The sequence below is a fragment of the Streptococcus suis genome (genome assembly GCF_019794555.1).
GTDB classification, from domain to species: domain Bacteria; phylum Bacillota; class Bacilli; order Lactobacillales; family Streptococcaceae; genus Streptococcus; species Streptococcus suis_AB.
Window position 1 is genome coordinate 1 of record NZ_JAIMEP010000006.1, and the last position, 109,657, is coordinate 109,657.

A 109,657-nucleotide genomic window follows, 5' to 3' on the forward strand; every position below is an offset into this window, starting at 1 on the left:
CCTCTCCCCGCTACCTCACGATAGTCAGGCTTGGGAGTCGCTTTGGGGTTCACCGGTAGCGGGTGTCCACAGAGGACTTTCACCTCAGATGTACGACATGCCCGTCGTACATATAAAAACCTTGTCTGTTGGCAAGGTTTTTTTTATTTTCGCCACAAACTATGGTATAATAATTCTATTACTGTGTATTGGAGAAAAAAGATGGAAATTATTCGCGAAAAAGAATTTGTTAATCAATATCATTTTGATGCTCGTAATCACGAATGGGAAAAAGAAAATGGAGTCCCAGTGACAAAATTGAACGTTGATTTTCAATTGCTCAAGCATAGTCGTGAGGAAAATAAAACATCTATGATTACAATTCTCCGATTTATGATTGTATTGAATCAACATGTTATTTCTGGAGCGATGAGCCAAGCTGTTCACTTGCAAAACCGTTTCGTTGAAGAACCAACTGAATTTACAAACGAAGATAAGCGTGTCTTGGTTGAACCACTTTTGGATATCTTAAAGAGAATGACATATGATGTAACCGAAATTGCATTTGATGCACCCGGTGTGAATTTGGAGATTTAAATGAAAATAGCAGTTATTACTGACAGCTCGGCTGTTTTAAGCGAAACGATTATTTCTGATGAGCGTGTCTTTGTTCTACCCATTCCTGTTACGATTGATGGGGAGTCTTATATAGAAGGACAGAATTTAACAGCATCAGAATTCTATCAAAAAATGGCTGCTTCAGCAGAATTACCAAAAACGAGTCAGCCAAGTTTGATGAAATTGGAAGAAATCCTGTCTCAAGTATCGGAACAAGGATTTACTCATGTAATTGGTCTGTTTTTATCGTCAGGAATTTCAGGTTTTTATCAAAATATTCAGTATTTGGTTGATGAATTTGAAAATCTAACCATTGCATTCCCAGATTCAAAAATTACTTCTGCACCGCTTGGCATGATGGTAGAGAATGTTCTCAGATGGGCTGACGCTGGTCAGGATTTTGAAACGATTTGTGAAAAACTTAACTGTCAAATCGAACAAACATCAGCTTTTATTATGGTAGATGATTTAGATCATTTGGTAAAAGGGGGACGCTTGTCGAATGCTGCTGCGATTCTGGGAAACCTTTTGAGTATCAAACCAATTCTTTATTTTACTTCCGAAGGGAAGATTGAAGTATACGAAAAAGTTCGTACAGAGAAAAAGGCTGTGAAACGACTTCTTGAAATTTTACAGGAAAAAACTGCGGATGGACACTATCAACTAGCTATTATTCATGCGAATGCTCCTGAAAAAGCAGATAATTTCAAGGATTTGTTGGAAGAAGCTGGGGTTACTAGCGAGTTACCAATCGTCACATTTGGTTCTGTAATTGGTACTCATTTAGGCGAAGGTGCCATAGCTTTTGGTATTTCACCCATTATTGAATAGGAGTTCTTATGACAATTAATGTGATTATTGCTGGTTTTAAAGGGAAAATGGGATCAACAGCCGTAGAAATGGTCAATGGTGATGCAGACCTCTCGTTGGCTGCCTTAGTGGATCCATTTGCAACCGAGACCGAAGTTGGTGGTGTTCCTGTTTTCAAAACCAAGGAAGAAGTCGCGGACGTGGAAGCGGATGTTTGGGTTGACTTTACAACACCAAAATTTGCTTACGAAAATACCCGTTTTGCTTTAGAAAATGGGTTTGCACCTGTCGTTGGGACGACTGGATTTACTTCGGAAGAAATTGAAGAATTGACAACTTTGTCTGCTGAAAAAGGTTTAGGTGGATTGATTGCACCAAACTTTGCAATCGGAGCGATCTTGTTAATGCAATTTGCCGCTCAAGCAGCTAAGTATTTCCCTAATCTTGAAATTATTGAACTTCACCATGATAAGAAGAAAGATGCACCAAGTGGTACAGCTGTAAAAACAGCCGAGCTGATTTCTCAAGTACGGCCAACCCTACTTCAGGGTGCAGCAGATGAAGAAGAATTAATTGCTGGATCTCGTGGCGCAGCATTCGATGGGTTCCGCATTCATTCCGTTCGCTTACCAGGCTTGGTCGCTCACCAAGAGGTCATCTTTGGTGCACAAGGTGAGGGTCTGACAATTCGACATGATTCATATGATCGTATTTCTTTTATGAGTGGTGTTAACCTTGGCATTAAAGAGGTTGTTCATCGCTCACAACTCGTTTATGGTTTGGAACACTTATTATGAAATTAACCAATCTGCCTTCTGAGTTTCAGGAGGCTTTGCCGATTTTAGAGAAAATTAAATTAGCTGGATATGAGGCCTATTTTGTAGGGGGGTCTGTTCGTGACGCAATTCTAGGAAGGCCAATTCATGATGTTGATATTGCTACATCCAGTTATCCGCAAGAAACCAAGCAAATTTTTCCACGCACATTTGACGTTGGCATTGAACATGGAACAGTCTTGGTTTTGGAAGGACAAAAAGAGTATGAAATTACCACCTTTCGGACGGAAGAGGACTATGTTGACTTTCGGCGACCGAGTCAGGTTTCCTTTGTGCGCTCCCTGGAAGATGATTTGAAACGTCGTGATTTCACAGTGAATGCGTTCGCTCTTGATGAGGAGTCAACAATCATTGACCTATTTCAAGGGCTTTCTGACCTAGAAAATCATACACTTCGGGCTGTTGGTATTCCGTCCGAACGTTTTAATGAGGATGCCTTACGAATCATGCGGGGCTTTCGTTTTGCAGCAACACTGAACTTTAAAATCGAGGAAATGACTTTTAAAGCAATGGTAGATACTGCACCACTCTTGGAAAAAATATCTGTAGAACGGAGTTTTATCGAATTTGATAAGCTCCTGGTCGCTGATTATTGGCGAAATGGCTTGCGTGCGATGATAGATTCTAAGGCTTATCAGTTCTTGCCTGATTTGGCAGGAAAAGGTGAACAGTTAGAGACCATGTTGACTCGTTTAGATGAGGCTTTCCGATTTTCAACTTCTGAACAAGCTTGGGCCATGCTTTTTGTTTGCTTGGAAATTGAAAATATCAAATCTTTCCTGAAAAAATGGAAGACCAGTAATGATTTTCAACGGACGGTTATTCAATTAGTAGAAATATACCACATGCGGCATGCAGGAACTGTCACAAAACAAATTTGTTTCAAATATGGCAAAGAATTGCTCTATTTGGTTGAGGAATTGCGTCAAGCTCAAGGTTTCTCTACAGATTTCAAAGCAATAGAAAGAGTTGACCAATCTTTAACAATACATGATAGACACGAAATTGTTGTTAATGGTGGTCATCTCATGCAAGCATTTGGTCTTAAACCAGGGCCAGTTCTAGGTGAGTTATTAAAAGAAATTGAATTCCAAATCGTTGAGGGGAACTTAGCTAATTCATCTGCAGAAATTATGACATTTGTGAAAGGAATCTTAGATAATGAGTGATTTTATCGTTGAACATCTTACCAAGTCAGTAGGAGATAAGACGGTCTTTTCTGACCTTTCTTTCATTATTCACCAAGGAGATCGCATTGGGATAATCGGGGTCAATGGAACTGGAAAAACAACTCTCTTGGATGTCTTATCAGGTCGAATTGGATTTGATGGGGATGTATCTCCATTTCGTACAAAAAATACATATAAAATTTCATATTTGACTCAGGAGCCTGTTTTTGATGAGAGTAAAACAGTTTTAGATACGGTTTTATCTTCGGATTTACGCGAAATGCAGTTGATTCGTGAGTACGAGATGCTCATGTCGAATTATGATGAAGCAAGTCAATCAAAGTTAGAAATTGTAATGACTGAAATGGATGCATTAAATGCTTGGGAAATCGAAAGTCAGGTCAAAACGGTTCTTTCAAAGTTAGGCCTTACTGAGTTAAATAAGACTGTTTCTGAACTCTCAGGTGGTTTGCGTAGACGTGTTCAATTGGCCCAAGTCCTTCTTGGTCATGCAGACCTTTTATTACTCGATGAACCTACCAACCACTTAGATATTGATACGATTGAGTGGTTGACAACGTTTTTAAAAAATACCAAAAAGTCTGTCCTCTTTATTACCCATGATCGCTATTTCTTGGACAATGTTGCAACACGGATTTTTGAGCTAGACCGTGCAAATTTAACTGAATATCAGGGAAATTACCAAGATTATGTGCGCTTAAAAGCTGAACAGGATGAGCGTGACGCAGCTCTTCGCCATAAGAAAGAGCAATTGTACAAGCAAGAACTGGCATGGATGCGAAGACAGCCACAAGCGCGTGCCACAAAGCAACAAGCTCGTATCAATCGTTTTCATGACCTAAAGGGTGATTTAGCTCAGTCAATAGATGACAGTGAGTTGGAATTAAATTTTGAAACCTCACGTATTGGTAAAAAAGTCATCAACTTTGAACATGTCAGCTTTTCGTATCCAGATAAGCCCATTTTATCAGACTTTAATTTACTCATTCAAAATAAGGATCGCATTGGGATTGTCGGAGACAATGGTAAAGGAAAATCCACCCTTTTGAATCTGATTGCTGGTGAGTTACAAGCAGATAGCGGAAAAGTGGACATTGGGGAAACCATCCGAATCGGCTATTTCTCGCAAACTATCAAAGGATTAGATGAAAGCAAGCGTGTTATCAATTTCTTGCAAGAAGTGGCTGAAGAAGCTAAGACAAGTTCTGGCATGGTCTCAATTGCGGAGCTCCTAGAACAATTTCTCTTTCCGCGGAATATGCATGGCACTCTGATCGAAAAGTTGTCAGGCGGGGAGAAGAAGCGGCTTTATTTACTCAAAATTCTTTTGCAACGACCAAATGTACTTCTCTTAGATGAACCAACAAATGATTTGGATATTGCAACCTTGACAGTACTCGAACATTTCTTACAAGGTTTTTCTGGTCCAGTGATTACCGTTAGCCATGATCGGTATTTCCTAGATAAGGTAGCCAATAAAATTTTAGCATTCGAAGATAGCGGTATCGAAACCTTCTTTGGCAACTACACAGACTATCTGGATGAGAAGGCCTTTCTGGCTTCCAGCTCTGCTATTTCGCTTGAAATGCCAAAGGAAAAAACAGAAAAGGTCAAGGCAAGCAAGAAGCGGATGTCCTATTTTGAAAAGCAGGAATGGGCAAGTATTGAAGATGAAATCACTAGTTTAGAAGATCGAATCCAGGTGATTGAATCGGAAATGCTCACTTGCGGAAGTGATTTTACAAAATTGTCCGACTTACAAAAGGAGTTGGATGAGAAAAATGATTCTCTATTGGAAAAATATGAGCGTTATGAATACTTAAGTGAATTGGAGGGCTAGATGAAAATTCTTGTCATTTCCTATATGGTCATTTATCTGCTAGTTACCTTGGTTGCAGCCTTATTTAGTTATTTTAAAACAAGAAAGATGAATGGGCTCAGACTTGTTTTGACAGTCTTGTCTATGCTATTACTAGCCATAACCCTTTATTTTTATGCTCAATCTTATCATGATTTGCAAATGCTCGGATTTGCATTAGGATTTACCTTTATCTCGACCTTATTTTTGTATAATGGTACCAAAGAAGGCAGTCAATTTGCGACTGTGATGCTATTTTCCGTGGGTCGATTTATTTTGCATATTCAATTCATTATCTTGCTCTATCTTTTTCGATAGAGCTTCTTATTTTTAGAATATTTTAAACACAGTTCTTTGGAATAAAAGCTATTGAATAGGAATGATAATCTTGAACAAAGGATTATTTTATCCATGAAAAGGCTTTACGCAAAGGTTTGCATTGTGGTATAATTGTAAAAAACAGATTTTAGGAGTATCTTATGTCTAAAAAAATCATCGGAATTGACCTTGGGGGAACTTCTGTTAAATTGGCGATTTTGACTACCGAAGGTGAAATTCAAGAAAAATGGTCTATCAAAACAAATATTTTAGATGAGGGAAGCCACATTGTTCCTGATATCATTGACAGCATCAAACATCGTTTTGAAACACATGGTTTGACGAAAGAAGATTTTCTTGGTGTTGGTATGGGGTCTCCAGGTGTCGTTGATAGCGAAGCTGGTACTGTTATCGGTGCCTACAACCTCAATTGGAAAACCTTGCAATTGGTTAAAGATCAGTTTGAATCTGCCCTCGGCTTACCTTTTTACATTGACAATGATGCCAATGTAGCGGCTCTTGGTGAACAATGGGTTGGTGCAGGAAATAACAATCCGAATGTTGTCTTCATGACTCTTGGTACAGGTGTCGGTGGCGGTGTCATTGCTGCTGGAAACTTGATTCGTGGAGTCAAAGGTGCTGGTGGTGAATTGGGCCATATCACAGTTGACTTTGATGCACCATTTGCATGTACTTGTGGTAAAAAAGGTTGTTTGGAAACTGTTGCTTCAGCAACAGGTATTGTGAATTTGACACGCCGTTATGCTGAAGAATACGCAGGTGATGCCAAACTGAAACAATTGATTGACGACGGAGAAGAAGTTACTGCAAAAGATGTGTTTGACTTAGCTAAAGAAGGTGACGATTTGGCTTTGATTGTCTACCGTCACTTCTCAGAATACCTAGGTGTTGCTTGTGCAAATATTGCAGCTGTTTTAAATCCAGCCTACATTGTTCTTGGTGGTGGTGTTTCAGCTGCAGGTGAATTCCTATTAGATGGTGTACGTAATGTATTTGCAGAAAATAGCTTCCCACAAATTAAGGAAAGTACACAAATCGTATTGGCAACACGAGGCAATGATGCAGGTGTATTAGGCGCAGCATCACTTGTATTAAAATAATTGTTAGAAGCAGGGGAAACTCTGCTTTTTTTAATCCGCTGTTACAATTTTCTTATATACATATATTGAAAAATGTAGTGTTTAAGCGTACAATGAAAGTGTAAAAAGAAAGGAGTGGCACCTTATGAAACAGGTAAACATGTCTAAAATAATCAACTATCTGACCATTCTTGGTTTATTGATTTTGTTATCTGCCTTTTTCCTTGATAACTGGATTCGAGACTGGTTTTTCCCGTCTAGCTGGGGAAACGTAGCAACCATGTTGATTCTCCCTCTGCTGGGTACTCTAATTCTTATACTATCTATCTACTATAAAAAATTGTGGACAGGTTTAATTAGTATCTTTTTAATTATCTCGTTTCCTTTGATATTCGGTATTGGCTACTTTATATTTGGCCCCTAGAAGGAGTTTCTTATGAGTGTGACACAATTAAAATGTTTAAATTTAGTTTTCTACAGCCTTGCAACATTTCTCATTGTCATGCTATTTTTACCAATAGGTCAATGGTTTGATATTGTAAATGTGAATTTCAAACTAACATTTTTCATCATTCCCTTTTTCGGTCTAGCCAGTTTACCAACGGCTATTTACACTAAAAATAATCGCCAGATATTATTGAGTACCGTCTTGGTTGTTTTGTATTTTATATTGCTCAGCTTAGTAACTTCCCTTTCTGGTCTATTTCAGCTCAATTTCTACCCCTTCCTCTATAAATGAGGACTCCAGTTCAAAACTGGAGTTTTTTGCTAGATTTTGCTATACTAAAACTATGACAAAAGCAGATAGTATTTTTAAAGAAAACATTCGTAAGATTATGGAAGAGGGCGTTTTTTCAGAAAATGCTCGCCCCCGTTACAAGGATGGAAATGTGGCCAATTCCAAGTACATTACAGGTGCCTTTGCGGAGTATGATTTAGCAAAGGGCGAGTTCCCTATCACGACCTTACGGCCAATCCCTATTAAATCGGCCATAAAGGAAATTCTCTGGATTTACCAAGACCAGACTAATGACTTGTCTGTTTTACAAGAAAAGTACGGTGTCCAGTATTGGAATGACTGGGAAGTGGAAGGAACCGGCACGATTGGCGAACGCTATGGTGCTATTGTTAAGAAGCATGACATCATTTCCAAGATTCTCAAACAATTGGAAGAAAATCCTTGGAATCGCCGCAATGTCATTTCGTTATGGGACTATGAGGCTTTTGACCAATCTGCAGGTCTCTTGCCATGTGCCTTTCAGACCATGTTTGACGTTCGACGAGTGGATGGGGACATTTATCTGGACGCAACTCTTACTCAACGCTCAAATGATATGTTGGTTGCCCATCATATCAATGCGATGCAGTATGTAGCCCTTCAGATGATGATTGCTAAACATTTTGGCTGGAAGGTTGGGAAGTTTTTCTATTTCATCAACAACCTTCATATCTATGACAATCAGTTTGAACAAGCTGAAGAATTGTTACGTAGGACTCCTTCAGAAGTTGAGCCTCGTTTAGTGCTCAACGTCCCTGACGGAACAAACTTTTTTGATATTAAAGCAGAAGATTTTGAGTTGGTGGACTATGAACCGGTTAAACCTCAATTGAAGTTTGATCTTGCTATTTAAGTTGTAGGCTGTTTTCCAACAGCCTATATCTCCAACCTCCACCTCGCTTCTTTAATTTTAAGCTCGGGCTGAAACAGTCTATACTCAGACTGTTTCACTCTTCCAGTTTTCTTTGGGTACTGCTACATTTTTAGAGCTATAAAAATTTGCACTAGACCTACTTGGTAAGTGCATTTTTTGTGAATTTTTGATAGAATGATAGGACGGAAAGTGAGAGAAAATGACAAAAAAGATTGTTGCTATTTGGGCTCAAGATGAAAATGGATTGATTGGAAAAGGCGATAAACTACCTTGGTACTTGCCCGCTGACTTCGCTCATTTTAAAGAAACGACAACTGGTCACACGATGGTGATGGGACGTATAACTTTTGATGGTATGGGCAAGCGTGCACTTCCAAATCGTCACACTATCGTTTTGACAAAGGATCAATCATATGTAGCGGAAAATGATCGGGTTACAGTTGTTCATAGTGTGGAGGAAGTGTTGGATTGGTATGCACATCAAGAGCAGACTTTATTTGTACTTGGTGGGAGTCAGATTTTTATGGCATTTGCGGCATATATCGACCAATTGATTGTGACAGATATTCATGGTCAATTTGATGGAGATACCTTCTTTCCGAAAGATTTTCCGATGGAACAATTTTGCCTGCAGAAGAAAACACTCCGATTAAAAGATGAGGAAAATCCATTTGATTTTACTATAAAAACCTACGAAAGAAGAGAAAGTTAGGCATGGAGAGAAGTTTATTCGGTTTATTTACAGCGTTTCTCTGCGGTATATGCGTTCTTTGTGCTGTTCAAGCCTTTAGAAAGAAACGTTTTGGTCTGGCTATTTTATTTTTACTGAATGCTTTTACCAATTTGGTTAATAGTATTCATGCAATTTATGGCTTTTTATTCAGATAAGATATATGAAAGAGGAAACACATGGCTGTCAAGCATACACAAGAGCTTATCTATTGCTCATTTTGTGGTAAAAACCAAGAAGAAGTTAAAAAAATTATTGCAGGAAATAATGTTTTCATTTGTAATGAGTGTGTTGAGTTAGCTCAAGAAATCATTCGTGAAGAATTGGCTGAAGAAGTACTGACAGATTTGGCAGACACACCAAAGCCACAAGAATTACTCAATATTTTAAACAATTATGTCATTGGACAAGATCGTGCTAAACGTGCATTGGCAGTGGCTGTTTATAATCACTACAAACGTATTAATTTCCAAGATAGTCGCGATGAAAACGATGTTGATTTGCAAAAATCTAATATCTTGATGATTGGTCCGACTGGTTCAGGAAAAACCTTCCTAGCTCAGACCTTGGCTAAAAGTTTGAATGTACCTTTCGCGATTGCTGATGCAACTGCGCTGACTGAGGCTGGTTATGTTGGTGAAGATGTTGAAAATATTTTACTTAAATTATTGCAGGCTGCAGATTTTAACATTGACCGTGCTGAAAGAGGTATCATCTATGTGGATGAAATTGATAAAATTGCCAAAAAAGGTGAAAATGTGTCCATTACCCGTGACGTCTCGGGTGAAGGTGTCCAACAAGCTCTCTTAAAAATTATTGAAGGAACCGTTGCTAGTGTACCTCCACAAGGTGGACGAAAACACCCTAATCAAGAAATGATTCACGTCGATACGAAAAACATTCTTTTCATCGTTGGCGGTGCGTTTGATGGTATCGAGGAAATTGTTAAGCAACGATTAGGAGAGAAAATCATTGGTTTTGGTCAAAACAATCGTGCTATTGATGAAAAAGAATCCTACATGCAACATATCATTGCTGATGATATTCAAAAATTTGGTATTATTCCTGAGTTGATTGGACGATTACCTGTTTTTGCAGCCTTAGATCAATTAACGACAGAGGATCTGATTCGTATTTTGACTGAGCCGAAGAATGCTTTGGTAAAACAGTACCAAACTCTTTTATCCTACGATAATGTGGAGTTAGAATTTGACCAGGATGCCTTGGAGGAAATTGCCAAAAAGGCTATTGAACGGAAAACAGGTGCACGGGGACTTCGTTCGATTATTGAAGAAACCATGATGGATGTGATGTTTGAAGTTCCTAGTCAAGAGAATGTAAAACGTGTTCGTGTTACAAAAGATGCAGTAGATGGTAAGGAAAAACCTTTGCTAGAAACTGCTTAAATAAGTACAATAAGGGGTGATTGGTTTTGACTTTCTCCCCTTATTTATGAAAGGTACAAAATGGAAATCAATACACATAATGCTGAGATTCTGCTTAGTGCGGTTTCGAAAGCCCAATATCCAGAAGACGATCTTCCGGAAATCGCCCTTGCTGGACGATCAAACGTTGGGAAGTCTTCCTTTATTAATACCCTCTTAGGTAGAAAAAATCTTGCTCGTACATCAGGAAAGCCTGGAAAAACTCAACAACTTAATTTTTATAACATAGATGATAAAATTCGTTTTGTGGATGTTCCAGGTTATGGTTATGCAAAAGTTTCAAAAACAGAGCGTGCCAAGTGGGGCAAAATGATTGAAGAATATTTGACAACAAGAGAGAATCTCCGCGTTGTTGTTAGCTTAGTGGATATGCGCCATGAGCCTTCAGCTGATGACGTTCAGATGTATGATTTCTTGAAATATTATGACATTCCTGTTATTATTGTGGCAACGAAGGCTGATAAAATACCGCGTGGCAAGTGGAACAAACACGAATCAATAATCAAGAAAAAGTTGGACTTTGATAAGAAGGATCAATTTGTCGTGTTTTCTTCTGAAACTCGTCATGGCTATGATCAGGCTTGGGATGCAATCTTGAAAAATATCTAATTTATAGACAGGAGAAAAGCCATGGAACGTACATTCTTCATTATCAAACCGGATGCGCTTGAGCGAGGATTGGCAGGACAAATTCTTACACGTATTGAACGTAGAGGATTCAAGATTCGTGATTTGAAGATGCTGACTGCAACAGAGGCATTAATTGCGCAACATTATGATCATTTGACTGACAAACCTTTCTTTCCGCAATTGGTTCAATATATGACTAGTGGTCCTGTCATTGCTGGAATTTTGGAAGGTCCAGAAGTTATCAAATCATGGAGAGATATGATGGGTGCAACTAATCCGGTCAATGCACTTCCAGGAACTATTCGTGGGGATTTTGCAACGGCACCGGTTGGTGGAATGGTAGAGAATGTCGTACATGGATCAGATTGCTCAGAAGCTGCTGATCGTGAAATTTTTTTATGGTTAGGACAATAGCAGAGTAGGCACCTATATTTCTAGGTGTTTTTCTTATGGAAAGTTCTAGCCAAATCTGATATAATGAAGAGTATTATACCCTTGTAAAGGATGAAACATGAATTTAGAAGAATTAAAAAAACGACAGGAGAAAATCCGTAATTTCTCCATTATTGCTCACATTGACCATGGGAAATCAACCTTGGCTGACCGCATACTCGAAAAGACAGAAACAGTTTCTAGTCGTGAAATGCAGGCTCAATTGTTAGATAGCATGGATTTGGAGCGTGAACGCGGCATAACCATTAAGCTAAATGCTATCGAGCTTAACTATACCGCCAAAGATGGAGAAACCTATATCTTCCATTTGATAGACACTCCAGGACACGTTGACTTTACCTATGAAGTTTCTCGTTCACTTGCTGCCTGTGAAGGAGCAATTCTGGTAGTTGATGCAGCCCAAGGTATTGAAGCACAGACCTTGGCTAATGTTTATCTAGCCTTGGACAATGATCTTGAAATCTTGCCAGTCATTAATAAGATTGATCTACCAGCTGCAGATCCTGAGCGTGTTCGTCAAGAAATTGAAGATGTCATTGGTTTGGACGCTTCGGAAGCGGTTCCCGCTTCAGCTAAATCAGGAATTGGTATTGAAGAGATTCTTGAACAAATCGTTGAGAAAGTTCCCGCTCCAACAGGTGATGTTGAAGCTCCATTACAGGCTTTAATTTTTGACTCTGTCTATGATCCCTATCGTGGGGTCATCCTCCAAGTCCGTATTGTCAATGGGGTTGTGAAGCCTGGTGATACCATCCAGATGATGAGCAATGGCAAGACCTTCGATGTTACGGAAGTCGGAATTTTTACACCAAAAGCTATTGGCCGTGATTTTCTAGCAGTTGGAGATGTTGGTTATATCGCAGCTTCTATCAAGACCGTGGCAGATACCCGTGTCGGTGATACGGTGACCTTAGCGGAAAATCCTGCTAGCGAACCACTAGCAGGCTACAAGCAGATGAATCCAATGGTATTCGCTGGGATCTATCCAATTGACTCCAACAAGTACAATGACCTCCGTGAAGCCTTGGAAAAGCTCCAGCTCAACGATGCCAGCTTGCAGTTCGAACCTGAAACATCGCAGGCCCTCGGCTTTGGTTTCCGTTGTGGCTTCTTAGGTCTCTTGCACATGGATGTTATTCAAGAACGGATAGAGCGTGAATTTAACATTGACCTCATCATGACTGCACCTTCGGTAGTTTACCACGTCAATATGACAGATGGTGAAATGATTGATGTAGCCAACCCGTCAGAATTCCCAGATCCTACAAAAATTGCAAGTATTGAGGAGCCTTATGTTAAGGCACAAATCATGGTGCCACAGGAATACGTCGGTGCGGTGATGGAATTGGCCCAACGCAAACGTGGTGACTTTGTGACCATGGATTATATCGATGATAATCGTGTCAATGTTATCTACCAAATTCCACTTGCGGAGATTGTCTTTGATTTCTTTGATAAACTCAAGTCATCTACTCGTGGATATGCTAGCTTTGACTATGAAATTTCTGAGTATCGTTCATCTAAGTTAGTGAAAATGGATATTCTCTTGAACGGCGACAAGGTAGATGCCCTCAGCTTTATTGTACACAAGGAATTTGCTTACGAACGTGGGAAAATCATCGTGGACAAACTCAAGAAAATCATCCCTCGTCAACAGTTTGAAGTGCCAATCCAAGCTGCTATCGGTCAAAAAATCGTTGCCCGTAGCGACATCAAGGCTCTTCGGAAGAACGTTTTGGCCAAGTGTTATGGTGGTGACGTTTCCCGTAAACGCAAACTCCTAGAAAAACAAAAAGCTGGTAAAAAACGGATGAAGGCCATCGGATCTGTCGAAGTTCCACAAGAAGCCTTCCTCAGCGTTCTCAGCATGGATGAAGACGATAAGAAATAATCTTGATATAAAGAAACACTCCTGCATTTTGTTGCAAGAGTGTTTTCTCTTATTTTCGTTTCATTTCACCTTGTGGGTAGTAAGTCCCTTCAGGCATATCATTGATGAAAACATGAATGGCTTCTTTTGGTGCGTTGGTATTACGAGATACAACCTCAGTTACTTCACGTGCAAGAGCAATCTTTTGTTCTTCTGTGCGTCCTTCAAACAAATCAATACGTACAAATGGCATAAAACATCTCCTTTTCTTTTTTCCTAGTATACCATATCTAGCCTAAGATTTTCTGACATTTTTTCAAAATGCTCCAGATAATGGGCTTTTAACGATTGTTCCCCTAGTAGTTCAAATACAAGAATGGCCTCCTCCATGCTAGCACGCCCTTTTTCAGAGCCTTGTTTGTATGCAAAATACCCTTGTGCATAGAGAAAAACAGTCTGTTCATAGAAGTTTAATTCATTTTCTAAGAGCTTGGTAATATCATCAATCAAAAACTGGCAATTTTCTGGCTTTCCCTCGTCAATACTTTGTATCAAACAATTGAGAGCCAGTTGCGTGACCAATCGCTTATTGGTTTTGTTTGTCGATACATAGACGTAGTTACCAATCATTTCCTTGGTCAAGAGAAAGAAGGTTTGGTATTTTATCGTCCTAACACAATTCGCTAGTAGGATAATTTCGTAATGCCCCCAAATTTCCACACCAAACAAGTAATCGGTCAGTTCAGCCAATTCGTCCTCCGTCGGTTGGACAGTCGTATCCATTGTAGCAATGATGGACTTGATCATAGTGGTTTCAAATGTTCCAATCTGGAAATCAGAAGGAGTAGTCAGAAGATTTTTCAGCGAGGAAACCTGTTGCGCGACATATTCTTCGCGAATATAGTGCATCAAATGAAAGAAGGATTGTTCTTGCCTATACTCGCTGTCATGCAGGGTCATAAATTCTTCCAGAGAAAGGTGCAATTTATCCAAAATATTGATTAGTCGCGCGCAAGAAATTTCCGACTCGCCTCGTTCAAATCGGGAAATTTGCGACTTGGACAGGTGTTGGTCAGCGACAGCATCAAGGCTAAATTGTTTTCCCTTGCGAATTTTCCGTAGTGTTTTTCCTAAATTTGATTTCATAATTTCCCACTTTCCCAACAAAATTTCACATACGTTTTATTTATTGTACAATAAATTATCCCAAAACGGTTGGAAAAAAAGGAGGAAAGATGAAAAAAACGGAAATCAACAACACAATCTGGTTCATTGGAAGTAAGAGTATTTCCAAAATCGGGGATATTATGTTTGACTTTGCCAATAATACATTCTTGGCTGGTATCAGTCCCCATTCCCTGTCACTGGTCGGTATTTATCAGTCGATGGAAAGTATCATCGGTATCTTGTTCAATCTATTCGGTGGCGTTATAGCGGATCGTTTTAAGCGGAAAAAAATTATTATTCTAACCAATTTTCTCAGTGGTCTGGCCTGTATTGCCTTGTCTTTTATTAGTCAAGAAAAATGGCTGATTTACGCCATCGTTCTGACCAATATGATTTTGGCCTTTTTGGGTTCATTTGCGTCGCCGACCTACAAAGCCTTTACCAAAGAAATTGTCAAGAAAGACTCAATTGCCAAGCTCAATTCATTTTTGGAAACCAGTAGTACCATTACCAAAGTGCTTGTTCCTCTGATAGCAATCTTCTTGTATCAACAACTTGGTGTGCGAGGAGTGCTCATCTTAGACGGTGTTTCCTTCTGGCTAGCAGCTCTTTTCATTTTTTATATTAAACCAGTCAATGAAGAAATTATTGCCAAAGATAGAGTGACGGTGTCGATTATTCTGAACGATTTGGTCATGGGATTTAAGTATATTCTGAGCCATCAAAAGATATTTTTGTTTATTGTCCTGTCTGCCTTGGTAAATTTTTTCCTTTCGGCCTATAATCTCTTGTTGCCCTACAGCAATCAGATGTTTCCCAACTTGCCCGATGATGGTCTCTACGGAACTTTCCTAACGGCAGAAGCAATCGGTGGCTTTCTCGGAGCGATTTTGAGCGGCATTCTCAATAAAGAATTGTCGAATATGAAATTGATGGTTTTCATTGGTTTGTCAGGACTTTGCCTCACAACGGCACCATTTTTATATTTCCTCTTCCACCATCCCATAGCCCTTACCTTGTCACCAGCCCTTTTTAGTCTCTTTCTGGCTATTTTCAATATCCAATTTTTCTCCATCGTCCAACGTGACGTGGACAATGATTTTCTCGGACGCGTGTTTGGGATTATCTTTACGGTGGCTATCTTATTTATGCCAATCGGAACAGGAGTATTTTCACTCCTTTTAAGCCCAACATTTACTTACAACCTTTTCTTTGTTGGACTGATAGTTGTCATTCTTGCGCTCGTATTCGCTAGGGTACTCAAAGATTAGCTGACCTACAAATTTACACACTCCAAACAAGCTCGTACGGGCTTGTTTTTCTCATTCCCATAATCAGTGTTTTATGGTAAAATGGAAAGAGCGAAATTTAGATCCTATAGTCCAAATTCAGGATGAATGCAGGTTCTTAGATTGGAAGTTGAAAAGTGGCTCAATTATACTATAAATATGGTACCATGAACTCTGGGAAAACAATTGAGATATTGAAAGTAGCCCACAATTATGAGGAGCAGGGCAAGCCTGTCGTCATCATGACTTCAGCACTTGATACCCGTGATGCTTTTGGTGTCGTGTCAAGTCGTATTGGCATGCGTCGTGATGCAGTCGCAATTGAAGATGACATGGACGTATTTCATTTTATTGAGAAAATGGAGCCACGCCCATACTGTGTTCTCATTGACGAGGCCCAATTTCTTCGCCGTCACCATGTTTATGAGTTGGCGAAAGTGGTTGATGAACTGAATGTTCCCGTAATGGCTTTTGGTTTGAAAAATGATTTCCAAAACCATTTGTTCGAAGGCTCACGTGAATTGTTGCTACTGGCAGACAAGATTGAAGAAATCAAAACCATCTGCCAATATTGCTCCAAAAAAGCGACAATGGTTTTGAGAACGCAGGATGGAAAACCTACTTATGAAGGAGAACAAATCCAAATTGGTGGCAATGAAACCTACATTCCTGTCTGTCGCAAACATTATTTTTCACCAGAAATAAAAGAATTACCCTAATTTTTGAAAATAAAATGAGAAGCGACTGTAAACTGAGCAACTATATAGAACTGAATTTGCCTATGACTCTGTACCAATTTTCATAACTTACATACTACGGCAAAGGAACTGAATTCGGGCTACGAACTGTGCCTGTTTTATGACCTACATATTACAGAAAGGAAATGAACACGCCCTACAAGCTGTGTCAAAAAGATAATTTCTCCAAGTGTTTGTAACACTTGGTCGAAATTCCTATTTTGACTGTGCTTGCTTAACGGGCTTTGTATCTTAATCTTATGAACATCTACGATCAATTACAGGCGGTGGAGGACCGCTATGAGGAACTTGGTGAACTGTTGTCTGACCCTGACGTAGTCAGCGATACCAAGCGATTTATGGAGTTATCTAAGGAAGAAGCTGCAACTCGTGATACGGTTACAGCCTACCGCGAATATAAGACTGTACTTCAAAATATTATCGATGCAGAAGAGATGATCAAGGAATCTTCTGGTGATGCTGACCTGGAGGAAATGGCTAAGGAAGAACTCAAACAAGCTAAGGCTGATAAAGAGGCTTACGAAGAAAAGCTCAAAATCCTTCTTTTACCAAAAGACCCTAACGATGACAAAAATATCATCTTGGAAATCCGTGGTGCCGCAGGTGGTGATGAAGCTGCCCTCTTTGCTGGTGACCTTTTGACCATGTATCAAAAATATGCAGAAGGTCAAGGCTGGCGTTTTGAAGTCATGGAGGCTTCTTATAATGGTGTCGGCGGTATCAAGGAAGTGGTTGCCATGGTCTCTGGTCAATCCGTTTATTCAAAACTCAAGTATGAATCAGGAGCTCACCGTGTCCAACGTGTCCCTGTGACAGAAAGCCAAGGTCGTGTCCACACCTCAACAGCAACCGTTCTCATCATGCCAGAAGTTGAAGAAGTGGAATATGACATTGATCCAAAAGATCTTCGTGTCGATATTTACCACGCATCTGGTGCTGGTGGACAGAACGTCAACAAGGTTGCAACTGCCGTGCGTATCGTTCACTTGCCAACCAACATCAAGGTAGAAATGCAGGAAGAACGGACCCAGCAGAAAAACCGTGATAAGGCCATGAAGATTATCCGTGCCCGTGTTGCGGATCACTTTGCACAGATTGCCCAAGATGAGCAGGATGCTGAGCGTAAATCAACTATCGGTACAGGTGACCGTTCAGAGCGTATCCGTACATACAACTTCCCACAAAACCGTGTGACAGACCACCGTATCGGCTTAACCTTGCAAAAGCTAGATACTATCTTGTCAGGTAAGATGGACGAAGTCGTAGATGCCCTTGTTCTCTACGATCAAACGCAAAAACTAGAAGAGCTTAACAAATAATGAATTACGCTCAATTATTTGCAGCATACGAAGAACAATTAGTCGCAATTGGTGAAGAGGCAGAATCCCTGTCCTTCACCTTTCGTGGCTTAAAGGGACTGAACTTTACGGAATTTCTCCTCCTGCTCCGTCAGGAAGTTACACCGACTGACAAAGAAGAGATTGATGCGATTTTTCAGCAACTTTCCCAGCACCGACCTGCCCAGTACATTATCGGCAAGGCTGATTTTCATGGCATGGAGTTTGCGGTTGATGAGCGAGTCTTGATTCCAAGACCTGAAACGGAAGAATTAGTTGATTTGATTTTGCAGGAAAATAGCAGAGCAGGTTTGCGTATCTTAGACATCGGTACAGGAAGCGGTGCCATAGCTATTTCCCTTGCAAAAGCTAGACCTGATTGGGAAGTGGTTGCGGTTGATATTTCAAAGGATGCCCTAGAAGTGGCTCAGGAAAATGCAAGAACCAACCAAGTCTCTGTTCACTTTCTAGAATCGGATGTCTTGCAAGCTGTGACAGGTCAATTTGACATCATTGTTTCCAATCCGCCTTACATCTCACCAGTTGACACAAATGAAGTTGGACTCAATGTATTGACTTCTGAGCCACATCTGGCCTTATTTGCGGAAGAAGATGGCATGGCTATTTATAGACAAATTGCGGAGCAAGCAGGTGCATTTTTGAATAAAAATGGAAAACTCTACTTTGAAATTGGATATAAACAAGGGCAAGACCTAACCGACTTACTTGCTCTGCATTTTCCAAAAAAGCGAATTCGAGTCCTCAAAGACCAATTTGGACAGGATAGAAAGGTCGTAGCGGATGACAATAGATAAACTCCGAAAAATTCTAACTAGTGGAGGGGCTGTAGTTCTTCCCACTGAGACAGTCTACGGACTGTTTGCCCAAGCCTTGAATGAAGAGGCGGTCAATCGTGTCTATCAGTTGAAACAGCGCCCTAGGGACAAGGCAATGAACTTAAATGTCTCAAATCTGAACGATATATATTTTTTCAGTCAAAATACTCCCTTTTTTCTGGAAAAACTGTATAATAGGTTTATGCCAGGACCACTAACGATTATCCTAAAAGCGAATGACAATGTTCCTTTTTGGGTTAATTCTGGACTGGATACTGTTGGATTTCGTGTACCTAATCACGTAAAAACCTTACAATTGATTTCTGAGACTGGTCCACTTATTGGACCGTCCGCCAATATTTCAGGAAATGAAAGTGGCAAGAAGTTTTCGGACATCCAGGCACAATTTTCAGTTGATTTGCCTGGCATTGAGGACGACCAAGCCTTGACAGGCATTGATTCAACGATTTTGGACCTTTCTGGACAGAAAGCGCGGATTTTGCGTCAAGGTGCAATAAGTCGTGAGCTCATTCAAAAAGAAATACCTGAAATTGAATTCGAGGATTGAAGAATGATTTGAGTAGATGAATGGGTCCATTCACATATTTAAACCATCATTTATATCTAAGAAATTCAATTATAAGTTTTTTGCTAACAATAGGGATACCAATCTGACAAGTCGCATAACCATTACATCAAGCACTAATAAAGGGTACCGCACATGATTTTTGACAAAGTTAACTACAAAGAATTTGATAAAGAAGTTTGGGAAGCTATCCAAGCTGAAGAAAAACGCCAACAAAATAATATCGAATTGATTGCGTCTGAAAACGTTGTATCTAAGGCTGTTATGGCTGCTCAAGGTTCTATTTTGACCAATAAGTATGCTGAAGGCTATCCAGGTCGTCGTTACTATGGCGGTACGGAATGCGTTGACGTAGTTGAAAGTTTAGCTATTGAACGTGCTAAAGAAATATTCGGTGCAAAATTTGCTAACGTTCAGCCACACTCAGGAAGCCAGGCCAATTGTGCTGCCTACATGGCTTTGATTGAGCCAGGAGACACTGTTATGGGAATGGACTTAGCTGCAGGTGGTCATTTGACTCACGGTGCATCCGTTAGCTTCTCAGGACAAACTTACAATTTCGTTGCTTATAACGTAGACGAAGAGACAGGTTTGCTGGATTACGATGCAATTTTAGAGCAAGCAAAAGAAGTACAACCAAAATTGATTGTAGCAGGTGCTTCAGCCTATGCCCGTATAATTGACTTTGCTAAATTCCGTGAGATTGCTGATGCAGTTGGTGCAAAATTGATGGTGGATATGGCACATATTGCAGGACTAGTAGCTGCTGGCCTCCATCCAAACCCGGTTCCGCATGCTCATATCACTACTACAACAACACATAAAACGCTTCGTGGGCCACGTGGTGGTTTGATTTTGACCAATGATGAAGAGCTCATTAAGAAAATCAACTCAGCCATCTTCCCAGGCATCCAAGGTGGTCCATTAGAACATGTCATCGCTGCCAAAGCTGTGTCTTTCAAAGAAGTTTTGGACCCAGCTTTCAAAGACTATGCTCAGAAAGTGATTGAGAACAGCAAGGCCATGGCCGAAGTCTTCCTTGCAAACCCTAACTTTAAAGTCATCACAGGAGGAACAGACAACCATCTCTTCCTTGTTGACGTGACCAAAGTCGTTGAAAACGGTAAGGTTGCTCAGCATCTCCTGGATGAAGTAAATATTACTCTCAATAAAAACTCAATTCCTTACGAAAAACTCTCACCATTCAAAACAAGCGGTATCCGTATTGGCTCTGCGGCCATTACTGCTCGCGGTTTTGGAGTAGAGGAAGCTCGTAAGGTTGCTCAATTAACAATTAAAGCACTTGAAAATGCTGAGAATGATGCAGTTCTTGAAGAAGTTCGTCAAGAAGTGCGTGCTTTGACAGATCAATTCCCACTTTACGAAGGTTTATAATGGATATATTTGTAAAAAAAGCCATCATACATCAATTTAGTCCTGATGATACAGAGCTGGTCCTTGCCGACCAGCTTTTGACTGTTAGCCCAAAAATAGAAGAATATTTGCGTAAAAAGATTGAACGTGTCTTTTCTGATGAAGCAAAAACAGGACAATTTAACCCCGACAATCCTTTTCTTGACTATTTAGATGGTGACCTACTGACCAACTCTGTCAAGATTGCTAATCTCTGGAAAGAAGAATTTTCCATTTCTGAGAATTTAAAAACCAATGATCTCATTTTCATCGAGTTTGAGCGAAATGGTGTTGAACATTTTGCTTTTTTGAGAATCTCATTGCGTGAAAATCTCGCCCACGTTGGTTTGGAAAGCGGAAGTCCTTTAAAAATTACTCAAAACAATTTGCCAGGGGCAGGCTCTGCACCTGATGAAGCCTTGATTGTCAATCTTCAATCTAACAAGTACCACTTGATTGAAAAGCGAATCAAGCATAATGGAGCCTTCCTCAATTATTTCTCAGATAATCTTCTGCAAGTTACACCAGCTATTTCTGCAAAGAAATCAATCAAAGCAGTAGAGCAAACTGCACAGAAGATTGCTGACAATTTCCATCAAGGCGATTTTCAATTTCAATCGAAAGTCAAGTCAGCTATTTTTAACAATTTGGAAGAAGATAATGAGCTTTCACCTGAAAAATTGGCTGATCAGTTATTCGATACCAACCTGACCGCACGTTTAAATTTCGTTGATCAACTGAAAGAGGTCATACCGGATAAGATTTCATTTGATGAGATTGATAGTAGTCGTCAACTCAAGAAATTTGAAAACCAAAAGCTTTCTTTATCAAATGGCATTGAATTGATTGTACCTAACGCAATCTATGAGGATGCTGAATCTGTTGAATTTATTCAAAATGATAACGGAACCTATTCGATTCTCATCAAAAATATTGAAGATATAAAGAGTAAGTAAATGAAAAAACTGAGACGCATTCTAGTGATTCTTTTATTGATTTTTCTTGGCTATAAAGGTTTCCAAACCTATCACGCTGTCAAGCAAGTAATGGCCTATCAATCAATGGTACAAGAAGTACTAGCTGAAAATGATACACCTGCCAATGAAGAATTGGTTTTAGCTATGATTTATACAGAGACAAAAGGATTAGAAGCTGATGTCATGCAATCTAGTGAGTCCGCAACAGGTTATACGAATACGATCACAGATAGTAAAGAAAGCATTCGTCAAGGTGTAATCTATCTCACTGAAAATTTGCGACTGGCAGAAGAAAAAGGGGTAGAAGTTTGGGCCGCTGTTCAAGCCTATAATTTTGGGCCAGCCTATATTGACTATATCGCAGAACATGGTGGAGAACATACGCTAGCCTTGGCAAAAGAATATTCGAAGACTGTTGTTGCTCCTAGTTTGGGTAATACAACAGGAGATACTTATACCTATTATCATCCTTTGGCATTACTTAGTGGTGGAAAATTATATGTAAATGGCGGCAATATTTATTATGCAAGACAGGTTCAGTTCAATATGCGACTCATGCAATTTTTTAATTTTTTCTGATGACATACAAAAACTCGTTGACGTTCAATGAGTTTTTTGTTTGTCCAAAAATAGTTATCGGTAACAAAATTTTTCATAAAGTAGCATAAATTGCCAGTAAAACCGTATACAGAGCGGTTTTTCATGATTTTTTAGCTGTTTGAAATTAACCTACAAATATGATACTATCATTTTGCAACCGTTTGCATTTGGCAAAATGAATTAATTTTGAAAGAAAGGAGAGTATTCATTCCTCTACAGTTGATTGCTAGGTTAGAGGTCATCAACTGTAGATATATATTTTCAAGAAAATGCAAACGTTTTCTTATTATTTTTTAGGAGGTTTATATGGCTTATCAAAGTCAAAGTAAGAGAAAACTATCCAAATTGGTAAAAAAAGGGGTTAGTATTACCCTGATTTTATCCATGTTTGCTGGAATTGAACAGGTATTCACAAACACTACAGTAAATGGTGAAACAATCGTTGCCAGCTCCAACCAGCAAGTTTCAATGAAAGATGGGACTATCTTGCATGCTTGGTGTTGGTCGTTTAATGCTATCAAAGAAAATATGGCAGCCATTAAAGAAGCAGGCTATACAAGTGTTCAAACATCCCCAATTAATGCTGTAGTTGTTGGGAATGGTGGAGATAAGAAATTTACAGAGCAATGGTATTATCATTATCAACCAACCGCCTATACGATTGGTAACTATCAGCTTGGGACTGAAGCTGAATTTATCGAGATGAATCGTGTCGCAGAGCAGTATGGTATAAAAATTATAGTTGATGCAGTACTGAATCATACTACTTCTGATTATAATGCGATCTCTTCAGAAGTTAAATCCATTACAAAATGGACTCATGGAAATACTTTAATTGAAAACTGGGGGAGTCGTTGGGATGTAACTCAAAACGCTCTGCTTCAGCTCTGGGAATGGAATACACAAAATCCAGAAGTACAACAGTATTTGTTGAAATTCTTAAAAAATGCAGTTGCTGATGGAGCGGATGGATTTCGTTATGATGCTGCAAAACATATCGAATTACCAGGAGAATATCCTAGCGAATTTGGTAGTAATTTCTGGAATGTTATATTAAATAATGGTTCTGAGTTCCAATATGGTGAAGTGTTACAAGACAATATTTCACGTGATGCGGACTATGCAAACATGATGAGTATTACTGCATCCCAATATGGTCATTCTATCCGTGAAATGCTCCGCAATAGAAATGCTAACGCTGGAAATCTTGGCAACTACCAAGCAGGAGTAGATCCATCTAAACTCGTACTTTGGGTCGAATCTCACGATACATATGCAAACGGAAAGACGGATAGTGAATCTGAATCAGCTTGGATGAGCGATGAAGATTTGAAACTTGGCTGGGCAATGATTACTGCACGCGCCAAAGGTACACCTCTCTTCTTCTCACGTCCAGTTGGTGGCGGTAATGGTGTCCGTTTCCCTGAAAAAACTAAAATCGGTGATGCGGGTAGCAATCTTTATAAAGACCCGACGATTGTAGCAGTAAACAAATTCCATAATGCTATGGTTGGTCAATCAGAATATATTCGTAACCCGAATGGTGATACAACCGTTGCCATGATTGAACGAGGCACTCAAGGCGCAGTAATTGCAAACCTTTCCGACAGTGAGAAAAGCTTAAATACTGAGACAAAATTGGCGAATGGAACCTATAAAGACCAAATTTCTGGTAAAACCTACACTGTTTCGAACGGACGGTTAAGCGGTTCCATTGCGAGAAGATCAGTATTGGTATTAACAAATGGTGAAAGTTTTGATAATCTAGCATCCTTATCAGTTCAAGGATATCAAGAAGGCAGCCATACTTTCTTGACAGATACATTAAGTCTTACATTACAAACTTCTAATACGAGTGAGGCTACTTATTCCGTTAATAATGGCGCTCCAATTAAATTTGAAAATGGAAAAGTCATTACAATCGGAAGTCAAGTGCAATTTGGTGAAACAGTAACGGTTACATTATCTGCTAAAAACACTAAAGGTCAGACAGTTCAATCCGTTTATCGCTTTACAAAAGAGGATCCGAATGCCAATACAACCATCTATTTTGACAATCCTGAAAATTGGAATCAAGTATATGCCTATATGTATAGCGGTACAGATACCGTTCTCCTGAACAAATGGCCTGGAACTGCTATGAGTAAAGATAGTGCAACGGGCTATTACACTATTACTGTTCCAAATTCATTTATCAGCAAAGGTGCTAAGGTATTGTTCACTAACAATCAAGGTGCTCAGTATCCTCAGAATGTGGGATTTGAAGTAAATTCAAATGGTCTATATTCTCGTGATGGCTTTGTAAAAGTTGTCGAGAAACAAATTACTGAACCTGCAGTACTTGGATTAAAAGATCAAACAACAACTGAGATTACTATTACAGATGCTATTGAGTTGATTTTACAAGCTAGTCATGTAACGGATGCGACCTATCAGATGAATGATGGTGATGCAGTTTCCTTTAATGATGGGGATAAATTGACACTAGGACAAGATCTGAAAAATGGTGAATCGTTGAGATTGACGCTATCAGCAAAAGATTCAGCTGGTGAATTAGTGACGAAAGTATATTCTATCACGAAGAAAGTAGAAGAACCAGCCACCCAAACAACTATTCGCTTTGAAAATCCAGATAAATGGACAGATGTCTTTGTTTATATGTATAATGCCAAAGGTGAAAAATTGTTAGGCGCATGGCCAGGAACTAAGATGGAAAAAGATGGTACAGGTCTTTTCGCCGTCACTCTTCCAACATCATACGAGACTGATGGCGTAAAAGTACTCTTTTCTAACAACAAAGGAGCGCAGTATCCACAATCCATTGGTTTTGAATTTAAATCAGGCGGAACATATTCTAAAGATGGTTTAGTTGCCGAACAACCTTCTAGCGAGTTCAAAGAAGAAAGTGAAGAGCTTCCAATCCCATTTGAAACACAGTATGTAGACAATCCTGAACTTGAAAAAGGACAGAAAGTAACTCGCCTTGAAGGTCAAGACGGAGTGAAGACAATAACTTACCGTTCAGAGTACATTGGTGGTCAACTTGTTGCTAAGACAAAGATCAGTGAAACTGTTAGCAAAGAGCCAGTAACACAAGTGGTTGAAGTCGGTACAAAAGTCCCAGACATTGAGCAACAAATTGCCAACCGTGTTTACTTCAACAACTCACAAGGTTGGTCTAAGGTCTACGCCTATGTTTATGATAATAAAGGTGTACCACTCGTTGGAAATTGGCCAGGTAAAGAAATGAGTCAAGATGAGTACGGATATTATATTGAGCTTGGTGAAGAATTTGCAGGTGGTAAAGTAATTTTCAATAATCCTGATACGAAAGTTCAATTCCCAGCACAAAATAAACCTGGCTATGATTTGGAACTTGGACAAGTCTATGAAATAGACGGTAGCCATAGAGCCGTTTTACCAGAACCAGTTGCCGAAGGCTTTACTCGTATTACCTTCGAAAATCCTGGTGGATGGAGTGCTGCAAATGTCTATGCCTATTATGGTAATCCAATTCAAATGCCTTTGGGAGCTTGGCCTGGTCAAGCTATGCTGAAAGATAGCAAAGGACATTTCTATATCGATTTACCAGAAGAATATGCAAATTCTAATGTAAAAATATTATTTAATAAACCAAATTCTACTATTCAATTCCCAGTCTCAGTTGGTTTTGATTTTAAAGTAGATGGCCATTATACCAAAGATGGTCTAAAATAAGTGTGTTTCCTTCCTAAAAAATAAGGTCCCCTGTCGATAGGGGATCTTATTTTGTGCTCTGTGTTTTTCCATTCTATTCAAAAAAGTAGTATAATATAGAAATAGGAGAAAGAATGATGAAACGAAATGTATTGATTACAGGTGCAAGTAGCGGAATCGGTAAAGCAATTGCTTACACCTTTGCAGAAAATGGTGATAATCTCGTTATTACGGGTCGTAGATTTGACAAACTAGAAGAAATTAAAAAAGATATTGAAAAGCAATACCAAGTTCACGTATCCATTTATTCATTTGATATTACGAATATGGAGCAAACAATCATAAATTGTCAAAAAATCATAGAAGAAGTTGGACAAATTCATATTTTGGTAAACAATGCTGGCCTGGCTTTGGGGTTAGACAAATTTCAAGATTATGATTTGACAGATATGATGACGATGATTGATACCAACATTAAAGGCCTTTTAACCGTCACTCGACAATTATTGCCACAAATGGTTAGCTGCAATGAAGGTCATATTATCAATATTGGATCAACGGCCGGTATTTACGCCTATGCAGGAGCTGCTGTTTACGCCGCAACCAAATCAGCTGTCAAGGTGCTTTCAGACGGTATTCGTATTGATACGATTGATAAAAATATCAAGGTAACTACCTTACAACCAGGTATCGTTGAGACTGATTTTAGCCAAGTCCGTTTTCATGGAGATAAGGAGAGAGCAGCGACAGTTTATCAAGGGATTGATGCTTTGCAAGCTAGCGATATTGCACAATGTACTCTTTTCGTTGCAAATCAACCTGCACATGTTCAGATTTCTGATATGACTATTATGGCAACCAAACAGGCAACTGGTTTTACAATTCATAGAGAATAGGAGAAATACATGGCAAAGAGAATTTTATGTATTATTCTGGGTGTGATTACAGTTTTTGTACTTCCAGCTTGCAATGCCAATAAGACGTCTACGACATCGTCAAATACTGCTTCATCAACAAGTCAATCCTCAAGTACGAGTACCTCATCTACCAGTCAGAAAGACATTCTTCCAATTTCTATAGATATAGATGCTTTGATGCAGGGAAATTACGACAGTATTCTTGGTACTTGGCAGAATGCCCAAGGAGATTCCTTGATATTTAATAGCAAGGGCTTGGTTACAGAGGATCGTGCTTTGCTTGGACGCGGAAAAATTATGGACGGGGTATTTGAAACAGGCTATGTAGATACAAAAATTGGAGATGTAACATTACTGATGGTTCCGGGAGGAACTCAATTGAGTGCGACCTACCTAACAACTGGTACAGATACATCTGACTCCACACGTGATAGAATGATAGTGATTAGCCCGGCGTCAGCAGATTCAATGGAAGTCTATTATCGTCTATCTCAAACAGCTGATAGTGGTATTGATCCGCTAAAGAATACTGAAACTAGTGTTCAGTTGGAAAGTGGTCCTAAAACAATTGAATACGCAAATTCTGTTTTAGGTGAGAATAATTGGCAGGTAATTGAAGGAAATTATACCCGCACAGAATCTATCCCATACAATGTTATAGAGGGGAATGACGAAAGTCGGTATACCGTCTATCAGAATGGGGTTATTATCAATTCTAATTATCAAATTGTCTACCAACCATAAGAAATTTTTGGAGGTTAATGCATGACTTTTACTTCTTTTGAACCAACCCGCAATGTTCAAGATTTTCATTTAGCTGCATTTGCCTATTACGATGGGCTTGATGTGATTGATCAACTAAAACCAGGAACACCAGTAGAATTAGTAGGGGAACCTTCTAACCCACACGATTCTGAAGCGGTTGCAATCTTTTATCAGGGTACCAAATTAGGCTATATTCCATCTGATAAAAATTCTTTGATCAGCCGATTGATTTACTTTGGACATGGAGACATTCTGGAGGCTCGTATTCAAATGTCTAACACAGAGAACCATCCAGATCGCCAATTTCGCGTAGTTGTGAAATTAAAAGACAATCGTCGGAAATAAGAGGTGTCCATCGATACCTTATCTCAAACGGAGCTGCGCTTTTTGTTTTTGATTTTCAATGATACTTATAAAGGCTGCAAACTCGTCGTCTAGACGTTGTTGGTAAGCCTTATTTTTTATTGTTAGCTGGTCTAGAAAAACTGGATATGAGCCTTTCTTGTACAATTCACCTTGGAAGAAGTAGCGGTCTGACAGTTTATCAACAGAAACAAGTGAGGAACGCCAGCGACTTTTTCGAGAGTGGGAGGGTTTCCATGATATTTTTAGTTGTTTTTCGTAAAAATACCATCCCATGATATAAATCTTAGTCACTTGTTTTCGTTTTATGTCTTGATAGAGGCATGGAACAGCATAAACATTTCCATGTCTTGTTTTCAAAAAGGGATGAAAATCTTTTATTTTTTCATATTCTTTTCTAGGAATGACTTTTAATTGATTGTCTTTAATAGCAGATTTCTCATCAACAGTGTAGGAGTAGCGGTAGGGATCATAAACTGTTGCTTGTTCACGTGCTCGATATTGCTCTGCTATTGACTTAAAAATAGGTAATTGTCCATGGCTTTCCATCAAATGTGAAAGACTGACTCCTCGTTGATTAGTATTTTTCCTTACTTCAAGGACTTGGCAGGTAGACCATGCAGAAACAGGAATTGCTCCCAAACCGATTAACAGATGATTGTTTTGAAAATGACTAGCAAATCTAGCTTCCTGAGTCTTTCCGGTCTCACTTTCAAAGTCGACAAAAATAAGTTCTTTATCCTGTTTAAAAACAAGTATATAATTGTCTGTGGTGTGCTCAAGTCTCTTCACAGGAACCGAATAAAAATGATGAAAATTTGGTAATCCTAATAGTTTTCCAAGCGTTAATGTTTTCATACAATAAGTATAACAAAAATGAATTTTCAAATCTACCAAAAAGTTTAATGCGTTAAACATAAGTATGGTGTTCAAGATTCTACTATTATTTTGGGATGATAGTTTCCTTTGCTTGGGAAGTGTGAGGCTGGTTTCAATTGTTGTTTAGTCGAACGAAGACCTTTCAGACTAGGACTTTAGTGCAGGTAGCTAGAGTAGCCTTGAGACTTTTCTAGATTGGAAATATGACTTGCGAAACAAGTCACTGTCGTAGAATATTAATTCAGATGACTGTGTTTTTCCATTATAAAACCCTTACTAGGTCGAGGATCCTAATAAGGGTGTAAGGGGTATTTGATTAAGCTATTTTTTCTTTTGTTTCGTTAGGTTCAATCCAAAAGGAACCAAATTTTCTTCTTTGCGAAGAATTCGTTTGATATTTTCATTATGACGGATAATTACAAAGAGTCCGAGAAAGACAATAATCAATGTAAATAACCAATCATATTCATTAAATAGGAAGCCAAACGCTGGAAACACTAAGACTCCCAAAATGGCTAAGCCGGCTGAAAAGACACTGGAGAAAGAGACCATAGACGTCAAATAAAGGGATACTGCGAAAATGATTACTAGATAGAGGCAAAACGCTGGTGCAACTCCCAAAAGCATTCCTGCAGACGTAGCAACAGCCTTCCCACCCTTAAATTGAGCAAAAATTGGGAAGGTATGTCCTAGAACAGCTAGAAGACCGAAAACGATTGGTGAAATGTCTTGCACATGGAAGAGAATAGGTAAAAGGGCTACTAAGGTTCCTTTTAAGAAATCAACAATAAATACAACTGTCCCTGCTTTTGGTCCCAGAATCCGAAATGTATTAGTTGTTCCCGTATTGCCAGATCCATGGTCACGAATATTGATATTAAAAAACGCTTGACCAATCCAAAGACCAGATGGTATTGAGCCTAATAAGTAGGCAGTAATGAATAGTAATACAATCTTTAACATAGTTTCATTATAGCATATTTTTTATCAAGAATTTTGAATTGGATAATAATTATCTTGTTGCACCGGAAAAGAACAGAAATATTTTGCAAAAATACAAAAAAACTTGTAATATAGAAAAGATGATAAGTATGGAGGTCAAATTTGGCTAAGAAAGAGATTGATATTAATAATTATAACGATGACGCCATTCAGGTCTTGGAAGGATTAGATGCTGTTCGTAAACGTCCCGGGATGTATATCGGATCAACAGATGGCAACGGTCTACACCATATGGTCTGGGAGATTGTCGATAATGCGGTAGATGAAGCATTGTCTGGATTCGGGAATAGAATTGAAGTAACGATTCATAAAGATGGGAGTTTATCCGTAACAGACTGTGGTCGCGGTATGCCAGTTGGTATACATGCTACAGGCAAGCCAACTGTTGAAGTCATCTTCACTGTTCTCCATGCAGGTGGTAAGTTTGGCCAGGGTGGGTATAAAACGTCAGGTGGTCTGCATGGGGTTGGTTCTTCGGTGGTTAATGCCCTATCTAGTTGGTTAGAAGTGGAAATTACCCGTGATGGTGCAGTTTATAAACAACGCTTTGAGCAGGGAGGTAAGCCTGTTACTACCTTGAAAAAAATTGGTAGTGCACCAAAATCAAAAACAGGTACCAAAGTTACCTTTATGCCTGACGATACTATTTTCTCTACTATTGATTTTAAATTTAATACCATTGCAGAGCGCTTGAAGGAATCTGCCTTCTTGCTCAAGCAAGTGACGATGACCTTGACAGATGAGCGAACTGGTGAAAAAGAAGAGTATCACTACGAAAATGGGGTTCAGGATTTTGTATCTTATTTAAATGAAGACAAGGAAACTCTGACACCAGTCCTCTATTTTGAAGGTGAAGAATCTGGTTTTCAAGTACAAGTTGCCATGCAGTACAATGATGGCTATTCAGATAACATACTCTCATTTGTAAACAATGTTCGTACCAAGGATGGTGGTACTCATGAGACAGGATTGAAACTTGCTATTACCAAGGCATTGAATGACTATGCGCGCAAGACAGGTTTGTTAAAAGAAAAAGATAAAAACCTGGAAGGCTCTGACTACCGTGAAGGCTTGTCAGCTGTCTTATCAGTTCTCGTTCCGGAAGAACATCTTCAATTTGAAGGTCAAACTAAAGATAAACTTGGAAGCCCGCTTGCCCGTCCGATTGTAGATGGAATCGTTTCAGAGAAATTAACGTTCTTTCTTTTGGAAAATGGGGAATTAGCTTCAAATCTAGTTCGTAAAGCCATTAAGGCGCGTGACGCCCGCGAGGCTGCGCGTAAGGCACGTGACGAATCCCGAAACGGTAAGAAAAACAAGAAGGATAAGGGTCTTCTGTCAGGTAAGCTAACTCCAGCCCAGTCTAAAAATCCAGCCAAAAACGAACTCTATCTGGTCGAGGGGGACTCAGCTGGTGGGTCTGCCAAGCAGGGGCGTGACCGCAAGTTCCAAGCCATTTTACCTTTGCGTGGTAAGGTTATCAACACAGCTAAGGCAAAAATGGCGGACATCCTCAAAAACGAAGAAATCAACACCATGATTTATACAATTGGTGCAGGTGTTGGATCAGACTTTACGCTGGAAGATGTCAACTATGACAAGATTATTATCATGACCGATGCGGATACTGATGGTGCCCATATTCAGACGCTATTGTTAACATTCTTTTATCGCTATATGAGACCCTTAGTAGAAGCAGGGCGAGTTTATATTGCACTGCCTCCTTTATATAAGATGTCTAAAGGAAAAGGAAAGACAGAAATGATTGCCTACGCTTGGTCTGATGGAGAGCTAGAAGATCTCCGCAAGGATTTTGGCAAGGGCTTTATCCTCCAACGCTACAAGGGTCTTGGTGAGATGAATGCCGATCAGCTCTGGGAAACAACTATGAACCCTGAAACCCGTACTCTTATCCGTGTTACCATTGAAGATTTGGCGCGTGCGGAACGCCGGGTATCCGTCCTAATGGGCGACAAGGTCGAGCCACGCCGTAAGTGGATTGAAGACAATGTTAAGTTTACCTTGGAGGAAGCGACAGCTTTTACTAAATAATCTCAGGGAAGTTGAGGTGCCATATGGTTTTAGAAAATATATTGGGGATTGAAAATTCGGCTGAATTAGCCCGTCTTGAAGAACAAATCAGCAAGAAAAAAGCGGCTCAACTGTTCGAAACTGGCCAATTGTTCCAGATAGAAGTTGGAACCTTTGCAGGTTTGGCAAACATTCATCAGGCTTTATTTGAGGATATTTACGACTTTGCAGGTAAGATACGTGATGTTAACATTGCCAAGGATAATTTTCAATTTGCTCCACGAATCTTTCTGGAGCAGTCTTTGGCCTATGTTGACAAGCTACCTCATGAAACCTTTGACGAAATTGTTGAAAAATATGCGGATATGAATATTGCACATCCATTCCGAGAAGGAAATGGACGCAGTATGCGTATCTGGTTGGATTGTATGCTACGGGATAGTTTGGGCAAGGTGGTTGATTGGAATAGTATTGATAAAGATGAATATTTCAATGCGATGATTAGAAGTCATGTCTCAACAGGTGAACTCAAATACCTCTTGCTACATTCTTTGACTGACGATCTTGATCAAGCAACATATTTCAAAGGCATCGACCATTCTTATTACTATGAGGGTTATAACCTTTATCGTACTGAGGACTTATAATCAGTCTAGTTGTTATTGAAGTCTAAATAGATAAAATAAAATGATATTTATTATTTAAAAGTTAAAGGAACCAATATGAAGACGAGATTAACCAAAAAACAAGCAATCGAGGAAATTCAAAAGAGATATCAGAAAGCTGAGTCACTGTTGAAAGATGATTCCAAAATGGAACCCTTCTTGGAAAAAATAGAAAAGAAAATTAAATGGATTCCCTTTTTAGCTCAGGAATTTAAAAATATCCCCATCATGATAAGTATGGTTAGAAGCTATTTAAAACGAGATTATACCAAGATTCCTAAGAGAACCATTCTCGCAATTATTTCGGCATTAATCTACTTTCTCTCGCCGGTAGATGTAGTTCCAGACTGGATTCCATTTTTCGGGCAGATGGATGATGCGCTCGTCATTGCAACTTGCTGGAATTGGGTTAATAAAGACATTCAAGATTACCGGGTATGGAAGAAACTGCGCTCGGCAGAAAATATAAACAAACCCTAAACAAGGTGATGCTCACATTGAGCAACACTTTGTAAAAAGAAGATATAGATATTTTTATGCTGTTACAAGTATAATTAGCAGTAAACTTTTTAACAAAAAAATAAAATAATAAGAAAAAGGATATTATGAGTAATATTCAAAACATGTCTCTTGAGGACATCATGGGAGAGCGTTTTGGTCGCTACTCCAAATACATTATTCAGGAGCGGGCTTTGCCGGACATTCGTGACGGTCTCAAGCCCGTGCAACGTCGGATTCTATATTCCATGAATAAGGACGGCAACACTTTTGACAAGGGTTACCGTAAATCCGCCAAGTCAGTCGGAAATATCATGGGGAATTTCCACCCGCACGGTGATTATTCTATTTATGATGCCATGGTCCGCATGAGTCAGGATTGGAAGAACCGCGAGATTTTGGTGGAGATGCATGGAAACAACGGTTCCATGGATGGTGACCCGCCTGCGGCGATGCGTTACACGGAGGCTCGTCTGTCGGAAATGGCAGGATATTTGCTGGCCGACATCGAGAAAAAGACGGTACCATTTGCCTGGAACTTTGACGATACGGAAAAAGAACCCACTGTGCTACCAGCTGCCTTCCCTAATCTCTTGGTTAATGGAGCGACAGGAATTTCAGCTGGGTACGCGACTGACATCCCGCCGCATAATTTGGCGGAGGTCATCGATGCTGTTGTTTACATGATTGATCATCCTACTGCTAAGTTAGAAAAGTTGATGGAGTTCTTGCCTGGGCCTGACTTTCCAACAGGTGCCATTATCCAAGGGGCTGACGAAATCAAGAAAGCCTATGAAACTGGAAAGGGCCGTGTCGTAGTCCGTAGCCGTTGTGAAATTGAACAACTCAAGGCTGGCAAGAAACAGATTGTCATTACTGAGATTCCTTACGAGGTCAACAAGGCTGTTCTGGTCAAGAAGATTGATGATGTCCGTGTCAACAACAAGGTGCCTGGTATTGCTGAGGTGCGTGATGAGTCAGACCGGACAGGTCTGCGGATCGCCATTGAGCTGAAAAAAGACAGCGATGAGCAAACCATTCTCAACTACCTCTACAAGTACACCGACCTGCAAATCAATTACAACTTCAACATGGTGGCCATTGATAACTTTACACCGCGTCAGGTCGGCTTACAGAAGATTCTGTCCAGCTACATCGCCCACCGCCGTGAGATTATCATTGCCCGGTCTAAGTTTGACAAGGAAAAAGCAGAGAAACGCCTCCATATCGTAAAAGGCTTAATCCGTGTCATTTCCATCTTGGACGAGGTTATTGCCCTTATCCGTGCTTCTGAAAACAAGGCGGATGCTAAGGAAAACTTGAAAATCAGCTATGATTTTAGTGAGGAACAGGCAGAAGCAATCGTGACCTTGCAACTTTACCGTTTGACAAACACCGATATTGTGACCTTGGAAAACGAAGAAGCAGCCCTACGCGAGCAGATTCAGACCTTGGCAGCCATTATCGGCGATGAGCGGACCATGTTTAATCTTATGAAGAAGGAACTGCGTGAGGTCAAAAAACAGTTTGGCAATCCTCGTTTGAGTGAATTGCAAGTTCATGCAGAAACGATTGAGATTGATTCTGCCAACCTGATTGTCGAGGAAGAAACCTTTGTCAGCGTGACCAAGGCAGGCTATATCAAACGGACCAGTCCGCGTTCTTTCAATGCCTCAACGCTGGAAGAAATGGGCAAACGGGACGATGACCAGTTGATTTTCTTGCAGAATGCCAAGACAACACAGCACCTCTTGCTCTTTACCAATCTTGGAAATGTCATCTACCGGCCTGTCCATGAACTGACAGATATTCGTTGGAAGGACATTGGTGAACACTTGAGCCAGACCTTGATGAACTTTGATACCAATGAAGAGGTTATCTTTGCTGAATTGGTTGAGAATTTTGATGAGGGAACATATTTCGCGGTGACTAAATTTGGCCAAATTAAACGTGTAGAGCGGAAGGAGTTTGCTCCATGGCGGACTTACAAGTCTAAGTCAACCAAGTATGCCAAACTCAAAGATGCCGAAGATGTGGTAATTACTGTATCGCCTGTAGTTTTGGACGACATCATGCTCATCACTGAGAAGGGCTACGCTCTGCGATTTAATATCGAAGAAGTGCCAGTCATCGGTGCCAAGGCAGCTGGTGTCAAGGCGGTCAACCTCAAGGATGAGGATGTGGTAGTTGCGGCTTTCATCAGTAATACCAGCTCCGTCTATCTTCTGACCCAGCGTGGTAGCTTGAAGCGGATGGCGACGGAGGAAATCCCTGTGACCAGTCGTGCCAAGCGTGGTTTGCAGGTGCTTCGCGAACTCAAGGCTAAACCACACCGTGTCTTTGCGGCTGGTCCTGTTTATACGGAAAGTAGTGGCGCTGCCCTCGATTTGTTCACTTCAGAAGTGGAGACGACAGACCAGCAGATACTCGTCATTACCTCTACAACGGGGCAAGTCACCGAGAAAAATCTTGCGGACTTGTCCTTGTCTGAGCGGACCAGCAATGGTTCCTTCGTTAACGATACTATTTCTGAGCAGGAAGTTTTCGCAGCGACGATTAAAGAATAGCCGTGTCAATCATGTAAAAAAGTAAGAACCTGTATTCAAAAGCAAGGTGTACTGAGCTGTGAATATAGGTTCTAAGAATAAGAGAGGAAAAGAAGATGAGTGTAGAACGTTTTATTGATTATTTTATTCCAGAACATTATGATCTCTTTTTAGATATTTGTCGGAGCGACAAGACTTTCACTGGTAAGGTCAACATTCAGGGGGAGGCTCGTCAGCAACGCCTGTCCTTCCATCAGAAGAATTTAACCATTTCTTCTGTGCGCGTTGGAGAGCAGGCTGTAGCCTTCGAATTGGATGCGGAAAAAGAGGCTGTTTATTTTGATAGTCCAGTCGTGGGGCAGGTTCTTGTTCAGATGGAGTTTTCTGGAACCATTACCGACAACATGACAGGGATTTACCCGTCTTATTACAAGATAGATGGTCAGACCAAAGAAATTATTTCAACCCAGTTTGAGAGTCATTTTGCGCGTGAAGCATTCCCGTGTATTGATGAGCCTGAGGCTAAGGCGACCTTTGATTTTTCGGTAACATTTGACCAAGAAGAGGGCGAAATTGCCTTGTCCAATATGCCTGAAAAGAATGTGGCAGAGCGCCAAGAAACAGGAGTTTGGACCTTTAAAACAACTCCTCGCATGTCCTCTTATTTGTTGGCCTTTGCATTGGGCGACCTGCATGGTAAGACAGTCAAAACTAGCAAGGGAACAGTGATTGGTTCCTATGCGACCAAGGCTCATCAGTTGAGCGAATTGGATTTTTCATTGGACATTGCCAAACGCGTTATTGAATTTTACGAAGATTATTTTGGTGTGGCTTATCCTATTCCTCAATGTTTGCACGTTGCCTTGCCTGACTTTTCAGCAGGTGCAATGGAAAACTGGGGCTTGATTACCTACCGTGAAGTTTACTTGTTGGTGGATGAAAATTCGACCGTCACTGCTCGTCAGCAGGTTGCGCTGGTCATTGCCCATGAAGTAGCCCATCAATGGTTTGGTAACTTAGTGACCATGAAGTGGTGGGATGACTTGTGGTTGAATGAATCTTTTGCCAATATGATGGAATACGTGGTGATTGATGCTATTGAACCGACTTGGAATATCTTTGAAGATTTCCAAACAACTGGTGTGCAGGCGGCTCTGAAACGCGACGCGACAGATGGTGTGCAGTCCGTCCATGTAGAGGTTCATCATCCAGACGAAGTCAATACGCTCTTTGATGCGGCAATTGTTTATGCCAAAGGAAGCCGTTTGATGCACATGTTGCGCCAGTGGCTCGGTGATGATGCCTTCCGCGCAGGTTTGAAAATATATTTTGAGCGCCACCAATATGGAAATACTCAGGGTAGTGACCTCTGGAATGCTCTTTCTGAAGCATCCGGTCGCGATGTGGCAGCCTTTATGGACTCGTGGTTGGAGCAACCAGGTTACCCTGTTGTGAAAGTGGCTGTCGAAGGGGATGAATTGGTGATTTCGCAGCAACAATTCTTCATCGGAGAGCACCAAGATAAGGGACGCTTGTGGCAAATTCCGCTCAATGCGACATGGGATGAAGTGCCAGATACCTTGGTTGAACCAGAAATTCGCATTGCTAACGCCGGTCAACTGATTAGCAAGCAGTCGCAACCCTTGCGCTTGAATACGGGCAATACAGCCCATTATCTGGTGGATTACCAAGGCGATTTGTTTGACAACTTATTGCATTCTTGGGAACAGCTGGATAAGATTTCTAAATTGCAGATTTTGCATGAGCGTCGTCTCTTGGCAGAGGCAGGTGTGATTTCCAATGCGGCCTTGGTGGACTTGATGGCACCGTTGACCAATGAAACAGACTATGCTGTTTTGGATGCCATCTTGTATTTGGTGGCAGGAATTCGTCGTTTTGTCGATGAGGGAACTGTGGCCGAGGACCAATTTAAGAAACTGGTGCAGAAGCTCTTCATAAAACAATATGACCGCCTTGGTTTTGAGAAGAAGGATGGCGAAACGGATGAGGATGAGCTGATTCGTGAGTACGCTCTTTCACAAATGATTGCCACCGACCATGCGGATGCTATTGAGCAAGCACAGGCTATTTACCAAGACTATAAAGACCGGATTGCAGAAATGCCAGCAGGCATTCGTCCTTATGTCTTAGCTAACCAAGTCAAACGGTTTGAGACGGATGGTTTAGTGGAAGAATTGCTCAACCTTTATGCTGATAGTACTGATCCTGTTTTGAAGCAGCATTTGCTAGCTGCCATTGTTGAAACCAAACAGGACGCTAGTCTGGACTTGATTTTGTCTGTCTTGAAGAATAAGGATGTCGTAAAACCGCAGGATTTGGCAGCTTGGTATGCTAACTTGTTGCGGAAAGAATTTGCACAGGAAAAAGTCTGGACTTGGGCACGCAACGAGTGGAACTGGATTAAGCAAGCGTTGGGTGGAGATATGAGTTTTGACCGCTTTGTGCTCATTCCGGCAGCAATCTTTAAAACAGACATCCGTCTAGCGGAGTACAAGACTTTCTTTGAGCTACAATTGGATGATATGGCGCTCAGTCGCAATATCCAGATGGGGATTCGTGACATCGAGGCCAGAGTACAACTGATTGCTAAGGATAAGGATGCTGTTATTGAGGCTATTCAAACTCAAACAGAGTCCATGTAGAAAAATGAAGAAGTGTCTCGTGACTGAGATACTTCTTTTTTCAAAAACAATCGTCATTTGCAGATTTTCGAAATCACTTGTCTCCATTGGCTAGTATTTTCTGTTATACTGGTGTTAGAAAGTACTGCCTAAGATGACATGTGTGATGGAAGAAGGCGGTTTAGGTGATGATATGAAAAAGTTGTTTACAGCTCTTGTGGCAGTGGTAGGGATTGGTTTCTTGTTGTTCTATGGTTTTAAGCTCTTTAATGGGACGGATTACCAAGAAGAGGACGGTACCAATACCAACGCGGCGAGCAAGGAGCAGGATGAATTTTTTGCGGAATTGGAAGAATATTATCCAGATTTATTTCAAGTTATTGCCAAAGACCGCGAGACCTACGTGGTTCCTGGTCTTGTTCAGACAGAAAGTGTGCAAGCCAAAGGTGAGGACAAGGGAGATGCTGACCAAACGGAAGATATGACACCGCAGGGGCTGAGCTTTGCAGAGAATTTTGTCATTATCTCGGCATATAGTGCCAGTTATTCTCACAATTCCGTCCTCTGGATCTTGGACCGTGAGTCAGGTGATTATCTCAAGACAATTGTTCTGCCAACGACTAGCCATGTTGGCGGAATTGCTTACGATACACAGCACGAGCGTTTGTGGATTACAACAACGGATAAAGACAGCAGTTCTCAGATTTCAGCTTTGGACTTAGAAACCTTGAAGAAAGAGGATTTTAGCAAATCTCAAAAAGAAGTGACGTTTGACCAACAATATGATCTGGACAATATTGAAAAATCATCCTACATGTCTTATTATGACAATCATCTGCTGGTTGGTTATTTTGATAAGGATGAGAAGGGTCATTTGGGAATTTTTGATTTGGATGATCAAGGTCTGCTCTTCCGGAAAAAAGAAGGCAACGATGATTATCAGCCCAAGCGCGTGATAGACACTTTGGAAAAAATTCAAGGTGTGGCTGTTGGGGACAAGGAGATTATTTTTTCGCAGTCCTATGGCAAGGATGATTCTAAACTTCTCTTCTTTGCTTTTGATAATCTGGATAATCTTGGTCATCTGGATCAAGAAAAGGATATTGAAAAAGAATTGACTACGCCACCTTATATGCAGCAAATTGTTGCGGAGGAGGATGGACTTTATCTCTTATTTGAATCCTCTGCCTTTAAATACCGGCTCAATCCGACGGTCACATCGGTAGACCGTGTACTAAAAATCACCGTTGATTGATAGAAAGAAGTGAAAGATTTAGTTATCAAGAAAGGATAGTGGATGAAAGCAATAAAAACATTTTTTAGGATAAAAATCTATCTCTGGGTCATGATTGGCCTGCTCTTAGTCTTGCTTGGCATGTGGGCAGTTGGCTATAGTAGAGGAGCTGGAAATCAATCTTCTGAGCGCACCATTAGCTCGACCATACAGTCTGTTGAGAAGGTCAATGAGCTTGTTTTTCTGACAACAGGGATTGAGACGGTCATTACAGAAAAGAACCGTACAGAAATTTTCGGCAAAGAAGTGCCTTTTACAGAAAAATCAGCGCTGATTATTCTGCGTTACAAGGTAAAATTTGGTATTACGGATCCCATTTCGATTGAACAAAAAGGTGACAATCGCTATCAAGTTCGCATTCCCAAGTTTCGTGTGGTCGGCTTTGCATTGAGCGAAAATCCCTATACTTTATATGATAAAAGTGGTGAAATATTGAGTTTGCTAACAGAAGAAGTAGACACTGGATCAGTTCTAACGGAACAATTCAAATCCAAGGAACAAGAAAAGGTCTTGCAGACCTATAATGAGGATATTCAGAGTTCAGCAATGAGTTACTACATCAATTTATTTAGGGCGATTTCGCCAGACATAAAGCTAGAATTTGTTTTTGCGGACTAATTTCTTAGATTGCCGAAATTTTCTGAATTTTTATTGAAATTCATCACCAAAAGTAGTAGAATAGTAAAAAATAAATTGGAGAAAACTTATGACAGTAACTATTGACTGGGAGAATTTAGGATTTTCCTATATGAAATTACCTTATCGTTTTATTGCTTATTACAAAGATGGTCATTGGAATAATGGTGAATTGACAGAGGATGCAGAATTACATATTTCCGAAAGTTCACCTGCTCTACACTATGGTCAACAAGCATTTGAAGGTCTTAAAGCCTATCGAACTAAGGAAGGGAAGTTGCAACTTTTCCGTCCAGATCAAAATGCTGAGCGTTTGCAACGAACCGCTGACCGACTTCTTATGCCTCAAGTTCCAACAGAATTATTTATTGAAGCTTGTAAGCAAGTGGTGAAAGCGAATGCTGATTATGTCCCACCATATGGAACTGGTGGAACGTTATATCTACGACCGCTTTTGATTGGTGTTGGTGACATTATTGGGGTTAAGCCAGCTGACGAATATATCTTTACTGTCTTTGCTATGCCGGTAGGAAACTACTTCAAAGGTGGTTTAGCACCAACTAATTTCCTTATTCAAGATGAATATGACCGTGCTGCCCCGAATGGTACAGGAGCGGCAAAAGTAGGCGGGAACTATGCGGCTTCATTACTGCCAGGGAAGTATGCAAAAAATCAAGGATTTTCAGATGTTATCTACCTGGACCCAGCTACTCACACGAAAATTGAAGAAGTTGGGTCAGCTAACTTCTTTGGTATCACAGCTGAAAATGAATTTGTTACGCCAGTTTCACCATCTATCCTACCTTCAATTACCAAGTATTCTCTTCTTTACTTAGCAGAAAAACGATTGGGATTAAAAGCAATTGAACGTGAAGTTTTTGTGGATGAACTAGATAATTTTGTAGAAGCAGGGGCTTGTGGAACAGCTGCAGTGATTTCACCAATCGGTGGTATTCAAATAGGTGATAAACTACATGTTTTCCATAGTGAAACAGAAGTAGGTCCTGTAACGCGCAAATTGTATGATGAATTAACAGGTATCCAATTTGGTGATATTGAAGCACCAGAAGGCTGGATTGTAGAGATTGAATAATTTGGGAAGGCTTGCACTTGCAAGCTTTTCTCATTTTTTGTAGAATAGAAACAGTGAGGTTTTAAAAATGAGTAAAAAAGATAAAAAAATTGAAATCCAGATTGAAGATGCAACTGTTGTTGTGAATAATGAAAAATATGATGGTTACCGTCTCGTCATTGGAAAAAAAGTTATTGGTGAGATCGCAGAATTAGCTGAAAATAATTTTACAATCGTAAAAAATGGAAATACCGAAGGCTTTTATAAAACATTGGAAAAAGCAGTCGGAAATATTATTGAAAATTATAATTTAAGCAACTAAAAGTATTGTAATTGGTACTATTTTATGGTAGAATAGTGTCTGTTAGTGCACGGAGAGATAGCGAAGAGGCTAAACGCGGCGGACTGTAAATCCGCTCCTTCGGGTTCGGGGGTTCGAATCCCTCTCTCTCCATATCTAAGATACTAAGGGCGTCAAACGCACAGTAAAAATAGGAAGTTGACAGCAAATCCTGATTTGCTAGGCAACTTATCTTTTTTACACAGCGTTTAGCCCGAGTTCATTTCAGAACGTTATCTTAGTGGTGTATTTTGGGGTATCGCCAAGCGGTAAGGCAAGGGACTTTGACTCCCTCATGCGTTGGTTCGAATCCAGCTACCCCAGTCAAGGTATTAGGCAAGTCCTAATTCGTCAAAGATGTCCAATTGTTGTCCTTGCGTGTGCCTTAATAAAATATATTTTATGTTGGGTGTAGAAACCCGATTGTCGGAGGTTTTTTTATAATGAACGAATTTGAAGATTTGTTGAACAGTGTAAGCGAAGTTACACCTGGTGATGTAGTAACTGCTGAAGTTTTGACAGTTGATGCTGGTCAAGCTAATGTAGCTATTGCTGGTACTGGTGTAGAAGGCGTATTGACTCTTCGTGAGTTGACTAACGACCGTGATGCTGATATCAACGACCTTGTTAAAGTTGGTGAAACACTTGAATTGCTTGTACTTCGCCAAGTTGTTGGTAAAGATACAGACACTGTTACATATCTTGTATCTAAAAAACGTTTGGAAGCTCGTAAAGCATGGGACAAGCTTGTTGGTCGTGAAGGTGAAGTTGTAACAGTCAAAGTTACTCGTGCAGTTAAAGGTGGATTGGCAGTTGAATTTGAAGGCTTGCGTGGTTTCATCCCTGCTTCAATGATTGATAGCCGTTTCACTCGTAACACTGATCGTTTTGTAGGTCAAGAATTTGACGCTAAAATCAAAGAAGTTGATCCAGCAGAGAATCGTTTCATCTTGTCACGTCGTGATGTAGTTGAAGAAGCAGCTGCTTCAGCACGTGCTGAAGTATTCGGTAAATTGGCTGTTGGTGATGTTGTAACTGGTAAAGTTGCTCGCATTACAAGCTTTGGTGCTTTCATCGACTTAGGTGGTGTTGATGGTTTGGTTCACTTGACTGAGTTGTCACATGAGCGTAACGTATCTCCTAAATCAGCTGTAACTGTTGGTGAAGAAGTAGAAGTTAAAGTTCTTGCTATCGACGAAGTTGAAGGCCGCGTATCATTGTCATTGAAAGCTACACAGCCTGGCCCATGGGATGGCGTTGAACAAAAATTGGCAGCTGGCGATGTAATCGAAGGTAAAGTAAAACGTTTGACTGATTTTGGAGCATTCGTTGAAGTATTACCTGGTATCGACGGTTTGGTTCACATCTCACAAATTTCACACAAACGTGTTGAAAATCCTAAAGATGCTTTGACAGTAGGTCAAGACGTAACTGTTAAAGTTCTTGAAGTGAACGCAGCAGATGAACGTGTGTCACTTTCTATCAAGGCTTTGGAAGAACGTCCAGCAGCAGCTGAAGGCGAAGAAAAAGCTGAAAAACGTGCTCCACGTCCACGTCGCCAAAAACGTGAAGAAAAACGTGATTACGAATTACCAGAAACTCAATCAGGTTTCTCAATGGCTGACCTTTTCGGTGACATTGAATTGTAATTCACTTAAAAACTTGCCTCGGCAAGTTTTTCCTTTCCACCCTTAGTGTAATGGATATCACGTAAGATTCCGGTTCTTGAGATGGGGGTTCGATTCCCTCAGGGTGGACTAAATATACTTAAAAACCCTTGATTTACAAGGGTTTTTAGCGTATCAACTGTCCAAAATTATTGGGGGAGTTTATTTTTTACTGGAGGTATCTATGTTACATTTTGAAAATGATTATAATAAAGGGGTTCACCCTGCACTTCTAGAAGCTATCATTGAAACAAACAATGAAGGGTTGTCTGGATATGGGACTGATCATTATACTGTACGTGCTGTAGAGAAAATACGTGAAGCTACAGATTGTCCGCATGCACAAGTTACTTTTCTTGTTGGGGGGACACAAACGAACCAATTGGTCATAAATTCAATGCTTGCATCATATGAAGGAGTAATCGCTGCAGACACAGGGCATGTGACAACTCATGAGGCAGGTGCTATTGAATTTTCTGGACATAAAGTTTTGGCCTTACCGCATTCACAAGGTAAGTTAGTAGCATCAGACGTTGAACAATACATAACTGACTTTTATGCTGATGCCAATCACGAACATATGGTATTTCCTGGTATGGTCTATATCTCACATCCTACAGAATATGGAACCTTGTATACAAAACAAGAATTGAGTGACCTTGCTAGCGTTTGTAGACACTTTCAAATTCCTTTGTATTTAGATGGAGCTCGTTTGGGATATGGTCTAGCTGCAAGGGATACAGATATCGATTTGAAAACAATCGCTGCCTTAACAGATGTCTTCTACATCGGTGGAACTAAATTGGGAGCCTTACTTGGTGAAGCAGTTGTCTTCACAAAAAACAATCAACCAAAACACTTTTCAACAATTGTAAAACAACATGGAGCCTTACTTGCAAAAGGTCGTGTAGTCGGTGTTCAATTCGATCGATTTTTTTCAGAAAATCTATATGTGGAGATTGGACGTCATGCGATTGAAATGGCAGAGCGTTTAAAAAGAATCTTGACTGAAAAAGGATATCAATTTTATCTGCAATCACCTACTAATCAACAGTTTATCATTGTTTCGAATACAGACCTAAAACATTTTGACGAATTAGGAATTGGTTATAGTTTTTGGGAAAAATATGATGAACGTAGTACGGTAATTCGCTTAGCAACAAGCTGGTCAACAACTGAAGAAGATATCACTGAATTAGAAAGATTGTTATAACATTACATTCATATAGACTATAAATTTATAATTAAAACGAATAAAAATACAAAAAACAGTTGACAAATGTATAAATATGATTTAGAATAGCATAAACATACAAAAACAACCGCTGGTATGTTTGATATTATGATTTTTTATACAGGAGTTTATTATGAAAATTAAGTCAATTTATAGGTTTGCGACTGTTTGTTTTGCCTCTGCTATCCTTGTAGCTTGTAACTCAAGCTCAACTTCAAATACTTTGCAAAAAATTGAAGACAAAGGAAAAATTGTTGTTGCTTTAAATCCAGAATTTCCTCCATTTGAATACAAAACAATTGTAGATGGAAAAGATACAATTGTCGGTGCGGATATTGAGCTAGCGAAAGCAATCGGGGAGGAGTTAGGAGTTGAAGTTGAATTCTCTAGCATGAGCTTTTCAAATGTATTAGCGAGTGTACAGAGCGGTAAGTCTGATATTGCCATTTCAGGAATTTCTGCAACCGAAGAGCGTGCAAAAATCTATGATTTTTCTGAGGCCTATTATCAATCGGTAAACAAAATGATCATAAAGAAATCTGATGCAACTCGCTTAACAAGCATCGAGGATTTCGTTGGTACATCAATTGGAACGCAAAAGGGTACCATTCAAGAAAGTGTCGGAAAAGAAGAATTTACTGAGGCCACAATGATTAGTTTAGAAAAAAATGGCGATTTGATTCAACAATTAAAGGCTGGTCAGCTTGATGGTGTCATCTTTGAAGAGCCAATTGCCAAAGCCTACGTGGGGGTCAATAGTGACTTGCAAATAGTTGATATGGATATTGAATCTTCTATTTCGGATTCTTACGCTGTTGCAATGCCAAAGGGTAGTACCGAATTAAAGGAAAAAATTGACAAAGTCATTACTGAGTTAGTTGACTCTGGTAAAATGGATCAATTTGTTGAGGAAGCCTACCAGCAATCCATCAGTAATAATTAATTGTTTTTGAGAATAAATATTCAATTCGATTGGTTGACAACTGAATAAAAATTCGATAGAATATTCACTATCGAATCAAAAAAATGATTTGGAAATGAATGAAAAGGAACTGTTTATTAATGAAATTGAAAAAAATGCTTACCCTAGCTGCAACATTTGTCGCTACCCTATCTCTAGCTGCTTGTTCAGCAAGCTCTAGTTCAGATTCCAGCCAATCCACATTAGAAAAGATTAAAGAAAAAGGTACGTTGGTTGTTGCTACTAGTCCAGACTATGCACCATTTGAGTTTCAAGCCCTTGTTGATGGCAAGAATGAAGTCGTTGGTGCGGATATTATGCTTGCACAAAAGATTGCTGATGAATTGGGAGTAAAACTTGAAGTTTCAGCAATGAGTTTCGATAATGTCTTATCTAGTGTACAAAATGGGAAAGCCGATATTGCTATTGCTGGTCTATCTTACTCAGATGAACGTGCGAAAGTTTTTGACTTCTCAGAAAGCTATTACCAAATTGCTGATGTTTTGCTTGTCAAAAAAGATGATGCAAGTACCTTAACTTCAATTGATGCAATGTCAGGCAAAAACCTGGCTGTCCAAAAAGGTTCTACTCAGGAAACATATGCTAAATCAGAAATAAGTCAGGCTAAAATTGTTTCATTGACATTAATGGGAGAAGCAGTAAATGAACTTAAAGCTGGTAAAGTTGATGCTGTTTTGATGGATTCCCCTGTCGCAGCTGGTTATGTTTCACAAAACTCAGATTTAGCCATCGCTTCAATTGAATTCCCAACTATTGATGAAAATTCAAAAGTTATTGCTCTTCCAAAAGGAAGTGATGACTTAAAAACAAGCATTGACAAGGTTATTAACGAAGTCAAATCAAGTGGTGAATTTGATACCTTCTTAGAAAAAGCAGCCACTTATACAGCTGTTGAATAGAATACAAAAAAACTTGTAAGTCTCTACTTTTAGACTTACAAGTTTTTTTTACTTCATTCTCTCTAAATAGAAACTAGTTAAGCGTGGCATTGTTATCATAACACCATTCTCATTTGGATAAATACTAAATGATTCCATTGGGATGGTACTAGATGAAAAGACTAGCTTATATTCGGATTTTGCAGGCAGATCCAAATGTACGTCGAAGAGTTCTTGATCATTAAAATTATGGATCGTTAGAATTTCTTGGTCATCACTCATACGTGAAAATGCAAAGAGATTACTATCACCATCAATTTTTACCCAATTAAACCCTTTTTCGTAGGCTTGAAAATCATACTTCCAAAAGGCATCGTTTTCTTTATAGAAAGTAGATAAGGTTTTCATCATTTGATAGAAGGATTGGTGAATTGGAAATTGTAGTAAATTCCAATCCATTTCAGTATATTCATGCCATTCACGAATATGTCCCCATTCATTGCCCATAAAGAGTAATTTTTTACCAGGATGGGCAAAATAGAAGCTATAGTAGGCACGCGCCAAATTAAATTGATCTTCGTAATTTCCATCCATCTTCTCTATGATGGAATGTTTCCCATGCACAACTTCATCATGTGAAAGCGGAAGGAGGAAATGCTCGTTTTGGTTGTAATACATTCCGAAAGTTATTTCGTTTGAATGGTATTTGCGATAGACAGATGGGCGACCCATGTATTTTAGCGTATCGTTCATCCAGCCCAAATCCCATTTCATATCGAATCCGATACCGCCATCTTCTAAGGAATGGGTGACTTTTGGAAAGCTAGAAGAATCTTCGGCAATCATTAGAACACCTTTATAGTCCGTATGAACCATTGCATTGACACGCTTGATAAAATCGATGGCAGCATGGTTTATTTTGTCTTCAGTCGTTTCCCCTCGCCAATAAAGGAGATAGGATAGAGCGTCAACGCGTATGCCATCGAAATGGAAATATTCTAGCCAATATTTTAAATTTGAAAGTAAGAAAGACCGTGTCATTCCTTTACCAAGGTCAAAATTGGCAGTTCCCCACTGATGATTTTCTCGATCATGCTCATAAGGGTATTCATACAACCAACTACCATCAAACTGGTATAGACCATGTGCGTCTTTACAAAAATGTAATGGAACCCAGTCTAAGATAACGCCAATCCCAGCTTGATGAAGCTGATCAACTAAATATTTTAATTCGTCTGGCTTACCAAACCGACTAGTGGGACTATAATAACCTGTGACTTGATAGCCCCATGATGCATCTAATGGGTGCTCAGTAATTGGAAGCAACTCTACATGCGTATAGTTGTTTTCTTTGAGATGCTCGATCAAAAGTGGGGTGATATCCTTATAACTATTGAAGGCCTCTATCGGAGCCCCAGCCTCATTTCTATTGACAAATTTTTGCTTCCAAGATCCCAAATGCACTTCATAGATGGAGACAGGTTGTTCTTTGAAGTCATATTCCACTCTCGCATTCATCCAAGCTTGATCTTTGAATTTATAGCGTGAGTTGTAGGTGGTAGAAGCAGTCTCTGGGCGAACTTGACTGAAAAATGCGTATGGATCAGCCTTATACAATTCCCGACCGTCATGGGTAATAATCAAATATTTATAATTCTCAAGTGACTTTAATCCTTCAACATAGAGTTGAAAAACACCATCAATTTCCCACTGCATTTGATGACTTCTTTGCCACGCATTAAAATCACCAATCACAAATACTTCCCTAGCATTAGGAGCATAGACACGAAAATGGGTACCGAGTATCTTGTTTCTCTCTTTTACCATGTGTGCCCCCATCTTTTCGTAAAGGGTGGTATGTTCACCGGAATTCATATAATATAGGTCTAAATCAGTAAATTCTTTCATAGCAATCTCCATTGTGCAAAAGGAGTGGACGGGGGTCTCACTCCAAATCAATCTTTATTTGTATTCTAACCACTTATTTCACGATAGAGCCAGATGTATTTTTCAGCCGAAGCAGTCCAGCTAAAGTCTCGTTTCATCGCTTGGTCAACCATCCTAAACCAATCTTCTGGCCGGTCATAGTAAGTTTGAAGGGCTAAATCGTAGACCTGACGCATATTGTAGGCATCACGTCCTCCAAAACTAAAACCAGTACCTTCTTTTGTTTCCATATTATAAGGTGTGACGGTATCAACTAGCCCACCTGTTTCACGAACCAATGGGAGTGTTCCATAGTGCATAGAAATCAGTTGGCTAATACCGCATGGTTCAAACATAGACGGCATTAAGAAGAGGTCACTTGCTGCGTAAATTTGATGGGCGAGGGGCTCATTGTACCCACGATAGAAGGCGAATTTATCAGGATATGCCTGTTTGAAATGATTAAAGGCATTTTCAATATCAGTTTCACCATTTCCTAATATCACAAATTGAACATGAGCTTGTAGAAGATGACCGAGTACCTCTGTCAAAAGATAGAAGCCTTTCTGCCAGGTTAAACGTGATACAATTCCTACCAGAATGACATTCTCATCTTGTGGCAGTGCAAATTGGGCTTGTAATGCCAATTTGTTTGCTTTTTTCTCAGCTATATTTTCCAAGCTGTAATTCTTTACTAAATAGTGATCTGTTTGGCTATCCCAACTATCATAGTCTATACCATTGACAATACCGACAAGATCATGTTTACGCAGCTCTAAAACGTGTTGCATATTTTCGCCAAATTCTTCTGTCAGAATTTCTCGCGCGTAGGTTTCTGAAACAGTTGTTACCTTATCAGCATACAAAATTCCTAATTTCATGAAACTGATGCATTCATCATGAAAACGTGCAATACCATCCAAGTAGTAGCTGTAGTTCATGCCAAGTGCAGACCACAGTGCTTGCTTATGAAAAATACCTTGGAAGGCTAAATTATGAATGGTAAAGACATGTTTGATGCTACGGAATTCTTCACGGTAGCTGTAGAATGTACGGCATAGGAAAGGAAGTGCAGCAGTATGCCAATCGTGTGTGTGCATGACATCTGGGAAGTAGTTCAAGGCTTCTAAGAGGCGACAAGTGGCATGTTGGAAATAACCAAATCGCATAGCGTCATCATCATAGCCGTACAGTTTGTCACGCTCAAAGAAATCACGATGCTCTATGAAATAAAAGGTTACCCCGTCAATAACTTGACTGTATACATTAGCCATGGATTGAATGTCGCCTGCTCGCACATCAAAGCTTGATACATAGTCAAAGTCAGAATGATTGTGTATTGCAATCTTTTTATAGAGAGGAAGTACTACCCGTACATCCAGACCTTGCTTAACAAGTTCTTTAGGAAGTGAACCGATAACATCAGCTAAGCCACCAGTTTTGATAAATGGGAGACCTTCTGATGCAACAAAAAGAATAGATTTTTTAGTCATATCAACTCCTAAATAATTTGATGGGGTTTCAGATAAGAAGGAGATGACTCGCTTCCTTTAATATCAATCGGATGAATAATTTTTGTTGCTTTATCAATTATCGCATTTTCGATATTTGCGCCAGTTTTTATCGTTACTCCATTGAGAATAATGGAATTCTTGACCACAACACCCTCTTCAATGACAACATCACGGTCAATGACAGAATTTTCGACTTGGCCATTGATATTCGCTCCGTTTGCAACAATACAGCCTTTTACTTCAGCTAATGGACCATACAAGGTAGGAGAGGAGTCGCTGGTTTGTGTATGGATTGGCCAATCGTGTTTGAAGAGTAATTTACGTGTATCTCGTTGTAATAATTCCAACTGGGTTGTAAAATAGGCTTCCACGCTGTTGATACAAGCAACAAAATCTCGATGAGCATATCCCATGATTTTGTATTGGTCCACAACATCTCTTAGAATATCTTTAAGCCAGTATAAAGAAGAAACCTTATTCGCACGTTGAATCAATTCGATAAAGGTCGTACGTTTCATGAAGTAAGCTTCTAATGAAACGGGGCGATTCTTGTATTTGCCATGATTTTCTTCAAAAGCAACCACACGACGGTCTTCACCGAATTTCAAGGTTTGACAGCCGATGAAATTTTCCTTCGCATCTGAAACGTTTTTATAGAGTACAGTGATGTCAGCTTCGTTTGCGATATGTTCCTCCATTACTTTTGAAAAATCTTGACTATAGATAAAGTAGGAAGGAGCGATTAAGACATATTCCTTCGTCGAGCTTTCGATATAATGGATATTTTCAGAAAATGCGTTAACATCATGCTGGTATACTGAGTTTGGATCTATTACACTATTTAGCAAGCGTAATGAACCTCGTTTACTGTTGATGTTGTAATTCTTACCGGTACCAACGTGCTGAATGGTAGAACGCATTCTTGCAGGCATATAGACTTGAAATTCAGTAATGCCTGAGTTAGACATATTTGATAGCACAAAGTCAATTAGACGGTAGCGACCAAGGAAGCTAAATGCTTGAACACCACGGTGATTCATAACATCACCAAAATGTACATTATTTCCTTCAATATTTACAATTCCGAGTGTATTTCTTAGCATAGCAATCCTTTCTTATTTGCTCACATTCTTGTCAATCAAGAGAATTTTATCAAGAGTTCCTGAAAGTTTGACATTATCAGCAATTTTCACATCCTCAGCAACAATGACGTAGTCCAGCTCTACACCTTCACCAATCACTGATCCCGGTAACAGAACAGAGTTTTTAACAACTGCATCCTTATTTACCTGCACATCGTTTGAAATAACGGAATGTTCAACATAACCATCAATAACGGCACCTTTATCAATATAGGCAGATTTAACAGTTGCAGAAGCACTAATAACTTGGGCAGGCGAACCTTTGTCTTCAGAGTAAATTCTCCAAGTTCTATCGGACAAATCTAAATCACCAGAATGGTCAATTAAGTCCATATTTGACTCCCATAGGCTATTCACTGTACCAACATCTTTCCAATAACCTTGGAATGGGTGGGCAATAAGGGTACGGCCATCTGAAAGATATTTTGGAATAATATCGTGACCAAAGTCGTGTGTAGACGTTTCTGATTTATCATCTTCTTGTAGATATTTTTTAAGGGTTTTCCAGGTGAAAATGTAAATCCCCATCGAAGCCAGGTTGCTCTTTGGATTCTCTGGTTTCTCTTCAAATTCTTGGATGCGGTATTCTTCGTCAGTATTCATGATACCAAAACGTGAAGCCTCTTTGAAAGGAACTTCAATGACAGCAATCGTAGCATCTGCTTTTTTCTGAATGTGCGTGTCAAGGAGTTTATCGTAGTTCATCTTGTAGATGTGGTCACCTGATAAAACGAGAACATACTCAGGATCATGGAGATCAATAAAGTCAATGTTTTGAGTTATCGCATCAGCTGTTCCTTTGTAAAGACCGAAACCTTCAATTTTTTCGCTCGGTGGCAGTACAAAGATACCAGATCCTTGTACATCCAGTCCCCAACGCTGTGATTGGGCAACATACGAGTTCAAGAGAACAGGCTCATACTGGGTTAAAACACCAACAATATCAATACCTGAGTTGGCACAGTTACTAAGTGGAAAATCGATGATACGATATTTTCCCCCAAATGCGACTGCTGGTTTAGCGACTTTTTTAGTCAACCCTTCTAGACGGGTTCCCCGTCCACCAGCAAGGATCATAGCTAACATTTTATTTTGAGCCATCTAACCACTCCTTTATATTTGATACATGTATTATAGCACAGAATGGAAAAAAATGAAAGCGTTTCCTAGGCTAAAATTGAAAAATTTTCAATAATTTTACGAAACACTTTCACAAATATATTATATTAAATTCATAAGCATAAAAAATTTAAATTTTATCGAATTTTACTTCCTCAAGAAGAAACTCTATAAATTTTTCCCCCATATCAGAAAGAACTGCCTTTTCATGCTTGATATAGACCAATTCAATTTCATCATCATATTCTAGAGGGATTGAAACGATATTATCTCCGTTCAAATTGGAGTTAAGAATCCCTGTTGCTATAGTGTAGCCATCAAGTCCAATTAATAAATTAAAAAGAGTTGCACGGTCAGAGACAACGATTGACTTTTTATGGTGTTCTTGAGATAAAATTTCTTCTGAGAAGTAGAAGGAGTTGTGAATCCCTTGTTCATAGCTGAGATAAGGGAAATCAACTAAGTCAGACAGTTTGATTGATTTCTTAGAGGCAAGGGGATTGGTTTTACTAACAAAAATATGAGGACTTGCTGTAAAAAGATACGTATGAGACAAGCGATAATCATCTAGTAATTTGAGAAGAACCTCACGGTTATAGCTATTCAAAAAAAGTACTCCTATCTCAGAACGGAAATTCTTCACGTCATCGATAATTTCCCAAGTCCGCGTTTCCCTTAAGAATAGCTCATAGTCTTCCATCTCTGTTTCTTTTAACAAGGAAACGAAAGCATTTACGACAAAAGCATAGTGCTGGGAAGAGACACTGAATAATTGTCGTTTGGCATTCGGATTTTTATAGCGGTCTTCCAATAATTCAGTTTGTTCAACAATCTGCCGTGCGTAAGAAAGAAATTCCATCCCGTCCTTTGTTAAGGTAATTCCTTTGGGGTTTCGATAGAATATTTTGATATTCATTTCTTTTTCAAGATCTCGCACAGCGTTTGAAAGACTTGGTTGTGTGATAAATAATTGTTTGGCAGCTTCATTCATACTGCCTGTTTCAGCGATTTTGATAATGTAAAATAATTGTTGAATTCTCATAAATCTATTTTAACATGAAAATTGACAAATGATATGAAAAAATGTATAATGCTGAGAATATAACCTTTAACTGAGTCCAGAGAGGCGAAGAAGGGAACGTGATAAAAAGGACAGATTCTGTCTTCTTTTCGTGTAACCTTGCTAGCCAGCAAGGTTTTTTCTCTGCACCGACTTTCTTGTATTCTGAGAATCATAGAATAGGGGAAAAATGATTTTTAAAGAACAAATGTTACTTGTTGAACAAGTACAACTTGCACCGCGAATTTTTTCAATGATTTTGCAAGGAAAGATGGTTTCCGAGATGAGGATTGGACAATTTATCCATATTCGGGTTCCAAATGATGCAATGCTCTTGCGCAGACCGATTTCCATTTCTGAAATTGATTATGGTAGGTCCCAATGTCGGATTATTTACCGTGTGGAGGGTCTTGGGACAGATGTTTTCTCAAACATGGTTGCAGGAGATTATTTGGATGTCATGGGGCCACTCGGAAATGGTTTTGAGATTGATTTTCTAAAAGACGGCGACCCGATACTTATTATTGGTGGTGGCATCGGTGTTCCTCCTCTGGTGGAGGTAGCAAAACAAGCTGCGAAGCGTGGTGCTAAGGTCACGTCAGTCATTGGCTTTGCCACTAAAGAAGCTTTGATTTTGGAGGAGGAGTTGGCGCAGTATGGCTCTGTTCATGTCACAACAGATGATGGTTCCTATGGAATTAAAGGGTCTGTGGCAACAGTAGTGGAGCAGCTGACAAATGACTTTTCTGCCATCTATTCCTGTGGAGCGCCTGGCATGATGAAGTATGTTGACCAACGGTTCCAAGATCATCCACACGCTTACCTCTCGCTTGAAGCCCGCATGGCTTGTGGGATGGGCGCCTGCTATGCCTGTGTTGTCAAACCCAAGGGAGGACAAGAGCACGAGAACAAGCGCGTCTGCAAAGAAGGTCCAGTGTTTGAGACTGGAAGTCTGGTTTTATAGGAGGACAACATGGAGAAACGTTTAGCGATTTCCTTACCAGGTTTAGAATTAAAAAATCCCATTATTCCTGCATCTGGTTGTTTTGGTTTTGGTCAAGAGTATGCAGATTATTATGACCTTAACCAGCTTGGATCCATTATGATTAAGGCGACCACTCGTCATCCTCGCTATGGCAATGCGACTCCCCGTGTTGCGGAAACTCCAGCAGGTATGCTCAATGCCATTGGTCTTCAAAATCCTGGTGTTGATGCCGTCTTGTCCGAAAAACTCCCCTGGTTGCAACAGCATTTTCCAGATTTGCCTATCATTGCCAATGTAGCTGGTTTTTCAAATGAAGAATATGCCTACGTTTCAGGAAAAATTTCAAAGGCTCCTAATGTGAAGGCGATTGAACTAAACATTTCTTGTCCCAATGTGGACCATGGCAACAATGGTCTTCTAATAGGACAGGTACCAGAATTAGCTTATGAAGCTGTAAAAGCAGCAGTTACAGCATCATCCGTGCCAGTCTATGTCAAACTCACACCCAGTGTAGCCGATATTACCCTCTTGGCTAAAGCGGCTGAGGATGCAGGTGCAAGTGGCTTAACGATGATTAATACCCTAGTTGGTATGCGATTTAATTTGAAAACTCGACAACCGATTCTGGCAAATGGTACGGGTGGTATGTCTGGGCCAGCTGTGTTTCCAGTTGCACTCAAGCTCATCCGTCAAGTCACTCAGATGACGAATCTTCCTATCATAGGAATGGGCGGTGTAGATTCGGCAGATAAAGCCCTTGAGATGATGATTGCAGGAGCTTCAGCCGTAGGGGTAGGAACAGCCAACTTTACAGACCCATTTGCTTGTCCAAAGATTATTCAAGACTTGCCAAAATGCATGGAAATTTATGGCGTTGAATGTTTGGAACAGTTACGGAAAGAGATTCGTACAAGCTTGAATCAAGATTGACAAGCTTCATATAAAAGAGTAATATTAAAGAAACTAACTCCTTTAACTATGTCCAGAGAGGCTGGGAAGGTGTCATGTAAATTGCTTGAAAATGTATTTTTCAGGCTGACTTCGTGTACAACCCTGTCTCAATTGGCAGGGTTTTTATGCATATTTGAAAGGATTTTATGAAAGAAACAAGACCTATTATTGCCCTTGACTTTGCAGGTAAAGAAGAAGTTCAGTCTTTTCTGGAACAGTTCCCACCAGATGAGAAACTCTATGTAAAGGTTGGAATGGAGTTGTATTATGCGGAGGGACCAGGTATTATCAATTATTTGAAAGGCTGCGGTCACAGTATTTTTCTAGATTTGAAACTGCATGATATTCCTAATACCGTCGAGTCTGCTATGAAAGTCTTGGCAAAACTCGGTGTGGATATGACCAACGTTCACGCTGCTGGTGGTGTTGAGATGATGCGGGCAGCACGAAGGGGATTGGGTAAGGATGCTGTTTTAATAGCGGTCACTCAGTTGACCTCTACCTCAGAGGAGCAGATGAGGACGGACCAGAATATACAGACTAGTTTGCAGGAAGCAGTTGTTCACTATGCTCAAAGAGCACAAGAAGCTAGTCTTGATGGGGTGGTTTGTTCAGCGCATGAGGTGGCTTTGATTAAAGATGCTACGAGTTCTGATTTTGTGTGCCTGACGCCAGGGATTCGTCCGACTGGCGGTGAAGTAGGCGATCAGAAACGAGTTATGACACCAGCAGATGCTGCTCGAATCGGTAGTGATTACATTGTGGTAGGTCGCCCGATTACAAAATCAGAACATCCTTACCAGACCTATTTGTCTATTAAAGAGGAGTGGAATCGTGGATAAGGTTAATCAGGTTATAATCGATAGACCTCTCGGGTATATTGATAAATTTGTCAACCAGTACCCCATCAATTACGGCTACGTTCCAAATCTATTGGCTGGAGATGGTGAAGAGCAAGATGTTTACATCATTTCCAAAGATGTTCGGCAGTCTTTGATAGCTTTCGAGGGGAAATTGGTCGCGATTATCCATCGCAGAGATGATGTTGAGGATAAATGGGTTCTGACAGGTCTTGATGAAAAACTTACCGTGACAGAAATAAAAGAGAAAACCAATTTCATTGAACAGTATTTTGATTCATGGATTGAAATGGTGGACTAGGAGAAATCTGTAAGAATTCAACAGGGGATAAATATAGTTTTTTGTAGGTTTCATAGATTGAACCAGTACTTTAGGAGTGACAGGCTATTCGGCGGGATGGTCATGTTGGAATGGTACGCATTTAGAAGGAGGTCTATTATGACACTAGCAACAGAAATCGCATCACACTTATTAGATATTAAGGCAGTTCATCTGCGCCCTGAAAAGCCGTTTACATGGGCATCAGGTATCAAATCCCCTATCTATACAGATAATCGTATTACACTATCTTATCCTGAAACTCGAAATTTGATTGAAGATGGCTTTGTCCAACGTATTGAAGAAGAATTTCCTGAGGTTGAGGTGATTGCCGGAACTGCCACAGCAGGTATTCCTCATGGTGCTATCATTGCAGATCGGATGAATTTGCCATTTGCTTATATCCGTAGCAAACCAAAAGACCATGGTGCAGGGAATCAATTAGAGGGTCGCATCGTCAAGGGACAAAAAATGGTTGTCGTTGAAGACCTGATTTCTACTGGAGGGTCTGTTCTAGATGCCGTAGCAGCAGCTGAGCGTGAAGGCGCTGACGTTATTGGTGTTGTGGCAATCTTTACCTATGAATTGCCAAAGGCAGATCGTAATTTTGATAATGCTGGCGTGAAATTGGTGACGCTTAGCAATTATTCAGAGTTAATCAAAGTCGCAAAAGTACAGGGATATATCAATGCAGATGGTTTGAATCTGCTTAAAAAGTTCCGTCAAAATCAAGAAACTTGGCAGGAAGACTAGATTTAAAACGAGCCCACGCACGATTTCTGGGAACTTATCCTGTAAAATGGTATAATAGTCTCTAACGTATTTTGAGAATACAATAATTGACCGTATGAGGAGAAGAACATGATTTCAGTTATCGTGCCTTGTTTTAATGAAGAAGAGGCAATTCCCTATTTTTACGATGCTATGGAAAAAGTTCGTAAGGAGATGGGGGAACAATTTGAGTATATTTTTGTCAATGATGGTTCAAAGGATGGGACATTAACGGTTTTACGCCAATTGTCTGGTCAAGACCGAGCTGTTCGCTATCTTTCCTTTTCAAGGAATTTCGGGAAAGAAGCTGCTCTCTATGCAGGTCTACAAGCTGCGCAAGGTGAGCTAGTGACTGTCATGGATGTTGATTTGCAAGATCCACCTGAGATGTTGATGGAAATGAAGGCTATGTTGGCTGCCAATCCAGATTTAGATTGCGTTGGAACCCGTCGTGTCAGTCGTGATGGTGAGCCACCGATTCGTAGCTTTTTTGCAAAATTATTCTACAAATTGATGAATAAAATCAGCCAGGTCGAGGTAGTAGACGGTGCCCGTGATTTCCGTCTCATGCGTCGTCACATGGTAGATGCCATTCTATCTGTGTCTGAATACAATCGCTTTTCGAAAGGAATTTTTGCTTGGGTAGGATTCGAAACAGAATACTTGCCCTATGAAAATGTTGAGAGGGTCGCTGGCGAAACTAGTTGGTCTTTCTGGAAATTGCTTTCTTATTCTATTGAAGGAATCATCAATTTTTCAGATACACCTTTGAATATTGCCTCCTATACAGGTTTCTTCACCTTCCTGTTGTCGCTAGTTCTAATGGTCTTTGTGGTTTTCAAAACCTTGGTGTTCGGAGATCCTACAATTGGCTGGCCGTCGACTATTTGTATCATCCTATTTTTGGGAGGTCTGCAGTTGATGACCATTGGTATTCTCGGTAAATATTTGGCAAAAGTTTTCTTGGAAACGAAGAAACGTCCGATTTATATTGTTAAAGAGAAAAGTTCAAACTAGGAGCAGTTTATGGAACATTCAGCTTGGCACGAATTGATAAAGGCACAGTTGCCAGAGCATTATTTTGGTAAAATTAATCAGTTTTTAGATCATGTTTATGCTGTTGGAACCGTTTATCCGCCTCGTGAGAAGGTATTTGCTGCCATTCAAACAACAACGGATTTGGAAGAGGTTAAAGTAGTTATTTTGGGACAGGATCCCTATCACGGACCTGGTCAGGCACAGGGCTTGTCATTTTCTGTTCCGAACTCGGTACCAGCTCCGCCATCTCTTCAAAACATCTTAAAAGAATTGACGGATGATATTGGCGTCAAACAAGATCATGATTTGACAGCATGGGCGGAACAAGGTGTGCTTTTGCTCAATGCTTGTTTAACTGTTCCAGCAGGTCAGGCAAATGGACATGCAGGGCAAATCTGGGAGCCTTTTACGGACGCTGTTATTAAGGTGGTCAATAGCTTAGACCAGCCTGTTGTCTATATTCTTTGGGGTGCTTATGCTCGCAAGAAAAAGGCGTTGATAACCAATCCAAAACATCTGGTTATCGAATCTGCTCATCCAAGCCCTCTTTCAGCCTATCGAGGTTTCTTCGGAAGCAAGCCCTTCTCACAAGCAAATGCCTACTTGACTTCACAAGGCAGAACAGGAATTGATTGGCTGCGATAGTAGATGGCAATGGCTTTGGTACTACAAAGGAGAATATGAATGTTATTAGTGAAAAATGGTCGTGTATTGGATCCGCAATCCGGTTTAGACAAGGTTTGCGACATCTTGATGGACGGAAGTAAGATTGTTAAGATTGCGGAGTCTATTTCAGAAGATGTTGAGCAAGAAGTGATTGATGCGACAGGATTAGTCGTTGCCCCTGGTTTGGTCGATGTTCATGTTCATTTTCGGGAGCCTGGTCAGACCCATAAAGAAGATATTCATACAGGAGCTCTTTCTGCAGCAGCGGGTGGTTTTACTTCTGTTGTCATGATGGCTAACACTAATCCGACGATTTCTACAGTAGACACTCTGAATGAAGTCCTAGAATCTGCTAAAAAAGAAGCCATCCATATTTATAGTGTGGCTACCATTACCAATCAATTTGATGGGCAAAATCTGACCGATTTTTCTGCCTTATTGGAAACTGGAGCGGTTGCTTTTTCGGACGACGGTATTCCTTTGACAAATGCTGGCGTGGTTAGAAAAGCTATGAAATTAGCCAAAGAGCAGGGCTGTCTCATCAGTCTGCATGAAGAAGACCCTGACCTGAATGGTGTCTTGGGACTCAACGAGCAAGTAGCTGAAAAACATTTTCATGTTTGTGGAGCAACAGGCGTAGCAGAATACAGCATGGTCGCTCGCGATGTCATGATTGCCTATGAAACGGGTGCGCGTGTTCATATCCAGCATTTATCCAAAGCCGAGTCGGTCAAGGTGGTTGAGTTTGTTCAAGGTCTCGGAGCAAATGTTACAGCAGAAGTAGCACCCCAACATTTTTCACGGACAGAAGAATTACTTCTAAAAAAAGGTGCCAATGCCAAGATGAATCCGCCGTTACGCTTGGAGAGCGATCGGTTGGCAGTGATTGAAGGATTGAAATCTGGTGTTATTTCTGTTATTGCAACGGATCATGCTCCTCATCACGCTGATGAAAAAAATGTAGAAGATCTCACAAAGGCCCCATCAGGAATGACAGGCTTGGAAACATCGCTTTCGCTTGGTCTGACTCACTTGGTAGAAGAAGGACACTTGACGCTCGTGCAATTGCTGGAAAAAATGACTATTAATCCTGCCAAACTCTACGGCCTTGATGCTGGCTATCTTGCGGAAAACGGTCCAGCAGACCTTGTTATTTTCAATCCAGATGCAAATCGAACAATCACAGCTGATTTTGCATCAAAATCCGCAAACTCCCCATTTATCGGTGATAGTTTGAAAGGCGATGTCTACTTTACAATTTCAGATGGAAGCATCGTTTATCATAAAAAATAAAAGCATATGGAACTGTAGCTAACTTGGTTGCAGTTTTTTTATCGTTAAAGCCACATTTAGATGCAACATTTAGGAAGTTAAGTCTTGCTGAGATGGAAATGATTGTGGAAGTGTTCAAAATATTATCAGGTATTCCAATGAAAATTTTAACGGTGACGTTTCAAATATCTGTATAACAATAAGGAATTCGTTCCAAAATTCATTTTTGAATACCTCAATGCCATTCTAATACAAATATTTTACGAACATTTTAACTATGATAACGAATTCAATGTTTTTGTTTTTAGAAAAAAAAGTGTATAATAATTATATAACTCACTTAAGAAAGGTCGATTTATGAAAAAGAAAGATTTATTGTTGCCTGTGTTGTCTACCCTGTTGTTGTCGCCGGTGATTTTGGCTCAACAAGTTCAAGCTGATGAAGTACAAACTGCAGATACCTCATCAACTATTGTCCAACAGACTGAAACTACAGGGACAAGTGCATCTAATCCAGAAGTGAACACTCCGGAGGCAATGTCTACTGTTTCAACAACGACAGAGGCTACAACAACTGAATTATCAGCTGCGGAAGCGGCTATCGAAGCTAGTACCCCGACTGCAACTACTGATTCAATCGAAGCAGTTATCATACACACAAACGACGTTCATGGTCGAATTCTTGAAGAAAAAGGCGTAATCGGTGATGCCAAGGCTGCTGCAGTCATTGAAGAAGAACGTAGTAAAGTTGAAAATACAATTGTAGTGGATGCTGGTGATGCCTTCCAAGGACTGCCAATTTCCAACTCTACAAAAGGTGAAGACAGAGCCAATATCATGAACCAAGTCGGCTATGATGCCATGGCTGTTGGTAACCATGAATTTGACTTTGGGATGGATCAAGCAATCAAATACAAAGAGACCTTGAACTTCCCACTATTGAGTGCAAACACTTACGTTAATGGGGCTCGTGTTTTTGAAGCTTCAACTATCGTTGATAAAACGCCAACTGTTGTCGGTGATGAATTTGTAGTTATCGGTGTCACTACACCAGAAACTGCTACAAAGACACACCCAAAAAATATTGAAGGTGTTACATTTGCAGATCCTATTACCGAAGTAAATAAGGTCATTGATGAAGTAGAAGCACGTGCACTTGCTGATAATCGTGTCTATAACAACTACATCATTCTTGCGCACTTAGGTGTTGATGCGACTACTCCAGTGGAGTGGAGAGGTTCAACACTTGCAGAAGCCTTATCACAAAATACCAAACTTGCAGGAAAACGTGTGATTGTTATTGATGGCCATTCCCATACTGTTCAATCTGCTACATATGGTGACAATGTAACCTATAACCAGACAGGTTCCTATTTGAATAATATTGGTAAAGTTACCTTAAAATCTGAACAATTATTGGGCGAAGCAAGTCTTATTTCTGCTGCGGATACGGCCTCTGTGACACCAGATTCTGCAATTACTGAGCTTGTGAATAAAATCAAAGCAAAATATGAAGCTGAAAATGCTCAAGTAGTGATTGAAAACAACACTGTTGAATTGAATGGTGAGCGTTCAAATGTTCGTGTACGTGAAACTAACTTAGGTAATGCTGTAACAGATGCTATCTACGCATATGGTCAAACAGGTTTCTCAAATAAAACTAGCCTTGCTGTGACAAACGGCGGTGGTCTTCGCGCAACTATTGCTAAAGATCAACCGGTTACAAAAGGTGATATTATTGCAGTTTTACCATTCGGTAATATCATTTCACAAATTACAGTGACTGGTCAGCAAATTTATGATATGTTTACCAAGTCTTTATCATCTACATTGCAAGTGAATCCAGAAACTGGCGAGATGCTTTTAGATGAAAATGGTATGCCACTCTTTGAAGCTAGTGGTGGATTCCTACACATTTCAGGAGCAAATGTATTCTACGATCCAACGCTTCCTGTAGAAGAACGTGTTCTTCTTATCGGTATTCTTAATCCAGAGACTGGCGAATATGACGCCTTGGATCTTGAAAAAACGTACTATTTAGCAACAAATGACTTCCTTGCTGCTGGTGGTGATGGCTACACAATGCTTGGCGGAGCACGTGAAGAAGGTCCGTCAATGGATAGTGTATTTGCAGATTACCTAAAAACTGCTGACCTATCAGCCTATGCAGATATCAACCCATATTCACGTATCATTCCTGTAAATTCAAGTATTGATACGGATGAAGATGGCTACCCAGACTTTATCGAAATTTTATTGGATACTGATCCAGAAAATCCAGCCTCAAATCCAGAAACTGTTCCAGCCGAAAATACGGATTCACCATCTAATCAAGTACAAAATACTTCAGCAACGGACAAGAAGGCCCCAGTTGATTCTCCGAAAGTAGGAGATAAAAAACCAGAAGTAGCAAGTCCAGTAAAAACTACAAAAGCAGGAGTCTTGCCAAATACTGGTGACCAGATGAATCTGACGCTCAGCCTGTTTGGTTTAGGTCTCGCGGGACTGGCAATGGCTCTACGTCGTAAAGAAGAAATGTAAGCAATTTTTTTGAAACAGGGTCTTCGGACTCTGTTTTTTAATGGAGGAACTATGCAAACTGTATTTCAATATCAAAGAGAAGGCAAACGTGAACCAATCTCATCCTATGTCTTGCTCAGTAATTCACCACGCCGTAAGGAGTTATTAAAGTTCTTGAAACCACACATTACCTCTGTTGAAGTGAATGAACGAGGAATTGAAGAATATTTTATGAACCAATTTGCTTCCGATGATTTTCTCACTCGGGCAGCTAAATCGTGTTGTGAGATTTCCAAGGCCAAGTCTGAGATCAAGTTGACCCCAGGTCATCTCTATATTTCGGCAGATACAATTGTAATCGCAGACGAACAGATTTTTAATAAACCAAAAGATTTGACCGAGGCTGAAGAGATGTTTCGATCCTATTTTGGCAAGAGTCATTATGTGGTGACCTCAGTTTGTCTACGAACGTCGGAATCACTGGATGTTTTCTATACGCTGGCACAGATTGATTTTGTTGACTATTATCCCGCACTAGAGGAGCTAATTCAGTCCTATATTTTTGAAAAGCAACCACTTGACAAGGCAGGTGCCTATGGTATTCAGGAGCTGGATCCACGATTTGTGGCGAGTATTTACGGGGATATTCATACCATTATCGGTCTTCCAGTAGCGGAAGTATCTCGCAGGATATTTGACGACAGGGAGTGGGAAAGAACTCGATTGGACTAAAAAGAGTTCGTCAACAAGTCTTTATTTCTAGTTGTTGAGCTGAAACAGTCTATCCCCGGACATCAATTTATGTGAGCTGACTACCGTCAGCTTATATCTCCCACTTTAAAAGGTCTCCCAGACCTTTTAAACTCCCACCCCCGCATAGCTCCAAAGGTTCGGGGAACCTTTGGAGGCTGGAGATATAGCGAACAAAGTTCGCATCAGTCGTTAAGTCAGAGTAGTGACTGTTGGAGGTTGGAAATGGAGCGAACTTTGTTCGCAACAGTCGTAATGGTCAGATTTGGAGTGTGAAACACGAACAAATCTGCCAATCAACCACTGCGCTGAGATGTTGACACGAACTCTAAGAAGTGGCGCTGGGCTTTTTTTACACAGCCTCAGAGCTGGCAGTCTGGTTTGTGATATAATGGAGGACGAAAAGGAGAGTTTATGAGTGTAGACATTGAAAAATACAAGCAATTGGCCCTGCAGAAGCAAGGAGAACACAGAAAATTTCTAGCAAATCTCAAGAAAAGAGCGCCTAAGAATTTAGACAGAATCGTACAAGACATTCACGCAGAAGTCTTTTCTGAAATTGATTGTACAGAATGTGCAAACTGTTGCAAAACATTGGGGCCACTTTTTACCGAAGCTGATATTACTCGCATTGCCAAGCATCTTCGAATGAAACTACCTGTTTTTGAAGAGATGTATTTGCGAGTAGACGAAGATGGAGATAAGGTATTTCAGGCCATGCCGTGTCCCTTCCTAGGTGGAGATAATCTGTGTAGCATATATGATGCGAGACCAAAAGCCTGCCGAGAATTTCCTCATACCGATCGCAAAAAAATCTATCAAATCAACAATTTAACCATAAAAAACACCTTGATTTGCCCCGCAGCTTATCTCTTTGTTGAAAAACTGAGTGAAAGAATCAATTAATTTTTTCCATTCATATTTGAATTTACTTCGTAGGATTTTTTAGAAAACTTCCAGACTAATTTTCAAACTTTTGTTGCAAACGCTTGCGTATTGCGTTATAATATCTTATATATCTCATAGATAGGAGAACTTCGTGAAACAATATAAGAATTACATCTTTGATTTTTATGGTACTCTTGTAGATATTGTAACGGATGAAAACAAGTTGGAATTATGGGAAAAGCTGGCTGCTATCTATAATTCCTTTGGATGTTCTTATGGTGCTAGACAGCTGAGAAGTGCATTCCAAGAAACTGCGAATGAAGCAGAGCTTGATTTGATCCGGATCAGTCCTTACCAAGATGTCGAAATTGACTTAGAGAAAGTATTTGTTCAATTACTGACTGATACCAAATATGGACGGGAAACCCAAAATAAACCTGCTGATTTAAAGACTTTCGGACAAATGGTAGCTACCGTATTCCGGGTCCTTTCTCGCGAAAAATTAGAAGCTTATCAGCATACCTTAGCTACCCTAGAGGAACTACAAAATAGGGGTGCACGAATGTTTATCTTATCCAATGCTCAGCGAATATTTACCCAAGCTGAGATTGAACTAACAGGGTGCGCAACCTTTATGGAGAAAATTTATATTTCCTCAGATTATCGCATTAAGAAACCTGAACCCGAATTTCTGCTAGGTTTAATGGGTGAAAATCAGTTAGATCCAGCTGAAACAGTCTTTGTCGGTAATGACTTGACTTCAGACATTGCTATTGCTCAAGCTGTTGGAATTGATGGTGTCTTACTGAATACTTTCCCTTATAGCCCTGATGAGATCTTTGCTTACCAAGAAAAAGGTTGGGACTTTACGATTATCGATGATATTATCGAACTGATTCGTTAACTAATCAAAGAACTACATTCATACATGAAAGTAGTTCTTTTTTCTATCATTGCTTCTATGTCGAAGAGAGGTATAACAGACCTTCAGTTGAGAAAATTCCATTTTGTTTTCGTAAATTTTATTATGTAAATATATAATTTATTATTACCGGAAGGTTCGTTTTTGCCATTTCTATTCATTATCTGATATACTGGAGTAGTATTATAAATTAGAAAGGTTCTGTTTTGGGGTATTCCCAAACAGTAGTCAGATATTCTGGCTAGAGGTATTAGTTTCATGTCTCAAACCCACATTAATGTTATCGGAGCTGGCTTGGCTGGCTCAGAAGCTGCTTATCAGATTGCCAAACGTGGCATCCCTGTCAAACTCTACGAGATGCGTGGTGTCAAGCCGACTCCTCAGCACAAGACAGACAAGTTTGCGGAATTGGTTTGTTCCAATTCATTCCGTGGCGATAGTTTGACCAACGCTGTCGGTCTTCTCAAGGAAGAAATGCGTCGTTTGGATTCCATTATCATGCGAGCTGGCGAGGCCCACCGTGTGCCTGCTGGGGGTGCCATGGCCATGGATCGTGAGAATTTCTCTCAAGCAGTCACTGATGAGATTTACAACCACCCACTGATTGAGGTGATTCGTGAGGAGATTACAGAGATTCCAGAAGATGCTATTACAGTTATCGCGACGGGACCTTTGACATCTGACGCCTTGGCGGAGAAGATTCACGCGCTTAATGGTGGTGATGGTTTTTACTTCTACGATGCGGCAGCACCGATTGTCGACAGCTCGACCATTAACATGGACTTAGTTTATCTTAAGTCCCGTTATGACAAGGGAGAAGCTGCCTATCTCAATGCTCCAATGAACAAGGAGCAGTTCACCGCTTTCTATGAGGCCTTGATTTCAGCCGAAGAGGCGCCGCTCAATTCCTTTGAAAAAGAAAAATACTTTGAGGGCTGTATGCCTATTGAAGTCATGGCCAAACGTGGCATCAAAACCATGCTCTATGGTCCAATGAAGCCAGTTGGTCTGGAATACCCAGAAGACTACAAGGGACCTCGTGACGGCGAATACAAGACACCGTACGCAGTTGTCCAACTCCGTCAGGACAACGCAGCAGGTAGCCTTTACAACATTGTTGGCTTCCAAACTCATCTCAAGTGGGGTGAGCAGAAGCGTGTCTTCCAGATGATTCCAGGACTTGAAAATGCTGAATTTGTCCGCTACGGCGTTATGCACCGCAATTCCTACATGGATTCGCCAAACTTATTGGAACAGACCTTTGCGACCAAGAAAAATGCAAATCTATTCTTTGCAGGTCAAATGACAGGAGTTGAAGGCTATGTCGAGTCTGCCGCCTCTGGCTTAGTGGCCGGAATCAACGCTGTTCGCCGCTTCCGCGGCGAAGACCCAGTCATCTTCCCACAGACAACAGCCATCGGAGCTCTGCCATTCTACATCACCCACACCGAAAGCAAGCACTTCCAGCCTATGAATGTCAACTTTGGTATCATCAAGGAGCTGGATGGGCCGCGTATCCGCGATAAGAAGGAGCGTTATGAAGCAATAGCAGAGCGTTCCCTCAAGGACTTGGAAGAGTTTTTGGCTTACTAAGATAATCAGATAACTCCAGACACCTTCGGGTGTCTTTTGCTATGATTGACATTTTTCCTATTTCAGACTATAATGTTTACATAGTAAACATATAGAGGTGATATAAATGCCAACTTTATCAAAACCAATTGCTGTCCGATTTGATGAAGACTTGGTCCAGTTGATTGAAGAAGTTTCTTCTGGACAACATATGACCAAGACGGACTTTATTCGGGAAGCTGTTTTAGAGAAATTGGAGGATATGTACGATCTCGCTAAGGCGGAACAGACCTATCAAGAATGGTCTGAGAGCGGTAAGAAAACCTTTAGCCACGAAGAAATGATGAAACGTTATGGCTAAGTATCGCGTGGACTATGCTCCGAGTTTCTTTGAAGATATGGATAAGCTCGATAAGGGAACCAGTCGGCAGATAGCCAGGTGGATTGATAAACATCTGGTAGATGTGGATTTTCCACGTTCTCCTGGAAAGTATTTGACAGGAAACTTAGCTGGCTATGTCCGCTTTCGTGTTGGAAACTATCGTATCATTGCTGTCGTTGACGAAGGAGAATTGGTTTTGCTCAATCTCCATGTAGGACATCGCTCCGATATTTATAAGAAGTTGAAATGAGAGAAATTCATGCCAGACACCTTCGGGTGTCTTTTGTGTTATACTGGAGACAGAATATGAGAAAGAGGAGTACTATGAACCAAGATACTTGGAAGGGGATAATCTTAAAGAAACAGGGGCTACTTACAGCGCAATCTGTTCAAGAAATTTGCCAGAACCTGAACGGCTTGCAGGCACAATTTCAGCCCTATGTACATATCGGTTTTCGTAATCGAATGACCAATGAAGCATTTCAAAATCAGGACTGGCAAGCCTCACTGACACGCCAATGGTCACTTCGACGGACAGTTCATGCCTACCTCAAATCGGAAATTCCTCTCTATATTCATGAAGGGAGAATGGCAAGCGTTGATTATCTTGAAACAGTAAGTTGGGATGGTGCTCTACCACAGGTTAAGAAAAAATTTCATCAAGTTATTTTGGAAGCCTTAGAAACTGGCCCTATGACTCGTGAAGAGTTGAAAATTCTTTGCCGAGCTGAGAACATTGGAGTAGAAGAAGAGAAACAAGTTTTCAATGCATGGGGTGGTCTCCTTCGTTATATGGTTGAACGAGGAGAAATTTACCAAGAGTATGGGGTAAAAAGGTTTCATCGGTTACGTGACTTTCAACCACTACCAAAGAAAGAAGCTGAGCTGGAAATAGCACGTCGGTATTTTTCAGGCTTTGGTCCTGTCAGTTTGGCAGATGCTCGTTATTATTTTAAAGAAAATAAGTCAACCATTCTAGAGTGGATGGCTCAATTAGATTTAAAAACAATTCAAGTAGATGGAGAGGAACGGTTTTACCTTGGGACGCTTGATGAGGCAGATTTACCTCAGTGTCTTTTCGTTGCTGGGTTTGATCAATTACTTTTGGGGTATGAAAAGAAAAACAACCCATTTTTCGATCCAAGATACATCCGAAATATCTATACTCTGACAGGTATTGTCAAACCTGTAGTTTTTTATAAAGGACGATTTGTGGCAACTTGGAAACGTGATAAAGGCACTATTTTACTAGACATCTTTGAAGACATCAGCCAACAAGAGAAGAAAGAATTGGAAGATTACCGCCAAATGTACGAGGAAGTCCTGAAGCAATAGCTGGTTTATGTTCGGTAAATACGAAAGTTGTAAATAAATAACTAAATTTTCTGAATATTTCATAAAAACTATGATATAATACTTAAAATACCTATGAAAGAGATTACTATGAACAAGTCATACTTTTATTTGGACATGAAAACACATGAATTAGAAGTTCCCTTCACAGGGAGAAACCGCCGTGTCCGCGTATTGTTGCCTAAGGGATATGCTGAAGATACGGAAAGGACCTATCCTGTTGTCTATTTCCATGATGGACAAAATGTTCTCTATAGTAAAGAAGCATTTTCAGGACATTCGTGGAAAGTTATTCCAACGATTAAGCGCAATCCAGATATTAGTAAAATGATTGTGGTGGCGATTGATAATGATGGAATGGAACGGATGCATGAGTATGCAGCTTGGAAGTACAGTGAAACAAGCATACCAGGTGTTCAATTTGGCGGGAAAGGGACCTTGTACGCCGAATTTGTCATGGATGTGGTAAAACCCTTTATTGATAAAGAGTACCGGACCAAATCCGACAAGGCACATACGGCTATGATTGGTTCGTCATTGGGTGGCAACATCACACAGTTTATGGGATTAGCCTATCAAGATCAAATTGGCTGTTTAGGCGTCTTTTCATCTGCTAACTGGCTTCATCAAGATGCATTTGATCGTTTTATTGAGCGTCAAAAACTAGACCCAAATCAACGAATTTACATATATGTGGGTACTGAGGAGGCTGATGATACTGACAAAACATTGATGGCAGGCAATATCAAGCAAGCTTATATCAATTCATCATTAACCTATTATCGACAGTTGATTTCTGGTGGAGTTCATTTGGACAATTTAGAGTTAGAAGTAATTTCAGGTGCTGTACACAATGAGGAGGCTTGGGCCTTATACTTACCAGATTGTCTACGTTTTTTAAGTGAACATTGGTCATAAATCAAAAAATATCAAAGGAGGACGTCATTATGCATGTCGAATTTTTAAGTCATTGGTCAGGAAATCTTGGTCGTGAAATGAACTTGAATCGTTATGGTCACGCAGGTATTCCGGTGCTCGTCTTTGCTTCATCAGGTGGTTCCTATAATGAATATGCTGATTTTGGGATGATTGAGGCTTGCCGCGGGTCTATCGAAGCAGGTCATGTACAATTTTTCACCCTTACCAGCTTTGATAATGAAAGTTGGTTGGCCGATTGGAAATCCATTCATGATAAGGCAGAGGCTCACCGTGCCTATGAACGCTATGTGATTGAAGAAGCGATTCCATTTATTAAACATAAAACTGGCTGGTTTGATGGTATGATGGCAACAGGTTGCTCAATGGGAGCTTATCATGCACTGAATTTCTTCTTACAACATCCAGATGTTTTTACAAAAGTCATTGCACTTTCTGGGATTTACGATGCACGATATTTCAATCATCATCAAGATTATGGAAATGATGAAGTTGTTTATCAAAACTCTCCAGCAGACTATATTTGGAATCAACATGATGGCTGGTTTATTGATAAATACCGCCAAGCGGATATTATTGTATGTACCGGTCTAGGCGATTGGGAACAAGATGGTCTGGATTCATTCTACAACCTAAAACGTGCGTTTGAAGAAAAAAATATTCCTGCTTGGTTTGATACATGGGGTACAGACGTAGCCCATGACTGGGTATGGTGGAGAAAACAGATGCCATTTTTCCTTCATTCGATTGGATTATAAGCTAGAAAGGATTTTTTATGAATTATCTCGTCATTTCCCCTTTTTATCCTGAAAATTTCCAGCCATTTACTATTGAATTGGCAAAAAAAGAAGGCGTTACAGTTCTTGGTATTGGACAAGAGCCTTATGATCAGCTCCCTGAAGAACTGAGAAATGCCCTTACAGAGTATTTTCGAGTTGAAAACCTTGAAAATCTTGATGAAGTCAAGCGTGCAGCGGCTTTCTTAATTTATAAGCATGGTCCAATGGATCGGGTAGAATCTCATAATGAACATTGGTTAGAGACAGATGCTGCTCTTCGTGAACAATTCAATATCTTTGGGGCTAAGCCAAGCAATCTTAAAAAGACAAAGTTTAAGTCTGAAATGAAGAAATACTTCACAAAAGCAGGTGTTCCTGTAGTTCCAGGTATGGTTGTAAAAACTGAAAAAGATATTGAAAAAGCTGTGAAAAAGATTGGTTTTCCACTGATTGCTAAACCTGACAATGGGGTGGGAGCATCAGGAACCTTTAAGCTGACAAAGAAAGCTGATTTGGAAGACTTTAAAACAGCCTGGGATGGTCGTACAGCTTATTTCTTTGAGAAATTTGTCAATTCAAGTATCATTACAACTTATGATGGTTTGATTGACAACAAGGGAAATGTTGTATTTGAAACAGGATTAACTTATGTACATACCCCTTTTGAATTGGTACAAAGTAAAAAAGATAATGCCTATTACATTGAAAAAGAGCTTGACCCAAAATTGGTAGCCTACGGACGTGCCATTATCAAAGCATTTGGCATGAAAGAGCGTTTCTTCCATATTGAATTTTTCAAGGATGGTAAAGATTATATTGCTATCGAATACAATAACCGTATGGCTGGTGGCTTTACAGTAGAATCTTATAACTATGCCCATTCAATTGATCTTTTCCGTGATTATGCCAATGTTGTTTCTGGAGGTTCAATTGAGGAACGACGTTTTGAGCCACAATACTGTCTAGTAGCAACCCGTCGTGATGCAACAGAATATGTCCACTCTGCAGATGCTATTCGTGATCGTTATTCGGATAAGCTAAAAACAGTAAAACGCATGCCTGACGCCTTCGCAGAATTACAGGGAAATGATGCCTATCTACTTGTAACCAAAAGCAAGGATGAATTAGATGAAATGATTGCCTTTATTGGCGAAACAAAATAAAACAAACTCAATGACGCCAGAAATGGTGTCTTTTTCCTTTTCTTACAACCTTGTAAGTTTATATATCAGAACTGTAAGGGAACGAGGCAAAACAATTTTCTATAATAGACTCATAAGAAATAGAAAGAAGGAAATCATATGTCATTCAAATTTCTACAAGCAAAGAGAATGGAAGAAAAGGTATTCTCAGAAAAAGAGAAAACTAAACTCATGGAACAAGCCATATTCTTAGAAGAGCTCGCCCATGATTTGCAAAGTATGCGATTTATGGCATACTAGAAGGAGGAAATTATGAAAAAGAAAGTATTTGGCTTGCTGGCTTTGGGCAGTATAATGCTAACTGCTTGCTCTCCCTCTTCAGCAAGCCTTAGCTTTGATGAGGGCTATCAAACTTTCCATTACAAGGGAAAAGACTATGCCGTTAGCAAACAGGAAGTTGCCGAAGATAGTATTCAAGGAACAGAAGTTCAGTTTATGGAATGGCCTGTTGTCAAAGAAGAAGGGGCAGTGAAAAAGACAGTATCCTTGAATACTATTTATGTAACAACTAACAAGGAATGGGCCATCGGTGTCCAGGATGGTTATTATAAAGTGGACTTAGAAGACAATATTGCTGAGTCAGATCGTATCAATTATCAAGAAGTGCTTGATCAAGCAGATGAATAAAAAAAGAAAAGTAGGAGTAACTATGTTATTAGAAATCAATCATTTAGAAAAAGTTTACCGCACGCGGTTTTCAAAAGAGGAAACTCGTGCTTTGCAAGATGTGGATTTTAAGGTAGAAGAGGGCGAGTTTATCGCTATCATGGGGGAAAGTGGTTCTGGTAAGACGACTTTGCTCAACATTCTAGCAACCCTGGACAAGCCGACGAGGGGCTCTGTTATATTAAACAATCAAGACATCACCAAAATCAAGGAAAGCAAGCTGGCGGATTTCCGCTTGCGTAATCTAGGCTTTGTCTTCCAAGATTTCAACCTCTTAGATACCCTGTCTATCCAAGACAATATCTTTTTACCCCTGGTTTTGGCTCGCGCTAGTCATCAAGAAATGGAGAAAGGTTTGAAAGCTCTGGCGCCAAAACTGCGTATTCAAGATTTGCTGAAAAAACGTCCCTTTGAACTTTCTGGTGGACAAAAGCAGCGCGTGGCCATTGCTCGTAGTTTGATTACCCAGCCACAGATTGTCCTAGCGGACGAACCGACGGCTGCCCTAGATTACCGCAATTCGGAAGACTTGCTGAATTTGTTTGAAGACATTAACCTAGACGGACAAACCATTCTCATGGTAACTCACTCAGCCAACGCTGCTAGCCATGCCAAGCGCGTACTTTTTATCAAGGATGGTCGGATTTTCCACCAATTGTACAAGGCAGGTAAGAGCAATCAAGATTTTGCCAAGGAGATTTCGCTCAATATGTCTGCACTTTTAGGGGGTGAGTAGATGTTTTACCTCAAACTTGCTGGGCAAAATATCCGAAAATCCATGGGTGTTTTTGCTCCATTCGTTTTAGCCAGTCTTGTGCTATTTACTCTGATTTGTTCCATGTTCTTACTCATGCTAAGTCCAGTTATGGAGACCATGGGCTCTGGTGCCGTTTCTATCGGTCTTGGTGTTGTTGTTCTGACCATTTTCTCGGTCATTATGGAGATTTATAGTTTTAATTTCCTGATGAAACAACGGGCGAGGGAATTTGGTCTCTATAACATGCTGGGGATGAACAAGAAAAAAGTAGCCTTGATAGCCAGCCTAGAATTGATGATGATATTCTTACTGGTTGTGGTTCTTGGTTCTGTCTTAGCTGGTGTGTTCGCAAATGTTCTCTACTTGATTTTTGTCAATCTAACAAATTATAGTGATTTGCATTTTGGAATAGCTCCTCTGGCATTTGCCATGACCGCCTTTCTCTTTGCAGGTATCTTCTTTATCTTGGAATTACTGGCTATTCGGACTATTGGCAAGACCAGTCCGCTGATTTTATTCCGAGCTAGTGAAAAAGGGGAGAAGGAGCCGCGTGGGAATTTCCTCTTGGCAGCACTCGGTGTACTTAGCCTAGGGGTTGGTTACTACCTATCACTTTCATCTAAAGCAGAAGGTCTGGCTGTTATTTATCGTTTCTTCATCGCTGTACTCTTTGTCATTGCGGGGACCTATCTGTTCTACATTAGCTTTATGACTTGGTATTTGAAGGCTCGGCGGAAAAACAAGCGTTATTTCTATACGCCAGAGCATTTCATTACGACATCGCAGATGATTTTCCGGATGAAACAGCACGCAACGGGTTTGGCCAATATTACGCTACTTGCCGTCATGGCCTTTGTGACCATTGCGACCACAACCTCCCTTTATACAGGTATGAGCAGCATGATTGGTGGACTCTATCCCAAGGAAACATCTATTACCTATAAAGTTTCGAATAGAAGTCAGGGTGAAATGGCCTTCCAGCAATCGGTGCTCAGCCATTTTCCAGAAAAAGCTAATGACAATCTATCCTACCTGACCTATCAAGCTGGGTTGGTCTATGATGGTGGTGAAGAAATTATCATTAGCCCAGAAACCATTTCCAATCCAGATTTTAGCAAAATGGCCTTTACCTACTTTATCACGCAAGATGATTTAAGGAAATTGGGCAATGACCTGCCAGAGCTTGCTGCCAATCAAGTGGTCTTTATGCGTCCGAGTGAAAAACCATTGCTGAAAAAGCTTGTTTTGGGCGATCATACCTTTGAGAATGTAGCCAATCTTGACCAGGCTATTTTCCCAGACATCACCAATACGCTAAATGCCGCCGTTATGGTAGTCAGTGATGACACTGTATTGAATACTGTTCGTGAGTATTATGAGTCCAATAATCCGCAAGGCTATCAGGTTAGCCTGGACTACCGTGTCTTTACCGATTTGACGGATGAAGAGGTACTCTCTCTTGGAGAGCAATCTGGTGAAATATATGAAATTCTCGATGAAAATGGAGAATATCTTGGAAATGTTATGCAACGTACGGATTTCAACAATTCACTGATGGGCTTTACAGGCGGTTTCCTCTTTACAGGCTTCTTGTTGGGAATTAGTTTCCTACTGGGTGCAGCCTTGATTATCTACTACAAGCAGTACTCAGAAGGGCATGAGGACAAGAAATCTTACAAGATTTTACAAGAAGTGGGCATGAGTGCAGCAGCTGTCAAAAAGACAATTAACTCACAAACACTTACTGTCTTCTTTATGCCTTTGGTCATGGCAACTGTGCATTTTGTGGTATCCTTGGTCATGCTGAAGCAAATGCTACTGACCTTTGGGGTTACCTCATCTCTTATGATTTATACGGTCAGCGGAATTACTTTGCTTGCAGTTGCTCTGATTTACTTCGTCATTTACAAGTGGACTAGTCGCACCTATTACCGCATTATTGAACGGTAGCAGGGAGTGGGAAAGAACTCGACCAGTCTAAAAAGAGTTCGTCTTCCCACCCCCGCACAGTTGATTAGGTCAGATTTGGAGTGTGAAACACGAACAAATCTGCCAATCAACCACTGCGCTGAGATGTTGACACGAACTCTGAGAAGCGAGGCTGGACTTTCTGCCCAGCCTCTTGCTTTTTCAGGGAAATGGTGTTACAATGGTAATACCAAAGGAATACTAAAAGAGGTAAGAAAAATGGCGGCTATCACATTGAAAGTTTCTGAGCAGGACAAACTCTTTATGCAAGCTATGGCAAAGTTTGAAGGTGTGAGTTTATCAGAACTAATTCGGACTAAAACCCTTGAAGCCCTTGAAGATGAGTACGATGCGCGTGTGGCAGACAAAGCTTGGGCAGAATACCAAGAAGACTTGGCGAATGGAATTGAGCCGATAACATTAGAACAAATGGCTGAGGAGTTGGGCATTGAGTTATAAGGTTATTTTGTCCGCTAAGGCTCAAAAGCAAATTCGAAAGTTGGATAAAACGGCTGCAAGTTTGATTTTACGGTATCTTTATAAGCATATTGACGGGTGTGACAACCCCAGACAATACGGAAAAGCCTTGACTGCCAATCGTTCTGGCCAATGGCGCTACCGTATCGGCAATTACAGGGTCATCGTCAGCATTGAAGATGATAAATTGATTGTAACTGCCCTTGAAGTCGGGCATCGAAAAGAAGTATATAAATAAAAAGCCAAGACCTGTGTCCTGGCTTTTGCAGAATGAAGAAGATGAAAAAAGAGAAGATTTATATTGTTGAAGACGATGAGATGATTGTCCAGCTCTTGAAGCAGCATCTGGGAAAATCATATCAGGTGGAAAGTGTGCAGAATTTCCGAGCTGTCAGTCAGGAGGTTGCAGAACTCAAACCAGACTTAGTGCTGATGGATATTAGCCTGCCTTATTACAACGGCTTTTACTGGACGACAGAAATCCGTAAAACCATGACCATGCCCATTATCTTTATCTCCTCTAGCGATGATGAGATGAATGCGGTCATGGCCATGAACATGGGTGGTGATGATTTTGTGTCCAAGCCATTTTCACTAGGGATTTTGGATGCCAAAATCGGTGCCTTTCTGCGTCGGGTTAATCAATTCAGCAAATCAACCGATTTGTCTATCGACCAATTCCAGCTTAGTTTGGATGGGCGATTTTCAAATGAATCGGAACAGGTTCAATTGTCTCTAACAGAAACCAAGATTTTGTCTGCCTTACTAGAAAGACAGGGGCAGATTGTCAGCAAGGAAGAACTCTTGGAAAAACTCTGGGAAAATGAAGAATTTATCGACCAGAATACGCTCAATGTAAACATGACCAGACTGCGTAAGAAGGTGAGTGAGGTCGGTTTTGAACGTATTCATACGGTTCGTGGCGTGGGGTACTTGGTCAAATGATAGCAAGATTTATCCGAGAATATAGGAGTTTTTATTTCTCATACATTGTTTTGTCTGGCAGTTTTATCTTGCTCTTCTTTCTCTATCAACTGCCCAGCGAATTTCTGCAAAACGCTCTGCTATTGTCCCTAACCCTCATCATCCTACTGACAGTGGGGCTTTTTTGGAAGTTTCGCAATCGCATGAGAGCCTTGGAGGACTATGTCCATGAAGAAGCACTACCCCTGCTTAATAAGCCTGTGGACCTTGCCTATCTCAACTTGATTGAAGCGGAGAAGGAGGCGACGCGGGAGCAGCTTTTGGTCTATAAGTCACGAGAAGAAGACCTGCAAGCTATGGTTAAAATGTGGTCTCACCAAATGAAAGTGCCTCTGGCTGCCCTGTCTTTGATGAGCCAGACTGACAATCTCAACCAGCAGGATGTCGATCACCAGCTCTTACGCTTGGATAATTACATGGCAAATCTCCTCAACTACCTCAAACTGACCAACCATGCCAGCGATTTTCGCTTTGAGCAGGTGGAAGTGAGAGAAGTAGTGGTCGATTTGGTCAAGAAATACCGCAATCAGTTCTTGCAAAAAGACATTTCAGTGACCATCGATGGAAATTGGTTACTGAAAACCGACAGAAAGTGGCTCAGTTTTGCCCTGTCACAGATCATCGACAACGCCCTCAAGTACAATAAGGCTGGTGGCAAGGTGACAATTGAGCTGAATGAGGGAATTTCCATTTCCGATACGGGAATTGGGATTCTAGCCGAAGACATTCCACGCCTATTTGATGAGGGATTTACAGGTTTTAATGGTCGTGAACACCAAAAAGCGACAGGATTTGGCTTGTATCTGACCAAGCGGGTCTTGAATCAGTTGGAACTAGCTATTTCCGTGGAAAGTCAATTGGAAGCTGGGACAACTGTAAGCATCACTAAAGTACAGTAAAAGCTGTGCTTTTTTTACTTTGAAACCGCTTCAAAAATATGATATACTAAATTTAATTTGAATTAGGAGGTTACTATGTCCCACCATCACGTCTTGCAAAATGGATCAGATATTCGTGGCATTGCCATTGCTACAGACGAATATGCTGTCAATCTCACTCCACAAGCCACCAAGGAAGTGGTTCGCGGACTTATTCATTGGCTAACTCAGAAGCCAGAACTGGCGCAGGCCTATCAAAAAGGCCAATTGACCATCGGTATCGGTCGAGACAGCCGCCTCAGTGGTCCAGATTTGGTCTCAGCCTTTACAGAAGAAGCCGTTCGTCTGGGAGTTCAGCTGATTGACTTCGGCATGGCCACCACGCCAGCTCTCTTCATGAGCACCCAGTATCCTCAGTTCAAGTGCCACGCTGGTGTCATGATTACTGCCAGCCACCTGCCGTATTACTTCAACGGCATTAAGATTTTTTCGGAAAATGGCGGAGCAGAGCACGAAGATATTGACTTCATCCTCTCGCATAGTGAAGACTTGCCAGCTTCTTCCCTTGGAAGTATCACCAGTGCAGACCTGATTACGCCTTATGCCCAAGACTTGGTTGGTAAAATTCGTACCGCCTGTGGTGGACAAGAAAAACCACTGACAGGTCTTAATATCATCGTCGATACTGGAAACGGTGCAGGCGGATTTTTTGCTGAGAAAGTTTTGGCAGAATTGGGAGCAGATACCACTGGTTCACAATTCCTAGACCCAGACGGCACCTTCCCAAACCATGTTCCAAACCCAGATAACAAGGAAGCTATGGAAAGCATTCGTCAGGCTGTCTTGAAGCAAGGTGCAGACCTAGGCATTATCTTTGATACCGACGTTGACCGTGCCGCCCTGGTCACCAAGTCAGGAGAAATTCTCAATCGTAACAACCTGATTGCCGTTCTCAGCCAGATTGTCCTAGCTGAACATCCAGGAACCAGCATTGTGACCAATTCCCCAACGACTGAACACCTTAAGGTCTTTATAGAAAGCCTGGGAGGCAAACAAATTCGCTATATTTCAGGCTACCGTAATGTCATAAACCGTGCTATTTTAGCCAATCAAGAGGGAGTTGATTGCCAGTTGGCTATCGAAACCTCAGGACACGCTGCCTTTAAGGAAAATTACTTCCTTGATGACGGAACCTATGTAGCGGCTAAGATTCTCATGCTCTTACCAAAACTGCAAGCGGAAGGCAAGTCCTTGGACGACTTGATTGCCCAGCTCAAGCAACCACTTGAAACCCAAGAAGTACGGTTCAAACTAGAGGCGGCAGACTATCGAGCACTTGGTGAACAGGTGATTGCTGACCTCCGCCAAACCAGCCTCGAAGGCTTTGCTTTTAACCCAGAAAACGAAGAAGGAGTGCGGTTTGACCTGACTGAGCCTTATGGTGACGGCTGGCTCTTGCTCCGTATGAGCCTCCACGAGCCCCTCTTGGTCTTGCAGGTGGAGAATGACCAGACTGGACACATACCTGCCGTTTTACGAACTCTCTCAGCCTTTTTGGACCAGTACCAAGCTGTCAATCAGGAAAAATTAAAAGAATTATTGTAAAACTGCATTTACCTGGTCCTAGGGATCAGGTTTTTAAATTTCAATAGTTTTTTTCTTGACTTACCATTAATTAGTGATAAAATGATATTATAAAAGAAAGCGAGGTAATAATGATGATAAAAGTTTCAAATCCTTCTCAATTAATCGAAGCCCTGGATCATAACGAAAAGTCCATACACATTACACGAACAATGACTCTCGCACAACCTATTTTTCTACCTGATGGAATTGAAATAAAAGGAGTAAGACAAGAAAACGGTGTATCGCCCACCGTCTTCTTCTCCCACTCAGATGGATTTATTTTAAAGGGAGGCGCAACTATCACAGATTTAGCAATTTCTGCGTTACAGGATAAGAAAGCCATTTCGTTATTGCCACAACAAAGTAGGGAAAACTTTGGTACCGTTTCATTAAATCATTTAGAAGTTGATGGTCAGATATCACTTATTTTCAAAGCTCCGACTTTGTCCGCACATGTTGAAACTCATAACGTTTTAGTGCGAAAATCTGATACTCGAACCTATTTAGAACAGCCACAAAAATATGGTGTAAACGTTTTACAGGGCGCCTACACCTTGTATAATTTTAACCCCGATGCTTCTAGTAATATCACAGCATCAATCAGTGATCTAAATATTGGGCAAGATGGCCAACCTGTCATAGGTTCTGGAGTATTTATTTCAGGATTCAACGATGCGGGTGGACAAGTAAATATTGAAAAAATCACGCTTGGCTCAGTATTTTCAACTGGACTCTTACCACAAGGAGTTGCTGACTTTATAACAGCTGGCGTATTTATTGTGTACGGCGCTCATGTTCAAAATCTACATCAATTGGGTAAGACAGTAACCTATGGTGTCAATGATATGGTGCTAGATGCATGGGGTACAGTAGATAGATGGATCGTTGAAGGTGACGTAATCTCTTACGGTCAATCAGGAGTCGGCTTTGTAAATTTTGGAACAGTCAATTATTTCCAAGCTAAAAATACAATTTCTACATTTGGTGTCGGTGCAAGAGCTTATAACCAATACGATGGAACGTTAAAAGAAGGTCATTTTTCGGATATCAATACTTATAATGATGGAGCAGTTGGTATTCAAATTTCTAAAGAAGTGGGTGAACTTCATATTGAAGGAAATATTACTACCCATGGTGGAGTTGGACAATCACTCGTTAAAGGTGTTAATGTAGATTTACCAGCTTATGCCTTTTCAATTAAAGATGGTGGTTACCTACATACACTTCATGTCCATGGTTCTATTATCAGCCATGGTGCGAATGTCACAACCGTAACAATGGAACAAGATGCACGACTAGACAATGTTCAAATCGAAGGGACTATTGAAGCAACTGGTACAAACAGCAAGTCATTTAGTGACGATAGCATCGCATCCATCTTTTAAAGGTAAAAAATGAGATTTGTTTCATTCCCAAATCTCATTTTTTATATTTATCGATATGCTTTTGCAAAAAAGAAATAACTGGACCTGTAAAAATCATTGCGATAATTGTACCTTCTCTAATGCCAAGAAATGGATTTCCAAATAGAAATGAAAGCATAAGAGCCACTATAACCATCGCACTGTCACAATATAATTTTACCTGATGAAACGAACGGCCACTTGCTAGTGCAATAGTTTTAGGTAGTCCTTCACCAGGCATCACAACTGTTCCAGCCTGTACTTCCATTAAGACGCCAAGAGCAAGCACAAAGACGCTAATAATCAAAATAATAAGCTGGATAGGATATACTTGTGTAGTAAGAACCGGAGTGAGTAATCTGTCATAGAAAGAAATAAAAATCCCAAAACAGGTTCCTGGAATTAGTTGCACAATATACGGAATTAAGTCTTTAATCGTATCTGGTTTGGCAACGATAATTTGAATGAGTACAAGTATAGCTAAAAATACAGTTGTATTAACACCAATGGATGCCCCAAAGGATTCAGAAACAACGTTTGGAATTGCAGCAATGGGAGAAGTACCTAATAACGAAGATTTCGACATAACCACAGCAACTGCCATGATATTAATTGCAACGATAAATTTTACAAATTTCATATCATTATTGTATATACTTCTAAATGAAAAATCAATACTCAACTTTGAATTGATAAAACTTTTGAATCTTGTTGCATAATTTATATTACGTAACATCACAACTGATCCAGTGCATTTTTTTGCTCATCATTGACGATATGAGTGTAGAGATCGGTGACCTGGGTATTGGCGTGACCCAGCTGATGACTGACCAGAACTTGCGACTTGGTGGCATCATAGAGTCGTGTTGCTAGCGTATGACGAAGTTTGTGTGGAGTAACACGTATCTTAAAATCTGCAGAATACTTTGCCACCATTTTTTCAATAGAAGACGCATCGATACGATTGGGCAGACCACGGTATTCGGATAGGAAGAAGGCTGTATCCGTTTTTTCAGCCTTGTAGCGTTGCTGACGGATGCACATATAGGCTTCCAGATAGGGCTTAGCAAACCCAGCCACATTGACAGAGTCCCGTTTACCACCCTTACGGGTTACTTCGATAATCATCATATTGAGGTTGACATCTCGAAGATCCAAATTCACCGCTTCTGACAGACGGACGCCAGAAGCCAAGAGAAGTGCCAGAATCGCCAAATCCCGCTCCTTATTTTTCTGGAAAGAGGAGAGGGCCCGCTTGGATAACTTGGCTTGGTATTCATTGTCTACGTACTCCAAAAACTCAATGGTTTCATCTCCCAAGAAGAGCTTTTGCTTGATGTTCTCCGCTCGTGCTGCCAAGGTTTCCTTCTTCTTTTTGGTCGACACCTTCTTCATGACATTGCGGTAGAAGTAGGGTTCGCCCTGCTCATTTTCCACTTCTTCGGTTAAATACTTGAAGAGACTAGAAAGTGCCGACAGGGTACGGTTAATGGTGGTTTGCGACACACCATTCTGCGTGGTATTGGCGTTCAGCAGGGGACGCTCCCTCAGATAAAGAATAAAAGCCTCCATATCTTTTTTGGTCAGATGTTCCAAGATATCTAACGGAATGTCAGCAATCCGTTCCACAGACACCAAATCCGAATCTTGTAACCACTCAAAGAATCTACGGTATTCCTTTAGATATTCGTACAAGGTTGTAAAACTGTAAGGCACAGCCAATTTTGACTGATAATATTCCAGAACATACCAAGGCATAATTTCTTTTAGTTGATCAATTTTTTCCAATAATAACTCGCGTCTCATCATTTTCTCCTGATTTTAGCTATATGAGTAGTATAGCATAACCTTATATAAGTTTCAAGAAAATTATAGTTTTTCGGAAAGATGTGTGCAGGGATATTCATCTCTATAACAAAAACTTCTTGATAACTGGAAAAATTTTTTTCACACCCAAAATCCCAAAAATCTAGATTATTTCTCGGCAAACTCACTGTACATTAGAATCTTCTTCGCAACCTCTTCTGGCTTCAAACTGTCTGTGTTTAACCTTTGCCCCGGAATATGACTTTCAAAAGCTTTTAAACAAACATCAAGATGTCTCTTGGCCCAGATGTTGTCTTCATTGACTCGATTATCTAAACGTTCCAAAATGGTTGTTTTGTCAGCTAACAAAATATACTTTTCCAGAGGAATTTTATCCTTTATCAATTGCTGAATAATCTCCTGATAATAGTCTTTCTTATAGATTGTCACGGGAATAATAATCTTATCAGTTTTAACCGCTAAATCAAATACTATTTTATAAGTACTCTGTCGCCAAACAGAATAATCTTGAAAATCTTCAGGACATACAGTCTGAGGTAATTTATGTTGCAAGAAATCACCTAGTAACTCGGAATCATAGAGATATGAGTTTTCTATTCATTTGTGTAATATATTTGCTAAAGTATTCTTTCCGACACCGAATGGACCATTTAACCAAATAATCATATAGTATTCCTTTCTATTTTTACAAAAAAAAGTTTACACAAAATAAATTATGTAAACTTTTTGTTTTATAAAATCAATAAAACGTACAATACTAGGACGCTGATGATGCTAAATAGCGAACCGATTAAATAGTATTCAGCAAAGGCTTGGCTTTTGGATATTTTATCATAGCGTGCGATGGATTTTGCAGTAAATACCAGCCCGATAGCTGTGTATTGGCCCAGAAGTAGAAAAATTCCCATTATGAGGCGCTCCAATTGACCAATCAAGGCTCCTGCACCTGTCACAGTCTGCTCTTCTTCTCCTTCCGCTACCTGATATTTGCTAAAGTAGAGTTTGAAAAGAATATTGACGGGCTTGCTGATCAGGAGGATAAAAAGGATTTGCAGGAGGAGATAATTTGGTTCAATCCAGAGTGAGTGTGAAGCGACATTGACACCTATAGTGTGATAAAGAATGATGATAGAGATGATATGTAGCAATTGATCAGCTAGGAATTCTCCAGTTTCCCAGGAGTCCTTTATCCAATGGTGTTTGTTAAGAAAATATTTGACATAGTCAATCGCAAGATGACTCAGCCAAACTTTAAAAAATAAATCTCCGTTTTGAATGGGGGTAAGTAAGGCTAGGATAAGAAGAGGGATAGCAACAATAAAAAGGTGCATGAAAAGAGCTTTCAAATGCAGTTTTTTAGCATCCGCCAGTGCTTGACTTTGGAAGGTGAAATCACTTAAAAAGTGGGCAATAAGCAAGGCGGTTAAAACTGGATGTTGAATAAGATAGCTAGAAATAACTGAAAATGACATGCTTTATCTTTCTTTCTGACTGAGCTGGAGAATCAAATTCATGGCAGTTTGACGATTACGCAGGTAGAGTTTGATTCCGCTGGATTTCAAACGTTTGGTAAAGGCGCTTTGACTGAGTTTCATTTTCTCAGCAATTGGCTTTTGTGTGAAATCTTCTTGATAGATTTTTCTGGAGATTAAGGTCTCAAACAGATCCGTTTGCGAACGATTCCAGGCAGCTTTGATGAAATCGCTAGAAGTTAGCAAGGGGTTAATCACACGATCGATTTGCTTGTATTCAGATGAAAATGCAATTTTGCTGGTGCCATAGTCATGGTTATCATGAATGAAGTCAATAGCCTTGCGTGCTTCCCAATAAGCTGGACCATCTGCTCCAATACTTAGCTTGGGATCGATAGCTGTTAGAATCTCACCCAAACCAATCCCAAATCTAATCTCCACCTCATCACGAAAGGCTAGTTGGATTTGGTCAATTATTAAAAAAATATAAGGGTTAGGCTTGCATAAAGCTTGAAATTCATCTCCCTTTGTAATGGTAAATGGCGATGCGAAGTCCTGAGCGAAGGAATGATTGATTCTATTCAGTTGCTGTTTTAGCCGCTCTTGAATACTAGAGCGGTTGGAAGTTTGTTTTGAATTGACGATATCTCCTATTATTGCGATATAATTCATAACTTGTCCTCCGATTTCTGTTGTATTTCCATTATAACGGACAATATAGGAGTTGTCCACTAAAAAGGACATTTTTGAATATTTCCGTTATAACGGAAAGTGTCGGGGTTCAAAAATCATTTTTCTGCTTTGCAACTTCTATTTTATATTGCTGTATATTACTTCTTCGAATAAAAAGTAAAAAAGAAGAGATTATTTTCTCTTCTTTTTAGCTTTTTTAATTTTATTTGCTTGACGTTTCATGGCCTGTTTCATGGTAAATTCACCAATTTTGCCTTTCAAACCACCGCCAAACATTTGAGACATATCTGGCATTCCTGCGCCACCCATTAATTGGCTCATGTCTGGCATACCAGCTCCGCCCATCATATCTTCAAGAGCAGACATATCCATACCATTCATGTTTGGCATGTTTTTAGGGAGATTATTTGGATTGATTCCCATTTGTTTCATCATTTTGTTCATATCACCAGACATAACTCCCTGCATCATTGACTTAGCCTGGTTGAAATCTTTGATGAATTTATTGACTTCGACAAAGCTATTTCCTGATCCAGCAGCGATACGACGACGGCGACTAGGAGTCAATAAATCTGGATTTTCACGCTCTTCTGGCGTCATTGATGACACAATCGCACGTTTACGGGCAATTTGTTTTTCATCAACTTTTAGATTGGAAAGAGCGGGATTTCCAGCCATACCTGGAATCATCTTGAGAAGGTCTTCCATCGGGCCCATATTTTGAACTTGATCTAATTGGTCAATGAAGTCATTGAAATCAAAGGTGTTTTCACGCATTTTTTCAGCGAGTTCTAATGATTTCTTCTCATCATATTCCTTGCTCGCCTTCTCAATCAAGGTCAGCATGTCACCCATACCAAGAATACGCGAAGACATACGATCTGGGTGGAAGGTTTCGATATCGGTGATTTTTTCACCTGTACCTGTGAATTTGATTGGCTGACCTGTGATGTGACGAACAGACAGGGCTGCACCACCACGAGTATCACCATCAATCTTGGTCAAAATCACACCGGTGATGGACAATTGATCATTGAACTCACGTGCAACATTAGCAGCTTCCTGACCAATCATGGCATCAACTACCAAGAGAATTTCATTTGGTTGAGCAAACTCCTTGATTTCTCTTAACTCGGCCATAAGGGCTTGGTCAATTTGCAAACGACCAGCCGTATCAATCAAGACATAGTCATTGTGATTGACTTTGGCTTGTTCTAAACCTTGACGGACAATCTCAAGAGCTGGAACTTGATTGCCCAACTCGAACACAGGTACATCAATCTGTTGTCCAAGTGTCTTCAACTGGTCTATAGCAGCGGGACGATAAATATCGGCAGCAATCAAGAGTGGACGAGCATTTTCTTCCTGCTTGAGTTTATTAGCCAACTTCCCTGTGAAAGTTGTTTTACCAGCCCCTTGCAAACCAGCCATCATAATGATAGTTGGAATTTTCGGAGACTTAATGAGTTCGGAAGTTTCAGAACCCAATACAGTTGTTAACTCTTCATCAACGATTTTGATGATTTGTTGAGCAGGATTCAAGGTTTCAATCACTTCATGCCCAATAGCACGTTCGCGTACTTTCTTGATAAAGTCTTTTACAACTGGCAAGGCCACGTCAGCCTCAAGCAAGGCCAAACGAATTTCCTTGGTCGCTTCCTGAATATCACTCTCAGAAATTTTTCCTTTACGACGCAGATTTTTAAAGACATTCTGTAAACGTTCTGTTAAGCTCTCAAAAGCCATATACTTCTCCTCTTAATCTCTATTATCGATACTAGTTAGAATAGCGATTTTCTCCTCTAAGTAACTATCACCCGGATACCTAGAAAGAATTTCATCAAAAATTTGACTACGCACTACATAATCAGAGTACATATGTAGTTTCATCTCGTAGTCTTCCAGCAATTTTTCTGTTCTTTTAATGTTATCATACACCGCTTGACGACTGACATTGAATTCCTCAGCAATTTCTGCCAGACTATAATCATCTGCATAATACAGCTCAATATAGTTCATTTGCTTATCCGTCAGCAAGGCTGCGTAGAATTCAAATAAAGCATTCATTCGGTTGGTTTTTTCAATTTCCATAAACTTTATTATATCAAAATTTTTATCTTTTATAAATAAGAAAATCCGTCATCTATTGAAAGAACAAGCGGATTTTCTAAATATATTACATAATTTAATGTATGTTAATTATTTTCTAAATAAAACTCAAAGCGCTCGCCCACGTACTGGCTATTAACAAATTCAAATGCTTGACCATCTTCCAAATAGGAAACTTGTTTTAAAGCAAGTATAGCCTGATTCTTAGTAATTTCTAAGTACTGAGCAACTTTTTCATTCGCCAAACGAGCAAAGATTGTTTGCTTACTTGTTCCAATACGATAACCATTATCTACTAGTGTTTTGAAAAAATGATTGGTTACTTCCTCTTTTGGAACATTTTTAATCAAACGCTCCGGAATGCTGGCTACTTCATAAACAACCGGTACATTGTCAGCATAGCGAACCCGTTCCATTCGAATGATTGATTCCCCTCGAGACAAACCAAGCTCTTCAATTTCTTTTTCGTTTGGTTTTGTGCGAGTGTATGACAAGAGCTTGCTCGTAGGTGTTTTTCCTTGAAGCAGTACCAATTCAGTAAAGGAAGTCGTTCCCCGCATCTTCTCTTGCACTCGAGTGCTGGCTACATAGGTGCCAGAACCCACTTTTCGTTGCAAGACTCCCTCTTCTACTAATAGCGTAATACCTTGCCGTAAGGTCATGCGAGATACTCCAAATTCTTCTGATAAATCTCTTTCACTCGGCAAGCGCTGACCGATGGTCCAAATCCCCTGGTCAATTTGTTCTTTTATCTTATCATGAATCGTAATATATGCTGCTTTCATCTCGACCAACCTTTTTCTTTCTAGTGTACCAAAAATATTCTTATTTGACAAAAATAGACCGATTTTTATGAGGAAATTTGATACCGCAAACAATAAGAAAGCTTTTCCTAAAATAAGCAATGTAAAAAATAGAAAAATACGAACACTTTGATTTTATAAATTACTCATAGTTTGCAAAACAGATATTTATGAAATATAGTTTGGAAAATGTTCGCTTTTATGATAAAATATGTACTAGTATTTGAATTTATTTCAAAACGAAAGGGTAAAACATGACAAAACAAGATGTCCAAAAAATCATTGTACTGGATTATGGTAGCCAGTACAATCAGCTCATTTCGCGTCGTATTCGTGAATTTGGTGTCTTTTCAGAATTGAAAAATCACAGAATAACTGCCGATGCAGTTCGCGCCATCAATCCAATTGGTATTGTACTTTCAGGTGGTCCTAACTCTGTCTACGCAGAGAATGCTTTCGATATTGACCCAGAAATATTTGAATTGGGTATTCCAATCTTGGGTATTTGTTACGGAATGCAACTCATCACTCACAAGCTAGGTGGTAAGGTTGTGCCTGCTGGTGAAGCTGGAAATCGTGAATATGGTCAATCTAACCTACAATTGAAAACTGAGTCAGCTTTGTTTGCGAATACACCAGAAGAGCAACTAGTGCTTATGAGCCACGGTGATGCTGTCACAGAAATCCCAGCAGATTTCCATCTTGTTGGTCTTTCATCTGACTGTCCTTATGCCGCAATTGAAAACACAGAACGCCGTATCTACGGTATCCAATTCCACCCAGAAGTTCGTCATTCTATTTATGGCAATGACATTTTGAAAAACTTCGCATTTGGCATCTGTGGTGCACGTGGCGATTGGACGATGGAAAACTTCATAGAAACTGAAATCGAAAAAATTCGTCAAACAGTTGGCAATAAAAAAGTCTTACTCGGTCTCTCTGGTGGTGTTGACTCATCTGTCGTTGGTGTTCTTCTTCAACGTGCGATCGGTGATCAATTGACTTGTATCTTTGTTGACCACGGTCTTCTTCGTAAAAATGAAGGTGATCAAGTCATGGAGATGCTAGGCGGTAAATTTGGACTGAATATTATTCGTGTTGATGCGGCTAAACGCTTCTTAGATTTGCTAGCTGGTGTATCTGATCCAGAGAAAAAACGTAAAATTATCGGTAATGAATTTGTTTACGTATTTGACGATGAGGCGAGCAAGTTAACAGATGTTGAATTCTTGGCTCAAGGAACACTTTATACAGATATCATTGAGTCTGGTACAGATACAGCTGAAACCATCAAATCTCACCATAATGTTGGTGGTTTGCCTGAAGATATGCAATTCAAACTAATCGAACCACTCAATACATTATTTAAAGATGAAGTTCGTGCCCTAGGTACTGCTCTCGGCATGCCTGACGAAGTTGTGTGGCGCCAGCCATTCCCTGGTCCAGGTCTTGCTATCCGCGTTATGGGTGAAATTACAGAAGAAAAACTCCAAACGGTTCGTGATTCAGATGCTATTTTGCGCGAAGAGATTGCCAAAGCTGGTCTAGACCGCGATGTTTGGCAGTATTTCACCGTCAATACTGGCGTACGCTCAGTGGGTGTTATGGGAGACGGTCGTACTTACGACTATACAATTGCTATTCGCGCTATCACTTCTGTCGATGGAATGACGGCTGACTTCGCCAAACTTCCTTGGGAAGTTCTTCAGAAAATCTCTGTCCGCATCGTAAATGAAGTAGCTCACGTCAACCGCATTGTCTACGATATCACAAGTAAACCACCAGCAACAGTTGAGTGGGAGTAAAACAGTCTGGGGATAGACTGTTTTACCCGACGCCTAAAAACAAGAAAGTGTCGCAAGTCTGGGGATAGACTGTTTTACCGGCGCCTAGCCTCATAACAAAGTAGCGTCAAGAGTTCGTGAGAGGCTTGATTTACCTTCAAAATAGCGATTCTACAGCAGTTTAGCAGGAACAAACTAGTCTAAAAAGGGTGAATCTTCGTTTGATTCCCCCCTAAATCCCCCCGAAAAAAGAATTAGCCAGAAAAAATTTCTAGCTAATTCTTTTTGTTTCTATCGAGAATTTCATTTCATGATATTCATAAATCCTGATTCGTTTGTTTTCGTTAGTTGTTCTTACTTTAAAAATAAAATAGTGGTCATGACCATCAGTTGACTTACTTTTGTGCAATCGAAAGTAATTTTTTTGTTTCATCGCCATAGTTAGCAATATATCATCAATTAAAAATGTAAGAGGGTCAACACCTTTATAGTACCTGTTAAAATCCTTCTCAAATTGAAGATATGAATCAGAAAAATAATCGAATTGAATCATGTCTTCATAGATAGCTTTTCTATTCATCTAATACCTCCACTAAACTAATTTCAATTATTTCAGTAATTTGAATCAATTCATACTTTTGTATTGTTTTTATGGTAATTTCTTTTACACTTAGTTCGGTTATTTTGCCTTGATACGCTTCCCTTTTACCATTACGTACTACAATGAACATTCCCTGTGATTGCGAAGAGTATAATTGAGTAATGTAAGTTAGTATCTCAATTTTTGATAGCTTAGATGACATATCTATTCTATTCTTATCATCCATCAATGAGCTGGTATGTTCAGATAGAAAGAATCCCATCCATTTCTGCATACCTCGGTCTTGATAATCTCTTGCCGATTGGTACGGCAAATAACTTCTATCAATCATTTCAAACCGTCTAAATCGCCAGCAGAATGTCCACCAATCAATTTACTTCTTGCAATACTACGCGATGCATTCGTAAGTACGTTAGCTTTTTGGAGCATTGTAAATCCAAATTGATTACGTATCGAATCTATTGCGGTTTGTAATCTCTCTTTCTTTAGTAATTCTTCAGGGTCATCAAATAAATTCAGGATTGTCAGATTTTCATCAACGAACGAAGAGTAGGATACAGCTATACTTCTAACAGCTCCACCGTTGTATTTTTTCCTAAATAGAGAAATTACATACTTTTGTAAATCCTCAGTTAGATTAGTAGGTTCTATTTTCATTTGTCCTCTAAATGATGTTTTCTCTTCAAACCACGAATATCCAATGCCAATATAGACTGTTGTTGTTTTTTTATGAATACCTCGCAAGCGAATAGCAACCTGTTCAGCCATCTCTTTTAAAACAAGTTCTATCTCATACTGCTTAAAATAGTCTCTCGGAAGAACTTGAGAGTTTCCTAATCCCTTAGACTTTGGTTTATAGGGTACATGAACATTGCTTTCATCAACTCCATTTGCGTGATACCACAATTGCACACCGTATACACCAAATTCTTTCTTTAATAAATCTGGACTGTAAGTCGCCAATTCTTTAATGGTATAGATCCCAAGTTTTTCTAGTCTTTTTTCAATTGCAGCACCAATTCCCCAAAAGTCCGTTAATCTTGAAATCCCCCACACTTTTGTAGTTACGTCTTCATAGGACCAGTTAGCTCTCATGTTATGTGTTTTCTTAGCCTCATTATCTAATGCTAATTTTGCAAGTAAGGGATTGGCATTAGACATACCAATGGTAGAATAAACACCTGTCTTACGATAGATATCCCTTTGAATTCTCGCACTAAGCATATCTAATTTATCTTTTCGACTAAGTGATTGACTGGAAATGAAATAGTTTAAAGAAGATGTCAAGTCAATGAACCCTTCATCAATTGAGTAGGGCATGATATCTTCGATACTCCCGTATTGCTGAAAAATATGCTGGATTTCAATATTTTTTTCAATATATAAATCCATACGAGGCGGAACAATAACTGTCGCACGCGCCCATTCCTCAATGAATCGAATATAAGCAGGGTCTGTCGATAGACCTTTCCTTTTTGCGTTATAGTAAGAAAATTTTCTTGTATGTATATCAAAAGGTAAATCGTAGGCTCTTCCTACATTTGACTTGCCAAATACTTCTTTGAACAGGGGTGATGAAGCAAGGATCAAGCCATTCGAGTTGTCTGCCCTACTCATCACACATAGCGAAGTTTTTAAAGGATGCAATCCACGGCTGGCACATTCAACACTTGCATAGAAAGATTTCATATCAACAAAGGCAATATCGCTTTTTGGTTCTCTCTTGTAATCAATCATACTCATCACATCACATTATATTGTCAAATGTTGTTCTCATTATTCGAGCTTCTCAATTGGTCTGAAATGGCCAATGACTTTTCCAACGATTTTAAATTCATCCGACTCATACGCATAAATATCAGGGTATTTGGGATTGATGGAGACAATCCTATACCGATTTTTTTCTTTGTACACGCGCTTAATATAGGCTTTCCCATTAAGGGATATGGCATATACTGCACCATCATAATCATATCCTGAGGAGGAGAACAAGGCAACTTCTCCATCAGAGTAAGTTGGCTCCATGGAATGTCCCACAATAAATGAAGCAAAATCATAACTGTACTCCTCATCTGAGTAGACCGTACTAAAACGGTACTCATCGTAGTAACTTTCACCATAACCAGCAGATAAGGGAACTTCTTCCAATACTTGAATAGGATAAAGGGAAATGACCTTCTTAGAACTTTCTTCCATTTGATTTTTCAGTAATTCTTCTACAAAATGATCAGCACTCGTCCTATTTTTCTGATTTAAGCGGAGATAGTTGGATACAATCATGTATTCAGATTCAAAATACGTATTTTCTACTCCAAATAAGCTCCCTAAACGCTCTAAATTAGACTGATTTGGCTTTGCCCTCCCCAACTCCCAACTCGTATATGAAGCACGATTGATTTCTAATTGTTGTGCAATTTCCATCTGAGTCAAGCCTTTTTCTTTTCTCAGTTGTTTTAATCGTTCTCCCGAAAACATAAACACCCCCAATGTGTTTTATTAAACACATTATACAAAAATTTCTTCCAGTTGTCTATAAGAAAATAGCCACGAACTGATTTATTATGTAAACAATTTTGAATTTTTTCTGGACTTAACAAACACTTGTAAGCTTATTGTTAACCACTACTTCAGCTTTCCACCACCCCATTATCAACGATGACCAATACATTTACAAGCTCTTTAAAAAATAGTAGAATAACAATAAAATAGATAGAATCGGAGGGGCAGATGCTACAATTACAACAATTAGAACAACTCATCGCCTTTGCGGATCAGGGAACTTTGTCCAAGGCAGCAGAGGTTTTACTGATTTCTCAACCCTCGCTAACGCGCAATATGCAGAGCTTAGAAGACGATTTAGGCGTTCAACTCTTTCAGCGTAGTAAAAACAAACTTATCTTGACAGAAACAGGAAAATACACCGTTCAACAGGCCAGAAAATTGTTAAAACAACGTCAGACATTTTTGGAAAATGTCCAACGTTTTTCGATGCAAGCAACCACCTTATTTGGTGGTATCTGTGCTCCAGGGGTCGAATGGGAAATACGCTCTAGGCTAGCTGAACAAGAGAATAATCAAGAAATTCGTTTGAATTTACAAGAAAACGAGGCTTTAATCGCTGGCTTAAAGGATGGGCACTATCAATTCATCGTAACGGATTTTCTATTAGATGAAGACGACATCTTATCAAATGGATTTTTTATGGAACAACTCTATCTCTCTATCCCTCCTGCACATCCTTCCGCTACGCAAGAGGAAATTACTCTTGATGACTTAGCCGATTTGACCATGTTATTACGATCCGATTTGGGAATTTGGCAACCCCTAGTCGACAGTCTGACAAGGACAAAGTTCATTGTTCAAAAAGATTGGGACGCCTTCGAAGAATTAATTTCCGCTTCTGCTCTACCAAGTTTCTCCACAAACATCACCCAACTGGCATCTGAAAATAACAGTCAGCGGGTTCATGTTCCCATTTCTGATAGGGAAGCCACTAAAACTTTCTATATTTCTGCCTTAAAGAAAAACAAAACTATTTTTGACCAATTAACAAAAAACTAGACGCGCTGTCTAGTTTTTTAGCTATTCACCATTCCCAGATAATCCATTCCATAAAGCCCCGCATAGCGACACATAGTATAATCCCCCATCTCTAACACTTCTTGTGTCGGAGCAGAGCCTTGAAAGATAAAATAAAGTTTTTTTCCAACTAACTCATCGGTCACCACACCGTATTGGCGGTCCAAAAAATTGCGGACCAAACCATTGATACTGTGCCAATAAACAGGCGAGCCAATGACCATGGTGTCCGCAGCAAAGACTTTCTGAATGACTTCCTTGAACTGATCGTCTAAAAAATCTTGACCGTAGTCATAAATTTTGTAATCTGCTAAATGCAGGGTTTCATATTCTTGATTTCTGAGCAATCTTTTAACTAGAGCAACCGTATTCCCATTTTTATTTGGACTGCCATTGATAAATAAAGTTGTTATAATCTTATTCTCCTCTTATAAAAAATACTCTGCACTGTTCAACATGTAAACAATCGCAGAGTATAATATCTTTTTTCTTAGAACGATTTGCCAACAGCGACCTCATTGCCGTAGATTTGGGCCGTATCAAAATGACGGTAGCCTACTCGAATCGCTTCTTCAACTATTGCTTGGCATTGCTCCAAATCAGGAATTTGGAAAACTCCAAAGCCAACCATTGGCATCTGGACTCCATTATTTAAAGTAACTGTAGGTTGATTAACTAGTTGTGACATAAGCTACTCCCTTTCGCCTATTCATTCTTTTAGTCGTGAGCATGAATATCGTAGGCAGTCAAAAGATACTCTCCTACACCTGGGGCATCTGGATCGTGTGAGCCTTTTCCTTTATCGAGAGAACGAAGGGCTGCCATTTCTTCAGCGGTCAACTCAAAATTGAAAATATCTTTATTTGATGCCATACGACTTTTCTTGGTTGATTTTGGCAAGACAATGATTCCTTCTTGGTTTTCAAAACGAAGGATAATTTGACCTACATCCTTGCCATATTTACTTGCTAATTCAGTAATCACTGGCTCTTCAAACAGTTCCTTATTGCCTTGACCGAGTGGTGCCCAAGCTTCAATGGTCACTCGATCTTTTGCAAGCAAGTCACGTAATTCTTTTTGTTGGAAGTATGGATTGAACTCTACTTGGTTGACTGCAGGGATGGTCGCAAAGTTTGGAACAAATTGTTTCCAGAAGCTTGGTGTAAAGTTTGATACACCGATTGATTTGATCTTACCAGCGGCTTTGGCTTCTTCAAGAGCCTTCCAAGCCTCTTCCACTTCTCCGTATGGTTGGTGAAGAAGGTAAAGATCTAGATAGTCAAGCCCCATTTTTTCAAGGGTCGTATCAATAGTTGCTTTGGCTGTTTCATAAGCAAAGTCTTGGATCCAGAGTTTGCTAGTGACAAAGATATCTTCCCGTGGAATACCAGAATCCTTGATTGCTTGCCCGACTTCCTTTTCATTGAAATAGGCTTGGGCCGTATCAAAATGACGGTAGCCAACTTCCAAGGCTTCTTTCACAGCGGTGTAGGTTGAGCCATCTGCTGGGAGTTGAAATACTCCAAAACCAATGGCAGGTATTTTGTTTCCGTCGTTGAGTATCATTGTTTGTGTCATCATTTTCACTTCTTTCTTATGTATGAATCTATTATATTCCTAATTTTTAAAATGGAACAATACTGATTTTTTATCCTAGTATTCATTTTTTGCATAGTAGAACAATCCTCTATTTGTGCCTTACAAAATGCCAAAAAAGGATTAAAAGCCAGCCGACACTTGTCGAACTGACTTTTAATGAATATAGATTGCTTATTCCAGAGATTGATAGTCTTCTTCTGCAACGGGCTCTAGCCATTCCGTCTTAGTATTCTCACCTGGAACTTCCAAGGCAATATGAGAGAACCACGAATCTTTTTTGGCACCGTGCCAGTGCTTCACATTTGCGGGGATAACAATCACTTTACCTGGCTCAAGGCTAACCGCTTTTTTTCCATCTTCTTGGTACCACCCATGACCCGCTGTACAGATTAAAATCTGTCCTCCACCTTTATCCGCTTGGTGAATATGCCAATGATTACGACAACCTGGTTCAAAAGTAACATTAGCTAAAAATAAGGGTGAGTTGGCATCAACCAAAGGATTGACCATCAAAATAACATGCGTAGGCATCATTTGGCTGTCCTTTTCCAAATACATTTTCTTTATCAAAGTTCAGTTTATCCATCTTGTCTTCCTCATTAGCCTTCTTTCCAAATTTCTTTTGCAAGATTAAATACAGCCCAAGCTTTTGGCCAACCAGCATAGAAAGCGACATGAGTCACAATTGCTGCGATTTCTTTTTGAGTTACGCCGTTGGCCTTAGCGTTTTGCAAATGATGATAAAGTGAGTCGTCCGTGATTCCCTGTGCCATCAATGCCACAACCGTAATGATACAACGTGTTTTCACATCAATATCCGTATTGTTCCAGTTCTCACCAAAAAGAATATCATCATTGAAGCGGGCGAAGTCTGGTGCAAAGTCTCCTAAACGATCGCGTCCTGCTGTTTGTTTGATTGTCATATGATTACTCCTTCCATCCTATAGCAAGATTTCTAATTATCCCTATTATAAATCTTGGAGTTCACTCCAAGTCAAGGAAAACCTCGATTTTTATCAGATTTCTATAGTTATCCCTGCATTTATCTGACAATGCCAAGATTTTCTTTAACGTATAGTCCTGGTGTTTCTACCATTTCTTTTACGACTTGAGCAATCGCCTGCCGGGAAATGTTATTTCCATAAATAATATCTCCCTTGGGAACCAACCGGTACTGTCTATCTTGACGATTGTCAAACCATCCTGGACGTAAGATGGTATAATCAAGATTACTGTTTTCTACAATATCTGCAGCCTGACGATAGGGACGAAGAATCCCTTGAACATGACCATTTTGACCAGGCAATTCTCCATAGATACCGTATGAGGTAATAAAGACAATTCGTTTGCTACCTACAGTCTGCAGGGTGTCGGTAATAATCTGAGCCATGGCTGGTAAGTCTCCACTTAAGGCTACAAAAACCAAATCTGCATCCTGTACTGCTCTTTCCAATTTTTCTCTATCAAATACACTTGCTGCTACTGTCGTTATCCTTGGATGTGGATTTTCTTGAATAGAACGAGAGAATAGCGTTAAATCACTCTTTGTTTCATTTAGTAAAATCTGTGTTAGCACTCGTCCGAGCGATCCCGTTGCTCCGATAATCGTTACTTTGCTCATCTTTTTGCTCCTTTTTCTCATTTTAAAAAGTCGAGGCAGTTTGGTGACTAATCAGCCACTTGCCATCAATTCGTTCAAACTCCATTTTGATCTGAAGAGACCATGTCGATGGACCCGCACCCCAAATCCGCGCCCTCACATTGCTTCGACCAACAAGACTAGCCCTATCTCCACTAATCCGAATGTCCTCAATACTCTTTTCTTCCCAGCTATAATATGTCATTTCTTCAGACTCAATCTGTGCAAGCCAGTCTTTTATAGGTTGGACATAGCCAGTAATATGCACTAGCACTGTATCTGATTTTATCAGTTCTGAAAGTTTGGCTGTATTTTTCGCTACCATTGCATCATTAACATGACGATAGAGGGATGTTATGGCTTCTTTATCTGACTTCATCATTCTTTCTTTCCCTATTCCTTCTCTTTACCCGGCTTCAATGATCCATAAAAGTATGAGGCTGTTGCGCCACCATCAACTAATACAGTCGATCCTGTGATGAAGCTTGCTCGATCGCTCATAAGCAATTCAGCAACATTGGCAATTTCATCCGCTGTTCCTGGTCTGCCGGCTGGTGACTTGGCAAACATATTTTTATAAAAATCGCCTCGAATACCATTAAATTCATCTATCGCAAGTGGCGTTACAACAATACCAGGCGCAATATCGTTAATGCGTGCTCCCCGTTTCCCCCATTTAACTGCTTCTGCCATTGTGCGTTTTTCATTGGCACGTTTGGCAAGTTGATAAGCATGCAAACTGTCTTTAATCTGATCAACTTGTAAAAAATCAATCGCAAGAAGCTCTTCTGTCGGGGTCATGGCGAGTGCCTCGTCTTGTTCGGCTGTCAAAGCAGGCATACGATGACCAGATTGACTAGAGATGGTAATGCCTGCCCCACCATTTCCAATAACCTTGCCGACTTCTTCTAAAAGAACTGCAGTACCATATAGGTCAACTTTTAGGATTGTTTCGATGGAGGCTTGAGAAGGTGAGACACCTGCTCCATTCACCAAATACTTAATCTCACCAAATCCTTGTCCAAAAGCAATCATGCCTTTGATAGACTGACGAGATGCCAAGTCCATCTCATAAACTTCAACATCAAACCCTGCTTCTGTCATAGTACGAGCAACTGCCTGAGCCTGTTCTAGTGATTTATCCCCAAGGATAATTTTTTTACCATAACCCACGCGCCGTGCAATCGCCATAGAAATTTGTCCTGCTCCTGTTACCAACATTACATCTTGATTCATCTTAAGATACTCCTTTTACATTTATTTCTTCAAGACAATTTAGGCATTATGACCTTAATTGTAAGTGGACTAGACCTGGACATTCAAAAAAACATTCGTTTTTGAACAGTTATATCCGCTCCATTTCCACTTGATAAATGTATTATAATCTCTTATAATAAAAATATCCAATACATATTCTAGATTATTTATAGAAGAATTTTATAAGAGAAGGACCATGAATACCAAACAAATCGATTACATTATCGAAACCGCAAAAACAATGAACCTAAGTCGAGCAGCTGAAAATCTATTTATTTCTCAGCCCTCACTTTCATATCAAATAAAGGCCGTTGAAGAAGAAGTTGGCTTTCTACTATTTGAGCGAATTGGAAAGTCCATCCGCTTGACTCCTGCAGGGCATCAATTTGTCATTTCGTTACAACACATACAGGTTGATTTAAAAAATGCTATCGAGCAAGCTCAAAACTTGGGCAAACAGTATACAGATTCTATCAAAGTTTGCTTTCCTACTCGTACAGCCCTCACATTACTTCCAGAAGCCATCCAAGAATTTTCCAAAACACATCCCACTGTACAAATCGTTCCCCAGATAGTACCTACAAACCAAGGAATCGATAGCTTTCTTAAGAAAGAGACTGACCTTCTCCTTTTACCAGACTATGAGGCTGATAAGCTCAGTCAAGTCCAAAAATATCCTCTGTTTACCAGCTCCATTTATCTCTTGTGTTTACCTGATGATACCTTGTCTACAAAGCACCGTATCACCAGTGAAGACCTAGCTCATCGTACTTTGTTAGTCAATGGAGGCTCTTCTAAACGACTACAACAGGTTCAACAGCGAGTGATCTCGCAGGTTCCTATTCAAGAAATCAATAGCCCTAATCATGATTTTACGCTAATTCAGGTAGCGAGTCGTAAAGCAGTCTGTCTTTCACCAGGCATTTATCAGGACCAAAATGACCAGTTTACTTGGATTCCCTTTGATTGTCCTGAAAACTTCCCTTTTTTCCTCTGTAGTCAGCCCCATGATGAACAATCGGCGATTGGTGACTTTATTAGGCTTTTACAGCAGCTTTACCAAGAGACGGATATCAATTTGTAGAAAAAAGCTACAAATCAAAAAACACTAAGATGCATTAAGATCTTAGTGTTTTATTGTTTCTTAGTGACTATTTTCCTCTTCTTTGCTCAATGAAACCCAGGAACATCTCTACTGTGCTAGCATCCTGATGATTGAAAAAGAGACTTTCTTTTGTATCCAGTTTTGCGATTTCTGCCATATCTTCTTCTGACAGGCTAAAGTCAAAGACATCGATATTTTCTGCCATACGCTCTGGCTTAACAGATTTTGTTAAACAAACAATGCCACGTTCGACCTGCCAGCGGACCATGATTTGAGCAGTGGACTTGCCATATTTTTCCGCAATCTTCACTAACACAGGATTGGTAAAAATATTGTTTCTGCCTTCAGCGAATGTTGCCCACGACTCAATCTGTACATTATTTTTAACCATGTTTTCTTGAGCAAAGATTTGTTGGTTAAAGGGATGTGTTTCTACTTGATTGACCTGTGGGGTGATTTCATTAAAAGCTACTAGATCGCTCAAGCGGTCAGGGTAGAAATTGCTGACACCAATGGCACGGAGTTTGCCTTCTTTGTACAAGTCTTCCAAGGCCCGATAAGAGCCATAGTAATCTGAGAATGGCTGATGAAGTAACATCAAGTCTAGGTAATCCAAGCCCATTTTTTCAAGAGAAGCCAGTACAGACTGACGTGTTTTTTCATAACCGTAATGGTCCAACCAAACCTTACTTGTAATAAAAAATTCTTCTCTTGGAATTCCAGATGCCGCAATAGCCTCACCAACCTCTTTTTCATTGGCATAAGACTGTGCGGTATCAATATGGCGATAACCTACCTGAATAGCGTCTAAAACTGCTTGTTTAGTCTCGCTAGCAGGAATTTGAAAAACACCAAACCCAAGAATCGGCATTTTAACACCGTTGTTTAATACTACATGTTGCATTTGGTTCATCTCACTTTCTTTTTTCTTAAAATACAATTTATACCAGTCCAAGGATACCATTCCCAATCATCGAATCCTTTACAGAGCCCCAACAATTTTGTGAGGTAGATAGAGCTCATCAAGATAATCAATATCTTCAGCGGTCAATTCAAATCCAAAAGCACCCATGAAATCATCAAGGTATTTCTCTTTAGTAACCCCTACAATTGGACTGTGAATTCCTTTTTGCCATAGCCAAGCCAAAGCAATTTGTGAACGAGATCTTTGATATTTTTCTGCAAGGTCAGCTACACGGTTAACAATCTTACGATCCTCTGACTCAGTTGAATCATATTTAGATTTTGACACTTCGTCCGTCTTACTTCGGGCAGTGTCCGCAGACCAATCTCGTACAATTCGTCCAGCTGCAAGAGGGCTATATGGTACTAGAGCAACGCCAGAATCTTTGCAGAACGGAATCATTTCCCGCTCATCTTCTCGATAGAGCAGATTATAGTGGTTTTGCATTACGGAAAATTTGGTCCAGCCATTTTTTTCTGCAATGTATTGCGCCTTTTGGAATTGCCAAGCATACATAGCTGATGCCCCTAGATAAAGTACTTTGCCAGAACGCACTAAATCATTCAAGGTAGCCATCGTTTCTTCGATTGGAGTATCATAATCCCAACGGTGGATATATAAAATATCAATGTAGTCAGTTCCTAAACGCTTTAAACTTTCCTCTACTTGATGAAAAATAGCCTTGCGAGATAATTTTGTTGTATTTCTTCCATCTCCATTCCCATCTCCAAAGAATAATTTCGTTGCAATAACCACATCTTCACGTTTGGCAAAGTCACGAATGGCACGTCCTAGAATTTCCTCACTAGAACCTAAGCCGTAAATATTTGCGGTGTCAAAAAAATTAATTCCTTGATCTAGAGCCTTTTTGATAATCTTGCGACTATCCTCTTCTTTTAAAACCCAACCCGCATGAAATCCTCGGTCCGGATCACCAAAACTCATGCACCCTAAACACAATTTAGAAACTTCTAAACCTGTTTGACCTAATTTTGTGTATTCCATTTCTTTTGCTCCTTCCATATGAAGTCCACTTTCTGTCTATACTATAATCCCCTTTTGTGGTTTTGTACAATGGACATTTTAAATAGTAGTATGCAATTTATGAATACTATGGCCGTTTGTATGAACATTCTATAGCTCCAACCTATAAAAAAGCAGAATGATTCAACCATTCTTGCTTTTAACAATTGATGCTGTGTTTTAAAGAGCCAATCAAACTCTATAAATTTTTCAATTCAATGACCATATCACGAATCTGGGCAGCCAATTCAAAGTCAAGCACTTCTGCTGCTTCCTGCATTTGACCTTCCAGTTTCTTGATCATAGCCCTGCGTTCTTCTTTGTTGAGGGCATTGAAGTCCACTACTTCTTCCTTGTCCTGAGTGACAGCCTTGGTTACGCTAATCAGGTCACGGATTTCCTTCTTAATAGTCTGTGGAATGATGCCATGTTCTTCATTATAAGCCATCTGGATTTGACGGCGGCGGGCTGTTTCTTCCATGGCCTTCCGCATAGACTCGGTGACTTTGTCCGCATACATAATCACATGGCCTTCAGAGTTACGGGCCGCCCGACCGATTGTCTGGATGAGCCCTCGTTCATTACGGAGGAAACCTTCCTTGTCAGCATCTAGAATAGCCACCAGACTGACTTCTGGCACGTCAATCCCCTCACGAAGCAAGTTAATCCCTATCAAGACATCAAAGACACCCAAACGCAAATCACGAATAATCTCCGTACGCTCCAAGGTCTTGATATCCGAGTGCATATACTTGACCTTGACGCCCATTTCTTTCAGGTAGTCAGTCAAGTCCTCTGCCATTTTCTTGGTCAGGGTAGTGATAAAGGTCCGCTCACCTTTCTCAACACGGGCATTGATTTCGCCCAAGAGGTCATCCATTTGGCCCATGGTTGGACGGACTTCCACTTCTGGATCCAGAAGCCCTGTCGGCCGAATGATCTGCTCGACAACGGTATCGGTCTGCTCCATTTCATAGTCACCCGGCGTCGCAGATACATAGACAATCTGGTGGACATGACTCTCAAATTCTTCCCTGCGCAGCGGACGGTTGTCCAGTGCACTCGGGAGGCGGAAGCCATAGTTGACCAACATCTCCTTGCGTGAGCGGTCACCATTGTACATCCCCTTAATCTGCCCCATAGTCATGTGGCTCTCGTCAATCATAATCAGGTAGTCTTCAGGGAAAAAGTCCAGCAGAGTATATGGAGGCTCGCCCTCGCTTCGCCCGTCCATGTGTCGTGAATAGTTCTCGACTCCGTTGGTGTAGCCCATTTCCCGAAGCATCTCGATGTCGTAGTCGGTCCGCTGTTTCAATCGCTGAGCTTCTAAGAGTTTTCCTTCTGCCTCAAAGACCTTGAGCTGCTCTTCCAGTTCCGCCTGAATCTTGGCAATAGCCGTTTCCATATGGTCATCGTTGGTCACGAAGTGGGTGGCAGGGAAAATCGCCAAGTGGTCCACATCGCCCAAAACCTTACCTGTCAGGCTTTCAATCTCACGAATGCGGTCAATTTCATCTCCGAAAAACTCCACACGGAAGGCGTGTTCATCACGAGAAGCTGGGAAAATCTCCACCACATCTCCACGTACACGGAAGCGTCCCCGTTGGAAGTCGATGTCGTTGCGCTCAAACTGGATATCTACCAAGGAATTGAGCAACTGGTCCCGGGAAATCTCCTGGCCGGGCCGCAGACTAACCACGCTATCTGAATATTCCTTGGGTGATCCCAAACCGTAGATACAGGAAACGGAGGCCACGACGATGACATCATTTCGTTCGAGAAGAGCTGAGGTCGCTGAGTGACGGAGTTTGTCAATCTCATCATTGACCGAACTGTCCTTTTCGATATAGGTATCGCTAGACGGTACATAGGCTTCTGGCTGGTAGTAATCATAGTAAGATACGAAGTATTCGACCGCATTTTCTGGGAAGAATTCCTTGAACTCACTATAAAGCTGACCAGCCAAGGTCTTGTTGTGGGCGATGACTAGAGTGGGCTTATTGACACGGGCAATGACCTGACTCATGGTGTAGGTCTTACCCGTACCAGTCGCCCCCATGAGAATCTGAGCTTTTTCTCCCCCCTCGATGTTATCAACCAAGGTTTCAATGGCTTGGGGCTGGTCACCAGATGGTGAGTATTTAGATATAAGTTTAAATTGGTTTTCAGTATTTCGATTTATCATACCCTTATTCTATCACAAGTTCTCCCTATTAAATAAAAAAAGACATCTGAATGAAACGAAGAAAAATAAGTTATTTTTTTCAATGAAAAACCACTATCAATGTCAGAAGATATAACATTAGAAAAGGTGTTCATTTTGCAATAATTCTGACAATATGATATACTAGGTAAGATATTTTATATAGAAGGAGTATGAAAATGAAGAAAAAATTACTCATGCTATTGGCAAGTATTCTGCCAGTATTCTTTGTTTTTACTGGTGTCAAAGCAGATGATACAATTGATATCGTATTTGACAATGCTTATGCCCCATTCGAGTTCAAAGACTCAGATCAAGTTTATAAAGGATTAGACGTTGATATTATCAACGAAGTTGCTAAACGTTCTGGCTGGAATATGAATCAAAGTTTTCCAGGATTTGATGCCGCAGTCAATGCTGTTCAGTCTGGTTCTGCCGATGCCTTGATGGCAGGAACCACCATCACTGAAGCTCGTAAACAAGTCTTTACATTCTCAGATCCATATTTTGATACAAAGATTATTGTTGCAACAACAAAAGCAAACAAAATTTCGTCTTATGAAGATTTGAAAGGCAAAACCGTCGGTGTAAAAAACGGTACAGCTGCACAAACATTCTTAGAAAAAAATAAAGACAAGTATGGTTTTTCAATCAAAACCTTTGATACTGGCGATTTGATGTACAATAGCTTAGCGACTGGCGCTGTTAATGCTGTAATGGATGACGAAGCGGTTATTCAATATGCTATCCAACAAGGTCAAGATCTAAGTTTAGATATACCTGGTGAACCAATTGGGTCATTTGGTTTCTCCGTTAAAAAAGGTAGCAAATACGAGTACCTAGTGGATGATTTCAACAAGGCTTTAGCAGAAATGAAAGAGGACGGTACTTATGAGGCAATCATGAATAAATGGTTTGGCTCATCTACTACTTCTACTGACAGCACTGATTATGCATCACGCCTCAGCCTAACAGGTAGTGCAACTTCAAAAGCTACACCTGTAAAATCAAGCTATACCATTGTTGCTGATTCATCATTTGCACCTTTTGAATACCAAGATGAATCCGGCAAATATGTTGGGATTGATATGGAATTGATCAAAGCCATTGCTGAGCAACAAGGATTTACTATCACTATTCAAAACCCAGGTTTCGATGCTGCCTTGAATGCTGTTCAAGCTGGGCAAGCAGATGCTGTTATCGCAGGTATGTCTATTACAGATGCTCGTAAAGAAATCTTTGATTTCTCTGATGCCTACTATTCTTCAAATATCTTGCTTGCTGTAAAAAATGGAAGCGATATTGCTTCCTATGAAGACCTAAAAGGAAAAACAGTCGGCGCTAAAAATGGTACAGCCTCATATACATTCTTAGAGAGCAACAAAGAAAAATATGGCTATACTTTGAAAGCATTTGACGAAGCTTCTGGAATGTATGATAGTTTAAATTCTGGTTCAATTGATGCTCTTATGGATGATGAAGCTGTTCTTCTCTATGCCATCCAACAAGGGCGAGACTTTGCAACACCAATTCCTGGTGAAAAATCTGGTGAGTACGGATTCGCCGTTAAAAAAGGTGCCAACCCAGAATTGATTGAAATGTTTAACAACGGCCTAGCTGCCCTGGTTGAGTCAGGCAAATATGATGAAATTCTAAACAAATACTTCAACTCAACAGAAGAAACAAGTGCTGCGACTTCAACAGTTGATGAAACAACCATCATTGGACTTTTGAAAAATAACTATGGTCAGCTCTTGTCTGGTTTAGGTATCACAGTTGGACTTGCCTTGCTTTCATTTGCAATTGCCATTGTCATCGGTATTATCTTCGGTATGTTTGCTGTAAGTCCAGTTAAGGCACTCCGTGTTATTGCATCTGTATTTGTTGATGTTGTTCGTGGTATTCCTTTGATGATTGTCGCCGCTTTCATTTTCTGGGGTATTCCAAACTTAATCGAGTCCATCACTGGTCAGCAGTCACCAATCAATGACTTTGTTGCTGGTACCATTGCCCTATCCCTCAACTCTGGTGCCTATATCGCTGAGATTGTTCGCGGTGGTATTCAAGCAGTCCCAGCTGGTCAGATGGAGGCATCACGTAGTTTGGGTATTTCTTACGGAACAACTATGCGTAAGATTATCCTACCTCAAGCTGGTAAAATCATGTTACCTAACTTTATCAACCAGTTTGTTATTACTCTGAAAGATACTACTATCATTTCTGCGATTGGTTTGGTCGAACTCTTCCAAGCAGGTAAAATCATTATTGCCCGTAACTATCAGTCCTTCCGTATGTATGCAATTCTTGCCATCATCTATTTGGTAGTGATTACACTCTTAACTCGCTTAGCTCGTAAACTTGAAAAAGGAGGTAAATAATGGCTCAATTAAAAATCAATGTACATGATCTCCATAAGTCTTATGGATCTAATGAAGTGTTAAAAGGAATAACGACAAAATTCTATGAGGGAGATGTCGTTTGTATTATCGGCCCTTCTGGTTCTGGTAAATCAACCTTCCTCCGAACAATGAACTTACTGGAGAGCATCACAAGTGGCCAGGTAACAGTTGATGGTTATGATTTAACAGATCCTAAGACAGATGTTGATGCCTTTCGTTCAAATGTCGGAATGGTATTCCAACACTTCAACCTCTTCCCACACATGACAGTTCTGGATAATATCACTTTCGCCCCCATCGAACACAAGCTTTTGGATAAAACAGAAGCTGAAAAAGTTGGAATGGAATTATTGGAGAAAGTCGGACTTTCAGACAAACGTGACGCTATACCAGATAGCTTATCTGGTGGTCAGAAGCAACGTGTAGCTATTGCGCGTGCCCTCGCTATGAACCCAGATATCATGCTCTTTGATGAACCAACTTCTGCCCTTGACCCTGAAATGGTTGGCGATGTACTCAACGTTATGAAAGACTTGGCAGAACAAGGTATGACCATGTTGATCGTTACCCACGAAATGGGATTTGCCCGCAAGGTTGCTAACCGTGTTATCTTTACAGATGGCGGAGAATTCCTTGAAGATGGTACACCTGAACAAATCTTCGACAACCCGCAACATCCACGTCTCAAGGACTTCCTAGACAAAGTATTGAACGTGTAAAGAAACGAAAAAACCTTGCTTTGTCAAGGTTTTTTGAGTTTCTTCAAATTATCGTTGGCTTCTTTTCTGGATGTAAATATAAAGATATTCTTGTCCTGATAAATGGACAATAGATTGAAAATGATTGGGCGGACCTGCGTTCGAAAATCCTTTACAAATGCTAGTAATTCTTCATCGACCGCTTCCTCTACCCAGGGCATATCCGCCCTAGTTTTGCCAACACGATTGTACAGCCCTTCCACGCACACTTCTTCAGGATAATCTAAAAATATGATCGTATCGCAAGCTGCCATCCGCAGTTCATAAGTAGAACCGTAATTACCATCAATAATCCACCTGTCTTGCCCCAGTACTTCTTCTTGACGAGATTGAAAAACTTCCCTAGCGACTGTTGTTGTATCTGGTAACCAGTTTAACTGATCCAAATGATAAAGGGGAAGTCCTGTTTTTTCTTTCAATTTGAGTGAAAAGGTCGATTTACCAGCACCCGGACAACCAATAACTATTACTTTTTTCATACTGTTACCTCATAAGACCAGCCTTTCTCTATTTTTTCGAGCCTGCTAAATCCCATCTTCTCAAACAGACGCCGGAAACCAATATTCTAATCGACTAACCAAACCAGTTCCGTATTTTGATGCCAGTCAAAAGCAAGCCCATATTGACCATCGTAGGCACGAAGGCTTAGGTTTGTATCAATTTCTAGTTGTTTTGCTTGTCTTATGTTCCTTAGCGGCATTGCAGTTTCTTCTTTTCCCCTTTCATTATATCATAAGAAAGTGTTATGTGTGACAAATCTTCAAAATAGGTATATAATTACTACATAGTGATACTTAAAGGAGGAATTCTTATGTCAAAAGTACTTTTATTCGGAGCAAGTGGTTTTCTAGGTCAAGCAGTTATGGAAGAGTTGATTGAAAAAGGGTACAAACTTACTGCTATCACACGATCCTTTGATCCATTAGACACTAAAAAATTTCGCCCAGATGTAAACTGGGTAACAGCTGATGTTTACCAAGTTGATGAATGGAAAGACTTATTAGAAGACCATTCGATCATCATCAATCTGATTGGCATGGTGCAAGAAAATCCTCAAAAAGGATTAACCTTTGATAAAGTGATCACAGGCGCAGCAAAAGCCATTGCTTCTCCCATGATTGGTAAATCAGGCTATCATTATATCTACGTTTCAACGAATTTGCAAAATAACTCTACACCCGAACATTATCGAAAAGCAAAAAAAGAAGCTGAAGACTACTTACTAAGACAAGTCTTTAAAACTAGCATTGTACGACCAAGCATGATGTACGGAAAAGGAAAAGTTGGGACAACAGAAAAAGCCCAAGCAATACTTTCTAAAATAAGTCCGAATAGTCCGTCATGGCTTAATCGACCAATTGCGGTCGAAAACGTTGCCCGAACTATTGCAACTATTGTAGCTGGCAATACCAAACAGATGATATTTGAAAATGGTGATATGTTATAAACACCATTTGAAACAAAAAGAAAGTATACAGTAGGTTAAAAAATAAAGTATACTCATTTGAATGAGCTTTAAAACACTGTCCTGTACTTCAGTTCCTTGTCAAAAGCTCATTTATTCGACGATACAGTGACAGCGACTCAAACAGGAAAGGTGGGAATTGACGATTGAATAATCAAAATAGCAAAAAGCAGAGAAAACTTTGTGATAACTGCTTCACTACTATTAATATAATAGAAATTTACCAACTAAGTCAGCAATAGCCTTTATTGTAAGATGGTGAATAATTGACAAAACTCAACACAAATGATACACTATCATAAAAATCGACATTGCGAGGTAAGGATAAATGGACAATAACAAGTAAACTCAATTTAAGTTCTATACTTATTTAGTAGTTTTCTTGCGTCCATTTTTCTGTTCCCTCTATTCCTTGAATAGGGTCTTTTTGAGCAGATTTCGACACACTACTAAATAGGTAGTGTGTTTTTTCTTGTAAAGGAGGCCCTATGCTACTAGCCACTCAACACCTAACCCTCGACCATCAAAAAGATTTGAGAAATCTGGTTCATGACCTAAACCTCATTGTCAACCCTGGCGATAAAATAGCTATCATCGGCGAAGAAGGAAATGGAAAATCCAGTCTATTACTAACCTTGATGGATTCAACACTTGTCGCCAACTACCTGCTTCAATCAGGTAGTATTCACCGATATTTTCACTCACCAGTCTATATTCCCCAAAGTCTTCCACTGGAAATAGCAGAGCTAACCTTGAACGACTACTTCTTCGCTGACTTGGACAGCGACATTGATTACGGCCTTCTCTACCTCTATGCTGACCAGCTCCAGTTTGACAGCGAGCGATTTTCCAGTCAACAATTGATTGAAAGCCTGTCAGGTGGTGAAAAACTAAAAATTCAGTTAATCAAATCTCTAGCAACTCCATCTGATATTATTTTTCTGGATGAGCCTTCCAATGACTTGGATTTAGATACCTTACTTTGGCTTGAAAACTATATCATCACGAGCCCTAAAACCATTCTATTTGTTTCCCACGATGAAGATTTCCTCAGTAAAACAGCTACAAAAATCATTCACCTGGAATCTGTTAAGAAGAAAACACTTGCACAGACCAAGGTTGAAGAACTAGATTACCAGGATTACGCATTGAGACGCCAACAAACCTATCAGAAACAAGTTCAACAAGCTCGGAATGACCAAAAAGAATTTGACAAAGCCATGAATAAGCACCTACGTCAAAAATCACAGGTTCGTCACACCTTGCTCAACACCCATGATGCCACACTAGGACGGCTCATTGCTAAGAAAATGAAAAATGTTCTCTCACGTGAAAAACGCTATGAAAGAATGAAGGAAAATCTTACACAAGTTCCTTTTCATGAAGATGCCATTTCCCTCTTCTTCTCAGACATTTCACCACTACCAGCTAGAAAGCAAGTAATTCACTTAGAAAACTTCCAATTGAACGTTGAAGAACGACAATTAGTTAGCAATATCCATTTCAACATAATTGGACAAGAGAAAATTGGCATCATTGGACAAAATGGAATTGGTAAATCCAGCTTTCTAAAGCTCATCTATCAAGAACTCAGGCAACGAACAGATATAAACTTGGGCTACATGCCCCAGCGCTATTCAGAAGTCCTTGATGAGACTAAAACTCCACTTGATTTTTTATTGGAAAATGGCAATCGTGGGCAGGAACAACTAATCTTGACACATCTAGCCAGTCTGCAGTTTACACGACAAGAAGTTCATCACAGGATCTGTGAACTTTCAGGGGGACAAAAAGCCAAGTTACTCTTGTTAAAAATGGTTCTTGATCAAGCCAATTTTCTCTTATTAGATGAACCCAGTCGAAACTTCTCTCCTACTTCTCAGCCTTATATTCGTCAACTATTTGCGGATTATCCAGGTGGCTTGATATGCATATCACACGACAGACGCTTTTTGAAAGAAGTTTGTCAAAGAATTTATCGACTAACTGAGAATGGACTGGAAGAACTAGAACAAATCGAGTAGGGACTAATTTCTAGTCCCTCTCACACCACCGTGCGTGCCGTTCGGCACACGGCGGTTCAACTAACTTTTAACGCATGTCGTTTTAGATAATAATCTAGGCAAGAAACC

Annotated in this window: 108 protein-coding genes, 3 tRNA genes and 2 pseudogenes; 79 read left to right on the forward strand and 34 right to left on the reverse strand. The window is 40.1% G+C overall.

Annotated features, from left to right (window positions below):
• Positions 1-201: 201 nt before the first annotated feature.
• From K6V48_RS03765 to lepA, 15 genes are all read left to right on the forward strand, one after another.
• Positions 202-576, forward strand: coding sequence for a DUF1149 family protein (locus tag K6V48_RS03765; protein WP_024396527.1), 375 nt, complete (start codon positions 202-204; stop codon positions 574-576).
• Positions 577-1,428 (forward strand): DegV family protein, encoded by an 852-nt coding sequence (locus K6V48_RS03770; RefSeq protein ID WP_222368063.1) that lies wholly within the window; start codon positions 577-579, stop codon positions 1,426-1,428.
• Positions 1,429-1,436: 8 nt separating this feature from the next.
• Complete coding sequence (gene dapB / locus K6V48_RS03775; RefSeq protein ID WP_172039148.1) at positions 1,437-2,204, forward strand: 4-hydroxy-tetrahydrodipicolinate reductase; 768 nt, start codon at positions 1,437-1,439, stop codon at positions 2,202-2,204.
• Positions 2,201-3,412 (forward strand): CCA tRNA nucleotidyltransferase, encoded by a 1,212-nt coding sequence (locus tag K6V48_RS03780; RefSeq protein ID WP_222368065.1) that lies wholly within the window; start codon positions 2,201-2,203, stop codon positions 3,410-3,412. Before dapB ends, K6V48_RS03780 begins: the two co-directional genes overlap by 4 nt.
• Entirely contained in the window at positions 3,405-5,273 is a 1,869-nt protein-coding gene (locus K6V48_RS03785; RefSeq protein WP_222368067.1) for an ABC-F family ATP-binding cassette domain-containing protein, read from the forward strand. The genes K6V48_RS03780 and K6V48_RS03785 overlap by 8 nt, the downstream gene beginning before the upstream one ends.
• Entirely contained in the window at positions 5,274-5,609 is a 336-nt protein-coding gene (locus K6V48_RS03790) for a hypothetical protein (protein WP_222368069.1), read from the forward strand.
• Between the two features lie 161 nt (positions 5,610-5,770).
• Positions 5,771-6,730, forward strand: a complete 960-nt coding sequence (locus tag K6V48_RS03795; RefSeq protein WP_105127191.1) for an ROK family glucokinase — start codon at positions 5,771-5,773, stop codon at positions 6,728-6,730.
• 124 nt (positions 6,731-6,854) lie between these two features.
• Complete coding sequence (locus K6V48_RS03800) at positions 6,855-7,133, forward strand: hypothetical protein (RefSeq protein ID WP_024392210.1); 279 nt, start codon at positions 6,855-6,857, stop codon at positions 7,131-7,133.
• A gap of 12 nt (positions 7,134-7,145) precedes the next feature.
• Entirely contained in the window at positions 7,146-7,448 is a 303-nt protein-coding gene (locus K6V48_RS03805; protein ID WP_222368072.1) for a hypothetical protein, read from the forward strand.
• A 52-nt stretch (positions 7,449-7,500) separates the two neighbouring features.
• Positions 7,501-8,340: a thymidylate synthase gene (locus K6V48_RS03810; RefSeq protein WP_024396521.1), complete on the forward strand. Its 840-nt coding sequence runs from the start codon at positions 7,501-7,503 to the stop codon at positions 8,338-8,340.
• Between the two features lie 220 nt (positions 8,341-8,560).
• Positions 8,561-9,073: a dihydrofolate reductase gene (locus tag K6V48_RS03815; protein WP_105105845.1), complete on the forward strand. Its 513-nt coding sequence runs from the start codon at positions 8,561-8,563 to the stop codon at positions 9,071-9,073.
• Positions 9,074-9,270: 197 nt separating this feature from the next.
• Complete coding sequence (gene clpX, locus K6V48_RS03820; RefSeq protein WP_024404609.1) at positions 9,271-10,497, forward strand: ATP-dependent Clp protease ATP-binding subunit ClpX; 1,227 nt, start codon at positions 9,271-9,273, stop codon at positions 10,495-10,497.
• A 60-nt stretch (positions 10,498-10,557) separates the two neighbouring features.
• A complete protein-coding gene (yihA, locus tag K6V48_RS03825) occupies positions 10,558-11,145 on the forward strand; it encodes a ribosome biogenesis GTP-binding protein YihA/YsxC (protein ID WP_024392204.1) in 588 nt (195 codons plus the stop codon).
• A 21-nt stretch (positions 11,146-11,166) separates the two neighbouring features.
• A complete protein-coding gene (gene ndk, locus K6V48_RS03830) occupies positions 11,167-11,580 on the forward strand; it encodes a nucleoside-diphosphate kinase (RefSeq protein ID WP_172054779.1) in 414 nt (137 codons plus the stop codon).
• 97 nt (positions 11,581-11,677) lie between these two features.
• Positions 11,678-13,510: a translation elongation factor 4 gene (gene lepA / locus K6V48_RS03835; protein WP_172040377.1), complete on the forward strand. Its 1,833-nt coding sequence runs from the start codon at positions 11,678-11,680 to the stop codon at positions 13,508-13,510.
• Positions 13,511-13,559: 49 nt separating this feature from the next.
• Here lepA and K6V48_RS03840 read toward each other — a convergent pair whose 3' ends face one another.
• Together K6V48_RS03840 and K6V48_RS03845 are read right to left on the reverse strand one after the other, a co-directional pair.
• Entirely contained in the window at positions 13,560-13,742 is a 183-nt protein-coding gene (locus K6V48_RS03840; RefSeq protein WP_002934978.1) for a 4-oxalocrotonate tautomerase, read from the reverse strand.
• A 23-nt stretch (positions 13,743-13,765) separates the two neighbouring features.
• Complete coding sequence (locus K6V48_RS03845; RefSeq protein WP_105127185.1) at positions 13,766-14,635, reverse strand: helix-turn-helix domain-containing protein; 870 nt, start codon at positions 14,633-14,635, stop codon at positions 13,766-13,768.
• An 89-nt stretch (positions 14,636-14,724) separates the two neighbouring features.
• On the opposite strand from K6V48_RS03845, the gene K6V48_RS03850 reads away from it, so the two are divergent.
• The 12 genes from K6V48_RS03850 to K6V48_RS03905 all read left to right on the forward strand — a co-directional run bounded on the left by K6V48_RS03850 (position 14,725) and on the right by K6V48_RS03905 (position 28,175).
• Positions 14,725-15,927 carry an MFS transporter gene (locus tag K6V48_RS03850; protein ID WP_105127184.1) on the forward strand — a complete coding sequence of 401 codons (1,203 nt, stop codon included), beginning with the start codon at positions 14,725-14,727 and terminating at the stop codon, positions 15,925-15,927.
• 155 nt (positions 15,928-16,082) lie between these two features.
• On the forward strand, positions 16,083-16,664 hold the full coding sequence (locus K6V48_RS03855; protein WP_105127183.1) for a thymidine kinase: 582 nt from the start codon (positions 16,083-16,085) through the stop codon (positions 16,662-16,664).
• 278 nt (positions 16,665-16,942) lie between these two features.
• Entirely contained in the window at positions 16,943-18,022 is a 1,080-nt protein-coding gene (gene prfA / locus K6V48_RS03860; RefSeq protein ID WP_105127182.1) for a peptide chain release factor 1, read from the forward strand.
• Complete coding sequence (prmC, locus tag K6V48_RS03865) at positions 18,022-18,855, forward strand: peptide chain release factor N(5)-glutamine methyltransferase (RefSeq protein WP_105127181.1); 834 nt, start codon at positions 18,022-18,024, stop codon at positions 18,853-18,855. Before prfA ends, prmC begins: the two co-directional genes overlap by 1 nt.
• Positions 18,842-19,444, forward strand: a complete 603-nt coding sequence (locus K6V48_RS03870) for an L-threonylcarbamoyladenylate synthase (protein WP_161942924.1) — start codon at positions 18,842-18,844, stop codon at positions 19,442-19,444. The genes prmC and K6V48_RS03870 overlap by 14 nt, the downstream gene beginning before the upstream one ends.
• Before the next feature lie 153 nt (positions 19,445-19,597).
• Positions 19,598-20,857 carry a serine hydroxymethyltransferase gene (glyA, locus tag K6V48_RS03875; RefSeq protein ID WP_105127180.1) on the forward strand — a complete coding sequence of 420 codons (1,260 nt, stop codon included), beginning with the start codon at positions 19,598-19,600 and terminating at the stop codon, positions 20,855-20,857.
• Entirely contained in the window at positions 20,857-21,831 is a 975-nt protein-coding gene (locus tag K6V48_RS03880; protein WP_105127179.1) for a nucleoid-associated protein, read from the forward strand. Before glyA ends, K6V48_RS03880 begins: the two co-directional genes overlap by 1 nt.
• Positions 21,832-22,431 carry a lysozyme family protein gene (locus tag K6V48_RS03885; RefSeq protein ID WP_105127178.1) on the forward strand — a complete coding sequence of 200 codons (600 nt, stop codon included), beginning with the start codon at positions 21,832-21,834 and terminating at the stop codon, positions 22,429-22,431. It abuts the gene before it with no gap.
• A gap of 327 nt (positions 22,432-22,758) precedes the next feature.
• Complete coding sequence (locus K6V48_RS03890) at positions 22,759-26,169, forward strand: starch-binding protein (protein WP_222368075.1); 3,411 nt, start codon at positions 22,759-22,761, stop codon at positions 26,167-26,169.
• Positions 26,170-26,285: 116 nt separating this feature from the next.
• Positions 26,286-27,044 (forward strand): SDR family NAD(P)-dependent oxidoreductase, encoded by a 759-nt coding sequence (locus tag K6V48_RS03895; RefSeq protein ID WP_222368154.1) that lies wholly within the window; start codon positions 26,286-26,288, stop codon positions 27,042-27,044.
• Positions 27,045-27,053: 9 nt separating this feature from the next.
• On the forward strand, positions 27,054-27,809 hold the full coding sequence (locus K6V48_RS03900; protein ID WP_222368078.1) for a DUF6287 domain-containing protein: 756 nt from the start codon (positions 27,054-27,056) through the stop codon (positions 27,807-27,809).
• A 21-nt stretch (positions 27,810-27,830) separates the two neighbouring features.
• A complete protein-coding gene (locus tag K6V48_RS03905) occupies positions 27,831-28,175 on the forward strand; it encodes an HIRAN domain-containing protein (RefSeq protein WP_105127175.1) in 345 nt (114 codons plus the stop codon).
• An 18-nt stretch (positions 28,176-28,193) separates the two neighbouring features.
• On the opposite strand, the gene K6V48_RS03910 is transcribed toward K6V48_RS03905, so the two are convergent.
• Positions 28,194-29,111 carry a hypothetical protein gene (locus K6V48_RS03910; RefSeq protein WP_161942923.1) on the reverse strand — a complete coding sequence of 306 codons (918 nt, stop codon included), beginning with the start codon at positions 29,109-29,111 and terminating at the stop codon, positions 28,194-28,196.
• A 282-nt stretch (positions 29,112-29,393) separates the two neighbouring features.
• Positions 29,394-30,035: a glycerol-3-phosphate 1-O-acyltransferase PlsY gene (gene plsY, locus K6V48_RS03915; RefSeq protein WP_222368081.1), complete on the reverse strand. Its 642-nt coding sequence runs from the start codon at positions 30,033-30,035 to the stop codon at positions 29,394-29,396.
• A 141-nt stretch (positions 30,036-30,176) separates the two neighbouring features.
• On the opposite strand from plsY, the gene parE reads away from it, so the two are divergent.
• From parE to K6V48_RS03995, 16 genes are all read left to right on the forward strand, one after another.
• Positions 30,177-32,126 (forward strand): DNA topoisomerase IV subunit B, encoded by a 1,950-nt coding sequence (gene parE, locus K6V48_RS03920; protein WP_105127172.1) that lies wholly within the window; start codon positions 30,177-30,179, stop codon positions 32,124-32,126.
• Positions 32,127-32,149: 23 nt separating this feature from the next.
• On the forward strand, positions 32,150-32,752 hold the full coding sequence (gene fic / locus K6V48_RS03925) for a protein adenylyltransferase Fic (protein WP_105127171.1): 603 nt from the start codon (positions 32,150-32,152) through the stop codon (positions 32,750-32,752).
• A gap of 75 nt (positions 32,753-32,827) precedes the next feature.
• On the forward strand, positions 32,828-33,250 hold the full coding sequence (locus K6V48_RS03930) for a YkvA family protein (protein WP_105127170.1): 423 nt from the start codon (positions 32,828-32,830) through the stop codon (positions 33,248-33,250).
• A 125-nt stretch (positions 33,251-33,375) separates the two neighbouring features.
• On the forward strand, positions 33,376-35,835 hold the full coding sequence (parC, locus tag K6V48_RS03935) for a DNA topoisomerase IV subunit A (RefSeq protein WP_105127169.1): 2,460 nt from the start codon (positions 33,376-33,378) through the stop codon (positions 35,833-35,835).
• Between the two features lie 95 nt (positions 35,836-35,930).
• Entirely contained in the window at positions 35,931-38,477 is a 2,547-nt protein-coding gene (locus tag K6V48_RS03940) for a M1 family metallopeptidase (protein WP_105127168.1), read from the forward strand.
• A 133-nt stretch (positions 38,478-38,610) separates the two neighbouring features.
• On the forward strand, positions 38,611-39,711 hold the full coding sequence (locus K6V48_RS03945; protein ID WP_222368083.1) for a YncE family protein: 1,101 nt from the start codon (positions 38,611-38,613) through the stop codon (positions 39,709-39,711).
• 42 nt (positions 39,712-39,753) lie between these two features.
• A complete protein-coding gene (locus K6V48_RS03950; protein WP_105127166.1) occupies positions 39,754-40,368 on the forward strand; it encodes a DUF4230 domain-containing protein in 615 nt (204 codons plus the stop codon).
• Positions 40,369-40,456: 88 nt separating this feature from the next.
• Positions 40,457-41,479 (forward strand): branched-chain amino acid aminotransferase, encoded by a 1,023-nt coding sequence (locus K6V48_RS03955; RefSeq protein WP_105127165.1) that lies wholly within the window; start codon positions 40,457-40,459, stop codon positions 41,477-41,479.
• Between the two features lie 67 nt (positions 41,480-41,546).
• Positions 41,547-41,780 carry a DUF2969 domain-containing protein gene (locus tag K6V48_RS03960; protein ID WP_024404645.1) on the forward strand — a complete coding sequence of 78 codons (234 nt, stop codon included), beginning with the start codon at positions 41,547-41,549 and terminating at the stop codon, positions 41,778-41,780.
• A gap of 51 nt (positions 41,781-41,831) precedes the next feature.
• A tRNA-Tyr gene (locus tag K6V48_RS03965) sits at positions 41,832-41,912 on the forward strand.
• 138 nt (positions 41,913-42,050) lie between these two features.
• Positions 42,051-42,122: transfer RNA gene (locus tag K6V48_RS03970), tRNA-Gln, on the forward strand.
• Between the two features lie 119 nt (positions 42,123-42,241).
• Entirely contained in the window at positions 42,242-43,447 is a 1,206-nt protein-coding gene (rpsA, locus tag K6V48_RS03975; protein ID WP_105127164.1) for a 30S ribosomal protein S1, read from the forward strand.
• A 36-nt stretch (positions 43,448-43,483) separates the two neighbouring features.
• Positions 43,484-43,555: transfer RNA gene (locus tag K6V48_RS03980), tRNA-Arg, on the forward strand.
• A gap of 94 nt (positions 43,556-43,649) precedes the next feature.
• Positions 43,650-44,678: a threonine aldolase family protein gene (locus K6V48_RS03985; RefSeq protein ID WP_222368085.1), complete on the forward strand. Its 1,029-nt coding sequence runs from the start codon at positions 43,650-43,652 to the stop codon at positions 44,676-44,678.
• Positions 44,679-44,829: 151 nt separating this feature from the next.
• On the forward strand, positions 44,830-45,642 hold the full coding sequence (locus tag K6V48_RS03990; protein ID WP_404830137.1) for a transporter substrate-binding domain-containing protein: 813 nt from the start codon (positions 44,830-44,832) through the stop codon (positions 45,640-45,642).
• Positions 45,643-45,767: 125 nt separating this feature from the next.
• Positions 45,768-46,580 carry a transporter substrate-binding domain-containing protein gene (locus tag K6V48_RS03995; RefSeq protein WP_222368157.1) on the forward strand — a complete coding sequence of 271 codons (813 nt, stop codon included), beginning with the start codon at positions 45,768-45,770 and terminating at the stop codon, positions 46,578-46,580.
• Between the two features lie 48 nt (positions 46,581-46,628).
• Here K6V48_RS03995 and glgB read toward each other — a convergent pair whose 3' ends face one another.
• The 5 genes from glgB to K6V48_RS04020 all read right to left on the reverse strand — a co-directional run bounded on the left by glgB (position 46,629) and on the right by K6V48_RS04020 (position 53,302).
• Entirely contained in the window at positions 46,629-48,467 is a 1,839-nt protein-coding gene (gene glgB, locus K6V48_RS04000; RefSeq protein WP_222368089.1) for a 1,4-alpha-glucan branching protein GlgB, read from the reverse strand.
• 65 nt (positions 48,468-48,532) lie between these two features.
• Positions 48,533-49,978: a glycogen synthase GlgA gene (glgA, locus tag K6V48_RS04005; protein ID WP_172039258.1), complete on the reverse strand. Its 1,446-nt coding sequence runs from the start codon at positions 49,976-49,978 to the stop codon at positions 48,533-48,535.
• Between the two features lie 8 nt (positions 49,979-49,986).
• A complete protein-coding gene (glgD, locus tag K6V48_RS04010) occupies positions 49,987-51,102 on the reverse strand; it encodes a glucose-1-phosphate adenylyltransferase subunit GlgD (RefSeq protein ID WP_222368091.1) in 1,116 nt (371 codons plus the stop codon).
• 12 nt (positions 51,103-51,114) lie between these two features.
• The gene (locus K6V48_RS04015) at positions 51,115-52,242 is read right to left on the reverse strand and encodes a glucose-1-phosphate adenylyltransferase (protein ID WP_172084458.1); all 1,128 of its coding nucleotides are present in this window, start codon (positions 52,240-52,242) and stop codon (positions 51,115-51,117) included.
• 148 nt (positions 52,243-52,390) lie between these two features.
• Positions 52,391-53,302, reverse strand: a complete 912-nt coding sequence (locus tag K6V48_RS04020; protein ID WP_171988501.1) for a LysR family transcriptional regulator — start codon at positions 53,300-53,302, stop codon at positions 52,391-52,393.
• 208 nt (positions 53,303-53,510) lie between these two features.
• On the opposite strand from K6V48_RS04020, the gene K6V48_RS04025 reads away from it, so the two are divergent.
• The 29 genes from K6V48_RS04025 (at position 53,511) to K6V48_RS04165 (ending at position 80,227) form a co-directional block, all read left to right on the forward strand.
• Positions 53,511-54,284: a dihydroorotate dehydrogenase electron transfer subunit gene (locus K6V48_RS04025; RefSeq protein ID WP_172040362.1), complete on the forward strand. Its 774-nt coding sequence runs from the start codon at positions 53,511-53,513 to the stop codon at positions 54,282-54,284.
• Between the two features lie 9 nt (positions 54,285-54,293).
• On the forward strand, positions 54,294-55,235 hold the full coding sequence (locus K6V48_RS04030) for a dihydroorotate dehydrogenase (RefSeq protein ID WP_222368093.1): 942 nt from the start codon (positions 54,294-54,296) through the stop codon (positions 55,233-55,235).
• A 167-nt stretch (positions 55,236-55,402) separates the two neighbouring features.
• Positions 55,403-56,098 (forward strand): orotidine-5'-phosphate decarboxylase, encoded by a 696-nt coding sequence (gene pyrF, locus K6V48_RS04035; RefSeq protein WP_172018203.1) that lies wholly within the window; start codon positions 55,403-55,405, stop codon positions 56,096-56,098.
• A complete protein-coding gene (locus K6V48_RS04040; RefSeq protein WP_172018200.1) occupies positions 56,091-56,417 on the forward strand; it encodes an inorganic diphosphatase in 327 nt (108 codons plus the stop codon). The genes pyrF and K6V48_RS04040 overlap by 8 nt, the downstream gene beginning before the upstream one ends.
• Before the next feature lie 138 nt (positions 56,418-56,555).
• Positions 56,556-57,188: an orotate phosphoribosyltransferase gene (gene pyrE / locus K6V48_RS04045; protein ID WP_014637891.1), complete on the forward strand. Its 633-nt coding sequence runs from the start codon at positions 56,556-56,558 to the stop codon at positions 57,186-57,188.
• A 108-nt stretch (positions 57,189-57,296) separates the two neighbouring features.
• Positions 57,297-58,223 (forward strand): glycosyltransferase family 2 protein, encoded by a 927-nt coding sequence (locus tag K6V48_RS04050; RefSeq protein ID WP_172018197.1) that lies wholly within the window; start codon positions 57,297-57,299, stop codon positions 58,221-58,223.
• A 9-nt stretch (positions 58,224-58,232) separates the two neighbouring features.
• Positions 58,233-58,889, forward strand: a complete 657-nt coding sequence (locus K6V48_RS04055) for a uracil-DNA glycosylase (RefSeq protein ID WP_222368095.1) — start codon at positions 58,233-58,235, stop codon at positions 58,887-58,889.
• A gap of 39 nt (positions 58,890-58,928) precedes the next feature.
• The gene (locus K6V48_RS04060) at positions 58,929-60,203 is read left to right on the forward strand and encodes a dihydroorotase (RefSeq protein WP_172018191.1); all 1,275 of its coding nucleotides are present in this window, start codon (positions 58,929-58,931) and stop codon (positions 60,201-60,203) included.
• Between the two features lie 336 nt (positions 60,204-60,539).
• Positions 60,540-62,723, forward strand: a complete 2,184-nt coding sequence (gene nt5e, locus K6V48_RS04065) for a cell surface ecto-5'-nucleotidase Nt5e (RefSeq protein WP_222368097.1) — start codon at positions 60,540-60,542, stop codon at positions 62,721-62,723.
• 51 nt (positions 62,724-62,774) lie between these two features.
• Positions 62,775-63,434 (forward strand): Maf family protein, encoded by a 660-nt coding sequence (locus K6V48_RS04070; RefSeq protein ID WP_024404666.1) that lies wholly within the window; start codon positions 62,775-62,777, stop codon positions 63,432-63,434.
• Positions 63,435-63,866: 432 nt separating this feature from the next.
• The gene (locus tag K6V48_RS04075; RefSeq protein WP_024404667.1) at positions 63,867-64,358 is read left to right on the forward strand and encodes a YkgJ family cysteine cluster protein; all 492 of its coding nucleotides are present in this window, start codon (positions 63,867-63,869) and stop codon (positions 64,356-64,358) included.
• 133 nt (positions 64,359-64,491) lie between these two features.
• Positions 64,492-65,244, forward strand: a complete 753-nt coding sequence (locus K6V48_RS04080) for an HAD family hydrolase (protein ID WP_222368099.1) — start codon at positions 64,492-64,494, stop codon at positions 65,242-65,244.
• 276 nt (positions 65,245-65,520) lie between these two features.
• Positions 65,521-66,855, forward strand: coding sequence for a methylenetetrahydrofolate--tRNA-(uracil(54)-C(5))-methyltransferase (FADH(2)-oxidizing) TrmFO (gene trmFO, locus K6V48_RS04085; protein WP_222368101.1), 1,335 nt, complete (start codon positions 65,521-65,523; stop codon positions 66,853-66,855).
• 106 nt (positions 66,856-66,961) lie between these two features.
• Positions 66,962-67,195, forward strand: a complete 234-nt coding sequence (relB, locus tag K6V48_RS04090; protein ID WP_024404670.1) for a type II toxin-antitoxin system RelB family antitoxin — start codon at positions 66,962-66,964, stop codon at positions 67,193-67,195.
• Positions 67,188-67,466, forward strand: a complete 279-nt coding sequence (locus K6V48_RS04095) for a type II toxin-antitoxin system RelE family toxin (protein ID WP_024392155.1) — start codon at positions 67,188-67,190, stop codon at positions 67,464-67,466. Before relB (K6V48_RS04090) ends, K6V48_RS04095 begins: the two co-directional genes overlap by 8 nt.
• 74 nt (positions 67,467-67,540) lie before the next feature.
• Positions 67,541-68,551, forward strand: a complete 1,011-nt coding sequence (locus K6V48_RS04100) for a DNA glycosylase AlkZ-like family protein (RefSeq protein ID WP_172018067.1) — start codon at positions 67,541-67,543, stop codon at positions 68,549-68,551.
• A 108-nt stretch (positions 68,552-68,659) separates the two neighbouring features.
• Positions 68,660-69,487 (forward strand): alpha/beta hydrolase, encoded by an 828-nt coding sequence (locus tag K6V48_RS04105; protein ID WP_024392153.1) that lies wholly within the window; start codon positions 68,660-68,662, stop codon positions 69,485-69,487.
• 29 nt (positions 69,488-69,516) lie between these two features.
• A complete protein-coding gene (locus tag K6V48_RS04110; protein WP_024392152.1) occupies positions 69,517-70,263 on the forward strand; it encodes an esterase family protein in 747 nt (248 codons plus the stop codon).
• Positions 70,264-70,280: 17 nt separating this feature from the next.
• Positions 70,281-71,447 carry an ATP-grasp domain-containing protein gene (locus K6V48_RS04115; protein ID WP_024404674.1) on the forward strand — a complete coding sequence of 389 codons (1,167 nt, stop codon included), beginning with the start codon at positions 70,281-70,283 and terminating at the stop codon, positions 71,445-71,447.
• 138 nt (positions 71,448-71,585) lie between these two features.
• On the forward strand, positions 71,586-71,726 hold the full coding sequence (locus tag K6V48_RS04120; RefSeq protein ID WP_222368103.1) for a hypothetical protein: 141 nt from the start codon (positions 71,586-71,588) through the stop codon (positions 71,724-71,726).
• A gap of 12 nt (positions 71,727-71,738) precedes the next feature.
• On the forward strand, positions 71,739-72,113 hold the full coding sequence (locus tag K6V48_RS04125) for a NisI/SpaI family lantibiotic immunity lipoprotein (RefSeq protein ID WP_222368104.1): 375 nt from the start codon (positions 71,739-71,741) through the stop codon (positions 72,111-72,113).
• A gap of 22 nt (positions 72,114-72,135) precedes the next feature.
• Positions 72,136-72,888: an ABC transporter ATP-binding protein gene (locus tag K6V48_RS04130; protein ID WP_172062489.1), complete on the forward strand. Its 753-nt coding sequence runs from the start codon at positions 72,136-72,138 to the stop codon at positions 72,886-72,888.
• On the forward strand, positions 72,889-74,859 hold the full coding sequence (locus tag K6V48_RS04135) for an FtsX-like permease family protein (RefSeq protein WP_222368106.1): 1,971 nt from the start codon (positions 72,889-72,891) through the stop codon (positions 74,857-74,859).
• Between the two features lie 237 nt (positions 74,860-75,096).
• A complete protein-coding gene (gene relB, locus K6V48_RS04140) occupies positions 75,097-75,336 on the forward strand; it encodes a type II toxin-antitoxin system RelB family antitoxin (RefSeq protein WP_105095051.1) in 240 nt (79 codons plus the stop codon).
• Positions 75,326-75,592, forward strand: coding sequence for a type II toxin-antitoxin system RelE family toxin (locus K6V48_RS04145; protein WP_024418294.1), 267 nt, complete (start codon positions 75,326-75,328; stop codon positions 75,590-75,592). The genes relB (K6V48_RS04140) and K6V48_RS04145 overlap by 11 nt, the downstream gene beginning before the upstream one ends.
• A gap of 41 nt (positions 75,593-75,633) precedes the next feature.
• The gene (locus tag K6V48_RS04150) at positions 75,634-76,299 is read left to right on the forward strand and encodes a DNA-binding response regulator (protein ID WP_105137858.1); all 666 of its coding nucleotides are present in this window, start codon (positions 75,634-75,636) and stop codon (positions 76,297-76,299) included.
• Complete coding sequence (locus tag K6V48_RS04155) at positions 76,296-77,237, forward strand: sensor histidine kinase (RefSeq protein ID WP_222368108.1); 942 nt, start codon at positions 76,296-76,298, stop codon at positions 77,235-77,237. The genes K6V48_RS04150 and K6V48_RS04155 overlap by 4 nt, the downstream gene beginning before the upstream one ends.
• Positions 77,238-77,312: 75 nt before the next feature.
• On the forward strand, positions 77,313-78,821 hold the full coding sequence (locus K6V48_RS04160; protein WP_222368110.1) for a phosphohexomutase domain-containing protein: 1,509 nt from the start codon (positions 77,313-77,315) through the stop codon (positions 78,819-78,821).
• A gap of 113 nt (positions 78,822-78,934) precedes the next feature.
• On the forward strand, positions 78,935-80,227 hold the full coding sequence (locus K6V48_RS04165; RefSeq protein WP_172038928.1) for a hypothetical protein: 1,293 nt from the start codon (positions 78,935-78,937) through the stop codon (positions 80,225-80,227).
• 34 nt (positions 80,228-80,261) lie between these two features.
• Here the strand turns inward: K6V48_RS04165 and K6V48_RS04170 are convergent, their stop codons facing one another.
• The 8 genes from K6V48_RS04170 to K6V48_RS04205 form a co-directional block, all read right to left on the reverse strand.
• The gene (locus tag K6V48_RS04170) at positions 80,262-80,885 is read right to left on the reverse strand and encodes a YczE/YyaS/YitT family protein (RefSeq protein WP_172089296.1); all 624 of its coding nucleotides are present in this window, start codon (positions 80,883-80,885) and stop codon (positions 80,262-80,264) included.
• Between the two features lie 95 nt (positions 80,886-80,980).
• Positions 80,981-82,051 (reverse strand): tyrosine recombinase XerS, encoded by a 1,071-nt coding sequence (gene xerS, locus K6V48_RS04175; protein ID WP_172017918.1) that lies wholly within the window; start codon positions 82,049-82,051, stop codon positions 80,981-80,983.
• A gap of 168 nt (positions 82,052-82,219) precedes the next feature.
• Entirely contained in the window at positions 82,220-82,624 is a 405-nt protein-coding gene (locus K6V48_RS04180) for an adenylyl-sulfate kinase (RefSeq protein WP_261311037.1), read from the reverse strand.
• A 179-nt stretch (positions 82,625-82,803) separates the two neighbouring features.
• Complete coding sequence (locus tag K6V48_RS04185) at positions 82,804-83,544, reverse strand: DUF3307 domain-containing protein (protein ID WP_222368113.1); 741 nt, start codon at positions 83,542-83,544, stop codon at positions 82,804-82,806.
• A gap of 3 nt (positions 83,545-83,547) precedes the next feature.
• A complete protein-coding gene (locus K6V48_RS04190) occupies positions 83,548-84,216 on the reverse strand; it encodes a SatD family protein (protein ID WP_222368115.1) in 669 nt (222 codons plus the stop codon).
• A 192-nt stretch (positions 84,217-84,408) separates the two neighbouring features.
• A complete protein-coding gene (gene ffh / locus K6V48_RS04195) occupies positions 84,409-85,983 on the reverse strand; it encodes a signal recognition particle protein (RefSeq protein WP_222368117.1) in 1,575 nt (524 codons plus the stop codon).
• Positions 85,984-85,995: 12 nt separating this feature from the next.
• Entirely contained in the window at positions 85,996-86,328 is a 333-nt protein-coding gene (locus K6V48_RS04200) for a putative DNA-binding protein (RefSeq protein ID WP_105127126.1), read from the reverse strand.
• Between the two features lie 104 nt (positions 86,329-86,432).
• A complete protein-coding gene (locus K6V48_RS04205; protein WP_024392131.1) occupies positions 86,433-87,131 on the reverse strand; it encodes a GntR family transcriptional regulator in 699 nt (232 codons plus the stop codon).
• A 272-nt stretch (positions 87,132-87,403) separates the two neighbouring features.
• On the opposite strand from K6V48_RS04205, the gene guaA reads away from it, so the two are divergent.
• Positions 87,404-88,954 (forward strand): glutamine-hydrolyzing GMP synthase, encoded by a 1,551-nt coding sequence (gene guaA / locus K6V48_RS04210; protein WP_222368119.1) that lies wholly within the window; start codon positions 87,404-87,406, stop codon positions 88,952-88,954.
• A 250-nt stretch (positions 88,955-89,204) separates the two neighbouring features.
• Here guaA and K6V48_RS04215 read toward each other — a convergent pair whose 3' ends face one another.
• From K6V48_RS04215 to K6V48_RS04230, 4 genes are read right to left on the reverse strand one after another with little or no spacing between them, the layout of a single operon-like run.
• Positions 89,205-89,513, reverse strand: a complete 309-nt coding sequence (locus K6V48_RS04215; RefSeq protein ID WP_222368121.1) for a DUF5960 family protein — start codon at positions 89,511-89,513, stop codon at positions 89,205-89,207.
• Entirely contained in the window at positions 89,506-89,865 is a 360-nt protein-coding gene (locus tag K6V48_RS04220) for a hypothetical protein (protein WP_222368123.1), read from the reverse strand. Before K6V48_RS04220 ends, K6V48_RS04215 begins: the two co-directional genes overlap by 8 nt.
• Positions 89,862-91,277, reverse strand: a complete 1,416-nt coding sequence (locus K6V48_RS04225; RefSeq protein ID WP_222368125.1) for a Y-family DNA polymerase — start codon at positions 91,275-91,277, stop codon at positions 89,862-89,864. The genes K6V48_RS04220 and K6V48_RS04225 overlap by 4 nt, the downstream gene beginning before the upstream one ends.
• 33 nt (positions 91,278-91,310) lie before the next feature.
• Positions 91,311-92,009: a helix-turn-helix domain-containing protein gene (locus K6V48_RS04230; protein WP_222368128.1), complete on the reverse strand. Its 699-nt coding sequence runs from the start codon at positions 92,007-92,009 to the stop codon at positions 91,311-91,313.
• Between the two features lie 252 nt (positions 92,010-92,261).
• Here K6V48_RS04230 and K6V48_RS04235 point away from each other — a divergent pair, with 252 nt between their 5' ends.
• Positions 92,262-93,095 carry a LysR family transcriptional regulator gene (locus K6V48_RS04235; protein ID WP_222368131.1) on the forward strand — a complete coding sequence of 278 codons (834 nt, stop codon included), beginning with the start codon at positions 92,262-92,264 and terminating at the stop codon, positions 93,093-93,095.
• Positions 93,096-93,112: 17 nt separating this feature from the next.
• Here the strand turns inward: K6V48_RS04235 and K6V48_RS04240 are convergent, their stop codons facing one another.
• From K6V48_RS04240 to K6V48_RS04275, 8 genes and pseudogenes are all read right to left on the reverse strand, one after another.
• On the reverse strand, positions 93,113-93,529 hold the full coding sequence (locus tag K6V48_RS04240) for a flavodoxin family protein (protein ID WP_315863153.1): 417 nt from the start codon (positions 93,527-93,529) through the stop codon (positions 93,113-93,115).
• 80 nt (positions 93,530-93,609) lie between these two features.
• Positions 93,610-93,801, reverse strand: a pseudogene (locus K6V48_RS04245) (aldo/keto reductase); the annotation flags it as partial.
• A gap of 29 nt (positions 93,802-93,830) precedes the next feature.
• Positions 93,831-94,691 carry an aldo/keto reductase gene (locus tag K6V48_RS04250; protein WP_222368163.1) on the reverse strand — a complete coding sequence of 287 codons (861 nt, stop codon included), beginning with the start codon at positions 94,689-94,691 and terminating at the stop codon, positions 93,831-93,833.
• Positions 94,692-94,883: 192 nt separating this feature from the next.
• Positions 94,884-95,298 (reverse strand): annotated as a pseudogene (locus K6V48_RS04255) (cupin domain-containing protein).
• Positions 95,299-95,311: 13 nt separating this feature from the next.
• On the reverse strand, positions 95,312-95,635 hold the full coding sequence (locus K6V48_RS04260) for a carboxymuconolactone decarboxylase family protein (RefSeq protein ID WP_222368134.1): 324 nt from the start codon (positions 95,633-95,635) through the stop codon (positions 95,312-95,314).
• A gap of 119 nt (positions 95,636-95,754) precedes the next feature.
• Positions 95,755-96,333, reverse strand: coding sequence for an NAD(P)H-binding protein (locus tag K6V48_RS04265; protein WP_105121033.1), 579 nt, complete (start codon positions 96,331-96,333; stop codon positions 95,755-95,757).
• A gap of 22 nt (positions 96,334-96,355) precedes the next feature.
• Positions 96,356-96,733, reverse strand: a complete 378-nt coding sequence (locus tag K6V48_RS04270) for a nuclear transport factor 2 family protein (RefSeq protein WP_261311038.1) — start codon at positions 96,731-96,733, stop codon at positions 96,356-96,358.
• An 11-nt stretch (positions 96,734-96,744) separates the two neighbouring features.
• Positions 96,745-97,587, reverse strand: a complete 843-nt coding sequence (locus K6V48_RS04275; RefSeq protein ID WP_222368137.1) for an SDR family oxidoreductase — start codon at positions 97,585-97,587, stop codon at positions 96,745-96,747.
• Positions 97,588-97,804: 217 nt separating this feature from the next.
• Here K6V48_RS04275 and K6V48_RS04280 point away from each other — a divergent pair, with 217 nt between their 5' ends.
• Positions 97,805-98,692, forward strand: coding sequence for a LysR family transcriptional regulator (locus K6V48_RS04280; protein WP_105121036.1), 888 nt, complete (start codon positions 97,805-97,807; stop codon positions 98,690-98,692).
• Positions 98,693-98,759: 67 nt separating this feature from the next.
• On the opposite strand, the gene K6V48_RS04285 is transcribed toward K6V48_RS04280, so the two are convergent.
• The 3 genes from K6V48_RS04285 to uvrB form a co-directional block, all read right to left on the reverse strand.
• Positions 98,760-99,617 (reverse strand): aldo/keto reductase, encoded by an 858-nt coding sequence (locus K6V48_RS04285; RefSeq protein WP_222368169.1) that lies wholly within the window; start codon positions 99,615-99,617, stop codon positions 98,760-98,762.
• Positions 99,618-99,695: 78 nt separating this feature from the next.
• Positions 99,696-100,682, reverse strand: coding sequence for an aldo/keto reductase (locus tag K6V48_RS04290; RefSeq protein WP_222368140.1), 987 nt, complete (start codon positions 100,680-100,682; stop codon positions 99,696-99,698).
• Positions 100,683-100,899: 217 nt separating this feature from the next.
• Positions 100,900-102,885 (reverse strand): excinuclease ABC subunit UvrB, encoded by a 1,986-nt coding sequence (uvrB, locus tag K6V48_RS04295; RefSeq protein ID WP_222368143.1) that lies wholly within the window; start codon positions 102,883-102,885, stop codon positions 100,900-100,902.
• A 197-nt stretch (positions 102,886-103,082) separates the two neighbouring features.
• Between uvrB and K6V48_RS04300 the strand changes: the two genes are divergently transcribed.
• Positions 103,083-105,281 (forward strand): ABC transporter substrate-binding protein/permease, encoded by a 2,199-nt coding sequence (locus K6V48_RS04300; RefSeq protein WP_222368145.1) that lies wholly within the window; start codon positions 103,083-103,085, stop codon positions 105,279-105,281.
• Entirely contained in the window at positions 105,281-106,021 is a 741-nt protein-coding gene (locus K6V48_RS04305; RefSeq protein WP_222368147.1) for an amino acid ABC transporter ATP-binding protein, read from the forward strand. The genes K6V48_RS04300 and K6V48_RS04305 overlap by 1 nt, the downstream gene beginning before the upstream one ends.
• A gap of 23 nt (positions 106,022-106,044) precedes the next feature.
• Here K6V48_RS04305 and K6V48_RS04310 read toward each other — a convergent pair whose 3' ends face one another.
• Together K6V48_RS04310 and K6V48_RS11795 are read right to left on the reverse strand one after the other, a co-directional pair.
• Positions 106,045-106,539, reverse strand: a complete 495-nt coding sequence (locus K6V48_RS04310) for a P-loop NTPase family protein (protein WP_172084356.1) — start codon at positions 106,537-106,539, stop codon at positions 106,045-106,047.
• A gap of 86 nt (positions 106,540-106,625) precedes the next feature.
• Positions 106,626-106,760 (reverse strand): hypothetical protein, encoded by a 135-nt coding sequence (locus K6V48_RS11795; RefSeq protein ID WP_261311039.1) that lies wholly within the window; start codon positions 106,758-106,760, stop codon positions 106,626-106,628.
• A 111-nt stretch (positions 106,761-106,871) separates the two neighbouring features.
• Here K6V48_RS11795 and K6V48_RS04320 point away from each other — a divergent pair, with 111 nt between their 5' ends.
• Positions 106,872-107,507, forward strand: coding sequence for an NAD(P)H-binding protein (locus K6V48_RS04320; protein ID WP_222368149.1), 636 nt, complete (start codon positions 106,872-106,874; stop codon positions 107,505-107,507).
• A 506-nt stretch (positions 107,508-108,013) separates the two neighbouring features.
• Positions 108,014-109,549: an ATP-binding cassette domain-containing protein gene (locus K6V48_RS04325; RefSeq protein ID WP_222368151.1), complete on the forward strand. Its 1,536-nt coding sequence runs from the start codon at positions 108,014-108,016 to the stop codon at positions 109,547-109,549.
• Positions 109,550-109,657: the final 108 nt, after the last annotated feature.

What these genes read in the sequence shown, in the direction of transcription:
- K6V48_RS03765 (WP_024396527.1), top strand. Translation starts at nt 202, where the DNA reads ATGGAAATTATTCGCGAAAAAGAATTTGTTAATCAATATCATTTTGAT.
- K6V48_RS03770 (WP_222368063.1), top strand. Translation starts at nt 577, where the DNA reads ATGAAAATAGCAGTTATTACTGACAGCTCGGCTGTTTTAAGCGAAACG.
- dapB (WP_172039148.1), top strand. Translation starts at nt 1,437, where the DNA reads ATGACAATTAATGTGATTATTGCTGGTTTTAAAGGGAAAATGGGATCA.
- K6V48_RS03780 (WP_222368065.1), top strand. Translation starts at nt 2,201, where the DNA reads ATGAAATTAACCAATCTGCCTTCTGAGTTTCAGGAGGCTTTGCCGATT.
- K6V48_RS03785 (WP_222368067.1), top strand. Translation starts at nt 3,405, where the DNA reads ATGAGTGATTTTATCGTTGAACATCTTACCAAGTCAGTAGGAGATAAG.
- K6V48_RS03790 (WP_222368069.1), top strand. Translation starts at nt 5,274, where the DNA reads ATGAAAATTCTTGTCATTTCCTATATGGTCATTTATCTGCTAGTTACC.
- K6V48_RS03795 (WP_105127191.1), top strand. Translation starts at nt 5,771, where the DNA reads ATGTCTAAAAAAATCATCGGAATTGACCTTGGGGGAACTTCTGTTAAA.
- K6V48_RS03800 (WP_024392210.1), top strand. Translation starts at nt 6,855, where the DNA reads ATGAAACAGGTAAACATGTCTAAAATAATCAACTATCTGACCATTCTT.
- K6V48_RS03805 (WP_222368072.1), top strand. Translation starts at nt 7,146, where the DNA reads ATGAGTGTGACACAATTAAAATGTTTAAATTTAGTTTTCTACAGCCTT.
- K6V48_RS03810 (WP_024396521.1), top strand. Translation starts at nt 7,501, where the DNA reads ATGACAAAAGCAGATAGTATTTTTAAAGAAAACATTCGTAAGATTATG.
- K6V48_RS03815 (WP_105105845.1), top strand. Translation starts at nt 8,561, where the DNA reads ATGACAAAAAAGATTGTTGCTATTTGGGCTCAAGATGAAAATGGATTG.
- clpX (WP_024404609.1), top strand. Translation starts at nt 9,271, where the DNA reads ATGGCTGTCAAGCATACACAAGAGCTTATCTATTGCTCATTTTGTGGT.
- yihA (WP_024392204.1), top strand. Translation starts at nt 10,558, where the DNA reads ATGGAAATCAATACACATAATGCTGAGATTCTGCTTAGTGCGGTTTCG.
- ndk (WP_172054779.1), top strand. Translation starts at nt 11,167, where the DNA reads ATGGAACGTACATTCTTCATTATCAAACCGGATGCGCTTGAGCGAGGA.
- lepA (WP_172040377.1), top strand. Translation starts at nt 11,678, where the DNA reads ATGAATTTAGAAGAATTAAAAAAACGACAGGAGAAAATCCGTAATTTC.
- K6V48_RS03840 (WP_002934978.1), bottom strand. Translation starts at nt 13,742, where the DNA reads ATGCCATTTGTACGTATTGATTTGTTTGAAGGACGCACAGAAGAACAA.
- K6V48_RS03845 (WP_105127185.1), bottom strand. Translation starts at nt 14,635, where the DNA reads ATGAAATCAAATTTAGGAAAAACACTACGGAAAATTCGCAAGGGAAAA.
- K6V48_RS03850 (WP_105127184.1), top strand. Translation starts at nt 14,725, where the DNA reads ATGAAAAAAACGGAAATCAACAACACAATCTGGTTCATTGGAAGTAAG.
- prfA (WP_105127182.1), top strand. Translation starts at nt 16,943, where the DNA reads ATGAACATCTACGATCAATTACAGGCGGTGGAGGACCGCTATGAGGAA.
- prmC (WP_105127181.1), top strand. Translation starts at nt 18,022, where the DNA reads ATGAATTACGCTCAATTATTTGCAGCATACGAAGAACAATTAGTCGCA.
- K6V48_RS03870 (WP_161942924.1), top strand. Translation starts at nt 18,842, where the DNA reads ATGACAATAGATAAACTCCGAAAAATTCTAACTAGTGGAGGGGCTGTA.
- glyA (WP_105127180.1), top strand. Translation starts at nt 19,598, where the DNA reads ATGATTTTTGACAAAGTTAACTACAAAGAATTTGATAAAGAAGTTTGG.
- K6V48_RS03880 (WP_105127179.1), top strand. Translation starts at nt 20,857, where the DNA reads ATGGATATATTTGTAAAAAAAGCCATCATACATCAATTTAGTCCTGAT.
- K6V48_RS03885 (WP_105127178.1), top strand. Translation starts at nt 21,832, where the DNA reads ATGAAAAAACTGAGACGCATTCTAGTGATTCTTTTATTGATTTTTCTT.
- K6V48_RS03890 (WP_222368075.1), top strand. Translation starts at nt 22,759, where the DNA reads ATGGCTTATCAAAGTCAAAGTAAGAGAAAACTATCCAAATTGGTAAAA.
- K6V48_RS03895 (WP_222368154.1), top strand. Translation starts at nt 26,286, where the DNA reads ATGAAACGAAATGTATTGATTACAGGTGCAAGTAGCGGAATCGGTAAA.
- K6V48_RS03900 (WP_222368078.1), top strand. Translation starts at nt 27,054, where the DNA reads ATGGCAAAGAGAATTTTATGTATTATTCTGGGTGTGATTACAGTTTTT.
- K6V48_RS03905 (WP_105127175.1), top strand. Translation starts at nt 27,831, where the DNA reads ATGACTTTTACTTCTTTTGAACCAACCCGCAATGTTCAAGATTTTCAT.
- K6V48_RS03910 (WP_161942923.1), bottom strand. Translation starts at nt 29,111, where the DNA reads ATGTTTAACGCATTAAACTTTTTGGTAGATTTGAAAATTCATTTTTGT.
- plsY (WP_222368081.1), bottom strand. Translation starts at nt 30,035, where the DNA reads ATGTTAAAGATTGTATTACTATTCATTACTGCCTACTTATTAGGCTCA.
- fic (WP_105127171.1), top strand. Translation starts at nt 32,150, where the DNA reads ATGGTTTTAGAAAATATATTGGGGATTGAAAATTCGGCTGAATTAGCC.
- K6V48_RS03930 (WP_105127170.1), top strand. Translation starts at nt 32,828, where the DNA reads ATGAAGACGAGATTAACCAAAAAACAAGCAATCGAGGAAATTCAAAAG.
- parC (WP_105127169.1), top strand. Translation starts at nt 33,376, where the DNA reads ATGAGTAATATTCAAAACATGTCTCTTGAGGACATCATGGGAGAGCGT.
- K6V48_RS03940 (WP_105127168.1), top strand. Translation starts at nt 35,931, where the DNA reads ATGAGTGTAGAACGTTTTATTGATTATTTTATTCCAGAACATTATGAT.
- K6V48_RS03945 (WP_222368083.1), top strand. Translation starts at nt 38,611, where the DNA reads ATGACATGTGTGATGGAAGAAGGCGGTTTAGGTGATGATATGAAAAAG.
- K6V48_RS03950 (WP_105127166.1), top strand. Translation starts at nt 39,754, where the DNA reads ATGAAAGCAATAAAAACATTTTTTAGGATAAAAATCTATCTCTGGGTC.
- K6V48_RS03955 (WP_105127165.1), top strand. Translation starts at nt 40,457, where the DNA reads ATGACAGTAACTATTGACTGGGAGAATTTAGGATTTTCCTATATGAAA.
- K6V48_RS03960 (WP_024404645.1), top strand. Translation starts at nt 41,547, where the DNA reads ATGAGTAAAAAAGATAAAAAAATTGAAATCCAGATTGAAGATGCAACT.
- rpsA (WP_105127164.1), top strand. Translation starts at nt 42,242, where the DNA reads ATGAACGAATTTGAAGATTTGTTGAACAGTGTAAGCGAAGTTACACCT.
- K6V48_RS03985 (WP_222368085.1), top strand. Translation starts at nt 43,650, where the DNA reads ATGTTACATTTTGAAAATGATTATAATAAAGGGGTTCACCCTGCACTT.
- glgB (WP_222368089.1), bottom strand. Translation starts at nt 48,467, where the DNA reads ATGAAAGAATTTACTGATTTAGACCTATATTATATGAATTCCGGTGAA.
- glgA (WP_172039258.1), bottom strand. Translation starts at nt 49,978, where the DNA reads ATGACTAAAAAATCTATTCTTTTTGTTGCATCAGAAGGTCTCCCATTT.
- glgD (WP_222368091.1), bottom strand. Translation starts at nt 51,102, where the DNA reads ATGCTAAGAAATACACTCGGAATTGTAAATATTGAAGGAAATAATGTA.
- K6V48_RS04015 (WP_172084458.1), bottom strand. Translation starts at nt 52,242, where the DNA reads ATGGCTCAAAATAAAATGTTAGCTATGATCCTTGCTGGTGGACGGGGA.
- K6V48_RS04020 (WP_171988501.1), bottom strand. Translation starts at nt 53,302, where the DNA reads ATGAGAATTCAACAATTATTTTACATTATCAAAATCGCTGAAACAGGC.
- K6V48_RS04025 (WP_172040362.1), top strand. Translation starts at nt 53,511, where the DNA reads ATGATTTTTAAAGAACAAATGTTACTTGTTGAACAAGTACAACTTGCA.
- K6V48_RS04030 (WP_222368093.1), top strand. Translation starts at nt 54,294, where the DNA reads ATGGAGAAACGTTTAGCGATTTCCTTACCAGGTTTAGAATTAAAAAAT.
- pyrF (WP_172018203.1), top strand. Translation starts at nt 55,403, where the DNA reads ATGAAAGAAACAAGACCTATTATTGCCCTTGACTTTGCAGGTAAAGAA.
- pyrE (WP_014637891.1), top strand. Translation starts at nt 56,556, where the DNA reads ATGACACTAGCAACAGAAATCGCATCACACTTATTAGATATTAAGGCA.
- K6V48_RS04050 (WP_172018197.1), top strand. Translation starts at nt 57,297, where the DNA reads ATGATTTCAGTTATCGTGCCTTGTTTTAATGAAGAAGAGGCAATTCCC.
- K6V48_RS04055 (WP_222368095.1), top strand. Translation starts at nt 58,233, where the DNA reads ATGGAACATTCAGCTTGGCACGAATTGATAAAGGCACAGTTGCCAGAG.
- K6V48_RS04060 (WP_172018191.1), top strand. Translation starts at nt 58,929, where the DNA reads ATGTTATTAGTGAAAAATGGTCGTGTATTGGATCCGCAATCCGGTTTA.
- nt5e (WP_222368097.1), top strand. Translation starts at nt 60,540, where the DNA reads ATGAAAAAGAAAGATTTATTGTTGCCTGTGTTGTCTACCCTGTTGTTG.
- K6V48_RS04070 (WP_024404666.1), top strand. Translation starts at nt 62,775, where the DNA reads ATGCAAACTGTATTTCAATATCAAAGAGAAGGCAAACGTGAACCAATC.
- K6V48_RS04075 (WP_024404667.1), top strand. Translation starts at nt 63,867, where the DNA reads ATGAGTGTAGACATTGAAAAATACAAGCAATTGGCCCTGCAGAAGCAA.
- trmFO (WP_222368101.1), top strand. Translation starts at nt 65,521, where the DNA reads ATGTCTCAAACCCACATTAATGTTATCGGAGCTGGCTTGGCTGGCTCA.
- relB (WP_024404670.1), top strand. Translation starts at nt 66,962, where the DNA reads ATGCCAACTTTATCAAAACCAATTGCTGTCCGATTTGATGAAGACTTG.
- K6V48_RS04095 (WP_024392155.1), top strand. Translation starts at nt 67,188, where the DNA reads ATGGCTAAGTATCGCGTGGACTATGCTCCGAGTTTCTTTGAAGATATG.
- K6V48_RS04100 (WP_172018067.1), top strand. Translation starts at nt 67,541, where the DNA reads ATGAACCAAGATACTTGGAAGGGGATAATCTTAAAGAAACAGGGGCTA.
- K6V48_RS04105 (WP_024392153.1), top strand. Translation starts at nt 68,660, where the DNA reads ATGAACAAGTCATACTTTTATTTGGACATGAAAACACATGAATTAGAA.
- K6V48_RS04110 (WP_024392152.1), top strand. Translation starts at nt 69,517, where the DNA reads ATGCATGTCGAATTTTTAAGTCATTGGTCAGGAAATCTTGGTCGTGAA.
- K6V48_RS04115 (WP_024404674.1), top strand. Translation starts at nt 70,281, where the DNA reads ATGAATTATCTCGTCATTTCCCCTTTTTATCCTGAAAATTTCCAGCCA.
- K6V48_RS04120 (WP_222368103.1), top strand. Translation starts at nt 71,586, where the DNA reads ATGTCATTCAAATTTCTACAAGCAAAGAGAATGGAAGAAAAGGTATTC.
- K6V48_RS04125 (WP_222368104.1), top strand. Translation starts at nt 71,739, where the DNA reads ATGAAAAAGAAAGTATTTGGCTTGCTGGCTTTGGGCAGTATAATGCTA.
- K6V48_RS04130 (WP_172062489.1), top strand. Translation starts at nt 72,136, where the DNA reads ATGTTATTAGAAATCAATCATTTAGAAAAAGTTTACCGCACGCGGTTT.
- K6V48_RS04135 (WP_222368106.1), top strand. Translation starts at nt 72,889, where the DNA reads ATGTTTTACCTCAAACTTGCTGGGCAAAATATCCGAAAATCCATGGGT.
- relB (WP_105095051.1), top strand. Translation starts at nt 75,097, where the DNA reads ATGGCGGCTATCACATTGAAAGTTTCTGAGCAGGACAAACTCTTTATG.
- K6V48_RS04150 (WP_105137858.1), top strand. Translation starts at nt 75,634, where the DNA reads ATGAAAAAAGAGAAGATTTATATTGTTGAAGACGATGAGATGATTGTC.
- K6V48_RS04155 (WP_222368108.1), top strand. Translation starts at nt 76,296, where the DNA reads ATGATAGCAAGATTTATCCGAGAATATAGGAGTTTTTATTTCTCATAC.
- K6V48_RS04160 (WP_222368110.1), top strand. Translation starts at nt 77,313, where the DNA reads ATGTCCCACCATCACGTCTTGCAAAATGGATCAGATATTCGTGGCATT.
- K6V48_RS04165 (WP_172038928.1), top strand. Translation starts at nt 78,935, where the DNA reads ATGATAAAAGTTTCAAATCCTTCTCAATTAATCGAAGCCCTGGATCAT.
- K6V48_RS04170 (WP_172089296.1), bottom strand. Translation starts at nt 80,885, where the DNA reads ATGAAATTTGTAAAATTTATCGTTGCAATTAATATCATGGCAGTTGCT.
- xerS (WP_172017918.1), bottom strand. Translation starts at nt 82,051, where the DNA reads ATGAGACGCGAGTTATTATTGGAAAAAATTGATCAACTAAAAGAAATT.
- K6V48_RS04185 (WP_222368113.1), bottom strand. Translation starts at nt 83,544, where the DNA reads ATGTCATTTTCAGTTATTTCTAGCTATCTTATTCAACATCCAGTTTTA.
- K6V48_RS04190 (WP_222368115.1), bottom strand. Translation starts at nt 84,216, where the DNA reads ATGAATTATATCGCAATAATAGGAGATATCGTCAATTCAAAACAAACT.
- ffh (WP_222368117.1), bottom strand. Translation starts at nt 85,983, where the DNA reads ATGGCTTTTGAGAGCTTAACAGAACGTTTACAGAATGTCTTTAAAAAT.
- K6V48_RS04200 (WP_105127126.1), bottom strand. Translation starts at nt 86,328, where the DNA reads ATGGAAATTGAAAAAACCAACCGAATGAATGCTTTATTTGAATTCTAC.
- K6V48_RS04205 (WP_024392131.1), bottom strand. Translation starts at nt 87,131, where the DNA reads ATGAAAGCAGCATATATTACGATTCATGATAAGATAAAAGAACAAATT.
- guaA (WP_222368119.1), top strand. Translation starts at nt 87,404, where the DNA reads ATGACAAAACAAGATGTCCAAAAAATCATTGTACTGGATTATGGTAGC.
- K6V48_RS04215 (WP_222368121.1), bottom strand. Translation starts at nt 89,513, where the DNA reads ATGAATAGAAAAGCTATCTATGAAGACATGATTCAATTCGATTATTTT.
- K6V48_RS04220 (WP_222368123.1), bottom strand. Translation starts at nt 89,865, where the DNA reads ATGATTGATAGAAGTTATTTGCCGTACCAATCGGCAAGAGATTATCAA.
- K6V48_RS04225 (WP_222368125.1), bottom strand. Translation starts at nt 91,277, where the DNA reads ATGAGTATGATTGATTACAAGAGAGAACCAAAAAGCGATATTGCCTTT.
- K6V48_RS04230 (WP_222368128.1), bottom strand. Translation starts at nt 92,009, where the DNA reads ATGTTTTCGGGAGAACGATTAAAACAACTGAGAAAAGAAAAAGGCTTG.
- K6V48_RS04235 (WP_222368131.1), top strand. Translation starts at nt 92,262, where the DNA reads ATGCTACAATTACAACAATTAGAACAACTCATCGCCTTTGCGGATCAG.
- K6V48_RS04250 (WP_222368163.1), bottom strand. Translation starts at nt 94,691, where the DNA reads ATGACACAAACAATGATACTCAACGACGGAAACAAAATACCTGCCATT.
- K6V48_RS04260 (WP_222368134.1), bottom strand. Translation starts at nt 95,635, where the DNA reads ATGACAATCAAACAAACAGCAGGACGCGATCGTTTAGGAGACTTTGCA.
- K6V48_RS04265 (WP_105121033.1), bottom strand. Translation starts at nt 96,333, where the DNA reads ATGAGCAAAGTAACGATTATCGGAGCAACGGGATCGCTCGGACGAGTG.
- K6V48_RS04270 (WP_261311038.1), bottom strand. Translation starts at nt 96,733, where the DNA reads ATGATGAAGTCAGATAAAGAAGCCATAACATCCCTCTATCGTCATGTT.
- K6V48_RS04275 (WP_222368137.1), bottom strand. Translation starts at nt 97,587, where the DNA reads ATGAATCAAGATGTAATGTTGGTAACAGGAGCAGGACAAATTTCTATG.
- K6V48_RS04280 (WP_105121036.1), top strand. Translation starts at nt 97,805, where the DNA reads ATGAATACCAAACAAATCGATTACATTATCGAAACCGCAAAAACAATG.
- K6V48_RS04285 (WP_222368169.1), bottom strand. Translation starts at nt 99,617, where the DNA reads ATGCAACATGTAGTATTAAACAACGGTGTTAAAATGCCGATTCTTGGG.
- K6V48_RS04290 (WP_222368140.1), bottom strand. Translation starts at nt 100,682, where the DNA reads ATGGAATACACAAAATTAGGTCAAACAGGTTTAGAAGTTTCTAAATTG.
- uvrB (WP_222368143.1), bottom strand. Translation starts at nt 102,885, where the DNA reads ATGATAAATCGAAATACTGAAAACCAATTTAAACTTATATCTAAATAC.
- K6V48_RS04300 (WP_222368145.1), top strand. Translation starts at nt 103,083, where the DNA reads ATGAAGAAAAAATTACTCATGCTATTGGCAAGTATTCTGCCAGTATTC.
- K6V48_RS04305 (WP_222368147.1), top strand. Translation starts at nt 105,281, where the DNA reads ATGGCTCAATTAAAAATCAATGTACATGATCTCCATAAGTCTTATGGA.
- K6V48_RS04310 (WP_172084356.1), bottom strand. Translation starts at nt 106,539, where the DNA reads ATGAAAAAAGTAATAGTTATTGGTTGTCCGGGTGCTGGTAAATCGACC.
- K6V48_RS11795 (WP_261311039.1), bottom strand. Translation starts at nt 106,760, where the DNA reads ATGCCGCTAAGGAACATAAGACAAGCAAAACAACTAGAAATTGATACA.
- K6V48_RS04320 (WP_222368149.1), top strand. Translation starts at nt 106,872, where the DNA reads ATGTCAAAAGTACTTTTATTCGGAGCAAGTGGTTTTCTAGGTCAAGCA.
- K6V48_RS04325 (WP_222368151.1), top strand. Translation starts at nt 108,014, where the DNA reads ATGCTACTAGCCACTCAACACCTAACCCTCGACCATCAAAAAGATTTG.